General features: G+C 63.9%; 101 protein-coding genes and 1 riboswitch (1 of these 102 running past the window's edge). Of the genes, 59 read left to right on the top strand and 42 right to left on the bottom strand.

What is annotated here, in order from left to right:
- Together ACFMBG_RS11325 and ACFMBG_RS11320 are read right to left on the bottom strand one after the other, a co-directional pair.
- Window positions 1–746, bottom strand: partial view of an FAD-dependent oxidoreductase gene (locus ACFMBG_RS11325; protein WP_421054801.1) — the start only. 865 nt of this gene lie to the left of the window's left edge; the window shows 746 of its 1611 coding nt (coding positions 1–746); the start codon lies at window positions 744–746; its stop codon lies beyond the left edge, outside the window.
- A 553-nt stretch (window positions 747–1299) separates the two neighbouring features.
- A complete protein-coding gene (locus ACFMBG_RS11320; protein ID WP_421054800.1) occupies window positions 1300–2211 on the bottom strand; it encodes a LysR family transcriptional regulator in 912 nt (303 codons plus the stop codon).
- Between the two features lie 119 nt (window positions 2212–2330).
- Between ACFMBG_RS11320 and ACFMBG_RS11315 the strand changes: the two genes are divergently transcribed.
- From ACFMBG_RS11315 to ACFMBG_RS11300, 4 genes are all read left to right on the top strand, one after another.
- The gene (locus ACFMBG_RS11315; protein ID WP_421054799.1) at window positions 2331–3329 is read left to right on the top strand and encodes an NmrA/HSCARG family protein; all 999 of its coding nucleotides are present in this window, start codon (window positions 2331–2333) and stop codon (window positions 3327–3329) included.
- Between the two features lie 43 nt (window positions 3330–3372).
- Complete coding sequence (locus ACFMBG_RS11310; RefSeq protein WP_421054798.1) at window positions 3373–4275, top strand: NmrA family NAD(P)-binding protein; 903 nt, start codon at window positions 3373–3375, stop codon at window positions 4273–4275.
- A 497-nt stretch (window positions 4276–4772) separates the two neighbouring features.
- Window positions 4773–4964 (top strand): putative antibiotic biosynthesis monooxygenase, encoded by a 192-nt coding sequence (locus tag ACFMBG_RS11305; RefSeq protein ID WP_421054797.1) that lies wholly within the window; start codon window positions 4773–4775, stop codon window positions 4962–4964.
- Window positions 4965–5305: 341 nt separating this feature from the next.
- On the top strand, window positions 5306–6169 hold the full coding sequence (locus tag ACFMBG_RS11300; protein ID WP_421054796.1) for a helix-turn-helix domain-containing protein: 864 nt from the start codon (window positions 5306–5308) through the stop codon (window positions 6167–6169).
- A gap of 38 nt (window positions 6170–6207) precedes the next feature.
- Here the strand turns inward: ACFMBG_RS11300 and ACFMBG_RS11295 are convergent, their stop codons facing one another.
- Window positions 6208–9408 (bottom strand): efflux RND transporter permease subunit, encoded by a 3201-nt coding sequence (locus ACFMBG_RS11295; protein ID WP_421054795.1) that lies wholly within the window; start codon window positions 9406–9408, stop codon window positions 6208–6210.
- Between the two features lie 4 nt (window positions 9409–9412).
- Complete coding sequence (locus ACFMBG_RS11290) at window positions 9413–10561, bottom strand: efflux RND transporter periplasmic adaptor subunit (protein ID WP_421054794.1); 1149 nt, start codon at window positions 10559–10561, stop codon at window positions 9413–9415.
- A gap of 191 nt (window positions 10562–10752) precedes the next feature.
- Between ACFMBG_RS11290 and ACFMBG_RS11285 the strand changes: the two genes are divergently transcribed.
- On the top strand, window positions 10753–11946 hold the full coding sequence (locus ACFMBG_RS11285; RefSeq protein WP_421054793.1) for an alpha/beta hydrolase: 1194 nt from the start codon (window positions 10753–10755) through the stop codon (window positions 11944–11946).
- 25 nt (window positions 11947–11971) lie between these two features.
- On the opposite strand, the gene ACFMBG_RS11280 is transcribed toward ACFMBG_RS11285, so the two are convergent.
- From ACFMBG_RS11280 to ACFMBG_RS11245, 8 genes are all read right to left on the bottom strand, one after another.
- Window positions 11972–13369 (bottom strand): alginate export family protein, encoded by a 1398-nt coding sequence (locus ACFMBG_RS11280; protein WP_421054792.1) that lies wholly within the window; start codon window positions 13367–13369, stop codon window positions 11972–11974.
- A gap of 3 nt (window positions 13370–13372) precedes the next feature.
- Window positions 13373–14071, bottom strand: a complete 699-nt coding sequence (locus tag ACFMBG_RS11275; protein WP_421054791.1) for a pirin family protein — start codon at window positions 14069–14071, stop codon at window positions 13373–13375.
- Window positions 14068–14268 (bottom strand): DUF1427 family protein, encoded by a 201-nt coding sequence (locus ACFMBG_RS11270; protein ID WP_421054790.1) that lies wholly within the window; start codon window positions 14266–14268, stop codon window positions 14068–14070. The genes ACFMBG_RS11275 and ACFMBG_RS11270 overlap by 4 nt, the downstream gene beginning before the upstream one ends.
- Entirely contained in the window at window positions 14265–14486 is a 222-nt protein-coding gene (locus ACFMBG_RS11265) for a DUF1427 family protein (protein WP_421054789.1), read from the bottom strand. Before ACFMBG_RS11265 ends, ACFMBG_RS11270 begins: the two co-directional genes overlap by 4 nt.
- Window positions 14483–16171, bottom strand: a complete 1689-nt coding sequence (locus tag ACFMBG_RS11260) for an MFS transporter (RefSeq protein ID WP_421054788.1) — start codon at window positions 16169–16171, stop codon at window positions 14483–14485. The genes ACFMBG_RS11265 and ACFMBG_RS11260 overlap by 4 nt, the downstream gene beginning before the upstream one ends.
- On the bottom strand, window positions 16153–16599 hold the full coding sequence (locus ACFMBG_RS11255) for a nuclear transport factor 2 family protein (RefSeq protein WP_421054787.1): 447 nt from the start codon (window positions 16597–16599) through the stop codon (window positions 16153–16155). Before ACFMBG_RS11255 ends, ACFMBG_RS11260 begins: the two co-directional genes overlap by 19 nt.
- A 51-nt stretch (window positions 16600–16650) precedes the next feature.
- Window positions 16651–18510, bottom strand: a complete 1860-nt coding sequence (locus tag ACFMBG_RS11250; RefSeq protein WP_421054786.1) for an amidohydrolase — start codon at window positions 18508–18510, stop codon at window positions 16651–16653.
- Between the two features lie 240 nt (window positions 18511–18750).
- The gene (locus tag ACFMBG_RS11245; protein ID WP_421054785.1) at window positions 18751–19431 is read right to left on the bottom strand and encodes a hydrolase; all 681 of its coding nucleotides are present in this window, start codon (window positions 19429–19431) and stop codon (window positions 18751–18753) included.
- Between the two features lie 417 nt (window positions 19432–19848).
- Here ACFMBG_RS11245 and ACFMBG_RS11240 point away from each other — a divergent pair, with 417 nt between their 5' ends.
- Window positions 19849–20727 carry a helix-turn-helix domain-containing protein gene (locus tag ACFMBG_RS11240; RefSeq protein ID WP_421054784.1) on the top strand — a complete coding sequence of 293 codons (879 nt, stop codon included), beginning with the start codon at window positions 19849–19851 and terminating at the stop codon, window positions 20725–20727.
- Window positions 20728–21135: 408 nt separating this feature from the next.
- On the opposite strand, the gene ACFMBG_RS11235 is transcribed toward ACFMBG_RS11240, so the two are convergent.
- Window positions 21136–21909, bottom strand: coding sequence for a TIGR01458 family HAD-type hydrolase (locus tag ACFMBG_RS11235; RefSeq protein ID WP_421054783.1), 774 nt, complete (start codon window positions 21907–21909; stop codon window positions 21136–21138).
- A gap of 127 nt (window positions 21910–22036) precedes the next feature.
- On the opposite strand from ACFMBG_RS11235, the gene ACFMBG_RS11230 reads away from it, so the two are divergent.
- Complete coding sequence (locus ACFMBG_RS11230) at window positions 22037–22666, top strand: chorismate--pyruvate lyase family protein (protein WP_421054782.1); 630 nt, start codon at window positions 22037–22039, stop codon at window positions 22664–22666.
- Window positions 22667–22722: 56 nt separating this feature from the next.
- Here the strand turns inward: ACFMBG_RS11230 and ACFMBG_RS11225 are convergent, their stop codons facing one another.
- The 5 genes from ACFMBG_RS11225 to ACFMBG_RS11205 are packed head-to-tail and all read right to left on the bottom strand — an operon-like array spanning window position 22723 to window position 26911.
- Complete coding sequence (locus ACFMBG_RS11225) at window positions 22723–23280, bottom strand: PqiC family protein (RefSeq protein ID WP_421054781.1); 558 nt, start codon at window positions 23278–23280, stop codon at window positions 22723–22725.
- Window position 23281: 1 nt separating this feature from the next.
- The gene (locus ACFMBG_RS11220) at window positions 23282–25366 is read right to left on the bottom strand and encodes an MlaD family protein (RefSeq protein ID WP_421054780.1); all 2085 of its coding nucleotides are present in this window, start codon (window positions 25364–25366) and stop codon (window positions 23282–23284) included.
- A complete protein-coding gene (locus ACFMBG_RS11215) occupies window positions 25363–25998 on the bottom strand; it encodes a paraquat-inducible protein A (RefSeq protein ID WP_421054779.1) in 636 nt (211 codons plus the stop codon). Before ACFMBG_RS11215 ends, ACFMBG_RS11220 begins: the two co-directional genes overlap by 4 nt.
- A complete protein-coding gene (locus ACFMBG_RS11210; protein WP_421054856.1) occupies window positions 25965–26582 on the bottom strand; it encodes a paraquat-inducible protein A in 618 nt (205 codons plus the stop codon). The genes ACFMBG_RS11215 and ACFMBG_RS11210 overlap by 34 nt, the downstream gene beginning before the upstream one ends.
- A 41-nt stretch (window positions 26583–26623) precedes the next feature.
- On the bottom strand, window positions 26624–26911 hold the full coding sequence (locus ACFMBG_RS11205; RefSeq protein ID WP_421054778.1) for a hypothetical protein: 288 nt from the start codon (window positions 26909–26911) through the stop codon (window positions 26624–26626).
- A 386-nt stretch (window positions 26912–27297) separates the two neighbouring features.
- On the opposite strand from ACFMBG_RS11205, the gene rimK reads away from it, so the two are divergent.
- Window positions 27298–28203 carry a 30S ribosomal protein S6--L-glutamate ligase gene (gene rimK / locus ACFMBG_RS11200; protein ID WP_421054777.1) on the top strand — a complete coding sequence of 302 codons (906 nt, stop codon included), beginning with the start codon at window positions 27298–27300 and terminating at the stop codon, window positions 28201–28203.
- Between the two features lie 4 nt (window positions 28204–28207).
- Window positions 28208–29251 (top strand): succinylglutamate desuccinylase/aspartoacylase family protein, encoded by a 1044-nt coding sequence (locus ACFMBG_RS11195; RefSeq protein WP_421054776.1) that lies wholly within the window; start codon window positions 28208–28210, stop codon window positions 29249–29251.
- Window positions 29252–29293: 42 nt separating this feature from the next.
- On the opposite strand, the gene ACFMBG_RS11190 is transcribed toward ACFMBG_RS11195, so the two are convergent.
- Window positions 29294–29815, bottom strand: a complete 522-nt coding sequence (locus ACFMBG_RS11190) for a GNAT family N-acetyltransferase (protein ID WP_421054775.1) — start codon at window positions 29813–29815, stop codon at window positions 29294–29296.
- 126 nt (window positions 29816–29941) lie between these two features.
- Window positions 29942–30135, top strand: a riboswitch (cobalamin riboswitch).
- 144 nt (window positions 30136–30279) lie between these two features.
- On the opposite strand from ACFMBG_RS11190, the gene ACFMBG_RS11185 reads away from it, so the two are divergent.
- From ACFMBG_RS11185 to ACFMBG_RS11175, 3 genes are read left to right on the top strand one after another with little or no spacing between them, the layout of a single operon-like run.
- Complete coding sequence (locus ACFMBG_RS11185) at window positions 30280–31290, top strand: ABC transporter substrate-binding protein (protein WP_421054774.1); 1011 nt, start codon at window positions 30280–30282, stop codon at window positions 31288–31290.
- Entirely contained in the window at window positions 31287–32336 is a 1050-nt protein-coding gene (locus ACFMBG_RS11180) for a FecCD family ABC transporter permease (RefSeq protein WP_421054773.1), read from the top strand. Before ACFMBG_RS11185 ends, ACFMBG_RS11180 begins: the two co-directional genes overlap by 4 nt.
- Window positions 32333–33094 (top strand): ABC transporter ATP-binding protein, encoded by a 762-nt coding sequence (locus ACFMBG_RS11175; protein ID WP_421054772.1) that lies wholly within the window; start codon window positions 32333–32335, stop codon window positions 33092–33094. Before ACFMBG_RS11180 ends, ACFMBG_RS11175 begins: the two co-directional genes overlap by 4 nt.
- Window positions 33095–33320: 226 nt before the next feature.
- On the opposite strand, the gene ACFMBG_RS11170 is transcribed toward ACFMBG_RS11175, so the two are convergent.
- Complete coding sequence (locus ACFMBG_RS11170) at window positions 33321–34208, bottom strand: LysR family transcriptional regulator (protein ID WP_421054771.1); 888 nt, start codon at window positions 34206–34208, stop codon at window positions 33321–33323.
- Window positions 34209–34313: 105 nt separating this feature from the next.
- Between ACFMBG_RS11170 and ACFMBG_RS11165 the strand changes: the two genes are divergently transcribed.
- From ACFMBG_RS11165 to ACFMBG_RS11140, 6 genes are all read left to right on the top strand, one after another.
- Window positions 34314–35759: an aldehyde dehydrogenase family protein gene (locus tag ACFMBG_RS11165; protein WP_421054770.1), complete on the top strand. Its 1446-nt coding sequence runs from the start codon at window positions 34314–34316 to the stop codon at window positions 35757–35759.
- Window positions 35760–35872: 113 nt separating this feature from the next.
- Window positions 35873–36856, top strand: coding sequence for a membrane dipeptidase (locus tag ACFMBG_RS11160; RefSeq protein ID WP_421054769.1), 984 nt, complete (start codon window positions 35873–35875; stop codon window positions 36854–36856).
- Window positions 36857–36859: 3 nt separating this feature from the next.
- Window positions 36860–38548, top strand: coding sequence for a hypothetical protein (locus ACFMBG_RS11155; protein WP_421054768.1), 1689 nt, complete (start codon window positions 36860–36862; stop codon window positions 38546–38548).
- The gene (locus tag ACFMBG_RS11150) at window positions 38545–39174 is read left to right on the top strand and encodes a DUF3726 domain-containing protein (protein WP_421054767.1); all 630 of its coding nucleotides are present in this window, start codon (window positions 38545–38547) and stop codon (window positions 39172–39174) included. Before ACFMBG_RS11155 ends, ACFMBG_RS11150 begins: the two co-directional genes overlap by 4 nt.
- 12 nt (window positions 39175–39186) lie before the next feature.
- A complete protein-coding gene (locus tag ACFMBG_RS11145) occupies window positions 39187–40197 on the top strand; it encodes an Ldh family oxidoreductase (RefSeq protein WP_421054766.1) in 1011 nt (336 codons plus the stop codon).
- A gap of 77 nt (window positions 40198–40274) precedes the next feature.
- Window positions 40275–42104: a BCCT family transporter gene (locus ACFMBG_RS11140; RefSeq protein ID WP_421054765.1), complete on the top strand. Its 1830-nt coding sequence runs from the start codon at window positions 40275–40277 to the stop codon at window positions 42102–42104.
- 61 nt (window positions 42105–42165) lie between these two features.
- On the opposite strand, the gene ACFMBG_RS11135 is transcribed toward ACFMBG_RS11140, so the two are convergent.
- Window positions 42166–43101, bottom strand: coding sequence for a LysR family transcriptional regulator (locus ACFMBG_RS11135; protein WP_421054764.1), 936 nt, complete (start codon window positions 43099–43101; stop codon window positions 42166–42168).
- A 108-nt stretch (window positions 43102–43209) separates the two neighbouring features.
- On the opposite strand from ACFMBG_RS11135, the gene ACFMBG_RS11130 reads away from it, so the two are divergent.
- The 6 genes from ACFMBG_RS11130 (at window position 43210) to ACFMBG_RS11105 (ending at window position 50442) form a co-directional block, all read left to right on the top strand.
- The gene (locus tag ACFMBG_RS11130; protein ID WP_421054763.1) at window positions 43210–45675 is read left to right on the top strand and encodes a CoA transferase; all 2466 of its coding nucleotides are present in this window, start codon (window positions 43210–43212) and stop codon (window positions 45673–45675) included.
- Window positions 45676–45892: 217 nt separating this feature from the next.
- Window positions 45893–46726, top strand: coding sequence for a cytochrome c oxidase subunit II (locus ACFMBG_RS11125; RefSeq protein WP_421054762.1), 834 nt, complete (start codon window positions 45893–45895; stop codon window positions 46724–46726).
- A gap of 135 nt (window positions 46727–46861) precedes the next feature.
- Window positions 46862–48637, top strand: a complete 1776-nt coding sequence (locus ACFMBG_RS11120) for a cbb3-type cytochrome c oxidase subunit I (RefSeq protein ID WP_421054761.1) — start codon at window positions 46862–46864, stop codon at window positions 48635–48637.
- The gene (locus tag ACFMBG_RS11115; RefSeq protein ID WP_421054760.1) at window positions 48634–49332 is read left to right on the top strand and encodes a cytochrome c oxidase subunit 3; all 699 of its coding nucleotides are present in this window, start codon (window positions 48634–48636) and stop codon (window positions 49330–49332) included. The genes ACFMBG_RS11120 and ACFMBG_RS11115 overlap by 4 nt, the downstream gene beginning before the upstream one ends.
- A gap of 12 nt (window positions 49333–49344) precedes the next feature.
- Window positions 49345–50061, top strand: a complete 717-nt coding sequence (locus ACFMBG_RS11110; protein ID WP_421054759.1) for a heme-copper oxidase subunit III family protein — start codon at window positions 49345–49347, stop codon at window positions 50059–50061.
- Window positions 50062–50070: 9 nt separating this feature from the next.
- Window positions 50071–50442: a cytochrome C oxidase subunit IV family protein gene (locus tag ACFMBG_RS11105; protein ID WP_421054758.1), complete on the top strand. Its 372-nt coding sequence runs from the start codon at window positions 50071–50073 to the stop codon at window positions 50440–50442.
- A 167-nt stretch (window positions 50443–50609) separates the two neighbouring features.
- On the opposite strand, the gene katG is transcribed toward ACFMBG_RS11105, so the two are convergent.
- Window positions 50610–52817, bottom strand: a complete 2208-nt coding sequence (gene katG / locus ACFMBG_RS11100; protein ID WP_421054757.1) for a catalase/peroxidase HPI — start codon at window positions 52815–52817, stop codon at window positions 50610–50612.
- Window positions 52818–53038: 221 nt separating this feature from the next.
- Between katG and ACFMBG_RS11095 the strand changes: the two genes are divergently transcribed.
- From ACFMBG_RS11095 to ACFMBG_RS11080, 4 genes are all read left to right on the top strand, one after another.
- Window positions 53039–53956, top strand: coding sequence for a LysR substrate-binding domain-containing protein (locus ACFMBG_RS11095; RefSeq protein ID WP_421054756.1), 918 nt, complete (start codon window positions 53039–53041; stop codon window positions 53954–53956).
- Window positions 53957–54159: 203 nt separating this feature from the next.
- On the top strand, window positions 54160–55221 hold the full coding sequence (locus tag ACFMBG_RS11090) for a Hint domain-containing protein (protein WP_421054755.1): 1062 nt from the start codon (window positions 54160–54162) through the stop codon (window positions 55219–55221).
- Window positions 55222–55440: 219 nt separating this feature from the next.
- The gene (gene rpsD / locus ACFMBG_RS11085; RefSeq protein WP_421054754.1) at window positions 55441–56061 is read left to right on the top strand and encodes a 30S ribosomal protein S4; all 621 of its coding nucleotides are present in this window, start codon (window positions 55441–55443) and stop codon (window positions 56059–56061) included.
- A 154-nt stretch (window positions 56062–56215) separates the two neighbouring features.
- Window positions 56216–56788 carry a PA14 domain-containing protein gene (locus tag ACFMBG_RS11080; RefSeq protein WP_421054753.1) on the top strand — a complete coding sequence of 191 codons (573 nt, stop codon included), beginning with the start codon at window positions 56216–56218 and terminating at the stop codon, window positions 56786–56788.
- Between the two features lie 80 nt (window positions 56789–56868).
- Here the strand turns inward: ACFMBG_RS11080 and ACFMBG_RS11075 are convergent, their stop codons facing one another.
- Window positions 56869–57330, bottom strand: a complete 462-nt coding sequence (locus tag ACFMBG_RS11075) for an Lrp/AsnC family transcriptional regulator (protein ID WP_421054752.1) — start codon at window positions 57328–57330, stop codon at window positions 56869–56871.
- A 104-nt stretch (window positions 57331–57434) separates the two neighbouring features.
- Between ACFMBG_RS11075 and ACFMBG_RS11070 the strand changes: the two genes are divergently transcribed.
- The 5 genes from ACFMBG_RS11070 (at window position 57435) to ACFMBG_RS11050 (ending at window position 63523) form a co-directional block, all read left to right on the top strand.
- Window positions 57435–58859: an aminotransferase class V-fold PLP-dependent enzyme gene (locus tag ACFMBG_RS11070; protein WP_421054751.1), complete on the top strand. Its 1425-nt coding sequence runs from the start codon at window positions 57435–57437 to the stop codon at window positions 58857–58859.
- A gap of 171 nt (window positions 58860–59030) precedes the next feature.
- A complete protein-coding gene (locus ACFMBG_RS11065; protein WP_421054750.1) occupies window positions 59031–60677 on the top strand; it encodes a peptidoglycan-binding protein in 1647 nt (548 codons plus the stop codon).
- 121 nt (window positions 60678–60798) lie between these two features.
- Window positions 60799–61884, top strand: a complete 1086-nt coding sequence (gene hisC, locus ACFMBG_RS11060) for a histidinol-phosphate transaminase (RefSeq protein WP_421054749.1) — start codon at window positions 60799–60801, stop codon at window positions 61882–61884.
- Window positions 61881–62801 carry a prephenate/arogenate dehydrogenase family protein gene (locus ACFMBG_RS11055; RefSeq protein ID WP_421054748.1) on the top strand — a complete coding sequence of 307 codons (921 nt, stop codon included), beginning with the start codon at window positions 61881–61883 and terminating at the stop codon, window positions 62799–62801. The genes hisC and ACFMBG_RS11055 overlap by 4 nt, the downstream gene beginning before the upstream one ends.
- Window positions 62798–63523, top strand: a complete 726-nt coding sequence (locus ACFMBG_RS11050; RefSeq protein WP_421054747.1) for an extensin-like domain-containing protein — start codon at window positions 62798–62800, stop codon at window positions 63521–63523. The genes ACFMBG_RS11055 and ACFMBG_RS11050 overlap by 4 nt, the downstream gene beginning before the upstream one ends.
- 270 nt (window positions 63524–63793) lie before the next feature.
- On the opposite strand, the gene ACFMBG_RS11045 is transcribed toward ACFMBG_RS11050, so the two are convergent.
- Entirely contained in the window at window positions 63794–64792 is a 999-nt protein-coding gene (locus ACFMBG_RS11045) for a DUF2125 domain-containing protein (RefSeq protein ID WP_421054746.1), read from the bottom strand.
- 67 nt (window positions 64793–64859) lie between these two features.
- On the opposite strand from ACFMBG_RS11045, the gene ACFMBG_RS11040 reads away from it, so the two are divergent.
- From ACFMBG_RS11040 to ACFMBG_RS11030, 3 genes are all read left to right on the top strand, one after another.
- Entirely contained in the window at window positions 64860–65390 is a 531-nt protein-coding gene (locus tag ACFMBG_RS11040) for a gamma-glutamylcyclotransferase (RefSeq protein WP_421054745.1), read from the top strand.
- A 78-nt stretch (window positions 65391–65468) separates the two neighbouring features.
- Window positions 65469–66659 carry a biopolymer transporter ExbB gene (locus ACFMBG_RS11035; protein ID WP_421054744.1) on the top strand — a complete coding sequence of 397 codons (1191 nt, stop codon included), beginning with the start codon at window positions 65469–65471 and terminating at the stop codon, window positions 66657–66659.
- 3 nt (window positions 66660–66662) lie between these two features.
- On the top strand, window positions 66663–68504 hold the full coding sequence (locus ACFMBG_RS11030; RefSeq protein ID WP_421054743.1) for a peptidoglycan -binding protein: 1842 nt from the start codon (window positions 66663–66665) through the stop codon (window positions 68502–68504).
- Window positions 68505–68861: 357 nt separating this feature from the next.
- Here the strand turns inward: ACFMBG_RS11030 and ACFMBG_RS11025 are convergent, their stop codons facing one another.
- The 3 genes from ACFMBG_RS11025 to gloB form a co-directional block, all read right to left on the bottom strand.
- Window positions 68862–69839, bottom strand: coding sequence for a M23 family metallopeptidase (locus ACFMBG_RS11025; protein ID WP_421054742.1), 978 nt, complete (start codon window positions 69837–69839; stop codon window positions 68862–68864).
- Window positions 69839–72163: an ATP-dependent Clp protease ATP-binding subunit ClpA gene (clpA, locus tag ACFMBG_RS11020; protein ID WP_421054741.1), complete on the bottom strand. Its 2325-nt coding sequence runs from the start codon at window positions 72161–72163 to the stop codon at window positions 69839–69841. Before clpA ends, ACFMBG_RS11025 begins: the two co-directional genes overlap by 1 nt.
- A gap of 176 nt (window positions 72164–72339) precedes the next feature.
- Entirely contained in the window at window positions 72340–73113 is a 774-nt protein-coding gene (gene gloB, locus ACFMBG_RS11015; protein WP_421054740.1) for a hydroxyacylglutathione hydrolase, read from the bottom strand.
- A gap of 55 nt (window positions 73114–73168) precedes the next feature.
- On the opposite strand from gloB, the gene ACFMBG_RS11010 reads away from it, so the two are divergent.
- The 8 genes from ACFMBG_RS11010 to ACFMBG_RS10975 all read left to right on the top strand — a co-directional run bounded on the left by ACFMBG_RS11010 (window position 73169) and on the right by ACFMBG_RS10975 (window position 82435).
- Window positions 73169–73915 carry a class I SAM-dependent methyltransferase gene (locus ACFMBG_RS11010; protein ID WP_421054739.1) on the top strand — a complete coding sequence of 249 codons (747 nt, stop codon included), beginning with the start codon at window positions 73169–73171 and terminating at the stop codon, window positions 73913–73915.
- 375 nt (window positions 73916–74290) lie between these two features.
- Window positions 74291–74851: a F0F1 ATP synthase subunit delta gene (locus ACFMBG_RS11005; protein WP_421054738.1), complete on the top strand. Its 561-nt coding sequence runs from the start codon at window positions 74291–74293 to the stop codon at window positions 74849–74851.
- A complete protein-coding gene (gene atpA, locus ACFMBG_RS11000; protein WP_421054737.1) occupies window positions 74852–76390 on the top strand; it encodes a F0F1 ATP synthase subunit alpha in 1539 nt (512 codons plus the stop codon).
- Window positions 76391–76405: 15 nt separating this feature from the next.
- Window positions 76406–77281, top strand: coding sequence for a F0F1 ATP synthase subunit gamma (locus ACFMBG_RS10995; protein ID WP_421054736.1), 876 nt, complete (start codon window positions 76406–76408; stop codon window positions 77279–77281).
- 21 nt (window positions 77282–77302) lie between these two features.
- Complete coding sequence (atpD, locus tag ACFMBG_RS10990) at window positions 77303–78727, top strand: F0F1 ATP synthase subunit beta (RefSeq protein WP_421054735.1); 1425 nt, start codon at window positions 77303–77305, stop codon at window positions 78725–78727.
- Window positions 78728–78783: 56 nt separating this feature from the next.
- On the top strand, window positions 78784–79197 hold the full coding sequence (locus ACFMBG_RS10985; RefSeq protein WP_421054734.1) for a F0F1 ATP synthase subunit epsilon: 414 nt from the start codon (window positions 78784–78786) through the stop codon (window positions 79195–79197).
- Window positions 79198–79470: 273 nt separating this feature from the next.
- A complete protein-coding gene (locus tag ACFMBG_RS10980; protein WP_421054733.1) occupies window positions 79471–81075 on the top strand; it encodes a methyltransferase regulatory domain-containing protein in 1605 nt (534 codons plus the stop codon).
- Window positions 81076–81217: 142 nt separating this feature from the next.
- Complete coding sequence (locus ACFMBG_RS10975) at window positions 81218–82435, top strand: PAS domain-containing protein (RefSeq protein WP_421054732.1); 1218 nt, start codon at window positions 81218–81220, stop codon at window positions 82433–82435.
- A gap of 13 nt (window positions 82436–82448) precedes the next feature.
- On the opposite strand, the gene ACFMBG_RS10970 is transcribed toward ACFMBG_RS10975, so the two are convergent.
- Together ACFMBG_RS10970 and nhaC are read right to left on the bottom strand one after the other, a co-directional pair.
- Window positions 82449–83471: a GlxA family transcriptional regulator gene (locus tag ACFMBG_RS10970; protein WP_421054731.1), complete on the bottom strand. Its 1023-nt coding sequence runs from the start codon at window positions 83469–83471 to the stop codon at window positions 82449–82451.
- A 72-nt stretch (window positions 83472–83543) separates the two neighbouring features.
- A complete protein-coding gene (gene nhaC / locus ACFMBG_RS10965; protein ID WP_421054855.1) occupies window positions 83544–84974 on the bottom strand; it encodes a Na+/H+ antiporter NhaC in 1431 nt (476 codons plus the stop codon).
- A 374-nt stretch (window positions 84975–85348) separates the two neighbouring features.
- Between nhaC and ACFMBG_RS10960 the strand changes: the two genes are divergently transcribed.
- Window positions 85349–85699, top strand: a complete 351-nt coding sequence (locus ACFMBG_RS10960; protein WP_421054730.1) for an H-type lectin domain-containing protein — start codon at window positions 85349–85351, stop codon at window positions 85697–85699.
- On the opposite strand, the gene ACFMBG_RS10955 is transcribed toward ACFMBG_RS10960, so the two are convergent.
- Complete coding sequence (locus tag ACFMBG_RS10955; protein WP_421054729.1) at window positions 85696–86097, bottom strand: helix-turn-helix domain-containing protein; 402 nt, start codon at window positions 86095–86097, stop codon at window positions 85696–85698. The two genes, ACFMBG_RS10960 and ACFMBG_RS10955, sit on opposite strands and share 4 nt — an antisense overlap.
- A gap of 151 nt (window positions 86098–86248) precedes the next feature.
- Between ACFMBG_RS10955 and ACFMBG_RS10950 the strand changes: the two genes are divergently transcribed.
- On the top strand, window positions 86249–86737 hold the full coding sequence (locus ACFMBG_RS10950; protein WP_421054728.1) for a DUF2938 domain-containing protein: 489 nt from the start codon (window positions 86249–86251) through the stop codon (window positions 86735–86737).
- A gap of 90 nt (window positions 86738–86827) precedes the next feature.
- Here ACFMBG_RS10950 and ACFMBG_RS10945 read toward each other — a convergent pair whose 3' ends face one another.
- Window positions 86828–87850, bottom strand: coding sequence for a ribose-phosphate pyrophosphokinase (locus ACFMBG_RS10945; protein WP_421054727.1), 1023 nt, complete (start codon window positions 87848–87850; stop codon window positions 86828–86830).
- Between the two features lie 107 nt (window positions 87851–87957).
- Here ACFMBG_RS10945 and ACFMBG_RS10940 point away from each other — a divergent pair, with 107 nt between their 5' ends.
- From ACFMBG_RS10940 to ACFMBG_RS10925, 4 genes are all read left to right on the top strand, one after another.
- A complete protein-coding gene (locus ACFMBG_RS10940; RefSeq protein ID WP_421054726.1) occupies window positions 87958–88560 on the top strand; it encodes a 2-hydroxychromene-2-carboxylate isomerase in 603 nt (200 codons plus the stop codon).
- Window positions 88557–89357 carry an alpha/beta fold hydrolase gene (locus tag ACFMBG_RS10935; protein ID WP_421054725.1) on the top strand — a complete coding sequence of 267 codons (801 nt, stop codon included), beginning with the start codon at window positions 88557–88559 and terminating at the stop codon, window positions 89355–89357. The genes ACFMBG_RS10940 and ACFMBG_RS10935 overlap by 4 nt, the downstream gene beginning before the upstream one ends.
- A 69-nt stretch (window positions 89358–89426) precedes the next feature.
- Window positions 89427–90185 carry a nuclear transport factor 2 family protein gene (locus ACFMBG_RS10930; RefSeq protein WP_421054724.1) on the top strand — a complete coding sequence of 253 codons (759 nt, stop codon included), beginning with the start codon at window positions 89427–89429 and terminating at the stop codon, window positions 90183–90185.
- A 94-nt stretch (window positions 90186–90279) separates the two neighbouring features.
- Entirely contained in the window at window positions 90280–90873 is a 594-nt protein-coding gene (locus ACFMBG_RS10925; protein WP_421054723.1) for a 2-hydroxychromene-2-carboxylate isomerase, read from the top strand.
- 64 nt (window positions 90874–90937) lie between these two features.
- Here ACFMBG_RS10925 and ACFMBG_RS10920 read toward each other — a convergent pair whose 3' ends face one another.
- From ACFMBG_RS10920 to ACFMBG_RS10895, 6 genes are all read right to left on the bottom strand, one after another.
- Window positions 90938–91972, bottom strand: coding sequence for a threonine aldolase family protein (locus ACFMBG_RS10920; RefSeq protein WP_421054722.1), 1035 nt, complete (start codon window positions 91970–91972; stop codon window positions 90938–90940).
- A gap of 196 nt (window positions 91973–92168) precedes the next feature.
- A complete protein-coding gene (locus tag ACFMBG_RS10915; protein WP_421054721.1) occupies window positions 92169–92651 on the bottom strand; it encodes a YcgN family cysteine cluster protein in 483 nt (160 codons plus the stop codon).
- Complete coding sequence (locus tag ACFMBG_RS10910) at window positions 92648–93580, bottom strand: bifunctional riboflavin kinase/FAD synthetase (RefSeq protein WP_421054720.1); 933 nt, start codon at window positions 93578–93580, stop codon at window positions 92648–92650. Before ACFMBG_RS10910 ends, ACFMBG_RS10915 begins: the two co-directional genes overlap by 4 nt.
- 110 nt (window positions 93581–93690) lie before the next feature.
- Complete coding sequence (locus ACFMBG_RS10905) at window positions 93691–94677, bottom strand: glycosyltransferase family 2 protein (protein WP_421054719.1); 987 nt, start codon at window positions 94675–94677, stop codon at window positions 93691–93693.
- Window positions 94678–95154: 477 nt separating this feature from the next.
- Complete coding sequence (locus ACFMBG_RS10900; protein ID WP_421054718.1) at window positions 95155–95598, bottom strand: MaoC family dehydratase; 444 nt, start codon at window positions 95596–95598, stop codon at window positions 95155–95157.
- A 210-nt stretch (window positions 95599–95808) separates the two neighbouring features.
- On the bottom strand, window positions 95809–96684 hold the full coding sequence (locus ACFMBG_RS10895) for a TIGR01459 family HAD-type hydrolase (protein ID WP_421054717.1): 876 nt from the start codon (window positions 96682–96684) through the stop codon (window positions 95809–95811).
- Between the two features lie 262 nt (window positions 96685–96946).
- On the opposite strand from ACFMBG_RS10895, the gene ACFMBG_RS10890 reads away from it, so the two are divergent.
- Together ACFMBG_RS10890 and ACFMBG_RS10885 are read left to right on the top strand one after the other, a co-directional pair.
- The gene (locus ACFMBG_RS10890) at window positions 96947–98845 is read left to right on the top strand and encodes a methyl-accepting chemotaxis protein (RefSeq protein ID WP_421054716.1); all 1899 of its coding nucleotides are present in this window, start codon (window positions 96947–96949) and stop codon (window positions 98843–98845) included.
- Between the two features lie 717 nt (window positions 98846–99562).
- Window positions 99563–100177: a hypothetical protein gene (locus tag ACFMBG_RS10885; protein ID WP_421054715.1), complete on the top strand. Its 615-nt coding sequence runs from the start codon at window positions 99563–99565 to the stop codon at window positions 100175–100177.
- Window positions 100178–100255: 78 nt separating this feature from the next.
- Here ACFMBG_RS10885 and ACFMBG_RS10880 read toward each other — a convergent pair whose 3' ends face one another.
- The 3 genes from ACFMBG_RS10880 to ACFMBG_RS10870 all read right to left on the bottom strand — a co-directional run bounded on the left by ACFMBG_RS10880 (window position 100256) and on the right by ACFMBG_RS10870 (window position 103295).
- Window positions 100256–101176: a manganese-dependent inorganic pyrophosphatase gene (locus ACFMBG_RS10880; protein ID WP_421054714.1), complete on the bottom strand. Its 921-nt coding sequence runs from the start codon at window positions 101174–101176 to the stop codon at window positions 100256–100258.
- A gap of 106 nt (window positions 101177–101282) precedes the next feature.
- The gene (locus ACFMBG_RS10875) at window positions 101283–102263 is read right to left on the bottom strand and encodes a TraB/GumN family protein (RefSeq protein WP_421054713.1); all 981 of its coding nucleotides are present in this window, start codon (window positions 102261–102263) and stop codon (window positions 101283–101285) included.
- 48 nt (window positions 102264–102311) lie between these two features.
- Window positions 102312–103295, bottom strand: a complete 984-nt coding sequence (locus ACFMBG_RS10870; protein WP_421054712.1) for a TraB/GumN family protein — start codon at window positions 103293–103295, stop codon at window positions 102312–102314.
- A 149-nt stretch (window positions 103296–103444) separates the two neighbouring features.
- Between ACFMBG_RS10870 and ACFMBG_RS10865 the strand changes: the two genes are divergently transcribed.
- From ACFMBG_RS10865 to ACFMBG_RS10835, 7 genes are all read left to right on the top strand, one after another.
- The gene (locus ACFMBG_RS10865) at window positions 103445–104116 is read left to right on the top strand and encodes a DUF2161 domain-containing phosphodiesterase (protein WP_421054711.1); all 672 of its coding nucleotides are present in this window, start codon (window positions 103445–103447) and stop codon (window positions 104114–104116) included.
- Between the two features lie 175 nt (window positions 104117–104291).
- Window positions 104292–105293 carry an isopenicillin N synthase family dioxygenase gene (locus tag ACFMBG_RS10860; RefSeq protein WP_421054710.1) on the top strand — a complete coding sequence of 334 codons (1002 nt, stop codon included), beginning with the start codon at window positions 104292–104294 and terminating at the stop codon, window positions 105291–105293.
- 192 nt (window positions 105294–105485) lie between these two features.
- Complete coding sequence (locus tag ACFMBG_RS10855) at window positions 105486–105773, top strand: co-chaperone GroES (RefSeq protein ID WP_008554234.1); 288 nt, start codon at window positions 105486–105488, stop codon at window positions 105771–105773.
- Between the two features lie 64 nt (window positions 105774–105837).
- The gene (gene groL, locus ACFMBG_RS10850; RefSeq protein WP_421054709.1) at window positions 105838–107487 is read left to right on the top strand and encodes a chaperonin GroEL; all 1650 of its coding nucleotides are present in this window, start codon (window positions 105838–105840) and stop codon (window positions 107485–107487) included.
- Window positions 107488–107689: 202 nt separating this feature from the next.
- Window positions 107690–108547: a DMT family transporter gene (locus tag ACFMBG_RS10845; protein ID WP_421054708.1), complete on the top strand. Its 858-nt coding sequence runs from the start codon at window positions 107690–107692 to the stop codon at window positions 108545–108547.
- A 45-nt stretch (window positions 108548–108592) separates the two neighbouring features.
- A complete protein-coding gene (locus ACFMBG_RS10840) occupies window positions 108593–109372 on the top strand; it encodes an alpha/beta fold hydrolase (protein ID WP_421054707.1) in 780 nt (259 codons plus the stop codon).
- A complete protein-coding gene (locus ACFMBG_RS10835; protein WP_421054706.1) occupies window positions 109369–110517 on the top strand; it encodes an alpha-D-ribose 1-methylphosphonate 5-triphosphate diphosphatase in 1149 nt (382 codons plus the stop codon). The genes ACFMBG_RS10840 and ACFMBG_RS10835 overlap by 4 nt, the downstream gene beginning before the upstream one ends.
- 159 nt (window positions 110518–110676) lie before the next feature.
- Here the strand turns inward: ACFMBG_RS10835 and ACFMBG_RS10830 are convergent, their stop codons facing one another.
- Both ACFMBG_RS10830 and purE read right to left on the bottom strand, forming a co-directional pair.
- On the bottom strand, window positions 110677–111765 hold the full coding sequence (locus ACFMBG_RS10830) for a 5-(carboxyamino)imidazole ribonucleotide synthase (RefSeq protein ID WP_421054705.1): 1089 nt from the start codon (window positions 111763–111765) through the stop codon (window positions 110677–110679).
- Window positions 111758–112246, bottom strand: a complete 489-nt coding sequence (purE, locus tag ACFMBG_RS10825; RefSeq protein WP_421054704.1) for a 5-(carboxyamino)imidazole ribonucleotide mutase — start codon at window positions 112244–112246, stop codon at window positions 111758–111760. The genes ACFMBG_RS10830 and purE overlap by 8 nt, the downstream gene beginning before the upstream one ends.
- Between the last annotated feature and the right edge of the window lie 190 nt (window positions 112247–112436).

The raw sequence follows: 112436 nt of genomic DNA, 5'->3' as shown, positions 1-112436 counted from the left end.
AGCCCTTCTGCCCCGGCGTAGACCGCCGCCGCCACGCCAGCCGGCCCGCCGCCCACAATCAGCACGTCGACGGTTTCATCGCATTCGAATGCCTGCTCAAGGCCCAAAAGCTGCGCCACCTTTGCCGGCGTCGGGTCGTCAACGACACGGTTGTGGCCGAACACCACGGCTGGCTTTTCCCCCATAAGGTGGCAAGTTTGCCTGACATCGTCGGCGTCGGCTGATCCCAGCTCCATCGTCTGGAAAGGGATCTTGTTGCGGATCGCAAACTCGGCAATACGGCGTATGTTGCGGTCTTGATCAACGCCGATGAGTTTGAGCGAGCTGTCCCCGTCTTCGATCTGCCGCCGTCTGCGTGCGGCAAAAACCGAAATCACGATGTCCGACATTTCCGGGATGCGGGACATCGCATCCAGCATCAGTTTCCGGGGAACTGCAATGACACGGGTATCTTCTTTGGCGCGCATCGGCAGCGTGTAAGAACCGCCGCTGAGGAAGGCGATTTCTCCCAAAAACTGTGTTGGCCCGAGGGAGTCTGGCAGGTAGGCTTCCCTGGTGTAGGGATCGATCACCTCAACTCTGCCGTCCAGGATGTACAGAAACCTGTCCATTGGATCGCCGACTTCGGCGATGATCTGGCCAGCTGAATAGGTGAGTTCGCTTCCCAAATCTCTCAAGGTGTCAACGTGGCTTTGATGCAGCGGCGTTCGGGTCATTTCGCGCAGGTTGGCTGCCAGGCTTTCCATCCGTCGGTCTCCTTTGGCTTGGCCCCGCCGTGCTGTCTTCGGAGTTCTCAAACGTTTGCCAGAAAATCCGCGATGAGAGGCGTCTCGAAATTGGAAACACATAGCTGGCGAGCAGGTCTGTTCCCTTGCAAACCTGCCAAAACCAGCTTCGTTGGTGAACGCATGTAGTGCAGTCTGGAAAGACTGCAAGCATCCGGCCTTCTTCGCAAGTGAAGTGTGTCAGCTGCTATTCATGTCATCCAAACCGCGCCAAAGCATTCAGAATGCACGGTATTGGAAAGGTATGTTGGTAATCTGAAATCCTGCGCAGCTCAGCAGGACTATTCTTGTCTTGAGCTGGATGCCGGCGTGTTCTTTGAAATTTTCGATCCTATTGGCATTACTGGCCGCCCGGAAATGCGGCCGCGGTGTTTCGCGCCGTTGACCTCCATTTTTTCCCAAGCGGCGCGTATGCGGAGCCCGGCCATTGAAGGCCGGGCTCATCTATTCACGGTTTGAAGTTCAGAGGCCTGTCTGAGCTTCCGGTAGGCAATCATTTTCAGTTGAGACCACACTATTCAGCCGGAAAACCGCTGATGATGTCAGACAGCGTCTTTCTCAGCCACCTGTGCGCTGAGTGCCGGTCGACCCGAGGGTGCCAAAGCATTTCATGCTTGGTCTGATAGCTTTGGAAAGGGAGGCTTTGCGTCACCAAGCCGTATTGGTCTGCAAATCTGTCGGCCAACCGCTTGGGCAAGGACGCGATCAGGTTGGAGTTTGCCAGCACGCTTGGTGCGGCAGCGAAATGCGGAATGGTCATTGCCACACGGCGGTCCAGACCTCGTTCAGCCAGGAGATCGTCAACGATGCCCGTCGTGTCCCCGATCAAGGTCACCAAGAGGTGTGACGCATTTGCAAATTCTTCAAGGGATAGCAGTTTCCCGGCCAGCGGGTGTCCTCTTCTCATCACGCAAACAAAGGTTTCCTGGAACAGCAGTGATTTGTGCAGCCGCTGAGGAGAGCGGGGAAACCATCCAATCGCGACGTCCACTTGAGCGCTGTCAACTTGAGCCACGGCATCAATGTTTGTGTGAGGCAGAACGCGTATGTCTATACCCGGAGCCTCCAATGAGAGACGCTGCGCAAGCCGGGGGATGTGCAAGGCAACATCATAGTCGCTCGCCCCAATGGTGAACACGCGCCGGGCAGCCGACGGTTCGAAATCGCCGCTATCAATTGCAGAACGAATATCCTGCAACGCCCGGCGAAGAGGCTCTTCCAACTCAAGGGCGCGCGGTGTCGGCTGCATGCCGTCGCTTGTCCTCACGAACAGGTCGTCCTTCAGGGAATGGCGCAGCCGTTGCAAGGCGCTGCTTGTGGCTGATTGGCTGAGACCCAATCGGTGTCCGGCGCGCGTAACGTGCCGTTCGTTCAGCAGGGCCTCAAAAACGAAGAGAAGGTTCAGGTCAATTCTCAGGCTATCCATGGCATGGATATTACTTATCTGCAGAGTGCGTTTCAAATGATAGCGCGGGTCTCCTAGCTTGCTGGACACGACACGAGTGAGCCGGAACACGGCAGTCAATAGGTGAATGGAGACCTGAAATGAGCAAGACAATCGTCATAGTCGGCGGCACCGGTGCAATGGGCCGCGCAGTTACCAACGCGCTTCTTGAGGACCGCGATCAAGATTGGGCAGTTCGGATTCTGTCGCGAGATCCCGACAGCGCGCGTGCAAAGGCCATGAAGGCCGGGAACAGCCGCCTGGAGTTCGTGCGCGGAGACTTGGACGACCCGCAAAGTATCGCCAAAGCAATGGAAGGAGCATACGGAGCGTTCTCAAACACCAACTTCTGGTCCGTGGGCGAGAAATCGGTCACGCGCGAGCGGCGGCACGGTCTCGCTGTCATGCAGGCCGCCGAGGACGCAGGGCTTCAGCACTTCATTCATTCCTCTCTTGATGCTGCCGGGAACCTGTCCAACGGAGCAATTCCGGTTCCGCACTATGATGCCAAGGCGTCGGTGGAACATGAGATCGATTGGCGGAGATCAGACGAGTTTTTCCGCCAGGACCCTGATGGCTGGTATTCAAAGAGTGTCTCGGTGCTTGTCACCGAACCCTACATCGAGAACTTTCAAAGCATTTTCCTTCCGGAAAGGGGCCGGCTCAGCGACGGGCGGGAAGGCCTGATTTTCCGGGGGCCGCTTGCAGGTGACGCAAAATGGCCGATGGTTGCTCTCGATGACATTGGAGCCTTTGCCCGCATTATGTTCGGCGACCGGAAGGCTTGGGCTGGGAGAACTTTGCGGATTGGCTCCGACGCGCCAAAGATCAAAGATGCCGTCGACACATTCACTCAGGTGACAGGTGTGCCGGCGGAATACATGCCGCCCAGTGATGCAGAGTTTCTCGCCTCTGGATTGCCAAATGCGCACGACGTTCTGAACAACTTCCTGTTCTACAGGCACGGGCACTCTGTCCCGCGCGACTATGACGGTCTGAGGAAAATCCACCCTGGGCTCCGGTCGTTTGAAGATTGGCTGCGGGAAACCGGCTGGGCCGGCGAAGCGGGTGATGTCCAGAAGGACCCGATCAGCGGATAGTCCAGCAAACATAAATGGTTACCGGTTAGGAAAGGAAAATACCATGAGCTCCAGCAAAAAACGCCGTCTTCTGATCATCGGTTCGACAGGTGATGTCGGCTCAGAAGTTGTCCGCCAGCTTTCTTCGGACAAGGAGATCAAAACGCTCGCTGCGGTACGGCGGGACGATCAGGCAGAGGCAATGAGAAGCCTCGGCGTAGAACCGGTTCACCTTGAACTGGACGACAAGGACACCATCGAGAAAGCCGTAGCGGGCGTCGACGGGATCTTGCTGATGACTGGCTACTCGGTCGACATGCTGAGGCAATCAAAGCGGGTCATCGATGCTGCAAAGCGTTCCGGAGTCGACCACATCGTTCACATCGGCGCATCGGGTGCTGACACTTCTGAAGTCGCCCATTGGGGCTGGCACCAAATGATCGAGGCGTACATCGAACAACTTGGGTTCCGCTACACCCACATTCGGCCCGAAGCCTATATGCAGAACGTGCTGAAGTTCGGCTGGCTGCAAAATGGCGCGCTGGTCAATCTGATCGGCAGTGCGCGATGGAGCTGGGTGGATTCACATGATGTGGCGGCGATTGCCGTAGCGGCTCTCAAAGACGCAGACGGGTTTAACCAGCAGGTCTGGCGTTTGGGATATGACGCCGCGAGCATCCCAGACGTTGCGGAAAAGATCGGTGCCCAAATAGGGCGGCAAGTGGATGTTGCCCCGCTGGACCCCCAGGTCTTTTACGAAGGCGCGGTCAGCGCTGGTGCGGATGCCACCTACATGGCGTGTATCCGGGACCAGTTCAGGCTGAATGCGGCCGGTGAAATCCCGAATGCAGATCAAACCTTCGACAGTGAAGCCTTTGAGCGGGCCGTTGGCCGGAAGCCTTCGACACTGCAGGACTTCATCGAGCGGGAAGCGGAGAACCTGGAACGCGCGGCAGGGGCCAAATGATAGCTTGATTGACCGCTGTAGCGGGAAATCCAAGCTACCGCCATGAACTCAAACCTGAGGCCGGCACTTCGGCAAAGCTAATCCGGGACGTGTCGGTCTCAGCTCTTCAAGAACTCAAGCGGAAAAATCGCCTTCGTATTCGGCATTGCCTGTTTGAGAGGGGCACCAAACGTTGAGTTTCTTGCGTCTGGCCAGGAGCAGAAAAGAACTTCCTGCAGCACTCATTTGAACGGCTTAGGAGTTAGGCACATCTCTGAAAACTGGTTTGTCTAGGAGAAAAACACAAGCTGACCTCCTCAATCAGAAGACCCTAGATGAATTTCAACCCTAAAGGCGCAAATTGTTCTAAAACTGAAATGCAGGTCGAGAAGAAATGGGAGATTTGAGCGGAGCGCTGGCACATGAGAGATGCCAAACGCCAAAAAGTGCATAGCGCTCAAATTGAACGTGACCCCCGAGCATCTTTCATGGTGTTCGAAAGGAAGGAGAAATAACTCATGCAACGATTTATGCTCACTTGGGCCGGCGCCTTTTTGACGGTTCTTGTCATATTCGCGTTATTTGGGCAGTTTTTGGAGGCGCAACCTCTTTGGATCCGTGCTCTCCTTGTTTCCGGCATGATGGCTGCGCTGATACTGCATGTGGTCGGGCCTGCAGTGATGTTTATCCTTAGAAGAAGAGTACAATGAAGTGGCTATCATGCGGGCCATGGGTTCCGCGCGGCGGTTAGGCGGCTACATTCGTCTAGAGCGAATTCGGGTTAGTCTCTTGGTGTCAAAATGCGTGATTTGAGGTGGAGCCCTTCTAAAGGCGATGCTCCTCAAATGTTTAGGAGCTTGTATCTTGTCAACGATTGAATGCGAGTTTCTCCGCTAGGCGAAAACTTCCTCTTAAGTTAACATCTCAAGGAAAATTACTGCCAGTTGACCTCAAAGCACTGCAAACAGGAGGCATGCAATGGTTCGCAGATTTCATTTTATCAGACGTTGCGCTGAATGGGGAAATTTAAATCCAGTTCAGTGTTTGTAAAATGCACACCAATTACTCTGAGCTGCCTTTTCCTGAGAAGCCAACATCGGGCATACCGGAATTGCAGCATAGGCATGTGATGAATGGATTGTTGCTGGCGGCGTTGCCGCCTGGTGAAGTGGCTGTGAGTTACTTTACACGACCGCATATTGTTTGCGTGAAGCCTGTGCAGACTTTCCATGAGATTGCTGTTGGCACGGACAAGCTTAAACGCGAGGTGCTGCCAGCGAGCTGCATCGGGTGGGTGCCACCGGAAACTGATTTTCGAGTTAGGCTGCGCAATCCTGACTGGATGGTTTTAATGGAGCTGCACCCTGAGCGGGCGTCGCATCTTGAAGCCGAAAAGCTAGATGGAAGAGACCTTCCTCGCCAATTCTTGAATTTTGCACAGGATCCTGCAGTCGGGCCGCTGAGCTTTCTTCTAAGTGATCACCTTAGACACCAGGAGGTCGACCCTCTGTACGTCCAAAGCATTGGTTTGGCGATAATCAGCCGTGGGATCTACTGGGCTGGTATTGGACGCGACCCTGTTTCAATTCGGGGAGCAGACCGTAGAGTTGAAAGGTCGGTTGAATACATCGAAGCTCACCTGGGTGAACCGCTGGACGTTGAGACACTTTCAGCCATCGCTTCGTTGAGCCCTGGTCACTACGCCCGGGCGTTTCGATCGGTAATGTCGGAACCTGTTTGGAAGTATGTCAGGCGCAGAAGGTGTGAGCGCGCTCGGGATCTTCTCCTTCATACCAAAGAACCAATAGTCGAGATTGCACTCCGTTGCGGGTTCTCAAGCCAAGGACATCTGACCAGCAGTTTTAAGGCGCATTTTGGTGTCACTCCAGGAGCGATGCGATCACAAAGCTTCTAGCAATACCGTGGTCTGCAGGGACGCAATAATGATCGCTGTCAGCCTTCCTGGGGTGGCTCAGCCCTTGCTGAGCTGCCACGCGCGTTTTCCCAGAAACTGCCGAGCCAGCGGCAAGTGACATAGAACACAGGGGTAAACAGCAGGCCAAAAAAGGTGACGCCGAGCATCCCGGAGAAAACCGCGGTGCCGAGAGCCTGGCGCATTTCGGCTCCTGCGCCTGAGGCAATCACAAGGGGGACAACTCCAAGGATAAAGGCAAAAGATGTCATTAGGATCGGCCTTAGGCGAAGCTTGGCTGCCTGGACCGCGGCTTCAACCCGGTTCATGCCCTGATCCTCCGCTTGTTTGGCAAATTCAACGATCAGGATCGCATTCTTTGACGCCAGGCCGACAAGAACAACAAAGCCGATTTGGGTGAGGATGTTGTTGTCAAAACCGCGGAACAGGACGCCTGAAATGGCCGCGAGCAAGCACATTGGAACAATCAGGATGACGGAAAGCGGCAGCAGCCAGCTTTCATACTGCGCAGCGAGCAACAGAAAGACGAAGACCACAGCAAGCCCGAAGGCAAAGATTGCAGTGTTCCCTGCCAGCTTTTCTTGCAGTGCGATTTCAGTCCACTCAAATCCGAACCCGTCGGGCAGCGTTTCCTCCAGCAAGGCTTCCATCGCTGCAATTGCTTCACCTGTGGAAACACCGGGGGGCGCCGCGCCCTGGATTGCCGCGGCGGGGAACAAATTGTAACGCGGGACCCGGTATGGTCCTGACGTCTCTTCCAGGCGCGCCACGGAGCCAATCGGAACAATCGTGCCATTGTCCGAACGGGTACGAAGACCGAGAATGTCCTCCGGCTGGTCACGGAACACACCATCGGCTTGGGCTGTAACCCGATAGGTTCTGCCCAGGAAGTTGAAATCGTTGACGAAGGCCGACCCCAGATAGACTGAGAGCGTTTCAAACACCCGTTCCGGCGGCACGCCAAGTTCCTCGGCCTTCACCCTGTCGATATCAGCGTAGATCTTTGGCGTTGCGGTGTTGAAAAGCGAGAAAACCTGAATAAGCGCTGGGTTCTCGTTTGCGATGGGAAGGATTTGCTTGACGATGTCGTCGAGCACCTGCAGGCCGCGCCCGCGCTCGTCCTGGATGTAGAGCTTCCAGCCGCCGGCGCTGCCTATTCCGCGGACAGGCGGTGGGGCGATCACGAAGATATTTGCCTCCTTGATCGCGGAAAGTGCCGCAAATGCCTCGCCGATCAGGACGTTGTTGCTGCGCCCCGTGGCCGCGCGCTCGTCAAATGGCGCGGTGGTAAAGAAAATCGCACCAGCATTGGGGGCATTGGTGAAGGTGGCCGCATCCAAGCCGGCCAGGCCGACAGTGTGTTCGACACCCTCGATCGCCAGCAACGCCCGTGAGGCCTCCTCGATAACCGTGTCGGTTCTCGAAAGCGATGCTGCCGGCGGCAGTTGAACAACCGCGATCAAATAACCCTGATCCTGATCGGGAATGAATCCCTGAGGCGCGCGCGAGAATTGATAAGCTGTCAAAGCAATCAGGCCGGCATAAGCCACAAGGGCCAGAACGCTGACCTTCAACAGGCCGCGGACAAGCCGCGCATAGCCCGCGGCCATGCGGTCAAAAGCCCAGTTGAAACCAGCTCCGAAACGGGAAAATGGCCACATCAGGACAGCGAAGAAGCGGCCTGCAGCCGAGCGGGGGGCCTTGCGTTTTCCACTCTTGTGGCGCAGCAAGAGCGCCGCGAGCGCGGGGGACAAAGTCAGAGAGACCAGAACCGAAATTATGGTTGCAGTGGCGATTGTCACTGCAAACTGGCGGAAGAACTGCCCGGTTATGCCTTCAATAAAGGCTGCGGGGATGAAAACGGCTGAGAGCACAAGCCCAATTGCAACCAGGGCTCCGGACACTTCGTCCATCGTTTTGTGGGCGGCTTCGCGCGGTGAAAGCCCCTCCGCCAGGTAGCGTTCGACATTTTCAACAACCACGATGGCATCGTCCACGACGATGCCAATTGCCAGCACCAGGCCGAAGAGCGTCAGGTTGTTCAAGGAAAAGCCAAAGGCGGCAATAACGGCGAAGGTTCCGATCAGCGATATCGGGATTGCCAGGATCGGGATGATGGAGGCCCGCATCGACTGAAGAAAGAGAACGACAACAAGCACCACGAGAAGAACAGCCTCTTCGATGGTGACATAGACGGCCTTCACGGATTCTTCGATGAATTCGGTCGGGTTGTAGATGATGTCGTAGGCGACCCCTGGCGGGAAATCCCCTGCAAGCTCATCCATGAGCGCGCGGATCTCATCCGCAGTTTCCAACGCATTCGACCCAGGACGCTGGAAGATTCCGATCGGCAGCGCTGTACTGTCATCCAGATAGCCGTTCGTACCGTAGCTCTGCGCTCCGAGTTCGACACGGCCGATATCGCGAACGCGGATTTTCCGGCCTGTTTGGTCGACGCGGATGACGATGTCTTCAAATTCGCTGGGCTCAATCAGGCGGCCCTGTGTTTCGACCCCCAGTTCGAATGCGCCGGACACCGGAACCGGCGGCTGGTTTACGATGCCCGAGGCCACTTGCACATTGTTGGCCCGCAAAGCAGCCACAACTTCAGACGCCGTCAAACCACGCGCGGAGATCCGGTGCGGATCAAGCCAGACCCGCATGGAATACGCGCGTTCCGCAAAGATCGTTGCTTGCCCCACGCCATCAATCCGCAGCAGCCGGTCCACCACTTGCGCGCGTGCATAGTTGGAGATGTAAAGCTGGTCCCGCGAGCCGTCCGGTGACAGCATGTGAACGACCATCATCAGGTCCGGCGAGTTCTGGCGTGTCTGGATGCCCAGGCGGCGCACGTCTTCGGGCAGCCTTGGCTCTGCAATTGCCACACGGTTCTGTACGAGCACCTGGGCCTTGTCCAGATCGGTGCCCAGCTGGAACGTGACAGTGAGCGCCAAACGCCCATCCGATGTGGATTGGCTGAGCATATAGAGCATGCCTTCCACGCCGTTGATCTCCTGTTCGAGCGGCGTGGCCACAGTGTCGGCAACGACTTCCGCCGAAGCACCCGGATAGCTTGCGGTGATCTGGATGGTGGGAGGGACAATTTCAGGATACTGCGTCACAGGAAGGCGCAGGTAGGCGACAGTGCCGATCAATGTGATCAGGATCGAAAGCACAGCTGCAAAGATTGGCCGCTCGATGAAGAAATGCGCGATCTTCATCGGCTCAATCCATCGGGATGTCTGGCAGATCCACCTCGGTCGGATCCACCTTGGTGCCTGAGCGCACGCGCAGAAGCCCCGAGACGATGACGCGGTCACCGGGGTCCAGGCCTGTCCTGATCACTCTCAGCCCTTCATGAATAGGACCAAGAGTGATGCCTTTCTCTTCGACGACGTCACCATCAGCCACGACATATACGATTTTCCTCGATTGGTCGGTGACGATGGCCCTGTCCGGGATCAGCAGCGCCGTGTATTCGGCTGACCCGGGCAGGCGCAGGCGCCCGAACAGGCCAGGCTGGAAGAACTGGTCAGGGTTGGGAAGGGTCGCGCGGCCAAGCAAAGTTCCCGAATTGGGGTCGATCCTGTTGTCCACAAAGGTCATCCGGCCCGTGTGGGCCCACTCCCCGTCATCCATCAGCCTGACCTGTACGGGATTCTCCCTTTCCCGCGAGGACGGGCGTTCGCCAGACATAAACAGCCGGGTGTAGCGGAGGAAATCGGCCTCGGAGACTGAAAACGCGAATTCGATCGGGTCCACAGTGACAATGTTCGCCAAAGCAGTGGCACCGCTGCTTCCGCCTTGCACCAGATTGCCGACATCAATTTCAGTGGAGGAGATCCGGCCGGAAATCGGCGCATAGATTCTTGTGAATTCGAGGTCGAGACGAACTCTTTGCAGCAGCGCTTCGGCTATCGCCACATTGGCTATTGCCTCCGCCAGCTCAGCGCCGCGCCGCTGGGCTTCGCTCCTGGGGCCGACAGCGCGCTCCAGCAGTTCCTCCGCCCGGTCTGCTTCGATTTGGGCAATGTCCTGCTGTGCCAGGGCGGCGGCGAGTCTTGCTTCAGCCTCCGCCACAGCCGCTTCGAACGGCCGCCGGTCGATTTCGAACAGCAGGCTGCCTTTCTCAACCAGCTGGCCTTCATCGAAGAAAATGCCATCCAGATACCCTGAAACCCTTGCCTGAAGCACAACTGTCTCAACTGCTTCAAACCTGCCGGTATACTCGTCCCACTCAACAATTTTCTTTTCGAGGGGTCTTGCAACGTCCACCGTTGGTGCGGATTGCGAAAGTGACGGCACCGGTAGCAGCAGCGTTGCCAGGAAAATCTGTGACAGAAGGAAAAGACGGATCGAGGATTTCTTGAGCATTGCCCGCCCCCCAGCAAAAGAACACGTCGATAAGGCTAGTGCGTCTCTTCCAGATGACCACTTTAGCGCTTTCAACTTAGCGAGCGGGGAAAAACGCGGCTTCTAGATTTCTGTCATGCCTTTTCAGATTTCTATCATGAACAGGTTGGGTCGAACTAAGCTGCATCCGGCAATGCGGATCAAAGGAGCAGTTGAAAGCGGAAGCAAATTTGTTGGGAGCCAGTTTCGCCCATGTTACCATTTTAGCACGCTGGGGAGGCGAATTTGTGAGAGTAATTTGTGCTGCAGTGTTGCTGGTATTGCTGTCCGGGTGTGCCGACCGGCATTACTCTCCGGTTCTTCCGGCCGCGAAACAGATTGGCAAGCAGCACACTGTGTTCGTTGCTTCCGTGAGAGGCAAAGAAGCAGATGGGACATATCGGCACCGCAGATCTTCTAATGTCGAACTGATGGAAATGACAGTTTCCATCCCTTCGGGACGCAAGGCGGGAACCTTGAACTTCTCCCATGGCAATCCCGATCCTCAGACAGAATTCACCTTGTCCGAACAGATCGCCATCAGCGAACGGTCACAGTTGGCTTCGCGGCTCAAAGAAGAGCAGACCGACAATGGCTGGCCGTCCCGTGAAGTCACAGTGTTCGTGCATGGCTACAATGTCACCCAGGTTGAAGCGGTCTTCCGGGGCGCGCAGATTGCCCATGATATCGACCTTCCAGGCTCGCTCACGGTTTATTCCTGGCCGAGCAGGGCCCGCCCGTTCGGCTACGCTTACGACCTGGACAGCATGCTTTATGCGCGCGACGGGCTGGAAAAAACCCTTCAGATGCTGAAGGTTTCAGGTGTTGAAAGGATTATCCTCGTTGCCCACTCCATGGGCGCGGCGCTTGCCATGGAGATGCTGCGTCAGGCCGAGATACGCAATCCCGGCTGGGCCAGGCGCACATTGAATGGCGTGGTGCTGGTGTCCCCGGACATTGACGTGGATGTTTTCAATTCCCAGGTCAGCAGCCTGCGTTCAGTGCCGGAGCCTTTCATTGTCATGGTGTCCCGAAAGGATGCCGCGTTGAATATTTCTGCGCGCCTGAGGGGGACCGCTGACAGCAAGCGGCTGGGCAACGTCGGCTCTACAGTGAAGCTGCGGAACCTCCCCATCGAGATCGTGGATATCACTGCCTTCAGCAGAGATGCGAGCCAGCCGCACTTTGCCATCTCAACATCACCGAGCCTGATCTCGGTATTGAACTCCATCAAGGAGGTCAATCAATCCTTGGAATCCGAGAATGCGGTATTCGAAAACCTTTCTCCTTCCTCTGCTGGTCCTGCCACTGGCCTGCTGGAGGTTGTGCTGGAACCATACCCGGGCTCGAAGGGCGGGCTGAGATAGCCGAACCGGCGGCTGGGGTCGGCGATCAGAACTTGTACTGCAGGGTCAACTCAAAGAAGTCGACGTCTTCGGCCGGTCCCGTTTCCCGGAGAAAACCGCCGGGGAAAAAATGGGTATAGACCGCTGCGAAGGACAGGTTGTCCGCAAGCAGGTAATTTGAACTGACGGAGAGCGCGGACCCTACAAACCTTTCGCCGCTGCCGGATGGACCGCGGATCAACTGCCCTGATGGCGCGTACACACCATCCTCGGCCTCCAGCCGCCAAAACAGATTCAGGTCGGCCGTAAGGGACCAGGCATCGCTGGGATGGACCGACACGTAGGGGTGAAAATTTATGAAATTGCGAGGACCCAGCAAAGCCGCCTCGGAGAAGTAATTCCCCCTGGGGAAGAGCGGATTGAAAGTGCCCAAGTCACCATCGCTAGCGTTTTTGTCGCCGCTGGCGATATTTGCGCTGATCGCGATACGCGGCGTCCAGCGGGCGTTCCGGAACGTGAACCCTGTTTCACTGGCCAGGGTCCAGGCAGAAATATCGCCGCCCCCAAAACTTCCAAACTGGTAAACCGCCTCCCAGTTCCAATCCCAGCCGTTGCGCTCGCCAAAGAAACGGGTGCCGATTGAATGGCGGCGCTCAGATGCTGTTCCTTGCGCGAAGGCGCCGGCTTTGTCCTCGAAGCCCAAATAGTAAATGTCGAACGATCCCAGCAGGTTTCGCTCTGAATGTTTGGTCGCGTATATACCCCAAAGGCTCTGTTCGGGATCGGTTTCATCATCAAACGTTCCCCGGCGGGGGGAGACCGGCCGGCCTGCAATCGCATTTACCTGCCAATCCGGGGATTGGAAAATTGCACGCCAGGCGTTGAATGAACGCCGCACGTTCGGGCCTTCGCGGGCATCGATCAATCGGCCCGAACCAAACCGCATTTCCTGACGTCCTGCGCGCAGTGTCAGGCCAGCGCCGCTTCCCAGCGGAAACTTGATGTCGGCAAAGGCATTCGGGATCGCGAGAGTATTTTCGTCCACGGGACTGGGACCGTCCGCACGCCCGGCTTCCAATGCGCTGGAGAGCTGTCCGAACAGGCGAACATGCGGCCCGATGGTGAGATCGCCATGAAGAGTATAGCGTTGCAGCCAGACACCGGCATCATCCTGGGGGGCTGCTCCGAAACCAGGGTTGCGGGTGTACTCGTACCGCTGGCGCACTTCTCCCCCAATGCTGAGATGGACGTTGCGCTCCGTTCCAAACTCAAAGGATTTGAGCGCGCCCGGAAAACCCGTTGGCCGGTTTGGGCCGTCAAAGCACCCGTAGTCATCTTCGAACCGGAGTATTCCGGGTTCTAGAACGCAAAGGTCCTCAGCTTTGGCGGGTGAGAGGCCTGCGGCCAGAAGCGCCGGCAGGCCCACCGCGAAGGGGAAGCGCATTGGTTAAGCCAGATCGAACAGAAGGACTTCAGTTCTGTGGTCCGTGTCGAGCTCGATTGCAGGTTCATTTTCAATCCTTGCTCCATCCCCCTCGCGTATCTCGTCTCCATTCAGACGCACCAATCCGCGCACCACGTGCAGCCACCCGCGTCTTCCTTCGGAAAAAGTATGGGTTACGCGCTGCCCGTCCGATAGCTCGCTTGCGTAGATGCGGACATCCTGGTGGACTTTGACAGCCCCTTTGCTGCCCTGCCGGTCCGCAATGAGGCGCAGCGTGCCCTGCATCTCCTCCCGCGGAATATTCTGCTGCTCATAGCCAGGTGAAATCCCGCGGGTTTCCGGGATTACCCAGATTTGCAGGAAATGAAGCGGCTTGGTCCGGGATGCATTGTACTCGCTGTGTGTTACGCCCGTTCCCGCTGACATCCGCTGTATCTCACCGGGTTCTATGATTGAACCGTTTCCGAGGCTGTCCTTGTGTTCCAGCTGGCCGCTGAGGACATATGAGATGATTTCCATGTCCGAATGGCTGTGCTCAGCAAAGCCTGCGCCCGGCGCCACACGGTCGTCGTTGATCACCCGGAGTGCCCCAAACCCCATGAAGTCGGGATCGCGATAATGTCCGAATGAAAACGTATGACGGCTGTCGAGCCACCCCATGTTTGTCTGCCCACGAGTGTTTCGGTCGCGAATGAGGATCATCGGGTTTGCTCCTTTTGCGGCATACCATTCGTTCCGGCTTCCCCAAGTGCGGCATCAATGCCGAGGTAGCCAAGCGTCATGAAGACAACCAGCAGCGCACCTACTATTCGCGGCGGCGCAGGGAGAGGGAGGTCGAACCAGCGGCAGCCCGCACCGATCAGAAAGCCCAGAATAAGACCGGTGGCGGAAGCACTCATCGGTCTTTCTCCTTAAGCTGACCGCTTGGCCCGCCGCAGAACGGCTTTGATTTCGCCTCGCGGCTTGCCGCGAAACGGTCTGTGACCACATACCCCAAGGTCATCGCCAGGACGAGCAAGGCTCCGATCAGCACGGGCGGTGCTGGCAGGGGGATGTTCGCAAGCCGACAGGCGGCACCGATTACGATTGCGAGGAGAAGGCCAAGCGCGACTTTCATGTGCTGCCTCCCTTTTGACTGCTGGAGGGTGCCCGTTCTTTGGAAGGTGCCAGGTAGTGGGACACCGCCGGCGCTTCCGGGCCGCTGTGGAATTCGCGCGTTTTCGTCCGGAATTCGTCTCCGTGCTTTGTTGCCCGGTCGTGCTGGCGCAGATGCTCAGCCCAGCTCGGTACAAAAAACCACTCCAGCCAGGCTCGCGGATCGGCCGCATCCTGATAAATGCCCCAATCATAGGCGCCGTCCCTGTACCGCTCATCAGCCAGCTGGCGGATGCTGGCAAGGAAGTCAGCCTTGTGTGCTTCATCGACCTCATACCGGATGGTGACGAGAACCGGACCGCGGTCTGCAGCGTCACCCAGGTTTGCCGCAACAACAGGCTCCGGCCAGCTCATTGCCGGAGTGAGGTCCTGGGTTTCCCCTTGCCCGAGCTTGGCGCGCCAAGTGAGTGGAATAGCCAGAACGGCCCCCGCAGCAGCGATAAGCAGAGCGATGCTGATTGAGGTCGCAGCGGCGACCTGTCCCCAAATGGCCGCTCCAGCCGACATGCAGCCGAAGAACACCATCAGCGCTACCGCGAGGCCGCGGGCGCGCACCCAATTGGGCAGCGCGGTCTGAGCCGAGACATTCAGGCTCGTCAGAACGGTGATCCACCCAAGACCGCCCAGCAAAGCGGCAGGCAGCGCCATTGCCGTATTATTTGCCACGCCAAGAATTGCCATGGCGGCTGCCGTGATCACGGTGCCAGCGGCGACCAAACGATCCGGGTTGACCCTTTTGCGGATCGCGGGAAGGGCAAGTGCCCCGGTGACAGCGCCAAAACCGATCGCGGCCAAGAGCACGCCGTACAGGCTGGCACCTCCACCCTCGATACCGCGGGCGACAAGCGGAAGCAGCGCCCAATAGGCGCTGGCGAAGGTGAAGAAACCGAGCGAGCGCAATAACGTTGCTTTCAGTGCCGCATTCCTGCTGGCATGACGCAGCCCGGTAGCCATCGCTCCGATGATCGGCTCTGGTGGAAGGCTGCTTTGCGGAGTGGCTTCGGGCTTCCACAGAAATAGGGCGGCTACGATGACGAGGTGGCTTAAGGCGTTGACGACGAAAGGAGCTGCTAGTGCCACGGCCGAGATCAGCAGGCCTGCAACGGCCGGACCGATAGCGCGCGCGATGTTAATACCCATCGAGTTCAGAGCGATTGCCGGTTGCAATGCCTCACGCGGCACCAAGCTCGGGACAACTGCTTGCCAAGCAGGCGCCATCAGCGCGGCACCCGTGCCGATCAAAAAGGTGAAGGCCAGCAGCAGTGCCGGAGTGATGGCATCTATGGCGGTAAGTGCGGCCATTGCTGCAACAACAACAGTAAGGCAGAGGTTGATGGTAAGCAGGAACCGCCTTCGGTCCAGCCGGTCAGCGAGAGCGCCTGCAAACAGAGCAAACAGGAAAACCGGCGCCGTTGTTGCTGCTTGAACCAGCGCGACGATGGCGGGGGAGGGGGCCAGAGTGGTCATCAGCCAGCCCGCACCGACATCGTGCATCCAGGTGCCGACGTTGGAAATCAGAGTCGCAGTCCAGAGCAGTGTAAACGCCCGGTACCGGAACGGCGACCATGCGCTCGCGGATGGGCTGTCGGCAGGCGCGGCACTTTGACGGGCCTGGACAGGGCCGGGGGTCACCGGGCGGTCAGCCATTGGTAGCGCGCGGTATCGCGGCCTCCGTAGTCCGGATCGAGGTAGATGTAGCAGCGGCTGATCTTTTTGCCGGCAAACTCGAAAACATCACACCATCTTCCTGCACCGCTTTCCGGCTCTCCGGCGCGCCATGCGCCGTCGCGATGAACGCCATCGCTTTCGCCTTCGGCTGCAAGCAGCGGGCCATCTGCCAGGACCCAGCGCACAGTGTCGTAGCGGTGCCGTATCTCGATGATGCCTGCGCCCACATCGGAGAACAGGCGTTCAATTTCTGTCAGGCCGCGCGCTATTCCCCATTTGGGAAAGTAAACCTCTGCATCATCCGCAAATAATTCGAGGATCGAGCGCCCGTCTGGCGCGGTGCCGCCATTGTCGAATGCCTTGAGGTAGGTGAGCACCAGGCTCTTTTGCTCCGCTTTGGTCAGCATCCCCGATCAACTCCTCTCTCCCTGACGGCGTTCTGTTTTGGAAACTGCTTGTCATACGGCGAAACAGGAGCAGCCAAGCGCGCCCCAGAAAGCCTTCAGATCCCTCACTGGAATCGGGTTGTTCCAGGCGATCCGGTGATCGTGCCCGTGCATGCCGCAAGCACTTGCACAGCCGTCGTGGCAGCTCCTGGCGTGCTGAACCGGCGCTTCCATCCTGGCTTCGCGCATTCCGGGACTGGCGACAGCACCAACCGGTGACCACGACGGGCTTGGCTGCGGCAGTTCCGGTGCCAGGTCCTCGAAATCACCCTGCCCATAGACGGTTTTTCCACCGACCATGGTCATTACTGATGTAATCCGCCTGATTTCCTCCGGCGGGACGGACATGTAATCGGCGGACAGAATGGCGAGATCAGCATACTGTCCCGGAGCCAGCGTTCCCTTGAGGTCCTGTTCGCCCGAGAACCAGGCAGACCCCTGGGTCCAGATCCGCAGGGCCGCCTCGCGGCTGAGAGTGTTGTCCTCTTCGTAGAGAGGCATACCCCCCAGCGTTTTTCCGGAAACAAGCCAGTAAAGGCTGACCCAAGGGTCATATGACGCGACACGCGTGGCATCGGTGCCGGCACCGACGGGCACTTCCATTTCAAGCATCTTTGCAATCGGTGGTGTGAACCGTGCGGCTTCTTCGCCGTAGCGGTCCACGAAATACTCACCCTGAAAAGCCATGCGGTGCTGGGTCGCGATACCTCCGCCAAAGGCTTTCACCCGTTCGATGTTCCGCTCGGATATGGTCTCGGCGTGATCGATGATGAACCGTGTCTTGAACGGCTGTTTCTGGTTGACCCGTTCGAACACGCTCAGGAAGCGGTCAATCGATTCATCATAAGTTGCGTGAATGCGGAACGGCCATTCATTGGTGGCCAGCAGCTCGACGATGTCTTCAAGCTCGTCCTCCATCGCCGGCGCGAGGTCTGGCCTTGGCTCCAGAAAATTCTCGAAGTCCGCAGCGGACCAGGTCAGGTTCTCACCCGCGCCGTTCATGCGAAGATAGGAGGACCCCGCACCGGGTTCCGTCATGGCGATCCAGCGCTCGTAATCCGATAGCTCCGCCCCCGCGCGCTGCGCAAAGAGATTGTAGGCAATACGCACGGTCAGTTCGTCCGCGTCGTGCAACCGTTGTATGACTTCGTAATCTTCCGGGTAATTCTGGCCGCCGCCGCCCGCGTCGATGACACTGGTTATCGCAAGCCGGTTCAGTTCGCGCATGAAATGGCGGGTTGAGTTAACTTGGTCTTCCAGCGGAAGCTTGGGCCCTTGCGCGAGCGTTGAGTAAAGGATCAGGGCAGAGGGTTTAGCAATGAGCATTCCCGTGGGATTGCCGTTTGCGTCCCTCTCGATAACACCGCCGGGCGGGTCCGGAGTGTCCTTGGTGATACCCAAGGCTGTCAGCGCGGCCCGGTTCAGCAGCGCCCGGGCATACAGGTGCAAGATAAAGACCGGTGTGTCTGGTGCAGCTGCGTTTATCTCCTCCAGTGTGGGCATCCGCCGCTCTGCGAATTGGAACTCTGACCAGCCGCCGACCACGCGCACCCATTGAGGTGCAGGCGTGCGGTCCGCCTGCTCGCGCAGCATTCGCAGGGCGTCGTCCACGGAAGGAACATTCTCCCAGCGCAATTCCATGTTGTAGTTCAGCCCGCCGCGTATCAGATGGGTGTGGCTGTCATTCAACCCCGGGATCACCCGGCGTCCGCCAGCGTCGATGACCTCTGTTTCCGGCCCGCGCAGGCTCATGATCTCTGAAGCGGCCCCTGTGGCTTGGATCAGGCCGTCCTTGATCGCGACGGCCTCCACGTCCGGGGCCTCTGGATCCAGGGTCGTGAACTGCCCGTTAGCGATTATCGTGTCCGCCATGTCAGTTGTCTCCTCCTGTTGCGCACGCAGCCACACCGGCCATAGGGAAGAGGCGGCAGCGCCCGCCGCGCCCAATTGCATGGCCCTGCGCCTGCTTGGCCGGGACGGTCTTTTCGATTGGCTATTAGTGCCCATTCAACTCTCCCGAATTTTGAGCGCGGAACAGCCGTGGCGGACCCGGGCTCTGTGCTGGAGTGGGGCAGCGGCCTCAGGCCGCTTGGGTTGATGCCGGGAGACGGCTCAACTATTTGCTGCAACGGGGTCCAGTTTTGGTCCGTGTTCTGCACGTTCCGGGGATTTGTGAACCATGGTGTATGCGTAGTCGACACCCATGCCATAGGCCCCAGAATGCTCTTTCACGATCTCCATCACCGCATCATAGGTATCGCGGCGGGCCCAATCGCGCTGCCATTCCAGCAGCACCTGCTGCCAGGTGACCGGTACAACACCCGCCTGGATCATGCGCTGCATCGCATAGTCGTGCGCCTCTTGGGAGGTGCCGCCGGAGGCATCCGCAACCATGTAAATCTCATAGTTCCCTTCGCTCATCGCGGAAAACGCAAAGGAGTTGTTGCAGACTTCCGTCCATAACCCAGCAACCACCACCTTCTTTTGCCCGTTCTTGGACAAGGCGTCCCGCACTTTCTGATCGTCCCACGAGTTCATGGAGGTACGTTCCAGAAGGGGCTGGTCAGGAAACACGTTCAGGATCTCGGGATAGGTATGCCCGGAAAAGCTCTCGGTCTCCACTGTGGTGATCGTGGTTGGAATACCAAAGACCTTGGCCGATCTGGCCAGAGCAACGACGTTGTTCTTGAGGACTTGGCGGTCGATCGACTGCACACCAAAGGCCATCTGCGGCTGATGGTCGATAATGATCAGCTGGCAATTGTCTGGTGTGAGAAGTTCAGGTTTGGTCATCATTTCCTCCCAGTGCTTGCTTCAGTTGCAAGTGGTTTCTTCGCTTGTGCTGATGATGACCGAAGATAGCTGCGCCGCTCTCCTCAGGCTTTCATGTTCTTGCGGCGGTGCTTCTACATTCGTGCCTGATCGACCGTAGTTGGTTGCCGTAGCAAGACCTGTGTGCCCGCCTGCCAGGCGGAGTTTTATCGGACCCTTTGTGTTCTAGCGGCCTATAATGGTGAAGATGTCAAATCGTGTTGCACCGAACCGAAGCCACAGGTCAGGATTGAAGGAGTAAAGTTTCTTTTGCAGCAATGCAGTGGGCCTCGAGCCTTTCAATCCTGCACGGCGACCTTATCTGAGGCTAGAGTTTGGAAACGCTTCAGGCCGGCAAGCCGATTGAAACAGGAGGACGTGCGGGGGAAGCCCATGGGCATGCACAAGTTTATTCAGGAGCCCGCACACTGCGGCTGCTACCGTAAGCATTTTGGCACGTTGCCCTTCCCTCTTCGGGGATTCGAAGAAGGCTGGAACATGCCTTCTATGAAGCTCAAGCTGGACCTTGGGTCTTGCCTCACATTTTCAGGCGTCGATCATTATGTGTTGACATACCACGTAGACGGAGGGTCGGCGCGCCGGCGCGAGCATATTGCTCCTATGGCAACTCGCGGTGCGATCTCTCTTCAGGCTCCAGGGTCGGGAGGCGAATTTTCGTCCGAAGGTACAGTCGAGTATGCGCATCTGTACTTTAAGCCAAGCTTGTTGGCCGAAATGGCCTCGATGGCAAAGAATGAAGCCGGCGAGCAGATAAGCGACTTTTTCGGTTTGCGGAGTGAGGCCCTTTCTAGGGACATCCAAGGTTACCTGGCTCGTATGGAGGATGAAGATGATCCCGTCATGGCAGCGGAGATGGATTACCGGGCATATGTAATTTTGCTAGGCGCTGCCGCTCTCGTGCGTAACGGTAAGAAGTTCGGGGAAGCATTCGAAACCGTGGACGAAGACTGTGCTCTCAAAGATGTCGTCGAATTCATCGAGGATAATCTGCAAAAAACGATCCGCATCAGCGATCTGTCGGAAATCTGCGGCATGAGCCCATTCCATTTTTCCAGGGTCTTCAAGAAGAGTTTTGGCGTGCCGCCGGCAACGTACATACGCAACCGCCGGATTGATCGCGCGCTAAACCTGTTGCAGTCGTCAAAACAGCCATTTGTCGAGATCGCAATTGGATGCGGGTTCGCAAACCAGGCACATATGAACAAATTGATCTTGCAGGCGACGGGCCTCACCCCGGGAGCAATTCGAGATCTGTAGGTTTCTTTGACCAATACCATTTTGACGGATGGAAGCGGCGCACGCATGAAGCGGGGGACATAGCCGCGCTCCATTCCCATTTGCCTTTACGGTGACTTGGTCGCCAGGCCGGAAGATCATCATGTGTCCGGCCTCGACGGTATTTCCCGCTATCTCGATTGAACCAATGTCCAGCCCCATTTCGATGTGCCAATTCGAAGTAGAGTTTCGGGCGCTGGCGGGCGCATGTTGTCGAGCACAGTTGTGCGAGGTGACTGCGACCCCGAGGCAAACGCCTGCCTGTCAATTGAGGATTTGCGCCGCGTTCGCATTTGCTGCTGTGAGGCTGCACTCCAGGGAAGAGCCGCGGGCAGTTACCGGTGCCGCCGTCTGGCTTGCAGCTGCCGGTGCCTGACGGAAACTTTTTGCTCACACTCCGTTTGAAGCCGTGATGCAGCTCACCGCGCCGCCGACGTCCGCCGTGGTTGCTGTCGGTTTCGGGGTGAACCTTGTCTCGTCGCCGTCGCGGTATTTACCGGTGCGCACCAGGTAGGCCTGATTCAGACCGGCGGCCAGGGCGCCGGCAACATCGCTTTCAGCATCATCGCCGATCATCGCGGCCTGCGCAGGGGCGGCCCCGGTGCTGGCAACGGCGGCCTGGAAGAATTCCGGGTCCGGCTTGCCGAACAGCATGGCCCGGACTCCGGCGGCATGTTCCAGCGCGGTTATGAAACAGCCGGCGTCGAGGCTCAACTGGCCGTCTTCGTCCAGGAAGACACGGTTGTCCGCCAGGGCCACCAGCGGCGCGCCATCCAGCAGCAGCCGGAATGCCCGGTTCATGTTGTCATAGGAAAACGCCTGGGCGGCATCGCCGGCGATGACCGCCGGCGGCCCGGTGCGCTCGCACTGGCCGAATTCCTCCTCAAGTGCGGGGTGGACAAGCAGGTGCGGGCTGTGGCCGGTGCGGGCCAGCCAATCGAGGGCGGCGGCCACGGGGGTGAAAACCTCCTCCGGCCCGATGGCAAAGCCAAGCTTGTTCAGCTTGCGCAGGATCAGGCGCTTGGGCTGCCGGGTGCTGTTGGTGAGGCAGCGCACCTGGCGGCCGCTTGAGCGCAGACGGGCAAGCGCCTGCACGGCCCCGGGGATTGCTTCGTTGCCCTGATAAAGAACGCCGGACAGATCAAGCAGAACTGTTTGGATCATTCTGAAACAGTGCCCGAGCGATTGCGAAGCGTCAACGGCAGCGCCAGCGCAGCCATCAGACCGCATTGTACTGGGGCCGCCGGCGCTGCTATTGCTGCTGCCGAGTCCGAACGGGAAGTTGCAAGATATGAGCACCGGCATTCAGCATCAGAGCGCGGGCACGCCGCCCGGCGGGCAGGACCGGCCGCAGGCCCCGCTGCTGCGCAAGCGGTTCGGCGACGGCCTCACCGCCGGCAGCCCGTTTGCTCAATGGGCAGCGGTCTGGAAAAAGATGCTGCTGGTGCAGGACGGCTCGGCCACGCTGATCTGCGAGACACTGGCTGACGGGCCGGTGCAGCTGGATGTGCTGCATCAGAAGATCACCGCCGATGTGCCCGCGGAGGTCAGGGCACACCTGCCCGGGACGTCCTTCATCGAGCGCCAGGTCTGCATGTCGCACCGCGGTGAGGTGATGATGGACAACCTGACCTATGTCGCGCTGGAGCAGCTGGACCCGGAGGTGCAAAGGCATCTTGAGCAGGGGCTGTCGCCGATCGGGTACATCTTTGACATCAAGCTGACCCGCAAAAGACCGGTGCCGTGCCCGGAGGGTGTCTTGTCCCGGCTCTGGCAGCGCTGCGGAGTGCCCGACCCCGAGGCGGCAAGAACCTATGTGCTGGAGATCGAAAACACCTCCTGCATGCTGATTACCGAAACCTACCGCTCCGGAATGCTGCAGGGGCTGCCGCTGACCGGCCCGGCCGAGCAGATTGCCTGAGGGGGCTGCCGGCACGCCGGCAGCGTGGAAGCCGCGCCGCAGCGCTGCGCAGGCAATTACATGGCCTGCGACACCTGCCGGGCAAGCTCTGCCAGTGAGCGGGAGAGGGCGTCAGCTGTGGCGGAAGGCCCAGTGCCGCTAACCGGCGTCTGGATGTCGAAACGCTTGACGAATTCCCGCACCGTGCCTTCGGGTGAGGAGACCGCGAACTGGCCGGTGAGTTCGAAGATGCCATCGGCACGGGCATAAGCCTGATCGACCCGCACATCCAGCCGCGCATCCGGGCCGGTGTTCAGCGGCCAGGGCTCAATCGCGGCAGAGGCGCCGGTGCGCTCGTTCAGCCCGCGCGCCAGGGCGGCGGTCATGCCGCGGGCCGGGTCGTCGGCCCATTGCGCGCCGCCAAGTGCAAACAGGGCGCCGCCTTCACCCTCGGCAACGATTTCGGAGGCGGCGGCGTAGGAGGGCAGGGAGACCAGCCGCACCTCGATGGTGCGGGAGCGCAGGTTTGCGACTCTCTCACCCGGCGCTGCGGAAATCAGATAGCGGGCATCATTGGACGGCGCGCAGGCCGCCAGCAGGGCAATGGGAAGCGTCAAAGACAGGGGTTTTATCATCTTATTTTCCAAACAGCAGGGAATTCGGATCGCGTTCAATCTTGCGGGCCAGTTGCGAGACGGCGCGGGCGGCGGTCTTGACCTCGCGCAGGGCGTCCAGCGTTTCAGAATTGAAGCTGGAGCGCGCACCATAGGAGGCGATCAGCGCCTCGGATTGGGCGACCAGCCGCTCCAGCCGGTCGGCGAGGGCCGGCAGGCCCTCGGCGGCGGCGGCCACGGCATCGGCGGCGCCGCGGGCAGAGGCCATGGTGGCATTGGCGTTGTCCACCAGCCCGCCCTGGCGCAGCGCCTCCAGGGTGTGGCGCATTTCGTCCAGCGCGCCGGTCAGGGCAGGGGGCAAATCGCGGGCGTCCTGCGTGCCGATCAGCGCATCGGCGCTGTTCATCAGCTGGCTGGCAGAGCGGATCAGCTCTTCGGCCTCCAGCGAGTTGGCCTTGGCAGCCAGGGCGCGGAAGTCGCTGACCAGGGCGGGCAGCTCATCCGATGCGGCGGCAAGGCTGGCGGCCGCCTGGCTGCCTTGCTCCAGCGCGGCAGTCAGGTTGGCAACCGCCTTGCCCTGCTGCAGGTCTGCCATGATGGCGCGCAGATCCGCCACGGCGGCGTTCAATTCACCCGGCAGGGCGCGGGTGCCGGGATCCGCAACCAGCGCGCGGGTGTCCTCCAGCAGTGCCACCGCGGCGTCCGGCACCTGGCGGGTGCTGTCGGCGGCGGCCAGGTCTTCGATGCTGGCCAGGGTGGCGATGGCCTGCGCCATCAGCTCCTCCACCGGCAGCTCGCTGATGCGCTCCAGCGCGCCTTCGGCGGTTGCGGTGAAATCGGGCAGATCGGAAGGTGCGCTGGGCAATTCGGGGAAGGGCTCTGCAGTGCGGTCGAGCTGCGCCGGGGCGGCCTCGTCCAGAGTGACAAGTTCAACAATCAGTTCCGCACTCAGCAGCCCGGCAGAGGCCAGCCGCGCCCGCAGCCCGCCTTCAACGGCCTGTTCCAGGAAATCCAGCACTTCGGCCTGTCCCGCGCCGGGCGGAAGCCCCATCAGCGCAGGCTCCAGCAGCAGCTTGGCAATCAGCTGCACATCGGCCTCTTCACCTTCGTTCCGGATGGCGGCGTTCAGGGTGCTGACCTCGCCCACCTTGACGCCGCCCAGCTTGACCGCGGCGCCGCTGGCGAGGCCCGACACGGATTCATCAAATGCCACCGCCACGGCAACGCCGCCCGACCGCGACCGGGCAAAGGCGGTGCGGCGGGCAGCGGCCTCGTCCGGGTGGATGTCAAACACGGTGCCCTTGCCCACCGGCTTGCCGCCGTCGAACACGGTGTCGAATTCGATGCCGCCGGCCACCAGCGAGGCGATGCTGTCCACGTCCAGCGACAGCCCGCTGGGACCGATCGAGACGGAAAAGCCGGAGGTGTCCCAGAACCGGGTGGCAGAGTTGATGCGCCGGTCGTGCGGCGACTCGATGAAGGCATCGACAACGATGCTGTCGCCGCTGACGGTCAGGCGCGGCTGCTCCAGCCGCCCGACCTCGATGCCGCGGAACAGCACCGGCGCACCTTCGGAGATCATGCTGCCGTCGGTGGTGCGCAGGGTGATCCGCCGCCCGTCGCGGCCCGGCTGCACCAGCGGCGGCCCGTCTTCGCCCTCAAAGCTGGTTGCGGCCACGCCCGGCACCTGGTCCCAGGTGCCCTCGATATAAACGCCGGACAGCACGGTGCTGAGCCCGGAGATGCCGCGGGTGCTGACCTCTGGACGGACCACCCAAAAGGCGGCGTCCTGGTCCAGGTAGGGGGCAATCTGCTTGTCGATGCGGGCCCAGACAGAGACCTTGCTGAGGTCGTCGGCAAAGCCCACGTCCTCCACCCGGCCGATCACCACGTCACGGTAGCGCACCGTGGTTTCGTTGGCGACGACTCCTGAGGCGTTGTCAAAGGCGATCCGGATCAGCACTCCGCGGTCGTTGTAGGCCTTCCAGGCGACACCCAGCGATACCGCCAGCGCCACAAGCGGCACCAGCCAGACCAGCGACAGGTTGCGCCACGGGGAGGGGCGCTGCGCGGAGACTTTCATTTCGGCGGGTTCAGGCGTGCTCATTCATATTCTCGCTTTTCCGCGTTCCAGATCAGCCGCGGATCAAAACTCTGGGCGGCCAGCATGGTGAAGGCAACCGACAATGCAAAACTGACCGCTGCAATCCCCGGGGTGACGGCGGCGGCGAAATCCAGCTGAACCAGGGCGGTCAGGATCGCAACGACAAAGACATCAATCATCGACCACCGCCCGATAAATTCGACAACCTCATAAAGCATCAGCCGGCCATGGCTGCCAAGGGCCGCGGGCCTGCGGACCGAGACCGCCAGATAGCCGATGGCCAGGAACTTGGCGACCGGGATTACGATGCTGGCAAAGAACACGATGAAAGCGACCCCGTAGGAGCCATGGCTGAACAATTCGGCAATGCCGCCGATCAGCGTGTTCTCGGAGGCGCGGCCAAAGGTGGTGGTGCGCAGCATCGGGTAGATATTGGCGGGGACATAGGCGATCAGCCCCGCCGCCAGCCAGGCCCAGACCCGCTGCAGGCTGGCGCCGGAAGGCGGGGTCAGCTCACTGTGGCAGCTGTAACAGATCTGCGCGCCGCCCGGGTTGACGGCTCCGCAGGTGCGGCAGCCGGTCAGACCGGCCTCGGCTGCGGTCAGGAACCGCGGCGGGTCTTCAGGGTTTTCCATACGGTCAGCCTGCAAATGGAACTGTCGGTCAGGATGGTTACCACCAGGAGCGCCGCAAAGGCCCAGAAGGCGGGCCCCAGCCCGACCCGGGCGAGGCCGGACACTTTGACCAGCGCGACCGCGACGCCGATGATGAAGATCTCGGCCATCGCCCAGGGTTTCAGCCATTCCGCCCAGCGGTAGACGGCGGCGGCATGCGGGGCAGGGTGCCAGCCCAGGGCCATCGGCGCCAGGGTATAGACCAGGGCACCGTAGCGGGCGGCGGGCAGCAGCACGATCAGCAGGCCGGTGGCCAGCGACAGCGGCGCCATCGGCCCGCGGGAAAAGGCCAGCACCGCATCCAGTACCGACGCCCGGTGGGACAGCCCCTGGGCCTGCAGCTCCAGAAACGGGAAACCGGCCGCCGCCGCCAGCAGGATCAGCGCCGTCAGCGACAGCATCGCGATCCGGGTCATCGCGCCCGACTTGGGGGCTGCCAGCACCGTGCCGCAGCGGGCGCACCTGGCCACCGTGTGCTTGGCCACCTCCTGATCGCGGTGCAGCACGTCACAGGCGGGGCAGGCGATCAGCTGTTCCGGGTCCATCATATCCTTGTCCGTTCGGGCAGCCCGCCGCAGCGCGGCGCTCAGTCCGCCGCGGCATGGTGCGCCAGTATCTCCTTGCCCGCGCGCCGGTAGTTGACGAAAGCGTTGGCGCTCATGACCACGAAGAAACTGTCCATATCGATCAGAACATAACCCTTTTCCAGCAGCGCACGCGAGAGCGCCGTGACATCCTCCTCATACAGCCTGCGCCGCCCGCAGATTTCCTGCAGCAGCTTGCGCGGGATCCTGTAGCGGCCGGAGGCCTTGCCGCCGAAGTCGCGTCCATAAAGCCCGGCCAGGGTGCCGGCGGCGCTGTCAAAGGTAAACATTTGCTATTTCCAATGAAATTTTGCCTATAGGCAAAAAATTACCATAGCTGTACTAGGGCAGCAACCCAGGTGCGCATGGGGTTCGGAAACGGCAACGCAGACTGTGCCTTGCTGGCCGGCTTGCATCCCGCTGCCGGTATTCTGGTCCTTCGGGGCACCCAATTTCCCAGTGGAAGGACGTTTGAAAACGGATGCGGCACCTTATAGGCTTGATGCAGATTATTGATCCCTATTGGCGATGAGACCCGTGCGCCGGAGACCATTCCCGGCGGGCGGGCCAGCAGGACTTTTCCGAAGATCCCCTGCCGCGCAGAGCTGAAGACCCATTCAACCGCCGCCCACGCCAGCCGCGCCGCTGCTGCGCGGCAACCCGAAAAGGACACCAAATGAAAATTGCCATGCTGGCGCGCAACGCCAACCTTTACACCCACAAGCGCCTCAAGGCCGCGGCTGAGGAGCGCGGGCACCAGCTCGACATCATCGACACGCTGCGCTGCTACATGAACATCGCAACCCGGCGGCCGGAGATCTATTACAACGGCGAAAAGCTGACGGGCTATGACGCGGTGATCCCGCGGATCGGGGCTTCGGTCACTTTCTACGGCACCGCGGTGCTGCGCCAGTTCGAGATGATGGGAGTTTACCCGCTGAATGAAAGCGTCGCCATCGGGCGGTCGCGGGACAAGCTGCGCTCGATGCAGCTGCTGGCGCGCGACGGCGTCGGCCTGCCGGTCACCACCTTTGCCCATGACCCCAAGCAGACCGAGGAAGTGCTCAAACTTGCCGGCGGCGCGCCGATCGTGATCAAGCTGCTGGAGGGCACGCAGGGCATCGGCGTGGTTCTGGCCGATACCGACCGGTCGGCAAAATCCGTGGTCGAGGCGTTCCGCGGCGCCGGCGTCAATATCCTGATGCAGGAGTTCATCAAGGAGGCCGGCGGCACCGACATCCGGGCAATCGTCATCGGCGGCAAGGTGGTGGCCGCGATGAAGCGCACCGGGGCCGAAGGCGACTTCCGCTCCAACCTGCACCGCGGCGGCTCTGCCCAGGTCGTCAAGCTGACTCCGGAGGAACGCGCCACCGCCGTCCGCGCTGCCAAGACCATGGGGCTGAACGCCTGCGGCGTCGACATGCTGCGGGCCAACCACGGGGCGGTGGTGATGGAGGTGAACTCCTCCCCCGGCCTGGAAGGGGTGGAAAAGGCCACCGGCCTGGATATCGCCGGCAAGATGATCGACTTCCTTGAAAAACACGCCAAGGCAGGCGCGACCAGGACCAAGGGCAAAGGGTGACGGCATGAGGGGGCGGCAGCATTTCGCCATCGGCCGCGCCAGGGTGGCGCCGGGCTCGCGGCTGACCGTTGACCTGCCGGTCAGCGTCATGTCCGACCACACGCCGGTCACCATGTCGGCGCATGTGGTGCATGGCCGTCAGGACGGGCCGACGGTCTTTGTCAGCGGCGGCGTGCACGGTGACGAGGTGATCGGCGTGGAGATCATCCGGCGGCTGCTGCGGGCGCCGAACCTGACAACGCTCAAGGGCACGCTGATCGCGGTGCCGATCGTCAATGCCTTCGGCTTCATCAACCACTCCCGGTACCTGCCCGACAGGCGCGACCTCAACCGGGTGTTTCCCGGCAGCGAGCATGGCTCGCTGGCCTCGCGCCTGGCGCATCTGTTCATGACCGAGGTGGTGGCCCGCTCGGATCTCGGCATCGACCTGCATTCGGCGGCGATCCACCGGACCAATTACCCGCAGATCCGCATCTCGCCCGATAACCCGCGCACGCAGGAGCTTGCCGGGGTCTTTGGTGCGCCCATCGTGATGCAGTCGCCGCTGCGCGACGGCTCCCTGCGCGGCGCGGCCAAGGAGATGGGCAAGGATATCCTGCTCTATGAGGCCGGCGAGGGCCTGCGCTTTGATGAGCTGTCGATCCGGGCCGGGCTGGCCGGAATCCTGCGGGTGCTGCGGCACATGGGCATGGTGCCGGCCAAGGGCATTTCCAAACCCAAGTCGCAGCCGCAGTTCTGCGCCTCCAGCAAATGGCTGCGAGCGCCGATGGGCGGGCTACTGAGGGTATACAAGGACGATGGCGAACTGGTCCGGCAGGGGGATCTGATGGGGTCGGTGTCCGACCCTTTCGGCGAGCAGGACGAGGACATCCTGGCGCCCTTCGACGGGCTGATTGTCGGCCGCGCGGTGATGCCCATCGTGAACGAAGGCGATGCCGTGTTCCACCTGGGCCGGGTCCGCTCGGTCGAGAAAGCTGAGGATTCGGTCGAGGACCTCAGCGCCCAGCTGGAGGACGACCCGATGTTCGACGAGGATGAGATCCTGTGAGGCTCTTGCGGGCGCCGAAGCCGGCGCCTGCTGCCCGCAGGATCAAACCTTCAGCCGGCTGAGATCCGGCCAGACGACGGTCACGCTGGGGACCGGGCTGCCAAACACATCGAGCTCCAGCGCTCCGGCTTCCGTGCCCTGCAGCCCGGCGTAGAACGCCCGCGCCTTTTGATTGGATTGGAAGACCGTCAGCGACAGGCTCTGCCGGCCTTGCGCCAGCAGCTGCCGTACCGCCGCCCGGAACAGGGCGCTGCCAGTGCCGAGGCCGTGTGCGGCGGGGGAGACATGCAGATTGTCCAGGTACGGTTCCGGCCGGCACCAGACTGCGCAGAAGCCCAGCAGCTTGGCAGGTGTTCCAGCGTGTTCAGCCAGCAGAAGGATGTCCCCCGGCTGCGGCTGGTAGGCCGCCCATTTCCGCAGCAGCTGCTCCCGGATCCCGCCCTCCAGCCGGGCTTTCGGGAACTCTCCGGCATAGGCCGCCTGCCAGCTTTCCGCGTGCAGGGCGGCGATGCGCGGCAGGTCGGCCGCGGTTGCGGGCCGGATTTGAAAAGCGAGTTGTGCCATGCGGCGCAGCAAACACCAAAAGATTGAGCCGCTCAATGGGCGGTTGCCGCGGCGTCCGGCGGGCGCGCCCTTTTCAGGGGATTTCCGCGGCGGCAGCAAGTTTTTCTTGCCGCAACGAAAGCGATGCGCTACGCGCGCTTCACCGGTCCCGCAAGGGCTAAGAGGGAATCCGCGGTGCCTGCCGGGCACCAACCGGAACTGCCCCCGCAACTGTAGGCGGCGAGTGCTGAGCCATCGCGTCACTGGATCCCAGCGGTCCGGGAAGGCGGCCCAGACGATGACCCGCCAGTCAGGAGACCTGCCGGTATGAAACCGAAGCACACCGGGCGGGGTTGTCCGGGGAGGTTGCCGGCAGGATGCGCCACCGCTATCAGGTGCCGCATGTGGGGGCTCAGATCCTCCGCCTTGCCGGTCAATGCCCTTTCACCCGTTCTCCGGTCATTGACACATGGAGATCGACTATCATGTTTCTGCGTTCCGGCCTGATCGGCCTTTCCTTCACCGTCGCGGCCCAGGCCGCGGCAGCCAGCGAGAGTTTCCCGCTGACCATCGAAAACTGCGGCCAGTCCGTTACCTTCGAGGCGCCGGCGGCGTCCTCCGTGACCGTTGGGCAGGCCGCCACCGAAGTGCTCTATGCGCTGGGGCTGGGCGGCAAGGTGCTGGGCACCTCGGTCTGGTTCAACGATGTTCTGCCGGAATATGCTGAACTCAATGCCAAGGTCGATCGGCTCGCCGACAACGATCCGAGCTTTGAGAGCGTGGTGGCCAAGCGCCCCGGTCTGGTTGCGGCCCAGTATGAATGGCACGTCGGGCCCGAAGGCGTGGTCGCCAAGCGGGAGCAGTTCCATGACCTTGGCATCCCGACCTATGTGATGCCTGCCGATTGCGTCGGCAAGGACAACACCACCGGTGGCGACGGCACCCGCACCCAGATGTTCACCACCGAAAGCCTGTACCAGGGTATCGAGGAGCTGGCGGCGATCTTCGGCGAGGCCGAGAAGGGCGCTGAGCTGGTCGCGGACTACAAGGCGCGCGAGGCCGCGGCTGTTGCCAAGGCGCAAGAGGTTGCGCTGGATGACGCCTCGGCCGTGTTCTGGTTCTCCTCGCCTGAGCTGGAGAGCGACCCGTTTGTGGCCGGCCAGAAGGGCGCGCCGGGCTACATGATGCAGCAGCTGGGCCTGCGCAATGTCATCGAGACCGACGAGGAATGGCCGACCGTCGGCTGGGAAACCATCGCCAAGGCCAATCCGACGGTCATCGTGATCGCCCGCATGGACCGCCGCCGCTTTGCCGCCGATGACTACGAGAAGAAGCTGGAATTCCTGCGCACCGATCCGGTCGCCAGCCAAATGGATGCGGTGAAGAACGGCCGCATCGTGGTGATGGATGCCCAGGCGATGGACGCGACCATCCGCGCGATCCCGGCGCTGGAAGATCTGGCCGCTGAACTCAGCGCGATCGGCAACGGCGAATGAGCGCAGCCGCCGCACTAGCATGGCATGGCTTCCGGGGCGCTTGCCTGGCTTTGCCGGTGCTGGCAGCGGCGGTACTGGCAGGCGCAATGATCGGGGAAACCTCGCTTGCGCCTGACCTTGTCCTGTCCGTTCTGGTCAACAAGCTGGCCGGGGCGGGGCTGCCGGTGGACCCGGTGGATCAGGGCATCATCTGGAGCTACCGGCTGCCGCGGGCGCTGGTGGCCGGGGCCTGCGGCGCGGCGCTGGCGGTGACCGGCGTGGTGCTGCAGGCGCTGCTGCGCAATGCGCTGGCGGACCCCTATATCCTTGGCATTTCCGCCGGCGCCTCGACCGGGGCGGTGGCGGTTACCATTGCCGGGCTGGGCGGCGGTGCCTTGTCGCTGTCCTTCGGCGCCTTCAACGGCGCGTTATTGGCCTTTGGCTTTGTCGCCATTCTGGCGCGGGCCGCCGGGGCAGGCAGCAGCCGGGCGGCGGCGGCGCAGATCGTTCTGGCGGGCATCGCCGGCTCGCAGCTGTTCAATGCGCTGACTGCCTTCATCATCGCCAAATCCGCCAATGCGGATCAGGCCCGCGGCATCATGTTCTGGCTGATGGGCAATCTCAGCGGCGTGCGCTGGCCGGACGTGTGGCTGGCGGTGCCGCTGGCACTGGCGGGCTGGATGACCTGCCGGTTCCACGCGCGGGCGCTCGACGCCTTCACCTTTGGCACCGATTCCGCCGCGGCGCTGGGCATCCCGGTGCGGCGGGTGCAGGTGGTGCTGATCTTTGCAACTGCGCTGATGACCGCGGTGATGGTGTCGATCGTCGGCTCCATCGGTTTCGTCGGCCTGGTGATCCCCCATGCGGCGCGGTTCCTGGTCGGCCCAGGGCATCGCAGGCTGATGCCGGCCGCGGCGCTGACCGGGGCGGTGTTCCTGATCGGCGCCGACATCGTGTCGCGGATCATCATCCCCGGCCAGGTGCTGCCCATCGGCGTGGTCACCGCGCTGATCGGGGCACCGGCCTTTGCCATCATCCTGGTTCGCGGGCAAAGGACGGCGCGATGAGGATCGAAGCCCGCAGCCTGTCCTTCTCGGTGCGCGGCAAGGCGCTGCTGTCCGATGTGTCGCTGGCGGTGCAGCCGGGTGAGACGCTGGCGCTGGTCGGGCCGAACGGCTCCGGCAAATCGACGCTGATGCGGCTTCTGGCGGGGCTGACCAAGCCCTCGCAGGGCGAAGTGCTGCTGGCGGAGCAGCCGCTGGCGCGGCTGTCGCGCCGGGAAGTTGCCCAGCGGATCGCCATAGTCGAGCAGCAGGCCGACACCGCAGAGCGCATCACCGCGCGCTCGGTGGTGGAGCTTGGCCGCACCCCCTGGCTGTCGGCGCTGCGGCCCTGGAGCGGGGAAGACAGCCGGCAGGTGGAAAAAGCGCTGAGGACGGTCGAAATGGAGGCGTTTGCCAAGCGCGAATGGGCGACGCTCTCCGGCGGTGAACGGCAGCGGCTGCACATTGCGCGGGCGCTGGCCCAGCAGCCGGGGCTGCTGCTGCTGGACGAGCCGACCAACCACCTGGACATCCATCACCAGCTGTCGATCCTGCACTGCGTCCGGAACCTGCAGGTGACGGCCGTGGTGGCGCTGCATGATCTGAACCAGGCGCTGACCTGCGACCGCGTGGCGGTGCTGTCGGGCGGGTGCCTGGTGGCATCGGGCACGCCGCAGCAAGCGCTGACTCCGGAAACGGTATCTGAGGTTTTCGGGATCACGGCCCGGCAGGTCCGGGATGCGGACGGCAGCGCGCCGCATCTGTCCTTTCACCTGGCCTGAACACCTGGCCTGAGGGGCAGCGGAATTCTCCCGCCCGTTGCCGGATTTCCTGGCGGAAAGCCGGCGCCCGTTGGGCCAAGCGCCGCGCGCTGCGGCGCGGCGCACCGGTCAGCAAGGCTGACCGGATGTTTCGCGCGCGAAACATTGGGGCAGAACAGCTGACCTGTTGCGACGGGCGGGCGTTAGTGCGCAATGACGCCGCCGCCCCAGCGTCGCGCCATATCTGTTACCCCGGCAGATCCGCGGACAGGTCGCAGGACTGGATGAAAGCACTGCATTCGCCGGTCAGCGCCGCAAACCGGGAGCGTTCGCGCTGGTAGAGGTAGACCTCCCGTTTCTCGGGCAGGTCAGCGATGGCGCGGAAGGCGGTTGTTTCCGGCATGAAGCGGGCGACGGTCTGCGGCAGCACCGTCACCCATTTGCCGGTCCTGACCATGGTGATCAGCGAGTGGGTGTTGTGGATCGTCACATCAGCCGCGCTGCTGGCCTCGGCAAAGCGTTCATTGCGAATCAGATCGCACAGGGCGTTGCGCACAAACCCGGCGCCGGTGACATCTGCAATGACGGGCGGGCTGTCCTGCAGAATCAGCGGGTGGCTGGTGGAGCAAACCAGGCCAAAACGGTCCTCGAACAACGGCACCGCCTTGACGCCATTCAGCGGGTGATAGCCCGAAGCAATGCCGATATCCGCCTTGCCCTCGGCCAATGCGTCCAGAACCTGCTGGGTGTCTGTGTCGCGCAGTTCGACCTTCAAGCCTGGGTAGCGGGCGGTCATGTGTTCCAGCACCGCCGGGAACACCAGCGCTGCCACGGACGGCACCGAGACAATGCGGATCAGCCCGTGGATCGCCTCGGCCGCCATCTCGATGCTTTGCACCGTATGGTCGAACTGGCGAACCTGTTTCTGGGCCAGTTCAAAGACTTGCTCCCCCAGCGGCGACAGCTGGTTCTTGCGCTCCCCCTCAAACAGCTTCTTGCCCAGATGGTCCTCCATCTGCTTGAGCGTCATCGAGACGGCAGACTGGGTGCGGCCGAGCCGGCTTGCCGCCTCTGACAGGTTCCCCGTTTGCGCCACGGTGCAGAAGGCACGCAGCATTTCGATCTTCAGGGCCATGACTTCAGAATAGTTGAAATTGCGTTCAGTTTATTGAGTTTGACTGATGCTGGGGTCGAAGTCCATCCTGCCGTAAACCTGAATTTCAGCATCTGGGGCTTCTCCGTGACCAAACTGAACCTGATTGCCGGCGAATGGCTGGCGGGCGAAAGCGAAATCGAAAACCGCAACCCTTCGGATCTGAGCGATCTGGTTGGCATGTTTGCCCAGGCCAGCGCCGATCAGCTGGAGGCCACCCTGGACCAGGCGCAGAAGGCGCAGCGCGAATGGGCTGCCTACGGGCTGGAGCGCAAGCAGGCGGTGCTGATGAACATCGGCAATGAGCTGATGGCCCGCGCCGAGGAACTGGGCACGCTGCTGTCGCGCGAGGAAGGCAAGCCGCTGGCCGAGGGCAAGGGCGAAGTCTACCGGGCCGGCCAGTTCTTCACCTATTACGCGGCCGAATGCCTGCGCCAGATCGGCGAGAACGCCGACTCCGTGCGCCCCGACATCGAGGTGGACGTGCGCCGCGAAGCCGTTGGCGTGGTGGCGATCATCTCCCCCTGGAACTTCCCGACCGCAACCGCGTCCTGGAAAATCGCGCCGGCGCTCTGCTACGGCAATGCCGTGGTCTGGAAGCCCGCCAACATCACTCCGGCCTCGGCCGTCGCCCTGACCGAGATCATCGCGCGCCAGGACATCCCCAAGGGCCTGTTTTCGCTGGTCATGGGATCGGGCCGCTCGATCGGCCAGCGCCTGGTCGAAAGCCCCAAGGTGAACGCCATTTCCTTCACCGGCTCGGTGCCGGTGGGCAAGGGCATCGCCGCCGCCGCGATCCAGAACCTGACCAAGGTGCAGATGGAGATGGGCTCCAAGAACGCTCTGGCCGTCATGGATGACGCCGATCTGGATCTGGCGGTCACCCTGGCGCTGGGCGGCGCCTTTGGCGGCACCGGCCAGAAATGCACCGCTTCCTCCCGGCTCGTGGTCCACGCAGCCGTGCACGACGCCTTTGTTGAAAAACTGGTGGCGGGTGCGCAGGCGATGAAAGTGGGCCACGCGCTGGAAGCGGGCGTGCAGATGGGGCCGGTGGTCAGCGAGCAGCAGCTGAACGAAAACCTGGCCTATGTCGATCTGGGCACATCCGAAGGCGCTGAACTGGCCTGCGGTGGCCAGCGGCTGGAGATGCCGCACGAGGGATTCTACATGTCCCCCGGCGTGTTCCTGAACACCACCAACGATATGCGCATCAACCGCGAGGAAATGTTTGCGCCGCTGACCTCCGTCATCAAGGTCGGCAGCTATGACGAGGCGCTGGCGGTGGTGAACGACACCAACTTCGGCCTGACCTCGGGCATCGTCACCCAGTCGCTGGCCCGTGCCACCCATTTCCGCCGCAACGCGCGCACCGGTGTGGTCACCGTCAACCTGCCGACCGCAGGCACCGACTACCACGTGCCCTTCGGCGGCCGCGGCGACAGCTCCTATGGCCCGCGCGAGCAGGGCAAGGCGGCGGCGGAGTTCTATACCACCGTCAAGACTGCCTACATCAGCGCTGGCAAGCCGGTCTGATGCCCGCTGGCCGCCCGGCCTGAACTTTTCCGGCGAGACGCCGGATCCAGCGCCCGTCCTGCCCCCGCAAACACTTGGGACGGGCGCTGACCAGCAAAAATCGAGGTGCTTGAATGACCGGATACCGTATCGACTGCCTGCAATATGCCAACTGGTCGGAGAAGATCTTCCGCCAGCTGCGCGAGGGCGGCGTGGACGCGATCCATGTCACCATTGCCTATCACGAGAACTTCCGGGAGACGGTTCTCAACTTCGAGAAATGGAACCGCTGGTTCGAGCAGTACCCGGACCTGATCATGAAGGGGCAGTGGGCCTCTGACATCGATAAGGCCCGCGAAACCGGCCGCACCGCGGTGTTCTTCGGCTTCCAGAACCCCTCGCCGATGGAGGACGACATCGGCCTGGTGGAGATCCTGCACACTCTGGGCGCCCGTTTCATGCAGCTCACCTACAACAACCAGTCGCTGCTGGCCACGGGGTGTTACGAGGCCGAGGACATGGGGATCACCCGCATGGGCAAGCAGGTGATCAAGGAGATGAACCGGGTGGGTCTGGTCGTCGACATGAGCCACTCCGCCGACCGCTCCACCATCGAGGCGGCGGAGATTTCCACCCGCCCGATCGCCATCACCCACGCCAACCCGCATGAGTGGTCGCCCGCACTGCGCAACAAGAAGGACGACGTCATCCGCGCAGTCACCGGCCATGGCGGCATGCTGGGCTTCTCGGTCTATCCGCACCACCTGAAGGACAAGTCCAACTGCACCCTGCAAAGCTTCTGCGAGATGATTGCACGCACCGCCGAGAAATACGGGGTGGAGCATCTCGGCATCGGCACTGACCTCTGCCAGGACCAGCCCGACAGCGTGGTCGAGTGGATGCGCGTCGGCCGCTGGACCAAGGAAATCGACTACGGCGAAGGATCAGCCGCCGCGCCGGGCTTCCCGGCAATGCCCAGCTGGTTCAACGACAACCGCGACTTTGGAAACATCGAAGACGGCCTTCGCGCGACGGGCATGAACGATGACGAGGTCAGCGGCATCATGGGCGGGAACTGGTACCGGTTCTTTGCCGAAAACTTTGGCCCAAAGGGATAGGTCATGGAAACAACCGCGCAGACAACGATATCACGACGGGATCCGGCTCAGGTGATGCGCCTCAGCCGTCTTGGCTCCTTGCATCAGTGCCGCCTCAGCTTCATGCGGGTGCTGACACGGCGCATGGCCCGGGAAAACTGGAGCTTTGCGCGCCCCCAGTTCGATATCGACGGCAACGGTGTCGGTGTGGCGGTCTATACCGCCACCGGCCCTGCGCGGACTTATTCGCTGATTGCCTTCGCCCACGACCTGCCGCCGGAAATGCGTTCGGACCGGGTGATCGCCACTGCCTGGGACGCGACTTTCACCCTGTTTGACGGGGTGCCTACGGAGGCCGACATCGAGCGGCTGTCGAAGAACGTGCCGTATCAGGAGGCGGGCCGGGTCGACGAGAAATCCTTGTCTGTCTCCCGCGCCAACCGCTCGGTGCGCCTGTGGGCGCATTTTGTCGATGCGCTGTCACAGGGGCAGCAGCCGGACCCGGCGCAGGTGGACGCTGTCGGCTACCTGATGCGCACCACCGCTGTCTACGGCTCCGGCAAGCTGGGCGCTGCCGACCGGGAGGCCATCGCAGACCGCCCCGAACTCAACGCGCCGTTCCAGGCAGAGATGCTGTCCGTCTACCTGACCCGCGCCTTTGTCCGCGACTTGGTGGAGCATATGGCCCGCGCCAAGGGCGGCGAAAACGCCGTGCCGCTGGCGCCGGAAACCGCGCGGCGGCTAGGCATCGGCAACTCCACCGGCCTTGGCATGGCGCCTTACATTGTCAACCACCCGGTGCTGTTCAACAACTGGATCATGGCGCGGGAAGAGGCGATTGCCCGGGTGCGCTCGGTCGAAACCGCCTCGGCTGAGGAAGCCGCCTGCTTCCGCCGGATGCTGCGGCGGAGCGAACTGTCGGCCGCGCGCTGGCATTCGGAACACCCGGCGCAGATCGAGAAGCTGGCCAGCCTTCACAAAGATCTTGAGGCCCTGACCGCTTGGGTCGCGGCAGACGACCTGCTCAACGGCCATCCCTGGGACCGGCTGATCCGCTGGAGCGAGACCGCGTTGGGCCTGGAGGGGCAGGAACTCGCGGCCTCGCTGATCCTGGAGCCTTATGCGGAGCTGGTGGACGGGCTGTCTGACTGCATGGCCGACGCCAACAAGGACGCCTTCATCATCGATGGTGCAATGCCGGTTGCACAGGTGCGGGAGCTGATCGAGGACAGCTTTGCCTGGGCGCTGGATCTGGACTGGAGCGCGCGGGAAAACTGCGCGCGGGCCTGGTATGTCTCCGAGGAGAAGCTGGAGCCGCGCATGGGCGAGCGCTTTGACGAGCCTATCGCCAATTACGAGCAGCCGCTGGCGCCTGCCCGCGATGCCGCGGCAGCCCATGCGGCGCTGGCTGGCTGGGAAGCAGATGAGCCAATTGCAGCCTTCCTGCTGCGCCATCCCGAACATCGCCACACGGTGCGCCGGGCGCAGATGAGCCGGGTGGCGCCCTATGGCGAGATCCGCAGCAATACCATCAGCGACCGGGTGCTGCCGGTCGACATGCTGCGGGCCAAGCTGTCGTTCTTCGGGGCCACCCATTTCGACCCGCGCTCCGACCGCTGGGTGCGGATCTGCATGTATGCAGGCGCGCCTTATCCCGAAGACCTGACCACCGCAAATGCGGACCTGTGGGTGTACCCGGAGGCAGACAAATGAGCTATGCGCTGAACGAAGTGGAAGCCACCGCCAAACGCGCCGCTCGCGGGGCAGGCTATGATTGGGGGCTGGCCGAGGAAGCTGCAAAGGCCACCCGCTGGCTGTGTGCACAAGGGCTGGACGGTGCCGCGGTGCTGGCTGGCCTGCTGGAGGCCGGATACGCGGCGGAGCTGCAATCCCATGTGCCGCAAAGCCTGGAGGGCGACTGGCAGGCCGAGTCGCCGCTGTGCCCGCTGGCGACCGGCGCGGCGCTGTCGGACTGCGCCGGGCGGCTGCAAGTGCTAACCTTAGCAATTGGGCCGGTCTCCCGGCCTGCGATGATCCTGCCCTTCGCCGCGATGGCCGCTCGCCAGCTTGGTGCTTGCGTCACTGTGGAAGGAGAGGGCTTCCAGGCGGTCACCGATGGCATCGGCCTGCATTGCGAAGGCACTCTGCCGGAAACGGCGGCTCAGCTGACCATCCGCGCCGCGGGCAGCCTTGCAAAAGCAAGCCCAAGCTGTACCCGGGCCGAGCCGGAAGAGGCCGCCTGGGCCGTGCTCAACCGTTTTGCCCATAAAACCTACGCTCCGGCCACCGAGGAGTCGCGCCTGCTGGGCGCTGGCGCCGGGCTGTCGGACAACGACTGAAAAGGCTTCTTTATGACCGAAACCAAGATCCTGACCCTCTCCGAAATCGAGGACCTGTCCTTCCGCGCCCTGGTGGCGGCAGGCACCTCCGAGGCCAACGCCCGTCCGCTGGCGGTCGCCACCGCAGCCACTGAGGCCGACGGGGTGGCCAGCCACGGCCTCGCCTATATCCCGATCTATGCCGAGCATGTGCAGTGCGGCAAGGTGGACGGCAATGCCACGCCGGTGCTGACCCGCCCCCGGCCCGGCGTCGTCGCGGTGGACGCCGCCACCGGCTTTGCCCATCCCGCCATCGACGCAGGCTTTGAGGCGCTGATCCCGGCGGCGCGGGAGCAGGGCATCGCGGTTCTGGCGATCCGCAACAGCTACAACTGCGGTGTGCTCGGCTACCACACCGCCCGGCTGGCGCGCGCCGGGCTGGTGGGCTTGGGCTTTACCAATGCGCCGGCCTCAATCGCGCCCTCTGGCGGCAGCAAGCCGGTTGTCGGCACCAACCCGTTTTCGGTTGCCGTGCCGGGCGAGGATGGCGAGCCGGAACTGCTGATCGACCAGAGCGCCAGCACCATCGCCAAAAGCGAAGTGATGAAGCACGCCCGCGAAGGCAAGGAGATCCCGCTGGGCTGGGCGCTGGATGCCGACGGCAATCCGACCACCGACCCGGACGCGGGCCTCAAGGGCTCGATGGCGCCGTCGGGCGGCTACAAGGGCGTCGGCGTGGCGCTGCTGACCGAAATCATGGCCGCCGCGCTGACCGGTGCAACGCTCGGCATCAACGCCTCGCCGTTCTCCGGCACCGCGGGCGGGCCGCCGAAAACCGGCCAAATGTTTATCGCAATCGACCCCGCAGCGACCTCAAATGACACATTTCGTGCCGGAATGGTCGGAATCGTGGAAGCAGTGCGAGGGCAGCCTGGCGCACATGTGCCGGGCGACGGGCGCCGCGGCAAGCGGATCAAGGCCCGTGACCAAGGCGTCGCGGTCAGCGTGGCAACGCTGGACAGGATCAAAGCCCTCTTGGGCTGACGCCAACCCCCGGCGGGACCGCAACCCGCCGGATATTCCGCACCCCGGTGCGGCACGTGCGAAACGGGAGGAAACGCATGTCAATAAAGCAACCTTTTACGGATCTGGAGATCAAGACCTCCGACGATGGCTTCTATAAGGGGCACAGCGTCGAGATCGCCTTGCTCAGCAAGGGGATCATGGTCGCCCTGGTTCTCTGGGCCCTGGTCTGGCCCGCAAACGCCACCGGCGTGCTGGGCAGCCTGAACTGGCGGATCCTGGAGGATTTCAACGCCTTTTACATCATCATCGTCGGCTTCTTTGCCTTTTTCCTGTTTGTGGTCGCCGCATTGCCGCAAACCGGTAAGCGGATCATGGGAGCGCCGGGCGAGCAGAAGGAGTTCTCGGACTTCTCCTGGTTCTCGATGATGTTCGGCGCCGGTCTGGGCGTTGGCCTGATGGTCTTTGCCACCGCCGAGCCGCTGGGCCTCTGGGGCTCCAACCCGGTGGTGCTGTCGCAGGACGTTGCACCCAACACCGAGGAGTCGCTGCAGTCGGGCTTCCGCTACACGTTCCTGCACTACGGCTTTCATGCCTGGGCGATCTATGTGGTGACCGGCCTGTCGCTGGCTTACTACGCCTACACCCGCGGCATGCCGCTGACCATCCGCACCGCGCTGACGCCGCTGTTCGGCAAGCTGATGAACGGCTTCCTGGGCCACGTCGTTGACGTGCTGGGTGTTGTTGCCACCATTCTGGGCGTGTCGGTCACCATCGGCTTTGGCGTGTCGCAGTTCGTGGACGGCGTCTATGCCGTCACCGGCATGGAATGGATGATGGACATGAGCGGCGACGCTCCGGCACCGGGCACAGTTGGCCTGCTGGCCGGCCTGTTTGCGATTATGGGCCTGTCGATCATCTCCGCCGTGTCCGGCGTCGGCCGCGGTGTGAAGTATCTGTCGAACCTGAACCTGGTTCTGTCGATCATCCTGCTGCTGACCTTCGTGGTCTTCGGCTCCTTCATGTTCGCCATGACCACCTATGCCTCGGCCTTTGTGGACTACATCCTGCACTTCACCTCGCTGAGCTTTGGCGCCTTCGGCCCGCAGACCGCGGCTGAGTTCTCGGCGGCGCTGCCGGCTGAGGCAGCACCTTATGCCGATGCGTTGCGCGGCGGTGCCACCAACGCCTGGGGTTCGTTTGACGGCTTCAAGTCCGGTCTGGAAGGCGAAGCCGCTGCCCTGTCCGACGACGTTCTGTCGGCAGCCTATGCGGCAGGCGAGCCGCAGCGCCAGTTCGGCTGGCAGGCAGGCTGGACCACCTTCTACTGGGCCTGGTGGATCGCGTTCTCGCCCTTCGTGGGCCTGTTCCTGGCGCGCATTTCCCGCGGCCGCTCGGTGCGTGAATTCATCATCGGCTGCGTGTTCGCTCCGGCGCTGGTCTGCTTTGCCTGGATGACCATCCTGGGCGGCACTGCCATCGACCTGGAACTGAACGGCGCGGCAGAAGGTGCAATTATCGGCGCCTCGAACACCGCCAAGCTGTTCGTGACCCTGCAGAGCATGATCGACGGCGGCCTGCTGTCCGGCATCACCATCATGTGCGTGGTGCTGATCATGACCTTCCTGGTCACCTCGGCCGACTCCGGCATCCTGGTGATGAACACCATCATGTCCGGCGGCGACCAGAACATCGGCAACAAGCACAAGATCGTCTGGGGCCTGATCCTGACCGCGGTCATCGGCACCCTGCTGTTCGCGGGCAAGACCAATGGCGGGGCCGACCCGATGGAAGCGCTGAAGAGCGCGATGATCATCGGCGCGCTGCCCTTCACAATGGTCATGGGCCTGATGTGCGTTTCGCTGGCGAAGGCGCTGTTCCGGGACGGCCAGCGCGAGAAGGCCGCGGACCGCGCGCCTGCCGAGTAAAAACCTAAGCCACCTGCCAGGGTGGTGCAGGGGCCGGGGGGAGAAATCCCTCCGGCCCTTTTCAGTTCCGGCCGGTCAGGTCCTGCAGGGTGTCCGCCTCGCGCTTGAACCAGTCCAGCATCCGCGCCAGGGCGCCGCCGCTGGCGCCGGGAGCGCGGTGCTGCAGGAAATAGCTGTACGGCCGGTCCGAGACCGCAGGCCCCAGCCGCAGCACCTCGCCGCAGGCCAGCGCGTGATCGGCGATGCCGCTCCAGCCCAGCCCGATCCCCTCGCCGCGGCGCACCGACTGCAGCAGGAAGGGGTAGGCGTCGAATGCCGCCGCTGTGCCGAATTGTGGCGGCGGCAGGCCCGCGCGCTCAAACCAGCCTTCCCAGGTCAGAAAACCGGAGCTTCCGGTGTCAAAGTGCAAGAACAGCTCCGGCGGGATTAGCGCGATGTTGTCCGCCGCCTGCGGATAGGCCTCCAGAAACGCGGGGCTGCAGATCGGGAAGGTCTCTGCCGCGATCAGCGGGAAATAGGGCCGGTCCGGCATCCGCGCCGGATCCCAGACCACCGCCGCGTCCAGCCGGCTGAGGTCGATATCCCCCAGCTGATCCGTGGTCACAACCCGCACCCGGCCGCCATCCAGATGGGCGCGCAGGTCAGAATAGCGGGGCATCAGCCACTGATCGGCAAAGCCGAAGGTGCAGGCCAGCGTCACCTCGTTGGTTTCCGGCGCGGCCAGCACCTCGCTCCAGGCCTGATCCACATGGCCCAGCCCCAGCGCCACCGCGTCGGCCAGCCGGGTGGCATTGGCCGTTGGCGTGATCCGGTTGTTGTTGCGCTCAAACAGCGGCTGGCGCAGCCGCTCCTCCAGGGTCGTGATATGGCGGGACACCGCGGGCTGGCTCAGTCCCAGTTCAGCCGCCGCGCGGGACAGGCTGGCATGGCGCACCGCCACCTCCAGCACCAGGAGGGCATTCAGTGAGCCGGCGGTGGGGCGTATCGAGCGTTCCATAGGAAAATGTTAGGGAGTGCATGAGTTCTTGGCCAGTGGATAAAGGCCCGGGCAAAGATAATCTGTGGCGGACTGAGAACTGACCTGTAACAGACAGAGACCTCCCAAATGCCGCAGCGCCCCCTTTCCCATATTCGCGTTCTCGACTTCGGCCATTACCTGGCCGGCCCGCTGACCGGCATGATGCTGGCCGACATGGGGGCCGAGGTCATCCGCATCACCCCGCCTGGCGGCACCGGCTTTGACGGTCCGGCGTTTGACATGCTGTCGCGGGGCAAGCAGACGCTGGAGCTCGACCTTAAGACGGGCGAACGCCGCGCCACTGCCATAGAGCTTGCCAAACGCGCCGATGTGGTGATCGAGAACTTCCGGCCCGGGGTGATGGACCGTCTCGGCCTGGGTCCGGAGGTGCTGCGCGCTGCCAACAATCAGCTGGTTTATCTGTCGATGCCGGGCTTTGCCTCCACCGACACGGAGCTGGCAGAGCTGCCCGCCTGGGAAGCGGTGATCGCCGCCTATACCGGCCAGTTCACCGATATGGGCCTGAACCGCTGCCTGATGGGCATCAACCCGTCCTTCTCGCCGCTGACCCTGGCCTCGGCCTATGGCGCCAGCTTCGGCGCCATGTCGGTGCTGTTTGCCCTGAACGCCCGCGAGCAGAATGGCGGCGACCATATCGAGGTGCCGCTGGCCGCCGCGCTGCTGGAGGGGCTGGTCTATAACTGCGAGCAGATCGAGGACTACCCGGAGCGCTACAAGTCCCCGCGCGAGGTGGAACTGGACCGGCGCGCCGCCGAAGGGCTGCCGATGAACCTGAAGTTCGAGGAATTGTCCGAGTTCCTCGACCCGTTCTACCGCACCTACACCTGCGCCGACGGGCGCGGCTTCTACGTGGTGAGCGGCTCGGTCGCCACCCACCCGCGCCGGGTGCTGGAGACCTTGGGGCTGAAGGAGCTGGCGGACGAACTGCCGGACTTCTCCGCCTACCTCGACACCAAGGACTGGCCCGCCGAATGGTCGATGCGCAACTATCCGGTGGGGCCTTCCGACCGGGAACGGGTGTCTTCGGCGATGAAGGCGGCCTTTCTGACCAAACCCTCGCATGAGTGGGAGGAGCTGTTCGGCGCCGCCAAGGCGCCGGCCACGGCGCAGCGTTTCACACGGGAATGGCTGCACGACCCGCACGCCTTGGCGTCCGGGCTGATCCTGCAGGTCGAGGACGCCAGGCACGGGCTCATGCAGCAGATGGGCAATGTCGCCTGGCTGTCCGGTGACGAGGCGGCGGTGCGGAAATCCAGCGCGGTTGAAGCGGACCTGGCGGCGCTGCTGGCGGAGCCGGAACGCGGCGGCGCCGGAGGCCAGGCGGTCAAGGGCTGGCTCGACGGGCTGAAGGTGCTGGACCTCACCAATGTGATCGCTGGGCCGACCATCGGCTCGACCCTGGCACGCTACGGCGCAGAGGTGACCCTGGTGCAGCCCGTGGACCCTTCGGTGGACCCCTGGAACACCGTTGTCTTCGGCATCCACGCGCAGCGCGGCAAGGAGAGCATCCTGCTGAACCTGCGCAGTGATGAGGGGCAGGAGGCGCTGGCGCGGCTGATCGCCGAGGCCGATGTCATCACCATGAACGGCACCGACCAGCAGCGCGACCATCTGGGCCTGTCGCCGGAACGGCTGGCGCAGATCAACCCGCGCCTGATCCTGGTGCAGCTCGATGCGTTCGGCGGTCCGATGCGGGGCCCGAAATCCGATCACCTTGGCTATGACGATCTGGCCCAAGCGGCGACCGGCGTGATGCTGCGCTTTGGCGGCGGGATGGAGACGCCGGAAGAGCACGCCCATTTCGGAACCATCGACGTGCTGACCGGTTTCTGCGCCTGTGTGGCGCTGGGCGGTGCGCTGCTGCGGCTCCAAGAAACCGGCAAGGGCGGGGTGGCACGCGCCTCTCTTGCTGCGGCCGGCAACCTGATCCAGGCGCAGTTCATGTATGACCACGAGGGCCGGGCGCACTTTGACGAACCCTCTGGCCGCGCCGCGCTGGGGTGGGGACCGTTCTACCACTGCTACCAGGCCTCAGACTGCTGGTTCTTCTTCGCCGCCCCCACTGAGCGCGGCGCAGCGCTGGCGCGGGTGCCTGAACTGGCGGACCTGGCAGAGCTGCCGGAAGACCAGCTGCACGCGGCGCTGTCACAACGCTTCGCCCGCCAGCCGCTGTCTCATTGGCGCTCGGGTTTTGCCGGCACCTCGGCAACGGCGGTGCCGCTCTCCTCGCTGCATGAGACCCGCGACGCGGCGCTGCAGCTGGAGAGCGCAGGCAGTATAGACCTGACGCAGGCAACCTTCAGGGTGATCCGCCATGACCGGCACCCGATGGGCCGCTGGTGTGACCTGGTGGCGCCCAACGCGGTGCGCCCGCAGGCGGGGCGGATCGCAATCCCGGGACCAGCCCCGAAATACGGTGAACACACACGGGCGATCCTGGCGCGGCTCGGGTATTCTACCGAAGAAACCGATGCGATGATTGCCCGCGGTGCCGCTGGTGAGAGCTGGTCGGAGAAATACTTGCCGGAATGATCCGCGCAGCTGCCGCACTGGCGGTTCAGGGGCGCCCTTTCCGGGTGCCTCTTTGCCTTTGCTGAAAATGCATGGAAATGGAAAGTCATTGCCGCCAAAGGCGTAAAACCTCCGGTTTCTGGATTAATTTGTGAAATCGTAATATACTGCCCTCTCATGCCGATTGAACCTGCTTGCCGGGCTTGGGAGTGCCCGGGCAGCGGGGAAAGGGGGCGGGATGCTGATTGCGGTCGTGCTTGTGCTGATCGTGGCGGGATCTGTTGCGTTCCATCTGTACAGTCCGTGGTGGTGGACGCCGATCGCGTCGAATTGGGACTATATCGACAACACGCTGGTCATAACCTTCTGGATCACCGGCGCCGTGTTTGCCGCGGTGGTGCTGTTCACGGCCTATTGCGTCTGGAAATTCCGGCACCGGCCGGGGCACAAGGCGGAGTTCGATCCGGAAAACAAGCGCCTGGAATGGTGGCTGACCGCGGTGACCGCCGTTGGGGTGGCGGCGATGCTGGTGCCGGGGCTGTTCGTGTGGAAGCAGTTCGTCACAGTGCCCGAGGAAGCCAGCGAGCTTGAGGTTTTCGGCCAGCAGTGGAACTGGGCCTACCGGCTGCCGGGTGAGGACGGGGTGCTGGGCACCGCGGATGCGGAATGGGTGAGCGGCGAGAACCCTCTGGGCGTCAACCCGCATGACCGCTTTGGCAAGGATGACATCATCGTCGAGGGCGGCGAGATCTATCTGCCGGTGGACCAGCCGGTGAAGCTGCTGCTGCGCTCGATCGATGTTCTGCACAATTTCTACGTGCCCGAATTCCGCGCCAAGATGGACATGGTGCCCGGCATGGTCACCTACATCTGGTTCACCCCCACCCGTACCGGCAATTTCGAGGTGCTTTGCGCCGAATACTGCGGCACCGCGCACTCCTTCATGCGCGGCTATGTGACCGTGGTGGAGGCGGAGGAATACCAGGAATGGCTGCAGGAGCAGCTGACCTTTGAAGACTACGCCAATGCGGCGACTGAAACCGGGGTTGAGACCAGACTTGCAGAACGCTGAGGGCAGCGCCTGACCCTGGGTGGGTGCGTTAGCGCCCTCCCGTCATGCTGAAAGCGTGCCTCCGGCATGACGGGAGGGTCGGGCGCTGCCCGGCTTTCAGCCGGGGGAAACCCTTGAATGGAGTGGAGTCCAGTAATGACCGACACCTTGCCAGACCCGGACAGCAATCTGCCGCCGCGCGAAGTTGCCGATGTGATGCCGCCGCATGCGCACAGCTGGATCGGCAAGTATGTCTTCTCGCAGGACGCCAAATACATCGCCATCCAGTATTCCGGCACCGCCGTCGCGATCGGCCTGGTGGCCCTGGTGATGTCCTGGCTGATGCGGCTGCAACTGGGCTTTCCCGGCACTTTCGACTTCATCACACCCGAGGCCTATTACCAGTTCGTCACCATGCACGGGATGATCATGGTGATCTACCTGCTGACCGCGATCTTCCTGGGCGGCTTCGGCAATTACCTGATCCCGCTGATGGTCGGCGCCCGCGACATGGTGTTCCCCTTCGTCAACATGCTCAGCTACTGGGTCTACCTGCTGGCGGTGCTGGTGCTGGTCGCCAGCTTCTTTGTTCCCGGCGGGCCAACCGGCGCGGGCTGGACGCTGTACCCGCCGCAAGCGGTGCTGTCGGGTACGCCGGGCGGCGCGCAAAGCGGCATCATCCTGATGCTGGTCTCGCTGATCCTGTTCATCATCGGCTTCACCATGGGCGGGCTGAACTATGCGGTGACCGTGCTGCAGGCCCGCACCCGCGGCATGACGATGATGCGGCTGCCGCTGACGGTCTGGGGCATCTTCACCGCCACGGTGATGGCGCTGCTGGCCTTCCCGGCGCTGTTCGTGGCCTGCGTGATGATGCTGTTTGACCGGCTCCTGGGCACGTCGTTCTTCATGCCCGCGCTGGTGGAGCTGGGGGAAAAGCTCAGCTATGGCGGCGGCAGCCCGATTGCCTTCCAGCACCTGTTCTGGTTCTTCGGCCACCCCGAGGTCTATATCGTGGCGCTGCCGGCCTTCGGCATCGTTTCCGACCTTATCGCGGTGCACGCGCGCAAGAATGTGTTCGGCTACCGGATGATGGTCTGGGCCATCGTCATCATCGGCGCGCTGAGCTTCATCGTCTGGGCGCATCACATGTATGTCTCGGGCATGCACCCCTGGTTCGGCTTCTTCTTTGCCACCACCACGCTGATCATCGCCATCCCGACCGCGATCAAGGTCTATAACTGGATCCTCACCCTGTGGAAGGGCGACATTCACCTGACCCTGCCGATGCTGTTTGCGCTGGGCTTTATCGTGACATTTGTGAACGGCGGGCTGACCGGGCTGTTCCTGGGCAATGTGGTGGTCGATGTGCCGCTCAGCGACACCATGTTCGTGGTGGCGCATTTCCACATGGTGATGGGGGTGGCGCCGATCATGGTGATCTTCGGGGCGATCTATCACTGGTACCCCAAGATGACCGGGCGGATGCTGAACGAGGCGATGGGCCAGATCCACTTCTGGGTCACCTTCATCGGCGCCTATGCGGTGTTCTTCCCGATGCATTATGTCGGCCTCGTCGGCGTGCCGCGCCGCTATTTCGAGATCGGCGAGCCGGAGTTTCTCACCGCGCCGGTGGATGGACTCAATGCCTTCATCTCGTCCTCTGCGCTGATTGTCGGCGCGGTGCAGGTGCTGTTCCTGTTCAACATCTTCTGGAGCCTGCGCCACGGGCGCGAAGCAGGCGGCAATCCATGGCGCGCCACCTCGCTGGAGTGGCAGACGCCCGAGACGCCGCCGCGGCATGGCAACTGGGGGGATGAGCTGCCCAATGTCTACCGCTGGGCCTATGACTACAGCGTGCCCGGCGCCCCCAAGGACTATGTCGCCCAGAACGATCCCTGGGTGCCTGACGGCGAGGGGAGGCGGCTGTGACGGTCATCCTTGCCTTCCTGGCGCTGGTCGCGCTGGCCGCGGGCCTGTGGCTGTCGCAGCAGCACCTGGCCTCCAAACCCTGGCTGGAGACCGGCATTGCCCCCCTGGCGGGGCATGGTCCCGGACGCGCGCCGGGGTTTATCTTCATCGCGGTTTTCCTGGCGGTGGTCGGCGGGCTGTTTGCCATGCTGGGCAGCGCCTTTGTCATGCAGATCGAGGAAACCCCGTGGGAACTGGTGCCGCTGCCCGGGCGGGTCTGGCTGAACACCGGGCTGCTGCTGCTGGCCAGTTTCTTTCTGCAGTTCGTGGTGATTTCGGCACGGGCGGGCACCACGCGCTGGCTGCGCGCCAGCCTGATCGCCGCCAGCATTGCCACGCTCGCCTTTCTGGCGGGACAGGCGCAGGTGTGGATTGCGCTGACCGCGGATGGCTATCCGCTGGACGGCACCCCGGCGGCGAGCTTTTTCTACCTGATTACCGGCCTGCACGGGCTGCATGTGCTGGGCGGCATCATCGCGCTGGCGGCGGTCTGCCTGCGCCACGCCGGGGCAGGGGACGTCAAGGCGCTGCTGCCAGGGGTGCGGCTCTGCGCGCTGTACTGGCACGCGCTGCTGGCGTTCTGGCTGATGCTGTTTGCGCTGCTGCAGGGCTGGGGCAACGCCTTTCTGGCGCTGTGCCGCGCGGCCGTAAGTTGAGGAGGGAGACTGATGGAACATCCGCTTCAAGGCCAGGACCAGACATTGCTGCAACAGGGGCACAGCGGCTTTGCCGCCGACTGGGGCTCGGACCAGCGGGTGTTCAAGAAGGTCTCCTGGGGCAAGGCGATGATGTGGATCCTGCTGCTCAGCGACACCTTCATCTTTGCCTGCTTCCTCGTCGCCTATCTGACCGCCCGCAGCTCCACCACCGTGGAATGGCCCAACGCCAGTGAGGTCTTTGCCCTGCATATCGGCGGCCAGGACCTGCCGCTGATCCTGATTGCCATCATGACCTTTGTGCTGATCTCCTCCTCCGGCACCATGGCGATGGCGGTGAACTGCGCCTACCGCAAGGCGCGCAAGGCGACCGCCCTGCTGATGCTGGCCACCGCCGCGCTGGGCGCCACATTTGTGGGCATGCAGGCGTTTGAGTGGACCAAGCTGATTTCCGAAGGCGTGCGCCCCTGGGGCAACCCCTGGGGGGCTGAGCAGTTCGGCGCCAGCTTCTTCATGATCACCGGCTTTCACGGCACCCATGTGACCATCGGGGTGATCTTCCTGATCATCGTCGCCCTCAAGGTCTGGCGAGGAGAATTCGATAGGGACCAGCGCAGCTGGATGTCGGCGGGCAACGGCGATTACGAGGCGGTCGAGATCATGGGGCTTTACTGGCACTTCGTCGACCTGGTCTGGGTCTTCATCTTTGCATTCTTCTATCTGTGGTAGGGGGCCGCCATGACAGATTCACCGCAAGCAATGGATACGACCGGCATGGCACATGAAGAGGGGCAGCAGCATCCGATCAAGCTCTATTTCGTGGTCTGGGTTTTGCTGTTCATCCTCAGTGCCGGCTCCTACTGGGTGGATTACGCGCAGCTGCAGGGGCTGCTGCGCTGGAGCCTGATCCTGATCTTCATGGTGCTGAAGGCAGGACTGATCATTGCCGTCTTCATGCATATGGCCTGGGAGCGGCTGGCGCTGATCTATGCGATCCTGCTGCCGCCGCTGGCGCTGATCGGGCTGCTCGCGATCCTGATCATCGAGTCGGATTACACCTCCGGCACAAGGGTGATTGAGCTGGGGCAGGGGGCAGCTGCGCTTGAGTAACTACCGTTCCGCCCGGCCGCAGGCCGGGCAGCGCCCGACCCTCCCCACGGGAGGGCGCTTTCGCACCCACCCAGGGTCAGGCGCTGCCCTTCGCTCTTTGCTCATTTCAGCAGCAAAACTGGCGCCCCAGTTTCCCGGAGCGCCTCTGTTCTCAATTTCCGCAGCGATTACGCCGCCAGATCGAACCGATCGGCGTTCATAACCTTGACCCAGGCCGCAACAAAGTCCTGCACAAACACTTCCTTGGAGTCGTCCTGCGCATAGACCTCGGCCAGCGCCCGCAGCTGCGAGTTGGAGCCGAACACCAGATCGGCGCGGGTGCCGGTCCATTTCACCTCGCCGCTGGCACGGTCGCGGCCCTCATAGGTGCCGTCGCCGGCCGGTTGCCACTGCACGCCCATGTCCAGGATGTTGGTGAAGAAATCAGTGCTGAGCGTGCCAGCCCGATCCGTGAACACCCCGTGCGCAGAGCCGCCGTGGTTGGCGCCCAGCACCCGCAGACCGCCGATCAGCGCCGTCATTTCCGGCGCGCTGAGGGTCAAGAGCTGTGCCCGGTCCACCAGCATCTTCTCGGCCGGAATGCTGTAGTCCGCCTTCTGGTAGTTGCGGAAGCCATCGGCTTCCGGCTCCAGCACGGCAAAGCCTTCGACGTCGGTCTGCTCCTGGCTGGCATCGGTGCGGCCCGGGGTGAAGGGCACCTCAACCGGGTGGCCTGCTGCCTTCGCAGCCTCTTCCACCGCGGCGCCGCCTGCCAGCACGATCAGATCGGCCATCGAGATCTTCTTGCCGCCGGATGCGCTGCTGTTGAAATCGCTCTGGATGCCCTCCAGAACCTTCAGCACCTTTGCCAGCTTCTCGGGCTCATTCACCTCCCAGTCCTTCTGCGGCGCCAGGCGGATGCGTGCACCGTTGGCGCCGCCGCGCATGTCTGAGCCGCGGAAGGTCGAGGCCGAAGCCCAGGCGGTGGAGACCAGCTCCGGCACCGAAAGCCCGGAGGCCAGCACCTTGGCCTTGAGGCCGGCGGCGTCGTTGGCATCGACCAGCGCGTGGTCTACAGCAGGCACCGGGTCCTGCCAGATCAGGTCCTCGGCCGGGACCTCATCGCCCAGATAGCGCGACTTGGGGCCCATGTCGCGGTGGCACAGCTTGAACCAGGCGCGGGCAAAGGCGTCGGCGAATTTCTCCGGGTTGGCGTGGAAATCGCGCGAGATCTTCTCGTAGTCCGGATCCATCCGCATCGACATGTCGGCGGTGGTCATCATCGGCGCGTGCGTCTTGCCGGGATCATGGGCGTCCACGACCATATGCTCGGGCTTCACGTCCTGCGCCTGCCACTGGTTTGCACCGGCCGGGCTTTTGACCAGTTTCCACTCATAGCCGAACAGCACGTCGAAGTAACCCATGTCCCAATTGGTCGGGTTGGGTTTCCAGGCGCCCTCGATGCCGGAGGTGGTGGTGTCGGCGGCGTTCCCGGTGCCGTGCGAATTCAGCCAGCCAAACCCCATATGCTCGATTTCCGCGGCTTCAGGTTCAGCGCTGACCAGCTCGGGGTCGCCTGCGCCGTGCGCTTTGCCGAAAGTATGGCCGCCCGCGACCAGCGCCACGGTTTCCTCGTCATTCATGCCCATGCGGGTGAAGGTCTCGCGCACATCCTTGCCCGAGGCGACCGGGTCCGGGTTGCCGTCCGGGCCTTCCGGGTTCACGTAGATCAGCCCCATCTGCACCGCTGCCAGCGGGTTGGCCAGGTCGCGCTCGCCGGAATAGCGGCTGTTGGGCTGGTCGCTGGTGGCCAGCCACTCGGTCTCCGAGCCCCAATAGACGTCTTCCTCCGGTTCCCACACGTCTTCGCGGCCGCCGCCAAAGCCGAACACCGGGCCGCCCATCGATTCAATGGCGCAGTTGCCCGCCAGGATCATCAGATCCCCCCAGGAGATCCGGTTGCCGTATTTCTGCTTGATCGGCCACAAGAGGCGGCGCGCCTTGTCGAGGTTGCCGTTGTCCGGCCAGCTGTTCAGCGGCGCAAAGCGCTGGTTGCCGGTGCCGCCGCCGCCGCGGCCGTCCGCCGTGCGGTAGGTGCCGGCACTGTGCCAGGCCATGCGGATGAACAGCGGCCCGTAATGGCCATAGTCCGCAGGCCACCAGTCCTGGCTGTCGGTCATCAGGGCGTAGAGATCCTGCTTCACCGCCTTCAGGTCCAGCTTCTTGAACTCTTCGGCATAGTTGAAATCAGCCCCCATCGGGTTCGACTTGGGGGAATGCTGGTGCAGGACCTTCAGATTGAGCAGATTCGGCCACCAATGCTTGTTGGTGGTGCCGCCGGATGCGGCAGCGCCATGAAACACCGGGCATTTTCCTTGGGGGGTATTTCCGTCCATTTTTGTCTCCGATCGTGGCTGCAGTTATTATCGTGCTACGTGACAGAAGCGCCCCGCGGCCTGTGCGGCAGCTCATCGCTTGAGCGCAGCCCTGACCCCGCCTCGAGAATGCAAGCGCGGCAAAGCTGCTGCCGGTTCTCCCTGTCTTCGTGAAATGAGGCTAGCAGAGGAAATCCATTGGATTAAGTTGCATTTATTCATCGCAGTGATAATCAAAACCTATGATAAACGTGACCCTCCGCCAGATGCGCTATTTCGAGGCGCTGGCCCAGCACCGCCATTTTGGCCGCGCGGCAGAGACCTGCGCGGTGTCTCAGCCGGCTTTGTCGGTTCAGATCAAGGAATTGGAGGAAGCGCTGGGGGTGCAGCTGGTGGAGCGCGGGGCGCGCCAGGTGCGCTTGACCAGCTTTGGCGAGGATCTCGCCCTAAGGGTGCGCGGCATCCTGCGTTCGGTGGATGAGCTGGGCGAGCTGGCCCGCGCCTCGCGCGAGGGGCTGGCCGGACGGCTGCGGATCGGGGTGATTCCCACCATCGCGCCCTATCTGCTGCCCTCGATTGTCGGCACGCTGACCCGGCAGTATCCGGAGGCCGACATTCGGGTGCGTGAAACCGTGACCCCCAAACTGCTGAAGGAACTGGGGGAGGGGCGTCTGGACACCGCCATCGTGGCGCTGCCGGTCTCGGAGCCGGCGTTTGAGGAAGTGCCGCTGTTTTCCGAGGACTTCGTGCTGGTGCGCCCGGGCGAGGACAGCGGCAAGCCGGTGCCGGGGCCGGAGGGGTTGCGCGAAATGCGGCTCCTGCTGCTGGAGGAGGGGCACTGCTTCCGCGATCAGGCGCTGTCGTTCTGCAACATGCAGTCGGCAGCCCCGCGCGAGCTGCTGGACGGAAGCTCCCTGTCGACCCTGGTTCAGATGGTCAGCGCGGGCATCGGCGTGACACTTATTCCCGAGATGGCGGTCCCGGTTGAAACCCGCTCGGCGGTGGTCTCGGTGGCGCGCTTCCGCGACCCGCAGCCCGCGCGCACCATCGGAATGATCTGGCGCCGCAGCAACCCGCTGGCGCGGCAGCTGACGCAGGTGGCCGATGTGGTGCGCCAGGCTGCCGATGCCTTGCGGGCCAGCTACAGCCCGATGATCTGAGGCAAGGGTTTGTTCTGCCTTCGTGAACAATCTCCGGTTGCGCCACCTGTTGATTGAGTGACGCCAGGGCAGCTGCAACCGCATGAAGATTGGTGCGTAAAGGGCACGCTCACAAGCATTTTAACGGCTCTGTTGTTTCCGGTTTCAGGAGGCTTTGTTAACTTATCGTTAATAATAATGAACTGAAGCAGGCATACAGGCAGATGAAAACGGGCTTTCGTGGCACGTTTGTCGTTTCCTGGTCGCAAACCGAAATCGACGGCCTTATGGCCGCACCGGTTGACGCTCTGAATGTGGGGGCGGCTTGGTCCTGGCACGGCGATGCTGTGCGGGTGGACGGGCCGGCAGGGCTGTTGCGGCTGGATATGGCAGACGGCGAGGCAGAATTGCGCCGCCGGGCGGCACGCTCGGTGCGCAGGCTGGTTGGGGCTGCGGTGCAGAACCGGACCGATGTCGATGCGGTCGAGGTCGACGAGCCGCTGATGGACAGCAGCTTTGTCGTGACCAACGGCGTGCAGAGTTTCACCGTCACCCTGATCGAAGTCGGGCCGGGCCAGCGCCCGCTCTTGATGTTCGTGGATGAGCTGCCGCCGCGCGGTACCGACCTCTGGGTGGTGCACCATGCGCTGGGCAGCGCCTGCGGGCAGCGGCCCCAGGGCGAATCCGGGGTGATCTGCTTTACCCCTGGAACGCTGATTGCCACCCCTAGCGGCCCCAAGCGGGTCGAGCAGCTGCGCGAAGGCGAAAAGGTCCAGACCCGCGACAACGGCGCCCAGGAGATCCTGTGGATCGGGTCGCGCCGGATCAGCGGTGCGCGGTTGTACGTGATGCCGCGGCTGCGCCCGGTCCGCATTCATGCGGGCGCCCTGGGCATCGACCGCCCGGAACGGGAGCTGCTGGTCTCCCCCGATCACCGGATGCTGCTGCGCGGCGGCCGGGTGCGGGACCTGTTCAACACGCCCGAGGTTCTGGTCGCCGCCAGCGATCTGGTCAACGGCAGCACGATCCTGCCCGATGCCTCGGTACGCGAAGTTACCTATATCCACCTGATGCTGGCCAATCATCAGGTGCTCTGGGCCAACGGGGTGGAGACCGAAAGCTTTCATCCCTCCAACGCCTCGCTCACCACGCTGAGTGACTCCGACCGGGCGCGCCTGTTCCGCCTGCAGCCGGAGCTGGACCGCAACCCGCTGTCCTACGGCGCCTATGCCCGCCGCAATCTCAGCGCCTCCGAGGCGGCGATTCTCGGCCACGAGGCCGCCTGAGCCTTTACGCAGCCGGGCCAAGGCGCTATCTGGCGGCTTGGCCTTGGCCGCGCGTGCAGATTTTCGCCTCAAACACGCCACAGCCATGTTGACTCTGCCCCATCCCCCTATATAAGCGCGGCTTCATTGGTGTTGGTGGCCCCCGCAAGGGGATGCCTGTCATGGGGGAGACCTCAAGAGGACAACGCCCTTCGAAACCATATACGAAGGAGATCAGCCGTGACCAAACGCACGTCTGCCAAGTACAAAATCGACCGCCGCATGGGCGAAAACATCTGGGGCCGCCCGAAGTCCCCGGTCAACCGCCGCGACTACGGCCCGGGCCAGCACGGCCAGCGCCGCAAGGGCAAGCTGTCCGACTTCGGCATCCAGCTGCGCGCCAAGCAGAAGCTGAAAGGCTACTACGGCGACCTGACCGAAAAGCAGTTCCGCCGCATCTACGGCGAAGCCGAGCGTGTGAAGGGCGACACCGGTGAAAACCTGATCGGCCTGCTGGAGCGCCGCCTGGACGCCGTCGTCTACCGCGCCAAGTTCGTGGCAACCGTCTTTGCAGCCCGCCAGTTCGTGAACCACGGCCACGTGACCGTAAACGGCAAGCGCGTGAACATCCCCTCCTACCGTGTGAAAGAGGGTGACGTGATCGAGGTCCGCGACAAGTCCAAGCAGATGGTTGCGCTTCTGGAAGCCACCCAGCTGGCTGAGCGCGACGTGCCGGATTACATCGAAGCCGACCACTCCAAGATGACCGCAACCTTCGTGCGCACCCCCGCTCTGGGCGACGTGCCGTACCCGGTTGTGATGGAACCGAACCTGGTCGTCGAATTCTACGCCAAGAACTAAGCCTGCTGCCCTTGGGGCATCTGGCGGAAGGGCTGTCCTTTGGGGCAGCCCTTTTTCTTTGGCGCTGACGCCTTGCCGGAGCGGCAGTGACGAAAGCTGTGGTCCGGCGGCCATATTCTCACTATCCTGTCTCTAAAACGACAGGGAGTGACCAATGAAGATCATGATGAAGGCAGCGGCCGTGGCCGCGTTCACTGTTCTGGCAGCAGCGGCAGGTGCCGCGCCGATGAAACTCACACCTGCAAACCCGCAGCCCTCCGGCGTCAAACCCGGCCTCGCGGTGGTCTACGCCTACCCGCAGGACGTGAAAACACTGGCAGAAGCTTCCTCGGCGCTGAAGGTCGGCAGCGAGCGGGGCCGCCCCATTGCCGGTCTGGACAACCGCGACACCGAAGAGGGGCAGAACACGCTGACCTCCAAGCGTCCGATGCATGTCGTGGCACGGATCACCGGATATGTGAAATTCGACCAGCCCGGCGTCCACAATATCGATTTCCTGACCAATGACGGGCTGCGTGCCAATATCGGCGGTCAGATCGTGGGCGAATTCGACGGCCGCCAGTCCTGCGACAGTACCATAATGACCCAGGTCGAGGTGCCCTCCGCCGGCTGGTACCCGGTCGATATCCTGTATTTCCAGCGCCTTGGCACCGCTTGCCTGCACATGCGCATGGGGCCGGACGGCAAACGCCCGAAATGGATGAAGAACAGCGCCTTCGGTCACTGACCAAAAGGGCCTTCTTCTGGCCGGAAGTATCCCGGGGGAAGCCCGCAGGGCTGGGGGCAGAGTCCCCGCTCCATCCTTTTCTAAAGCGGCAGCGGGCGGCCTTCGGCGATGGCTTCCATCGCGAAATAGGAGGTCACGCTGTCCAGCTCGACGCCTGAGATCAGCCGCTGATAGACCTTGTCGTAGCTGGCCATGTCCTGCGTCACCACCTTCAGTTGATAATCGTAGTCGCCGCCGATGCGGTGGAAATCCACCACCTCGGGGATGGTCAGCACATGACGGCGGAATTTCTGCAGCCAGTCGGCTGAGTGGTGCCGGGTGCGCAGCAGCACAAAAACCACCAGATCCAGCCCCAGCTGCTTGCGGTCCAGCCGCGCGGTGGAGCCTTTCAGCAGCCCACTCTCGTTCAGCGCCTTCAGCCGCCGCCAGCAGGCGTTTTGCGACAGGCCTACCTTGTCTGCCAGCTCCCGCTGGGACAGGCTGGCATCCTGTTGCAGCGCCCGCAGGATGGCGCGGTCAATTTGATCGGGTAGTTTGCTCATTGATGGATCATATGACACAAAAAATGTGCAATCCACTCAGTAATTGATAAAGTTATCTCGCCGATTACCGTTCATGATGCCCCAACATATTTCGGAGGCGCGACATGACCCTGGCAGCATTCAAAGAAACGGTCCGGCAGGCCGCACAGGACGGAACCCTTGGCCGCAGCGTGATCGGCGACGGAGTGATGATCCCCGGCCTCGATGGCGAGGTGCCGCTGGTCTATGCGGATTACGTTGCCTCCGGCCGGGCGCTGCGCCAGGTGGAGGATTTCGTGGCCGCCCAGGTGCTGCCCTTCTACGCCAACTCCCATACTGAGGCGTCCTACTGCGGCACCCAGATGACCCGCCTGCGCCGGGAGGCGCGCAGCGAGATTGCCCGCATCACTGGCGCCACCGCGGAGGATGCGGTGATCTTCACAGGCTCGGGTGCAACTGCGGGCCTCAACCGGCTGGTCAGCCTGTTCGGCGTGAATGAGGCCATCCGCCCGGTTGTTTTCATCGGCCCCTATGAGCACCACTCCAACATCCTGCCCTGGCGGGAGAGCAAGGCCGAGGTCGTTGAGATCCCCGAGGCGGAGGAGGGCGGACCGGATCTGGCAGTGCTGGAGCTGGCGCTGAAGCAGCACGCGGGCAGCGATCTGAAAATCGGCAGCTTCTCCGCTGCCTCCAACGTGACCGGCATCGTGACCGATCCTGATCCGATCAGCCGCCTGCTGCACGCGCACGGCGCGCTGGCGGTCTGGGACTATGCCGGCGGCGGCCCCTATCTGCCGGTCGACATGGGTGAGGGCGGCGCGGCGCGCAAGGACGCCGTGGTGATCTCGCCGCACAAGTTCCCGGGCGGCCCCGGCGCCTCGGGCGTGCTGATCGTCAACGCAGCCGCGGTGCGCCGCCGCTGCCCCTCCTGGCCGGGAGGGGGAACGGTCAGCTTTGTTTCCCCTTGGCGGCATGAATACAGCCGGGACCTGGCGTCCCGCGAGGAGGCCGGGACCCCGAATGTGATCGGCGACATCCGCGCAGCCCTGGCGTTTCTGGTCAAGGAGGCCGTGGGCCAGGAGCAGATCGAGGCGCGCGAAGCGCAGTTCGCGCAGATGGCCTGGGACGGCTGGTCCGCCAATCCGCGGCTGCGCATCCTCGGCCACCGCGAGGCGCACCGGCTGCCGATCTTCTCCTTCCTGGTGACAGACGAGGCAGGCAAGCCGGTGCATCAGCAGCTGTTCACCCGCATGCTGAGCGACGTCTACGGCATCCAGGCCCGCGGCGGCTGCGCCTGCGCCGGCCCCTATGCGCACCGGCTGCTGGGCATCAGCGAGCCGGAGTCGGAAACCCTGTTCGCCGACCTGCAGGCAGGGCAGGAGATGAAGAAACCCGGCTGGGTGCGGCTCAACTTCTCCTACCTGATGGAAGAGCAGACCGCGCAGTACATCATCGGCTGCGTCAATGATCTGACGTTGCGGGCGGAGGAGATTGCGGCCCGGTACAATGCGGATCCGGCAACGGCACGGTTCAAGGCGCTGGTGGCCTAGGCCCGGCCCTGACGGGTGCTTCCCAAGCAGGGGAAGCACCTCACATGCTTGTGATATGTAGGTAGCGGACCCCTGTATTTAAAGGGGGAAAGTCTATTCCAAATCCCCCGCGACGGACCGGCACCGCCGTGGCAGGCTTTAACCAGTAGTTAATTGGTTGGAGCAAAAGTCATGGCTCTCAAGCTGTCTGCCCCCGTTGGCGACAAGAAACGGATTACCAAGCCGGACCCGAAAACCGGCGAAAGCAAATTCAAACCGGTCAAGAACGCCCCCGCGGATGTCGAACTCGTCCGCCTGATGCTCAAGGCAAACGGCTATTCCGTCGAGATCAGCACCAAATGCGATGCCGGGCTGATCAAGACGATCCGGGATTTCCAGAAGAAGAAACTGGGTTTCCGCAAGCCTGACGGCATTGTCGATCCCGGCATGCGGACCTGGAACGCGGGCCTGCCTAAACTGGCCGCCCAGGTGTCGGCCGACGCCAAGATCGAACGGGTCGAGGTTGTCGAGAACGGCAAGACCAAGCTGATCACCGTGGCCGAGTTCGAAGCCGGGCAGGAGGAACTGCGCCGCAAGCTGCTGGCCAAGGCGGAGATGATGTACGGCCAGGCGGAATCCTGGGTCGATTTCTGCAACGAGGTGGAAAACACCCGCCAGGGCAACGAGACCTTTCTGAATGCGCTGACGGAATTTGCCGTCAGCGTGGTCAACGACAAGACCGACCCGCCCTGGACCGCGATCCTGAACGCGCGCTCCGAGGCGAGCCTGATGAAGACCCTGACCAGCAAGAAGAAGCCGGACTGGAAGAAGGTCTACAAGCAGGACGTCAAGGCGACCAAGGCCTATAACAAGGGCGGCAAGGCCTTCCAGAAATTCATCGACCAGCGCATAAGCACCGCAGGCGCCATTATCTGGAAGCTGGAGGTGGTGCGCGAGGTGTCCTTTGCCGTGGTCGAAACCTATATGACCGCCCGCCTGATCGCGACCAAGGGCATGTCACCGGCCAAGGCCCACGCTATTGCCGCCGCCAGCACCGAGGCGCTGAAATCCAGCGCCGGCCAGCTGGGCGAGCATCTGGCGGGCAACAAGGTCACCTGGGACGGCGCTGCCAAGAAAGTCTTCATCGACAGCTTCATTGCGGGCCTTGCCGGGGCCGCGGGCGGCAAGCTGACGGCCAAGATCTCTGCCGGTCTCGCCGATGACCTGGCCAAGGCTGCGGCCTCCAGGCTGTCGCGCGAGATGCCCAAGAAGGCAGTCAAGGTCTTCTTTGAGAAGTTCCTGAAGTCCAAGGCCGGCGAGGCCATGGTGACAGAGGCGCTGAAGGAAACCATCGGCCTGGCCAAACCCTTGATCGAAAAGGGCCGCCCGCCGAACACCAAGGAAATCAAGGAAAGCATCGCCAAGATCCTGACCGCGGGCATCATGTCTGCAGGCGCCGGCAAGGCGCTGGAGAAGTTCTCCTCGGGATTCACCTCCGGTGCCGAGAAATTCCTCAAGACCAAACTGGCGCCAGCTGCCATGGAAGGCGCGGTCAAGAAGGACCTGATCGCCAAATACGGCGCCAAGGCCACCGAGGATTTCATCAAGCTGCACGGCGACGCCATCTATGGCGAGATCGCCAAGCAGATCTCCGGCAAATCGCTCAGCAAATATGCGGGCGAGGTGCTGAACAGCTCGGACGGCTCGCAGTCGGCTGCGACCATGCAGAAACAGGCCAATGAGGCGATGCGCAAGGACATGGAGCTGCGCAAGAAGATCCAGAAGATCATCATGGCCGAGGCCAAACGCAATATGCCCAAGACTGCGGCCGCGCATTAACGCGGGTCTGCGGCCGGGGCAGGCTGCCGGAGGGGGCGGCAGCATGGGGGAAGCGTCATCTTGGTGCTTCCCCGCCAGCGTTTGGGCCGTTATGACGGGTTGGAATTAAGGAGCCCGTATTATGACCCAACTCACACCGCAGCCCGGTATCATGGACATCGCCCTGTACGAGGGCGGGGCTGCCCATGTGAAAGGGGTGAGCAATGTTGTGAAGCTCTCCTCGAACGAGAACCCGCTTGGCCCCAGCCCGCGCGCCATCCAGGCGATGCAGGAGGCGGCGGCCAGCATGCACCGCTATCCCAGCTCGGACCACGCGGCGCTGCGGCAGGCGATCGGCGAGGTGCACGGGCTGGAGCCGGAGCAGATCATCTGCGGTGCCGGCAGCGACGAGATCATCGCCTTCCTGTGCCAGGCCTATGCCGGCCCGGGCGACGAGGTTCTCTATACCGAGCACGGCTTTGCCATGTACCGCATCAGCGCGCTGGCCGCCGGGGCAACCCCGGTGGAGGTGAAAGAGCGCGAGCGCGTCACCGACGTCGACGCGCTGCTGGCGGGCTGCACCGAGCGCACCAAGCTGGTCTTCATCGCCAACCCCAACAACCCCACCGGCACCATGATCAGCGAGAGCGAGGTCGCGCGTCTGGCCGATGGCCTCCCCGATGGCGCGCTGCTGGTGCTGGACGGCGCCTATGCCGAATATGTCGAGGATTTCGATGCCGGCGCCGCGCTGATCGGCGCGCGCAGCAACGCCTTCATGACCCGCACCTTCTCCAAGATCTACGGCCTCGGCGGCGCCCGGATCGGCTGGGGATACGGCCCCAGCGAGATCATTAATGTCCTGAACCGGGTGCGCGGACCTTTCAATGTCTCCAGCACCGCGCTGGCGGGGGCAGAGGCCTCTGTGCGCGACACAGACTATGTGGATCATTGCCGGTCCGAGAACGCCAAGTGGCGCGCCTGGCTGGCCAATGCTCTGGGGGAACTCGGAGTGCCCTCGGATGTGTCCAGCACCAACTTCATCCTGGCCCGCTTCTCCAGCCAGGCAGAGGCGGAAGCCTGTGATCTCTACCTGCAAGCACAGGGCCTGATCGTGCGCCGGGTGGCGGGCTACAACCTGCCCGCCGCGCTGCGTATCACCATCGGCGACGAGGACTCCTGCCGCCGCATCGCGCAGGGCGTCAAAGCATTTAAAGAGGGGCAGGCATGAGCAATCAGGTTTACGGGCGCGTTGCGCTGATCGGGCTTGGCCTGATCGCGTCCTCGATGTTCTGGGCGATGAAACGGGCAGGCCTCGCGGGGGAAGTCACCGGCTATGCCCGCAGCGCGGAAACCCGCGAAACCGCCCACCGCATTGGACTGTGCGACCGCGTCTGCGACAGCGCGCGCGAGGCGGTTCAGGACGCCGATCTGGTGGTGCTCTGCGTGCCAGTCGGCGCCATGGGCCCGGTGATGGAAGACATCGCACCGGTCTTGAAGCCCGGCGCCACCGTCTCCGACGTGGGCTCGGTCAAACGCCATGTGATCGAGGCGGTGCAGCCGCACATCCCCGAGGGCGTGCATTTCGTGCCCGCCCACCCACTGGCCGGCACGGAGCATTCCGGCCCCGAATCCGGCTTTGCCGAACTGTTCGACAACCGCTGGTCGCTGCTGGTGCCGGTTGAAGGCACCGACCCGGAGGCCGTGGACCGCTTGCGCAAGCTGTGGGAAGGCATGGGCGCAAATGTCGACGTGATGGACGCCGATCACCACGACCTGGTGCTGGCCGTCACCTCGCACACGCCGCACCTGATTGCCTACACGATGGTGGGCGTGGCCGACGACCTGCGCCGGGTGACCGACAGTGAGGTGATCAAATACTCCGCCGCCGGTTTCCGCGACTTCACCCGCATCGCCGCCTCGGACCCCACCATGTGGCGCGACGTGTTCCTGACCAACAAGGACGCCACGCTGGAGATCCTGGGCCGTTTCACCGAGGAGCTTTTTGCCCTGCAACGTGCCATCCGCACCGGCGACGGGGAGCATTTGCACGACTACTTCACCCGCACCCGCGCCATCCGCCGCGGTATTATCGAGGCGGGGCAGGACACCGACGCGCCGGACTTTGGCCGAGGGCAGAAAAAATGATCCGGGCCGGTGCCGTCCTTGCGGCTTTGGTCTTGGCGGCGGCGCCGGCCTTGGCCCAGGACCCGCCGTCAAAAGCGCTCAAGCTTCTGGATATGGCCGCTCTCAGTGCCCCGGCAGCACCCCTGCCGCCCGTGCCGCTGCCGCAGGCCGGTGCTGGCAACCAAGCAACGGAGGTGCTGTTCGGCCGCAAGAAACGCCTCAAGGGCGCGGTTTGCGGCGACAAGGACATCAAGGGCGAGCCGGCCGGCGATGTTGCAGGCGCCTTGCCCGGCTGTGGCGCCAAGGATGCGGTCATGGTGCGTGAAATCGCCGGGGTGCGGCTCAGCCAGACTTCGCTGATGACCTGCAACACCGCGCGGGCGCTGAAGACCTGGATCAACCGCGAGGTGGAAACCGCCTTCGGGCGCCGCAACAAGGTGGTCGGCCTGCGCGTTGCCGCCCATTACGCCTGCCGCACCCGCAACAACCGCCCCGGGGCCAAGATTTCGGAGCACGGAAGGGCCCGGGCGATCGATATTTCCGGCTTCACCCTGGAAAGCGGTGAGACCATCACCGTTCTGCAGGGCTGGCAGAAGCGCAAGACCCGCAAGAAGCTGAAAAAGATCTGGCGCGCCGCCTGCGGCCCGTTCGGTACCGTGCTGGGCCCCGAGGCGGACCGTTATCACCGCGACCACTTCCACCTGGATGTTGCCCGCCACCGCGGCGGTACCTATTGCCGCTAGAAACCTGCTGCTCCCGGCCGCGCCTGTACTGTTTTCCGCGCCGCCCGGGGGCGGCAAGGATCCCCTGTTCATCTGGCTGAAAATATCCCGGAGCGCGAGGCAGAGCCTCGCATAACCCCATACTGCACAGCGGGAGGCAGGCTGCATGCAGGCCGCCGCAAGCCCGAGGCTCCCGCGCCTGAAAGTGCCCAAGGGCACATTACAGCCTTGGGCCGGGCGCGCTGCGCGCGCGAAGGGCTGCTGTGCGGCCCTTGACAGGCGATGCCTTTGTCAGCGGATGATCAGCCGCGGGGCGTGTCCCAGGGGCAGGGGGCCGAGCGTGACATAGCCGTCCGCAAACCCCAGTGCGATATCGAGATCATGCGGGTTGCCGCTGGCCTCCGCCAGCAGGCCAAGCACCCGCTCCACCGTGCCGCGCAAGGAGGGCGGCAGCGCGCCGGTGCGTTCAGCCATCAGCACCAGCCCGCGCCAGTTCTCTGCCTGCAGGGCAATCTCGCCCTCCGGCAGGCCGGTCTCGTCCACCGTCAGCGCGCCCGCTGCCTTGAGCCGCAGGTCGCCCCAGCGGGCGTCGGCCAGCTTCAGATCGATCCGCCGCGGTTGCGGCCGCTGCTGCTCCAGCGCCGACCGGTCCCAGGGCTTGTCAAAGGCAACTGTCATCTCCAGCGCCAGCGTATCGAAACGCTCCGGCAGGGCAGAACTGGCCGCCAGCAGGCGGCGCCAGGCCGCACGCGGCGCAAACTCCCGGGCTTCGGCGGTGATCCGGTAGCTCTCGGGCCTGTCCGTTTGCACCATGCGCAGGTCCAGCGCCGCGCCGCTCAGCACCGTTTCGCCGCTGCGCTCGATCTGCCATGGGGCAGAGACCAGCGCCATGTCCTCCAGCTCCAGCGCCACGCCCGGCGCCAGGTTCAGGCTGGCCTGCAACCCCTGCGCGGTGATCACCGCGGTCCGGTCGAAATAGGACAGCTGCTGCGCCGAGGCGGGGAAACTCAGGGCGAGCTGCCCAGGCCATGCGGCGGGGTTTTCCAGCGCCAGCCAGTCCGCCCGCCAGGCGGTGCCGGTGCCCGGGTCGGCGAGCGCCGGGTGCTGGATGCGGGTCAGGTGCCGATGGGGATAGCCGCTCGTTTCCAGTCCTGAAAACTCGGCTTGCCAGCCCCGCCGCTCCTGCTCCGCGAACCAGGTTGCGATCCCTGTGCGCAGCCCCCAGGCCGCCGCCGCCCAGTACAGGCTCCACACCGCCGCAATGGCGATCAGCAGTTTTGCCAGGCGCATCGGATAGCCTCTTTTGTCCGCAACAGGATTGCTGTTTATAGGGGGGCAGCAGAAAGGGCCAGACGACATGACCATGTGGGTATTCGGATACGGATCGCTTCTTTGGAACCCCGGTTTCCCGGTGGCGCGGCGCGAGGTAGCGGTGCTGCATGGCTATGCGCGTTCTTTCTGCATGACCTCGATCCACCACCGCGGCACCGAGGACCACCCCGGCCTTGTGCTGGCGCTGGATGCGGTCGAAGGCGCCCACTGCAAGGGGCTGGCGCTGTCGGTGGAGACCGGCCACGAGGAGCAGACCCTGACCGAGCTGCGCGAACGCGAGCTGATCTCCTCGGCCTACCTGGAGCGCGACCTGGAGGTGGAACTGGCCGATGGCACGATGGTGACCGCCGTCACCTACGTGATCGACCCGCACCACGTGCAGTATTGCGGCGGCCTCAGCCTGGAGGAGCAGGCGCAGATGATCGCCCATGCGGTGGGCGGGCGCGGGCCGAACACCGAATACCTCTATAACACCGCCGAACATCTGGCCGAGATCGGCCTGCATGACAGCGATCTCGACTGGCTGGCCGGCCGGGTGCGGGAAATCACCGCATAAAGCCTTGGCGCTTCTGACACTTTGCTTATAGGCTGCGAACGCAATAAGAGCAGTCAAAAGTGTCAGGAGCCAAGACGTATGGCGCAGCCAGACCGCAAAACCCGGCCGCAGTTCTCCCAGCCGGTGCGGCAGATCATCATGATGCTGATCGCGCTTGGGCTCTCGGGCTTTGGCGCCTTTGTCGCCCTGCCGCGGGTGCTGCCGGTGTTTGAGGCCAACCCCTGGCTCAACGGCTTTATCGTCCTGGTGTTCGTGATCGGCGTGCTGGCCTGTTTCTGGCAGGTGGTGCAGCTCATTGGCTCGGTGCGCTGGATCGAGCGTTTTGCCGGGGGCGACAACCAGGAGCATCGCCGCCCGCCCTCGATGCTGGCGCCGCTGGCCTCGCTCCTGGGATCGCGCAGCGCGCGGATGCAGCTGGGCTCGGCCTCGACCCGCTCCATCCTGGACTCGGTCGCCAGCCGCATCGACGAAGACCGGGAGATCACGAGGTACATCGTCAACCTGCTGATCTTCCTGGGTCTTCTGGGGACCTTCTATGGCCTGGCCACCACCGTTCCCGCGGTGGTCGACACCATCCGCAGCCTGGCACCGCAGGAGGGCGAGGAGGGGCTTTCCGTCTTCAACCGCCTGATGACGGGCCTTGAGGCGCAGCTGGGCGGCATGGGCGTGGCCTTTGCCTCCTCGCTGCTGGGCCTGGCCGGATCGCTGATCGTGGGCCTTCTGGAACTCTTTGCGGGCCACGGCCAGAACCGGTTCTACCGCGAGCTGGAGGAATGGCTGTCCTCGATCACCCGCGTCAGCTTCTCCTCCGGCGAGGACGGCGCCGGCGACAGCGGTGTGGTCTCGCAGGTGCTCGACAACATGGCGGAGCAGATGGACGCGCTGCAGATGATGTTCGCCGAAACCTCCGAAGGCCGCGCGGCGGTGGACCAGAAACTTGGCGCGCTGGTGGAGACCATCCAGGAGATGAACCAGCGCCAGGAGCAGACCGGCACCATCACCGCGGCGCTGGACCGGGTTGCGGTGGGGCAGGAGGCGCTGACCGAAATCCTGCGCGCCCAGGGCGAACAGGGCGGCATCGACGCCGAAAGCCGGATGCGGCTGCGCTCGATCGACGTGCAGATGCTGCGCATCCTCGAGGAAATCTCGGCGGGCCGCCAGGAAAGCCTGGCAGAGCTGCGCAAGGACATCGACCTGATGATCAAGGCCTTCGCACGCCCGCGCGGGCTGTCGCGCGGAGGCATGCCGGGCCGGGACGCGGGGGAATAACTGATGGCCCTTTCCCGGCGCACAGGCCAGCGGTTCCAGGCCTCGATCTGGCCCGGGTTTGTCGATGCGATGACCGGGCTCCTCCTGGTGCTGATGTTCGTGCTGACCATCTTTATGGTGGTGCAATTTGTGCTGCGCGAGACCATTACAGGCCAGGAAAGCGAGCTGGATGAGCTCTCCGCCGAGGTGAGCGCACTGGCCGCCGCGCTGGGGCTGGAGGAGCGCGAAAACCGCCGGCTGAACGCTAGGCTGGGGGCGCTGACCTCGACGCTCAACACCGCGGAACAGGACCTGGAACAGGCGCGCAGCCTGATCACTTCGCTGACCGCGGAACGCGACCGGCAGGCAGGCGAACTGGCCGAGGCCGCCAGCCGCATCACCAGTTTCGAGGCGCAGGTGGCCGCCCTGATCGCCAGCCGCGATGCCGCGCAGGCCCGGGTCGCGGACCTGAGCGCTGAACGCGAAAGCCTGGAGGCGGCGCGTGCGGCCCTGCTGAGTGAGCAGGAGGCGCTGAACCTGGCGCTGGCCCAGGCCCGCGGCGAGATCGATGCCCAGGCGGAGGCCGCCCGGCTGGCCGCGGCAGAGCGTGAGGCGATGGAAGCCCTGATCGCCAGCCTGGAGGCGGAAGGCAGCGAACAGGCCGGCCGGATTTCCGAGTTGCAGGAACAGCTGAGCGCCGAGGAAGCCGCCCGCCTGGTGGAGGCCGCCGCTGCCGAAGCCCTGCGCGAAGAGCTGCAATCGGCAGATGCCGAGCTGACCGCGATGACCCTGGCGCTGGAGGCCCAGCGGCAGGAGGCGGAGGACACCCTGACCCTGCTGGCGGCAGCCGAAGCCGCGAAGAAACAGCTGGATGCGCAATTGTCCGAACTGGAGGCGGCCCGTGCAGGAGCTGACGCCGAAGCCGGGCGGCTGGCGGCAGAACTGGCGGAGGCCAAGGCCGCGCTGGCGGCGGCGGAAACCCAGGCCGGAGAACTGGATGTGTTGCGCCAGCGGCTGCTGGCGGCGGTCGCTGCGCAGGAGACGGCGGAGGCCAGCGCTTCCGAGCAATTGAGCCTTGCCGAGGAGCGCGCGGCCCTGCTGGCGCAGGCGCGCTCGGCTTTGTCCGAGGAACAGGTCCTGTCCGAGGAGGCGCGCCGCGAAACCGCGCTGCTCAACCAGCAGGTGGCGGCGCTGCGCGAACAGCTGGGCGGATTGCAGGCCATTCTCGATGACTATCAGGCCCGCGACGCCGCCCAGCAGGTGCAGCTGCAGAACCTGGGCCAGGATCTGAACGCGGCGCTGGCCCGCGCGGCCTCGGAAGAGCGCAAGCGGCGGCTGCTGGAAGAACAGGAGCGCAAGCGGCTGGAGGCCGAAGCCGAGGCGCTGGCGAGCAAGGCCCAGGATCTGGAGCGCTACCGGTCGGAGTTCTTTGGCCGCCTGCGCGATCTCCTGGGCACCCAGGAAGGCGTGCGCATCCAGGGCGACCGCTTTGTCTTTGCCTCTGAGGTGCTGTTTGCGCCCGGCAGCGCCACGCTGTCACCGGAGGGGCAGGTGGAGATCGCCAAGGTGGTGTCGATCCTGCAGAGCGTGGTGAGCGCGATCCCGCCGGAGATCAGCTGGATCATCCGGGTTGACGGCCACACCGATGACACGCCCTTGGGGGCGCATCCGAAGTTTGCCGACAACTGGGAGCTCAGCCAGGGCCGGGCGCTGTCGGTGGTGCGCTACATGGTCGAGGCGCTGGGGGTGCCGCCGTCGCGGCTGGCCGCCAACGGGTTCGGGGAATACCAGCCGGTGAACCCGGCAGACACGCCCGAAGCGCGCGCGCAGAACCGGCGGATTGAGCTGAAGTTCACCGAGAAGTAACCAGAGGTGAGGGGGCGGGGATCTGCCCGGCACTGGCGCTGGACTCTGCGGATGGGCTGCGAGCCCAACAGCGCCGCTGACGGAGGGAGGTGCAACCCGCTTCACTAATGGAGACAAGCTACTAGTTACGCACGGGTTGCTGCCCCACCGGGCAGTAGGGCTCTTCTAAAACTATTGCAAACTCGGGAGTTATCAACTTTGTGACGGAAAACGGCATGCACGTCGCGGCGGCTGTTGCCTCAAACTGCGCGCTCCCGCCCGGCGCCAGGCCGCCCTGCTGGGGCGTCCGCGCCCGTTGGGCCAGGCAGATGCCGGGGCTGCTGCCCCGGCATCTGCGGCACCATGAGCCTGAAAGCGTTATTGCGAGGCGGCGCTGAGTGTCATGCTGCTGCTGAAGCTGTCCACTTCGCTGCCGCCGCGCAGCAGCCGGGCCGTGCCGGTATAGCTGCCCTGAGGCCAGGACCCGCCGCGCAGACGGCGGCCGGTGGCGCGGAAGAACTGCGCCTGATCCTTTTTCAGGGCTTCTCTTTGGGTGACAAGCTCGCCGCTTGGGCCGGTCACCGTCAGCTCCAGCGTGTCGCCGGCCTGGCCGCCAAAGGCATAGGCCCAGAAAACAAAGGCCGGCGCATCCGCGGCCAGCGGCGCCTCGTCCGCGGTGCCATCCTTGATGGCCTGGTATTGGGGGATAGCGGTGCTGAAGCCTGCGCCCAGCACTCCGCCGGGCTGGTAGGCCGGCGGATCGGCCCAGAGCGTCTGCCCGGACGGGCCGGCGCAGGTGCCGAAGCTGTCCGGGGCAAACGGGTCAACCACCGCGCCGTCCTTGCGGACAGACAGATGCAGATGCGGGAACTGGGTCTTGCCGGACAGGCCGACTTCGCCCAGCACGTCGCCGGCCTTGACCTTCATGCCGCTCTGCACCCGGACCGAGCCGCGCTTCATGTGGCAATACTGGGTTTCCCAGCCGCCCCCGTGGCGCAGCACCACGCCGTTGCCGCATTCCTTGCCTTCGATGGCCGCGGCGTTTTCGTCCGTCGCATATTGATCCGGCATGCTGTTGCGGGTGCCCAGGACGACGCCATCCGCGGCGGCGCGGACCGTGGCACCGGCCTGCATGTCCGAGAGATAGGGCAGGGCGATATCGGTGCCCTTGTGGCCCTCATAGCTGAGGGTGCCGCAGGTGAAATCCGTGGCCCCCGGTCCCGGGTCATGGTCCACGAACTGCTGGATGTGGCAGTCCTGGCCCAGGGTGCAGTCCAGCGGGAACTGCAAACGAAAATCGCCCGCCGCGGCGGGTGCGGCGAGCGATAAAGCGGTTAACAGGGCTGCGGAGCGCATCAGTCCGCGGTGAGGAGCGGCGGCCGGTCGCCGGAGATCCGCGGCTTGCCCGGACCCTCCAGCCGGAGGTCCAGCTTGCCATCCTTGATGCCGACCTTGACGACGCCGCCCTTGGTCAGCTTGCCGAACAGCAGCTCCTCGGCCAGCGGCTTCTTGATGTGCTCCTGGATCACCCGCCCCAGGGGCCGCGCGCCCATACGGTCGTCGTAGCCCTTGTCGGCCAGCCATTCGGCGGCCTTGCGGGTCAGCTCGATCGAGACGTTGCGGTCCATCAGCTGAGCTTCCAGCTGCAGCACGAACTTCTCGACCACCTGCAGGATCACCTCTTTCGACAGCGGCGCGAAGGAGATCACCGCGTCCAGACGGTTGCGGAACTCCGGCGTGAAGGTGCGCTCGATCGCGGCGGTATCCTCGCCCTCGCGGCGGTCGCGGCCAAAGCCGATGGCAGCCTTTGCCTGCTCGGAGGCACCCGCGTTGGAGGTCATGATCAGGATCACATTGCGGAAGTTCACGGTGCGGCCGTTGTGGTCGGTCAGCTGGCCGTTGTCCATCACCTGCAACAGGATGTTGTAGACGTCCGGATGCGCCTTCTCGATCTCATCGAGCAGCAGCACGCAATGCGGGTGCTGGTCGACACCATCGGTCAGCAGACCGCCCTGGTCGAACCCGACGTAGCCCGGAGGCGCGCCGATCAGGCGGGAGACCGCGTGCTTCTCCATGTACTCCGACATATCGAAGCGCAGAAGTTCCACACCCAGCTGATCTGCCAGTTGCTTGGCCACTTCGGTCTTGCCGACGCCGGTGGGGCCCGCAAACAGGTAGTTGCCGATCGGCTTCTCCGGTTCGCGCAAGCCTGCACGGGCCAGTTTGATGGCACTCGACAGCGCGGTGATCGCATCGTCCTGGCCGAAGACCACGCGTTTCAGCGAGTTCTCCAGATCCTTCAGCACCTCGGCATCGTCCTTGGAGACGTTCTTGGGCGGGATGCGGGCGATCTTCGCCACAACAGCCTCGATCTCCTTGACGCCGATGGTCTTGCGGCGCTTGCTTTCGATGATCAGGTGCTGCGCGGCGCCGGCCTCGTCGATCACGTCGATGGCCTTGTCCGGCAGCTTGCGGTCATTGATGTAGCGCGCCGACAGCTCCACCGCGGTCTTGATCGCTTCGCCGGTGAACTTGATGCCGTGATGCTCCTCGAAATAGGGCTTCAGGCCCTTCAGGATCTCGATGGAGTCCTCCACCGACGGCTCGTTCACGTCGATCTTCTGGAACCGGCGGGACAGGGCGCGGTCCTTCTCGAAGTGCTGGCGGAACTCCTTGTAGGTGGTGGAGCCCATGGTGCGCAGCTTGCCGCCCTGCAGCGCAGGTTTCAGCAGGTTGGACGCGTCCATTGCGCCGCCCGAAGTGGCGCCGGCACCGATCACGGTGTGGATCTCGTCGATAAACAGCACCGCGTCCGGGTGGTCCTCTAGTTCGGAGACCACGGCCTTCAGCCGTTCCTCGAAATCGCCGCGGTAGCGGGTGCCTGCCAGCAGCGCGCCCATGTCGAGCGAATAGATGGTGGTTTCCGACAGAACCTCGGGGGTTTCGCCGGCCACGATCTTGCGCGCCAGGCCTTCCGCGATGGCAGTCTTGCCGACACCGGGGTCGCCCACCAGCAGCGGGTTGTTCTTGCGGCGGCGGCACAGCACCTGGATGCAGCGCTCCACCTCGTGATCGCGGCCGATCAGCGGGTCGATGTCGCCGTCGCGGGATTTCGCATTCAGATCGACGCAGTACTTGGCCAGCGCCGACTCCTTCTTCTCGCCTTCGGGGGCAGCGGTCAGGTTGTCCTCTTCCTGCTCCGTTGCGCCGGTCACCGGGCGGGACTCCCCGTAGGCCGGGTCCTTGGCGACGCCGTGGGCGATGAAGTTCACCGCGTCATAGCGGGTCATCTCCTGGTCCTGCAGGAAATAGGCGGCATCGCTTTCGCGTTCGGCAAAGATCGCCACCAGCACATTGGCGCCTGTCACCTCGGTGCGGCCGGAGCTTTGGACGTGGATCGCGGCGCGCTGGATAACGCGCTGGAAGGCGGCGGTCGGCACCGCCTCCGATCCGTCGATATCGGTCACAAGGTTGGCAAGATCCTCATCCACGAATTCCACCAGGGAGGATCGCAATTCGGTCAGGTCGACACTGCAGGCGCGCATCACGCGGGCCGCGTCGGGCTCGTCGATCAGGGCCAGAAGCAGATGTTCCAGGGTTGCGAATTCATGACGGCGTTCATTCGCCAGCGCAAGCGCTGCGTGAATGGCCTGTTCCAGGGTGCTCGAGAATGAAGGCACGGGCGTGCTCCTCTGATCTTGGGTTGGCCGGCGGGGCGGTATTAACCAACCCCTCAGTTCAACCATGTGCTTATATGGTTAGAGTTTGGTTGATAGAGCGCCGGCTTCAAGGGCTTTTCTTCATTTTGGGGTCACAATTATTTTCTCCCTGTTGCACCCCGGGGCCCTTGATTTGCTCAGAAATTGTCTTTGCGTTTGCGGATTTCGGCAAAAACTTCTGCGTCTTCAGCATCTTCCATGCCCAGGTGCGCTCTGATGGCATTGTTGCCCGCGCGCAGGAACGGATTGGTGTCAAGTTCCAATCGCAAGGACGAAGGCACTGTTGGAACACCCTTTTCCCGCGCGCTCGCGATATCGCGGATGCGGTCCTGCAACGCCGGGTTGCCGGGATCCACGGTGACCGCAAAGGCACCGTTAGCCTGGGTGTATTCATGCCCGGAGTAAACCATAGTTTGCGGCGGCAGAGCGGCAAGACGCGACAGGCTGGACCACATCTGCTTTGGGGTGCCCTCGAACAGCCGCCCGCATCCCAGCGCCATCAGGCTGTCGGCAGTGAACACCGCCTCTGCGCCAGGGATGTAAAAGGCGATGTGGCCCACCGTGTGGCCGGAGACATCCATCACCTGCACCTCTTCGCCCAGCAGGGAGAATGTGCCGCCGTCTTCCACCGTCCTATCCAGCGGCGGCAGCCTATGGGCGTCTCCTTGCGCGCCGATCACCTTGGCGCCAAAGGCGTCCTGCAACTGCGCAACCCCGTCGACATGGTCCCAGTGGTGATGTGTCAGCAGGATCCAGTCCAGCCCCCAGCCGCGGTCCGACAGCGCTGCCTTGATGGCGCCGGCTTCGGGCGCATCCACCAGCGCGGTTTCGCCCGAGGCCGGATTATGGATCAAAAAGGCATAGTTATCAGACAGGCAGGGCAGGGTGATGATCTCAAGAGGCATGGCCATTCGCCTTTACATTGCTAAACTGCGCCCAGATTGGCCGAAGCAGCAGGCGCCCGCAATGCATCTTGATGTGCAGGATTTGAGGAACTTCTATTACCGCAGCACGCTGGGCCGTGCGGCGCAGGCCTCGATCCGCGGCCGCCTGCTAGAGCTGTGGCCGGAGGCGGAGGGGCAGACGGTGGCGGGCTTCGGCTTTGCCGCGCCGCTGCTGCGCCCCTACCTGCCGGACGCGCGCCGGGTGATGGCGCTGATGCCGGGGCCGCAGGGGGTGATGCAATGGCCGGCGGGGATGCCCAATGTCTCGGTTCTGTGCGAGGAGACCAGCTGGCCCATAGATACCGGGCGGGCCGACCGGCTGGTGGTGCTGCACGGGCTGGAAACCTCGGAACGGCCCTCCCGCCTGCTGGAGGAATGCTGGCGGGTGCTGGGGCCGGGCGGGCGGGCGATTTTCATCGTGCCGAACCGGGCCGGGCTCTGGGCGCGCTCGGATCTGACCCCATTCGGCTATGGCCGCCCCTATACCCTGCGCCAGCTCGAAGGCCAGCTGCGCGAGCATCAGTTCGCCATCGAGCAGCACACCGCGGCGCTGTACCGGCTGCCCAGCCACAAGCGGTTCTGGCTCAAATCCGGCGCCATGCTGGAGAAGATGGGGCGCAAACTGCCGGCAATGCTGGCCGGCGGCGTGTTCATGGTCGAGGTCAGCAAGCAGACCTACCCGCAGAAGGGCCACATGATCCGCACCAAGACCCCCAGCCGCATCCGGGTGCTGGAAGGCCTGTCCAACCCGATGCCGGAACCGGCCTGACCCCGCGGGTGCCGATTTCGATTCCCGGAAACTGCCGAAGGGGCCTCAGGAGTGCGCCAAAAGCGGCCTCAGCACCGATATGTGACGTTTTTTGGCGCAAATGCCGCTTTCCGGAATCGCAAAATCCTGCAGTTCAGCCGCACTTTTTTATTTAACGACTGTGGTCAAAGGGCCGCACTTCCTGCAAGCCTTTGAAAACACGGGAAACATGCTTTCATATGTTACCGTTATAGACAGTTGATAGGTCGCATCCGCTCTGCTAGACCCACGCTGATTTCAACGCCCCGCTGCCAATGGGGGATGACTCACGCCCCCGGACGCCGCCTGAAGGCCAGGTATGCCAACCGGGGCCAAAAACATATCGGAAGGGTGGACGTGTCCGAACCAGCTTCGATTTCTGCAGGCATTGCTGCGCGCTATGCCACGGCGGTGTTCGACATCGCTGAAGAAAACAAGGCGCTCGACAGCCTTGAAACCAGCATCAATGATCTGGCAGCCGCGCTGGCTGACAGCGAAGACCTCAACAGCCTGATCCACTCGCCGCTCCTGTCGCGCGAAGAGCAGGGCGCCGCGATCACCGCGGTGGCGGACAAGATGGGCCTGGATCCCGTCCTGCGCAATACCCTTGCCCTGATGGCCGACAAGCGCCGCCTGTTCGTGGTGCCCGCGCTGATCGGCGCGCTGCGCGACCGCCTGGCCGAGGCCCGCGGCGAAGTCACCGCCGAGGTGGTGTCCGCCAAGGCGCTGACCAAGACCCAGAGCGAAAAGCTGGCCAAGACCCTGGCCGAGCGCGTGGGCAAGAAAGTCACCATCAATGCCACCGTCGATGCGTCCATCATTGGCGGTCTCGTCGTTAAAGTGGGCTCGAAGATGATCGACAGCTCGATCCGCTCCAAGCTCAACTCCCTACAGAATGCAATGAAAGAGGTCGGATAAATGGGTATCCAAGCAGCAGAGATTTCTGCGATCCTGAAAGACCAGATCAAGAATTTTGGTCAAGAAGCCGAAGTGGCAGAAATCGGCCGCGTGCTGTCCGTTGGTGACGGTATTGCCCGCGTTTACGGCCTCGACAATGTTCAGGCCGGTGAAATGGTCGAATTCCCGGGCGGCATCATGGGCATGGCGCTGAACCTGGAAAACGACAACGTCGGTATCGTGATCTTCGGCTCCGACCGCGACATTAAAGAAGGCGACACCGTCAAGCGCACCAACTCGATCGTGGACGTTCCCGCAGGCCCCGAACTGCTGGGCCGCGTTGTCGACGGTCTGGGCAACCCGCTGGACGGCAAGGGCCCGATCAACGCCGCGCAGCGCCAGGTCGCTGACGTCAAGGCGCCGGGCATCATCCCGCGCAAATCGGTGCACGAGCCGATGGCAACCGGCCTGAAATCGGTTGACGCGATGATCCCGATCGGCCGCGGCCAGCGCGAGCTGATCATCGGCGACCGTCAGACCGGCAAGACCGCCGTGGCTCTGGACACCATCCTGAACCAGAAGACCTACAACGACGCCGCAGGCGACGACGAGTCCAAGAAACTGTACTGCGTCTACGTCGCTGTCGGCCAGAAGCGTTCGACCGTTGCTCAGCTGGTGAAGAAGCTGGAAGAGTCCGGCGCCATGGAATACTCGATCGTGGTTGCCGCAACCGCGTCCGACCCGGCACCGCTGCAGTTCCTGGCGCCCTATGCCGCGACCGCGATGGCCGAATACTTCCGCGACAACGGAAAGCACGCGCTGATCATCTATGATGACCTCTCCAAGCAGGCCGTGGCCTACCGCCAGATGTCGCTGCTGCTGCGCCGTCCGCCGGGCCGTGAAGCCTACCCGGGCGACGTTTTCTACCTGCACTCCCGCCTGCTGGAGCGTTCGGCAAAGCTGAACGAGGACTTCGGCGCCGGCTCGCTGACCGCTCTGCCGGTCATCGAAACCCAGGGCGGCGACGTGTCGGCGTTTATTCCGACCAACGTGATCTCGATCACCGACGGCCAGATCTTCCTGGAAACCGAACTGTTCTACCAGGGCATCCGCCCGGCTGTGAACACCGGTCTGTCGGTTTCGCGTGTGGGCTCCTCGGCCCAGACCAACGCGATGAAGACCGTTGCAGGCCCGGTTAAGCTGTCGCTGGCCCAGTACCGCGAGATGGCGGCCTTTGCCCAGTTCGGCTCCGACCTCGACGCCGCCACCCAGCAGCTGCTGAACCGCGGTGCGCGCCTGACCGAGCTGATGAAGCAGCCGCAGTATTCGCCGCTGACCAACGCCGAAATCGTCTGCGTCATCTTCGCCGGCACCAACGGCTACCTCGACAAGGTCGACCTCAAGGACGTCGGCCGCTGGGAAGCCGGCCTGCTGTCGCACATGCGCGGTAAAGGCAAGGCAACCCTGGATTGGATCACCAACGAAGATCCCAAGATCAAGGGCGACGCCGCTGACAAACTCAAGGCTGCGATCGACGAATACGCCGCCACCTTCGCATAAGGAGAGAGTCGGGACATGCCTTCTCTCAAGGACCTTAAAAACAGGATCGAGTCGGTCAAATCGACCCGCAAGATCACCAAAGCCATGCAAATGGTGGCCGCGGCGAAACTTCGCCGCGCCCAGGAAGCTGCCGAGGATTCCCGGCCCTACGCCAAGCGGTTCAATGCCGTGATGGCGGGGCTGGCGGCCTCGGTCGGCGGTTCCGACTCCGCGCCCAAGCTGCTCCGCGGCACCGGCTCGGACCAGGTTCAGCTGCTGGTCGTGATGACTGCCGAGCGCGGTCTGTGCGGCGGCTTCAACTCGAACATTGCCAAGCTCGCCCGCCAGAAGGCGGCCGAGCTGAAGGCCGCGGGCAAGACGGTCAAGGTTCTGACCGTCGGCAAGAAGGGCCGCGACGCCCTGAAGCGCGACCTCGGCAGTGATTTCGTCGGCCATGTGGACCTCAGCGAAGTCAAGCGCGTCGGCTATGCCAACGCGCAGGCGATCGCCAAGGACATCCTGACCCGGTTCGATGCTGGTGAATTCGACGTTGCCACGATCTTCTACTCGGAGTTCGTCAACGTGGTGACCCAGATCCCGACCGCGCAGCAGATCATCCCGGCTTCGTTTGAAGCTGAGGAAGGCGAGAGCTCTGGCGCCGTCTACGACTACGAGCCCGGCGAAGAGCGGATCCTCGCGGACCTGCTGCCGCGCGGCGTGGCGACCCAGATCTTCGCGGGGCTGCTGGAAAACGGTGCATCCGAACAGGGTGCCCGGATGAGCGCGATGGACAACGCAACCCGCAACGCGGGCGAGATGATCGACAAGCTGACCATCGAGTTCAACCGCTCCCGCCAGGCCGTGATCACCAACGAGCTGATTGAAATCATTTCGGGCGCTGAGGCGCTCTAAGAGACAACCGGAGACCAACAAATGGCACAAGCAAAAGGCAAGGTGACCCAGATCATCGGCGCCGTTGTGGACGTCCAGTTCGACGACCACCTGCCCGCAATTCTGAACGCGCTGCACACCGAGAACGAGGGCAAGACCCTGGTTCTGGAAGTGGCCCAGCACCTGGGTGAAAACACCGTCCGCACCATCGCAATGGACGCAACCGAAGGCCTGGTGCGCGGCCGGGAAGTGACCGACACCGGCGCCCCGATCTCGATCCCGGTCGGCAACGCAACCCTGGGCCGCATCCTGAACGTCGTCGGCGAGCCGGTGGACGAAAAGGGCCCGGTCAACGCGACCGAGACCCGCGCCATCCACCAGCCCGCACCCGAGTTCAGCGACCAGTCGACCGAGTCCGAAGTCCTGGTGACCGGCATCAAGGTCATCGACCTGCTGGCCCCGTACTCCAAAGGCGGCAAGATCGGCCTGTTCGGCGGCGCCGGCGTGGGCAAGACCGTTCTGATCATGGAACTGATCAACAACATCGCAAAGGTGCACTCGGGCTACTCCGTGTTCGCCGGTGTTGGCGAGCGGACCCGTGAAGGCAACGACCTGTACTGGGAAATGATCGAATCCAACGTGATCAAGCCGGACAACCTGGAAGAATCCCAGGTGGCCCTGGTCTACGGTCAGATGAACGAGCCTCCGGGAGCCCGTGCCCGTGTTGCGCTGACCGGCCTGACCCTGGCCGAGCAGTTCCGCGACCAGTCCGGCACCGACGTTCTGTTCTTCGTGGACAACATCTTCCGCTTCACCCAGGCCGGCTCGGAAGTGTCCGCTCTGCTCGGCCGTATTCCTTCGGCTGTGGGCTACCAGCCGACCCTGGCCACCGACATGGGCGCGATGCAGGAACGCATCACCTCCACCAAGAACGGCTCGATCACCTCGATCCAGGCCGTTTACGTTCCCGCGGACGACCTTACCGACCCGGCACCGGCAACCACCTTTGCCCACCTGGACGCGACCACCGTTCTGAACCGTGCGATCTCCGAGCTCGGCATCTACCCGGCCGTGGACCCGCTGGACTCCACCTCCCGTCTGATGGACCCGGCGATCGTTGGCGAAGAGCACTACAAGGTTGCTTCCGACGTTCAGCAGATCCTCCAGCGCTACAAGTCGCTGCAGGACATCATCGCCATCCTCGGCATGGACGAACTGTCGGAAGAGGACAAGCTGACCGTTGCGCGTGCGCGTAAGATCCAGCGTTTCCTGTCCCAGCCGTTCGACGTTGCGAAGGTCTTCACCGGCTCCGACGGTGTCCAGGTTCCGCTGGAAGACACCATCTCGTCGTTCAAGGCTGTTGTGGCCGGCGAATACGACCACCTGCCCGAAGGCGCCTTCTACATGGTTGGCGGCATCGACGAAGTGATCGCCAAAGCCGAGAAGATGGCTGCGGAAGCCGCCTAAGAACGGATTTTCCCCCGCGCCCCCGCGGTGCGGGGGGACCCTGAAAGGAGGCCCCAATGGCACAAACGATGCAATTCGACCTCGTGAGCCCCGAGCGCGCCCTGGCGTCGCTGCAGGCCAGCGCGGTTCAGATCCCCGGGTCCGAGGGTGACATGACGGCGATGCCTCAGCACGCGCCGACCATCACCACCCTGCGCCCCGGCGTGCTGAAGGTCGAAAGCCCCGAAGGCAACTCGGAGTATCTGGTGACCGGCGGTTTTGCCGAAATCGCAGGCGACAGCCTGTCGGTTCTGGCCGAGCGCGCGATCCCGATGGCCGAAATGACCCGCGATCAGATGAACGAGCTGATCGAGGAAGCCCGCGTGATGTACAAGACCGCGAAAGAGGAAGACCAGCCGCACGGCCTGGTCGAGGACGCAGCCAAGCTGCTCGCCGACATGGAAGCCCTGGGCACCCATATGTCCCTCTGATCCGGTTTTGGATTGCTACACTAAAGACCGGCTCCCTTTGGGGGCCGGTTTTCGTTTGGGGGATCGCCAGGCCGCTCCCGCCGTTTTCCTGGGAGGAAAACGGCCAGGAAAATTGATAATTTTCCTAGCCGGAGTTTTGTAAAACTCCGGTCGGCGCTGCCGCCGCTTCACGGACCGGTGACATTTCGGTGAAGCGAAGGTTCTTAACCTGATCCTCATCAATTTTCCAAAAAATCGATGGGAGCCATCAATAAACCAACTGCAGGATTCCCCGTGACCGATTGGACCTCCGGCTATGTCGCCGGCATCGACTACACCTTCGACTTCCACCAGCAGCTGACACCGGCTCTGCTGGCTTTCGGCGCCATGCGCCAGGGCCACCGGCACGGGCTGGACCGTCCCGGCGCAACCTATTGCGAGCTGGGCTGCGGCCAGGGGTTCTCGGCCAACCTGCTGGCGGCGGCGAACCCGCAGATCGAATTCCACGCGATGGACTTCAGCCCCGCGCATATCGCCGGCGCGGCCGAACTGGCGCAGGAGGCCGGGCTGGACAACATGCACTTCCACGAACGCTGCTTCGAGGATTTCGGCGAAACGCCGGGCCTGCCGGAAAGCTTTGACATCATCGCGCTGCACGGTGTCTTCAGCTGGGTGTCCGAGGAAAACCGCGACCATATCACCAGGTTTATTTCGCAGCGGCTGCGGCCGGGCGGCCTGGTCTATGTCAGCTGCAACGCGCTGCCCGGCTGGGCTGCCGCAATGCCGCTGCGCCGCATTCTTGCCAGCCGGGCAGAGCAGGGCAGCGGGCCGCTGACCGGGCGGATCAGCGATGCGATGGGTTTTGCCAGGGAGTTGGAAAAGGCCGGCGCGGGCTACTTTGGACATAACCCGGGCGCGGGACAGCGGCTGAAGCATATGGAGGCAATGCCGGAAAACTACCTGGCGCATGAGTATTTCAACAAGGACTGGACGCCGTTCTTTTTCGAGGATCTGGCAGGCAGCCTGGCGCAGGCCAAGCTCAGCTTCCTCGGCTCGGTGCATCCGCTCGACAATGTCGACAGTGTCCGCTTCACGCCGCAGCAGCAGGCGCTGCTGGATGCGGAGCCGGACCCGGACCGCCGCGAAGGCCTGCGGGACGTGCTGCTGAACGAGCATTTCCGCACCGACATCTTTGTCAAGGGCAAGCTGGCGCATACCCCGCGCGGCGAAATCGGCGCCTGGTTCGCAACGCCGTTTGCGCTCACCCGCACCTACAGCGGCGGCGCGCTGAAGTTCCATCACCGCGGCAAGGACCTGCCGCTGGAGCAGGCGCAGTACGCGCCGGTGCTAAAGGCGCTGGCCCAAGGCCCCGCAACATTGCGCAGCCTGCTGGATCAGGGCGTGTTCGGCGCCATGGACTGGGGCAGCATCGCCCTGATGCTGACGGTGCTGGCGGGCACCGGCATCATCACGCCCTGCCTGCCGCTGGAGGGGCTGGCAGAACGCGCCGCCGCCTGCCGTGCTTTCAACCAGGCTGTCTGCAAGCGGGCCGAGGACAGCGAGGCCCTGCGCTTTCTGGCCTCGCCGGTCACCGGCGGCGGGGTGGAGCTTGACCGGTTCGAGCAGCTGTTCCTGCTGGCCCGCAGCGAGGGGCTGGAAACCCCGGCGGACTGGGCGGCGCTGGCCTGGCGCATCCTGGCGCCGCAGGGGCAGCGGCTGCAGCACGAGGGCAGAGTGCTGGAAACCGAGGAAGAAAACCTCGCCCTGCTGCGCGCCCGGGCCGGAAATTTCGCCGCCCGCCGCCTGCCGCTCCTCGAAAGCCTGGGCGTGACGCTGCCGGACAGCAGCGCAGCGCTGCAGGACAGCGGCGAGGCGCAGGCGCAGGGCGCCGCTGCCTGATCCCCCGCCTGCCGGCAGCGGTCTTGCTGCCGGCTCCGGCGCTGCAGGAAAAGCTGAGCGGCACGTGCCTCATTAGCAATTTGACAAGCACTGCCGGTTACACAGAAACCCGCACTAAACAATCACTGACAGGAACTGAATCGTGTCCTTTGAAGACCGCACGCTGACTGCTCAGACCAGGGGCAAAGAGGCTTACTTTGCCTTGGACGAAGTGTTCTTTTCCCGGACCGATGACCGCGGTGTCATCCGGGCCGGCAACGCGGTGTTCAGCCGGGTCGCCAAATACCCTCTGGAGGAGCTGCTGGGGGCGCCGCACAAGGTTATCCGCCATCCGGACATGCCCCGGGCGGTGTTCCAGCTGCTGTGGGACACCATCAAGGGCGGCGGCACCGTCGGCGCCTATGTCAAGAACCGCGCCAGCGACGGCAGCTTCTACTGGGTCTTTGCCATCGTCACCCCCTGCGAGGGCGGCTACCTGTCGGCGCGGATCAAGCCGACCAGCCCGCTGCTGCGGACGGTGGAGCAGGAATACACCCGGCTGCGCCAGGCGGAACACACCGAAGGGCTGAGCCCTGAGGACAGCGCCGCCCGGCTGCTGGACCGCCTGCGCGAGCTGGGCTTTGCCACCTACAGCGATTTTGCCGGCCACGCCCTGGCGGAGGAGCTGCTGGCGCGCGACGCCGGGCTGCAGCGCCCGGCGGATGTGCGGCTGGCGGAACGCCGCACCATGTTCTCCACCGCCGAACAGCTGGTGCAGGAGACCGAGGCGCTGGTGCAGGAGTTCGAATCCATGCGCACCATCCCGCACAACCTGCGTGTCATCGCCTCGCGGATCGAGCCGGCCGGCGGGCCGGTCACCGTTCTGTCCCAGAACTACAGTTCCATGTCGCGGGAGATGTCCAGCTGGTTCGAGGCCCATGTCTGGGGCAAGAACAGCAATTTCCGGGCCATCAAGGGCACCGTGACAGCAGCCATGTTTGTCGAAGGGCTGGCGCGCATCCTCACCGAATGCGGCCATCAGCTGGATCAGGAAGACAGCACCGCCCTCACCGATATCGCCCGCGAGCAGGCAATCCTGGCAGAACTGACCGAAACCCAGTTCACCAAGGCCCGGGCCAGCCTGCAGGATGTCCGGTTCGAAGCCGACCGGATCCAGAAGGCCTGCCTGACCCTGCACCGCCATTTCATGGCGCTCACTACCACCCGGGTGCTGTGCAAGATCGAATGCGCGCGGCTGGGCCATGTGGGGGAATCGCTGAACTCGATCATCGACGAGCTGGGCCAGTTCCAGGACCGGATCTCGGCGCGGCTGGAGAAGATCTCGGAACTCAGCGCGGCGCTCGCCTGCGACGAAAAATAGGCCGGCGCCGGGGCTATTCCTCCGCCGCCTTCCCGGCCCAGCTCTTGCGGAACGAGGCGGGCGACTGCCCGTAGCGCTTCTTGAAGCGGATCGACAGCTGGGTGGCACTGCTGAAGCCGGTGGCGGCGGAGATCTCTGCCACCGTCATGTTGGTCTCATTCAGCAGCGCCAGCGCCCGTCCCACCCGCAGCTCGATATAGAACTGCACCGGCGAGGTGCCGACATAGCGCTGGAACAGCCGCTCCAGCTGGCGGCGCGAGATTTGCGCGTGCTCCGCCACCACCCCGATCTCCACCGGTTCCTCGATGGTGTCGTGCATGAACTGCATCGCGTTGATCAAATGCTGGTTGCGGCTGCTCAAGGCAACGGAATAGGCCGACTTCTGCAGCGCCTCACGGTTGTTGGAGCGGAAGTGGATGCACATGTCCGACACGATCACCGCCAGATCCTTGCCATGATCGGTCTCGATCATCTCCAGCATCATGTCGGTGGCCGCATTGCCGCCGCCGCAGGTCATCAGCCCGTTGTCGATCTCATAGAGGTTCGCCGTCGGCTCCAGCCCGGGGAAATACTCGGAAAACGACGGCTGGTTCTCCCAATGCAGGGTAAAGCGCTGGTCCTGCAGGATGCCGGCCTGGGCCAGGGCAAAGGCGCCGGTGCAGATGCCGCCAAAGCGGCTGCCATGCGCATTCTGCCGCCGGATCCACGACAGGGCCTTGGGGCTGGCACTGTCGGAGGGCTCGATGCCGGAGCAGATAAAGGCAAAGCTGCCGCGGGGCAGGTCCTCCAGCGCCAGGTCGGTATTGATGCCGATCCCGTTGGAGCAGGGCACCGGCTGCCCGCCCTCGCTGATCAGGAACCAGCGGTACAGCTCCTTGCCGGTCACCTGGTTGGCGATCCGCAAGGGCTCCACGGCAGCGCTGAACGCCAGCATGGTCAGCTTCGGCAGAAGCAGAAAGTAGATGTCTTTTGGCGGCCCGTCGTAATCAACCCGGAAACTGGCCGCACCTTTCGGGACAAAGCTGCGGGGATGCATATCACTAACCTAACAGATGGGATGTTCACTTCAAAACGCGCGCCGGAGGGGAGGCTCCGGCGCGCGGGGCGGTCAGGCGGTCAGCTCGGCCACCGGCTCACCGCTGTCTTCCCAGGCGATGATTTCCTCTTCGCTGGCGCGGGGCGAGAACAGCCCGGTCATCGCATAGAAGATGCCGATCAGCGGCGACAGCCAGCAGGCAAAGGCCAGCGGGATATACAGCAGGTTCTCAAAGTTGCCATCAGCAATACCCAGCGCCAGCGCCGAGATCACGAAGGCGCCGCCTGCGTTCCAGGGGATCAGCGGCGACACCAGGGTGCCGCCTTCCTCGATGGCGCGCGACAGGTTCAGCGGCGAATACTTCATGCCACGGTAAACCGGCGCATACATGCGGCCCGGCAGGGCAATCGACAGATAGGGGTCGCCCGCCACGGTGTTGGTCGCCACCGAGGTCAGGATCGCCGAGGTCTGGATGCCGGCAAAGCTTTTCACCCGGGCAATGATCACCTCGATGATCGCCTGCAGGCAGCCGGTCCGCTCCAGCGCGCCGCCGAACCCCAGCGCAAGCAGCACCAGCGAAATGGTCCACATCATCGACTGGATGCCGCCGCGGTTCAGCAGCGGGTCGATTTCCGCAACGCCGGTGTCGATGGCATAGCCGCTGTTGGCGAATGTGAAGGTCTCATGCAGGCCCGCGCCCTGGCACACCATCGCCATGATGCCGCCGACAACAGCCCCGGCAAACAGCGACGGGATCGGCGGCTGCTTCTTCACGGCGAGGAAGATGACCAGCAGCGCCGGCAGCAGCATCAGCGGCGAGATCCAGAACGCCTCGTCCAGCGCCGCGGTGATCGCGTCGATCCGCTCAAACGACACCTGCGAGGTGTCGATCAGGGTGAACCCGACAACCAGGTAGATCACCAGCGCAATCAGCATCGACGGCACGGTGGTCGGCAGCATGTTGCGGATGTGGTCGAACAGGTTGGTGCCGGTCACGGCAGGGGCCAGGTTGGTGGTATCCGACAAGGGGGAGATCTTGTCGCCGAAAAATGCGCCGGAGACCACAGCGCCGGCGGTCCAGTACATCGGAATGCCAAAGCCCGCGCCAATCCCCATCAGCGCCAGGCCGACGGTGCCCACGGTGCCCCAGGAGGTGCCCAGCGACACCGACACGATGGAACACAGCACCATACCCGCGGCCAGGAACAGCTCCGGCGACAGGATTTTCAGGCCGTAGTAAATCAGCGTCGGCACGGTGCCGCTGGCAATCCAGATGCCGACGATCATGCCGACGGTGATCAGGATCGACACCGACGGCAGCGAGATGTTGATGACGTGGAACACGCCTTCTTCGATATTGTCCCACTTGTGGCCCAGCTTCAGCCCCACCAGCGCGGTGATGGCAATGCCGATGGCCAGCGGGATATGCGGGGTGAAATCCCCGAAATAGAACAGCTGGACCCCCAGAACGGCCAGCGTCAGCACGATGGGCAGCAGCGCCATCCCGAGGCCAGGTTTCACAGTATTCGGATCAATTGGTGACACGGGGTTTCTCCTCCCTTGGGTCAGATCGCCTGTGCGAGGCGGATGCAGATACACACCAGACAACGCCCTCCCGGACTCGATGCCAGCGCGCCGGAATGTTCGTTTTTTGCGACAAAAGGGGTGGAATTCCCTCAGCGGGGAAGTTTCGTTCCTTTGGGGGAATTCTCCCTGGAGACGAAGCCGTAAGCCGGGAAGGGATTCAGGGCCGCAAACCGCCGGGTCTGCAACTGCCTTGCGCAAAGGCAACAGCTGCCGGGACTTTGCGGCTGGTTTCTGGATAAACCTGCTGTATGACTTACTTCGAGAAGCAGGCTAACCGCTTGGGAAACAGCATGAAAAGACTGCGCAACCCCCGCACGGGGGTCGATCAGGGCGATATCGGGATCTTTTCGGATTTCGAGGATGGCGGCGAGATGTGGACCGGCTCCGGCCCGCGCGAGCGGCGCCGGGCGGTGCAGTTTGCCGAGCCGTTTGCCCGCCCGCCCTCGGTGCATGTGTCGGTGTCGCTCTGGGACATGGACACCTCAGCGGCCATCCGGGCAGAGCTGGTGGCGGAAAACATCACCTGCGAGGGGTTTGAGATTGTCTTCCGCACCTGGGCCGACAGCCGCGCCGCCCGCCTGCGCGCCGCCTGGCTGGCCATCGGCGAACTGCCGTATGCCGATGACTGGGACGTCGGTTAGACCTTGGCCGTTAGGCGTCCGGTGCGCAGCAGCTTCCGGAACTTGGGGCACTCCATATGGCTGGGCGCCGGGCAGTCCGCCACATGGCGCAGCGCTTCCCGCAGCATGGACAGCTCGCGGATCTGCGCCTCCAGCGCGTCGGCGCGGGCGTGCAGCTGGTCCCGCGGCAGATCCGGCCGGCCGTCCTGTCCGAACATCCCGGCAATCTCCTGCAGTGAAAACCCGGCCGCCTTACCGAGGGTGATCAGCGACAGCTGCAGCAGCGTTTCCGGCCCGAACTGCCGCCGCAGCCCCTTGCGCCCGATCGAGGTGATCAGCCCGATCTCCTCATAATACCGCAGCGCCGAGGCTGCGACGCCGGAGCGCTCCGCAACCTCGCCGATATCCAGAAGTTTCATCCTTGACCTCAAGCTGGCTTCAAGAAGCAAGGCTGGCACGCCGCGGCGGAACTGGCAAGGCCAGCCCCGGAAACAGGCTTGACTTAAAGTGAACTTCAAGTCGTAGGCCCGCCACAGACGTGACACCAAAACAGCAAAGGCAAAGGGCCATATGGACCACAATTTCATTTTCAGCGCGTTATTTGTCGGCATAGGAGCAACGGCGACCATGGACTTGGGGACACTGGTTCAGAAACATCTGCTGCGGTTCCAAACACTGGACTACGCTCTGGCCGGGCGCTGGCTGGGCCATGCCGTCCGGGGACGCTTCGTTCACCGTCCGATCACGGCCAGCCCGCCTGTCCGCGGCGAACGGCTGATCGGCTGGATCGCGCACTACCTGACCGGCATCGTGTTTGCGGCCCTGTTTCTGCCCGCAGCTGGCCGGGCCTGGATAGATAACCCAAGCCCTTGGCCCGCTCTGGCCTTCGGCGTCCTGACGCTCGCGGCGCCCTTCCTGATCCTGCAGCCGGGCATGGGCGCAGGCCTGGCCGCCCGGCGGACACCCGCCCCGAACAAGGCCCGGTTGAAAAGCCTGGCAACGCATCTCACCTTCGGGGCAGGGCTGTGGCTGTCGGCGCTTTGCCTGGCACAGCTGTAAAACCTGGCGGCCAGGCGCCGGGACAGGCGGCAGCAGCAAAAAGCCCCGCACAATGGCGGGGCTTTCTCAAATCCGGAAACCGGGGCCGCCTCAGCCGCCGTTCGAGTAGAGGTTCTCGTAGATCGGAACCAGCGTCTTGTCCTCGAACAGCGACGACACAGAGGTGCCGTGCCAGATGTTCAGGATCGCCTGGGTAAACAGCGGCGCGGTCGGCACGATGCGGATGTTCGGCGCGGCTTTCACTTCCTCGGTCGGCTGGATCGAGTCGGTCAACACCAGCGACTTCATCACCGAGTTGGACACACGCTCCACCGCCGGGCCGCTCATCACGCCGTGGGTGATATAGGCGTGCACTTCCTTGGCGCCGTTGTCCAGCAGCACCTGGGCGGCCTTGCACAGGGTGCCGGCGGTGTCGCACATGTCGTCGACGATCAGGCAGATCTTGTCCTTCACGTCGCCGATCACGGTCATCTCCGCCACTTCACCCGGCTTCTCGCGGCGCTTGTCGACGATCGACAGCGGCGCGTTGATGCGCTTGGCCAGCTCGCGGGCACGGGCCACGCCGCCGACGTCGGGGGACACCACCATGATCTCGGACATCTGGTCCTTGAACTGGTCCTTCACGTCCAGCGCAAAAATCGGCGAGGCATAGAGGTTGTCCACCGGAATGTCGAAGAAGCCCTGGATCTGCGCCGCGTGCAGGTCCATGGTCAGCACCCGCTCGACGCCCGCGCCGGTCAGCATGTTGGCGACCAGCTTGGCGGAGATCGGGGTGCGCGCCTTGGTGCGGCGGTCCTGGCGGGCATAGCCGAAGTAGGGGATCACCGCGGTGATCCGCTGGGCCGAGGAGCGGCGCAGCGCATCGGCGATGATCAAGAGCTCCATCAGGTTGTCATTGGCCGGGTTCGAGGTCGGCTGGATGATGAACATGTCCTCGCCGCGGACGTTCTCATAGACTTCGACGAAGATCTCGCCGTCATTGAACCGCTCGACGCGGGCATCCACCAGCCCCTGGTCGACACCGCGGTGCAGGCTCATGCGGCGGGTAATGGCTTGGGCAAGAAGAAGGTTGGCGTTCCCAGCAATCAGCTTGGGTTCGTTCAAGGTCGGCATTGGCTGTTATCCCCAGGCAGCAATGGCAATGTGTCAGATTCGTGATATTGAACCCCGCTTATCATGCACTTACCTTCGCGCAAAGTTCTAAGCGGGAGATACATCCTATGGCAGCAATTGATTTCTACTTTTCCACCCTTTCGCCATTTTCCTATCTCGCCGGAACCCGCCCGTGGGAAATTGCGGCCCGCCACGGCGCCGAGGTGACCTGCAAGCCGCTGGACATCCTGGCGCTGTTTTCCCGCACCGGCGGCACGCCCCCGGGCGAGCGGCATCCGGCGCGCCAGGAATACCGGCTGATCGAGCTGGAGCGGCAGGCGGCCAAGCTGGGCCTGCCCATCAACCTCAAGCCCGCCCATTGGCCCACCAATGCGGCCCCGTCCTCCTATGCCATCATCGCAGCCCAAAACGCGGGCGGCGGCGATATGGGTCAGCTGGTCCATTCCATCCTGCGCGCCTGCTGGGCCGAGGAGAAGGACATCGCAGACGATGCGGTGATCCGCGCCTGCCTCGCGGGCGCCGGCTTCGACGCCGCGCTTGCGGACAGCGGCCTCCTGGCCGGCGCGGAGACCTATGCGCAAAACCTCGAGGACGCGGTCAAGGCCGGCGTGTTCGGCGCGCCGTTCTGGGTGACGGCGGACGGCGCCAGGTTCTGGGGCCAGGACCGGCTGGAGGATCTGGACGCCCATCTGGCGGAGGCCGCGGCGTGACGGCTCAGCTGGACGGTATCTTCTCGCGCAGCTTCGGGCAGGGCCCGCGGCCGGTGCTGGCGGTGCATTGCTCGCTGGCCCATTCCGGCGCCTGGCGCGGCCTGGCAGAAGTGATGGCGGAGGACATCACCCTCACCGCCTTCGACATGCTCAGCCACGGCCGCAGCCCGGACTGGGACGGGCAGGGCAACTACCAGCTGCTGAACGTGGAGGCCGGGCTGGCGCTGCTGACCGAACCGGTGGACCTGGTCGGCCATTCCTTCGGCGCCACCGTTGCCCTGCGCATGGCGATGGCGCGGCCGCATCTGGTGCGCAGCCTGACCCTGATCGAGCCGGTGCTGTTTGCCGTGGCCAAGGCGGACGCCCCGGACGTGCTGGCCGCGGTAGAGGCGGACAGCCAGCCCATCGACGCGGCCTGGGCCGCCGGCGATCTGGAGCTGACAACCCGGCTGTTCAACCGCCTGTGGGGGCCGGGAGAGCCGAAATGGCCCGACCTGCCGGAGCAGCTGCGCGCCGCGATGATGCGCGCAATGCCGGTGATCCCGGCCAGCTACGGCACGCTCTATCTGGATGAAAACGCCACCCTGGCTCCGGGGGCACTGGATCCCGTCACGATGCCTGCGCTGCTGGTCACCGGCTCGGACAGCCCGCCGGTGATGGCAGAGATTGCCCAGGGCCTCACCCGCCGCCTGTCCGATGCCCGCGCCGTCTCGGTGCCCGGCGCAGGCCACATGCTGCCGGTCACCCACCCGCAAGAGACCGCTGAACTGCTGCGCCGGTTCTGGCAGCCGGGCTGATCCTTTGCGCTGCCGCTGCAGGCAGGGCAGGATAGGGCAGAACGGACTGCAGCGGCGGAGGACGCACGGATGGCATCGAAGAAGGATCTGCTGAAAACACTCCTCAAGGGCCTCGAGACCGGCGACCCCGCGGCGGCCGCCGTGGTCAATGAGGACAAGTACATCCAGCACAACCCGCAGACCCATGAGGGCAGCGAGGGCCTGGCGGAGCTGTTTGCCCGCCTCGCCAAAACCTCCCCCAAGGTGCGTTTCAAACGGGTGTTCGAGGACGGCGACTTTGCCTTTGCCCATATCGAATACGACTTCTCCTCCCTGCGTGCGGCCTTCGAGGTGTTCCGGTTCGAGGACGGCCAGGCGGTGGAGCACTGGGACAATATCCAGCCCCTGCGCGGGCCCAACCCCTCGGGGCGGGGGATGCAGGACGGGGCCACGGACATCACCGGTCCGGACAAGACCGAGGCCAACCGCGCCCTTGCCCGCAGCTACACCGAAGAGGTGCTGATCGGGCGGCAGCTGGACCTGCTGCCGGATTTTGTCCGCCCGGATCTCATCCAGCACAACCCGGACCTGGCGGACGGGCTGCCGGCCCTCCGCGACGCTCTGGCGGCCCCGGAAAACGGCGCACCGGCCATCCGCTACCAGCATCTCCACCGGGTGCTGGCCGAGGGCAATTTCGTGCTCTGCGCCAGCGAGGGGCAGCGGAACGGCGCCCACACCAGCTTCTACGATCTCTACCGCATCGAAGACGGCCGGATCGCGGAGCACTGGGACACGGTCGAGACCATCCCGCCGCGCAGCGAATGGAAGAACGATAACGGCAAGTTCTGACCGCCCGCTTCCGCTGCCGCAGGCCCCGGGCGTTTCTTTCTGCCCGGGCCCGCCCTAGACTGGCTTGCAGTTGTTTCATCGGCGGGAGGATTACATGCCCAGGCTTGATTTCTGGTATTCGATCGGCAGCACCTACACCTACTTGACCGTGATGCGGATCGCGGACGCGGCGGCCAAGGCGGGTGTTCCAGTCCGATGGCGCCCCTTCAACGTGCGCCACGTGATGACGGTGCAGAACAACATCCCCTTCAAGGACAAGCCGGAAAAGACCGCATACATGTGGCGCGACATAGAACGCCGCGCGCAGCGCTACGGCTTCCATGTGCGGCTGCCCGCGCCTTACCCGCTGCCCGAACTGGTGCTGGCCAACCAGGTCGCGGCGCTTGGCGCGGCGGAGGGCTGGGGCGAGGCCTATACCCAGGCCGCCTACCGCTGCTGGTTCGAGGCCGGCCAGCCAGCGGGCGAGGACCCGAACCTCACCGCCAGCCTGGAGGCCGCGGGCCAGGATCCGGCCCGGGTGCTGGCCGAGGCACAGTCGGAAAAGACAGTGAAGATGCTCGCCGATGCCACGGAGGAGGCGATGGATCTTGGCATCTTCGGCGCCCCCAGCTTTGCGGTGGCAGGCGAGATTTTCTGGGGCGACGACCGGCTGGAGGACGCGCTCCTCTGGGCGCAGGGCCGCCACTAGGCCGGTTGCTTCTTTTTGGTTGAAAATACCCTGGGGGTCAGGGGGCAAAGCCCCCTGCCTGCGGTCACAACAGCGACAGGAACGCCCGGATGTCCTCTTCCGGCACCGACCAGTCGCAGACGAACCGCGCGGTGACCATCTCGTTCTCCGGCCCTTGCAGCAGCCCGTCCCACAGGTGATAGATGGCGCCTGCCGCAAACAATTCCTGATGCTTGCGGCGGGGCAGGGCGGCAAAGATCATGTTGGCCTGCGGCGGATGGGTGAAATGCGCGCCCGCCGCCTCCAGCCCTTCGGCCAGCAGCGCCGCCTTGGCATTGGCCGCGCGGGCGTTCTTCAGCCACAGGTCATCGCTGAGGTAGGCCAGCATCTGCGCCGACAGGTAGCGGTGCTTGGAGAACAGATGCGCACCGCGCTTGCGGCGGTACTCGAACTCCTGCGCGTGTTTGGGGTCAAAGAAGATCACCGCCTCCACCCCCAGGCAGCCGTTCTTGGTGCCGCCGAACGACACCGCATCCACGCCCGCCTTCCAGGTCATCCCGGCGGGCGTGCAGCCCAGCGATACCAGCGCATTGGTGAACCGCGCGCCGTCCATATGCACCGGCAGCCCGTATTCCTTGGCCGCGCCGCAGACCGATTGCAGCTCCGCCAGGCTGTAGACAGTGCCGAACTCCGTCACCTGGGTCAGCGACACCGGCCCCCGCTGCGGCCCGTGCACGCCGCGGGTCTCCTCGCCCTCGATGGCAGCGCGTAACCCCTCGGAGGTCATCTTGTCCGCCTCCGTCACCAGCGTCAGCTTGGCGCCGCCGCTGTAGAACTCCGGCGCGTTGCATTCATCCATGTTGATATGGGCAGGCTTGGTGCAGAACACCGTCTGCCAGGGCTGCGCCAGCGTCGACAGCGCCAGCACATTGGCGGCGGTGCCGGTGGCCACCAGGTAGACCGCCGCCTCCGGCGCCTCGAAAATCTCCCGGATTCGCGCCGTCACTTCGGCCATTTCCGCGTCGGCGCCATAACCCATGGCATAGCCCCGGTTGGCCGCGGACAAAGCGTCGAGGATCTGCTGCGGCACCGGGCCGGAGTTGTCGGAGGCGAAATGCATCGGGCTGGGTCCTTGGTCTGTTGCGGCTGTCCGCTCCCAGACCTAAGCCAGCCCCGCTCCGCTGCCAAGCGGTGAATAGGCGGCCCGCCGGAACGTCAAAACAGCCGGGCGGGGAAGTACCCCAGCGATCCCGGCCAGCGCCGCGTCCGGGGACCACAGCGGCAATTGCGCGACCAGCCCGCCCGCCGCCGCTGTATCAGCCCATGGGCTCGTCGATGATGTGGTCTTCCCACTCTTCTTCGGCGATTTCGAATTCCGACACCGTCCAGCCGCGCACCGAAACCCCGGCCTCATGCACGCTTTCGGGGGTGCCGGTCAGCAGCGGGTGCCACTCCGGCAGCGGCTTGCCCTGCCACAAGAGCCGGTAGGCGCAGGTTTCCGGCATCCAATAGGCGTGGGTGTCCAGGTTGTCCGGCTTCAGCACGATGCATTCGGGCACGAACTGATGCCGGATCGGATACTGCGAGCAGCGGCAGGTGCTGTCGTCCAGCAGGCGGCAGGCCACCCGGGTCAGCGCCACCTCGCCGCTGTCCTCATCCTCCAGCTTGTTCAGGCAGCATTTGCCGCAGCCGTCGCACAGCGCTTCCCATTCCTTCTGGCTCATCTTGTCCAGCGGCTTCTTCTCCCAGAAGCGCTTGCCCAGGCCCGAGCGGTCGATCACGTCCTTGCCCGGTTTCATAGCGCCGCCAGGATTTCACGCGCCTGGGCGCAATCCGCATCCATCTGTTCGATCAGCGCCTCCAGCCCGTCGAACTTCAGCTCAGGCCGCAGGAATTCGACCAGCCCCACCGACAGCGTTGCACCATACAGGTCGCCGGAGAAATCGAACAGGAAGGTCTCGATATTGGGCACCACGCCGCCGAACATCGGACGGACCCCGATGGAGGCCGCGCCGTGATAGCTGCCCGCATGCGGACCCTCCAGCACATCGACCAGCACCGCATAAACCCCGAACCGCGGCTGGTGCAGCCCGTCAATCGACATGTTGGCGGTGGGAAAGCCCAGCTCCCGGCCGCGCTGCTCGCCGCCGATCACGGTGCCCTCGATCCGGTGCCAGTGGCCCAGCATCTCCTTGGCATCTGCCGGGCGGCCCTCGCTCAGCGCGTTGCGGATCGCGGTGGAGGACACCGCGTGCTCGGAATATTCCATCAGGGGCGCAATGGTGACGCCAAAGCCGTACTGCCCGCCAAAGCGCTGCAAGTCCTCGGCATTGCCGGCCCGGCCCTTGCCGAAACAGAAATCGGCGCCCACCACCACATGCGCCAGCCCCAGCCCCTCGGCGATCACGTCGCGGGCGAATTCCTCCGGCGTCAGGCTCGACAGCGCGGTATTGAAATTCAGCTCATACAGCCGCTCCACCCCCAGCTTCTCCAGCCGGTGGGCGCGGGTCTCGGCCCGCATCAGGCGAAAGGGCGGGGCATCGGGCGCAAAATACTCGCGCGGGTGCGGCTCAAACGTCATCACCCCCAGGGGCGCGTCCGGCGCGGCCTTGCGGGCCAGCTCGATCACCGACTGATGGCCCAGATGCACGCCGTCGAAGTTGCCGATGGCAACGGTGGCGCCCCGGTCCTGGTCTTCGACGAATTCATAATCTCTGACGATACGCATGGCGCATCCGTACCCGCACCGCGGCGGCGGTTCAAGCGGCCAGTGGCGGGGAGCGGCAGCCGCTCTGCCTGCCTGCTGGCTTTGGGCAGCCGAGAGGCTAGCGCTTCGACTCAGATAATCGCCCGCCGGCCATTGTTCAGACAGCAGAAGCTGAACAGGTCGCGGTAGTAGTCATCCTTGATGATTTCGTGAAACTTGTGCCGGTGCCAATCTATGGATTTCTTGCGAAGCTGCATCAGGCGGCCTCCGGACAGGGCGTCCAGAGCCTGCATTTCATCTCTGATCCGACCGGCCCGGCGCGAAAGGGTTTCATCCATCGCCTGGTTGCGGTTTCTTTTCTGCCAGAAGGTCTGATCGACGCTGCGATTGGCCTGATGTGCGCTGCCTTTCCAAGACTTGATGACAAAGCTGGCGGCGTCGCGGACAACATAGTGGTTAATCTGCGCGAGGGCGAGCCGGCCCGGGTCTTTACTCTGAAAATTCCGCTGTTCAAATTGCTGTCCGGTCAGGCCCGACGCATTGACCGTCCGAATTTCAGCTGGTCCCGCCTCCATCGGTACCGGCATGTGAATGCCCGGCCGCTGAAACCGGTCGCGGCGGAACAGGGTTTTGAAAGGCCGGAAGTCCCTGGCACTCGCCTCCCGCGGGGCGGCGAGCCGGAATTTTTCGGAGACCAGGTCCGGTGTGATATCGGTCAGGCCGGAATTCCCGAACATAGCCCAGTTCACATAGATCTGGTCTGCTTCCGGCAGCTTGCCGAACCAATCGTCCAGCGTCTCCAGCGGCGGCTGCAGGCACAGGAATTCGTCCATGTCGAGCGCCATGACCCAATCGCTGTTCTGGTATTCGGGTTGCCGCACCGCGCGCCGGTAGGCCTGGATCTGATGCTTGCCCGTGCCGGCCCGGTTATATTTGTAGTTCACGATTCCCAGCGCACTCAGGCAGCTCAGAATGTCATGGGTGTAATCTTCCGAGTCGTTCTGGAAGATGATGAAGCTGCTAAATCCGATCAGCCGGTGGTAAGCGATCCACTCAAGGAAATAGGGGCCTTCGTTCTTGGCAGTGGTGACAAGTGTGAACCGGTTGCCTTTGTTCATGAAAATGCCCGATTTCCGGCTTTGCAAAATAGAAACTATGAAAAACGTTCTGTCAGTTGCGGAGTAGAAATACAACCCTATGGCCTGACTGTGTTTCGCATGTCGTCGATGGGTTGAGTTCGGGCTGGGCGTGTTGCGCACCCGCCGCACGCCCCCTTCACGCAATCCTCATGGCCATATGGCAGACTCCCAGACGATCGAGATCACCCGCCATGGCCCCGCGCGCGGGGCCATGATACGAGGCGCAGGCATCTGTGCGGCTGCCTGCGCGACACCCGGAGACCGGCCCTGATAAAAAGGGGGTCGTTCAGGATACCCTGTCCGAGCAGGCCCCGAGGGGTCTGTCCATTCTCTGCCCGGCGGCGCCGCCCCCCTAAACGGGATCCGCGCTCAAGGCATAAGACGATACAGACCGGCAAAGCAAAACTGCCAAGGGCAGAGGCCCCCGGCGGCTGAAACTGCTGCAAGCTGAAAGACTCAGTCGAACTTGCGCGAGGGCGCCATAACCATGGCCTCGCCCACCAGAACCTTCTTGCCGTCGACGATGCAGCGGCAGTCCAGCTTGACCCGGCGCTTGTCGATCACGATGTCGGTCACCTCGACCTCCGCCAGCACCATGTCGCCGGGGCGCACCGGCGCCAGGAACTTCAGCGACTGGCTCATGTAGATGGTGCCATGGCCGGGCAGCTGCTCGCCGATCACCGCAGAGATCAGCCCCGCGGTCAGCATCCCATGCGCGATCCGGCCCTCAAAGATGGTGTCCCGGGCGTAGTCGTCGTCCATATGCACCGGGTTATGGTCGGTGGAGACATCGGCAAACATCCGGATGTCCTCATCGGTGATGGTTTTGCGCAGGTAACGCACCATGCCCATCTCGATGTCCTCGATGCAGATGGTTCCGCGCGGCAGGTTGTCCAACATTTCATCCTCCGTTCGCCTGGCCCTGACTGCGTCGTTTGACCGTTTGGCGTTGTAACTTTTGCGCGCCGAAATGGCCGCTTGCGCAACTTTATTACTTTGCAACTGCAGAAAATCAAGGGGGTTTGACAAAAGAAAACCCCGCCTGTTGCGGCGGGGTCTGGTTGTCACGTGGTGCCGGATACCGGGGTGCTGGACCCGGCCGTGGGCGTTTTACCGCAGGAAACCAATGGCATAGGTTGGGCCGGACTGTTCCTTCTGCAAATAGGCCTCCAGCGCCGCGGGGTCCGGCTGGACCGATGTTTTTGTCTCTCTGGCCGCAAGGCCGCCGGTGATGAACAGGGAATCGATGCCTTCACCCATGGCGCCGGCAATATCCGTGTGCGGCCCGTCGCCGATCGCCAGGATCTCTGCATCCTGAATGTCATGGCCGAGCTCCGCCAGGCGGCGGCGCGCCAGATCATAGATCGGCGGGTGCGGCTTGCCGAAATACAGGCTCTCGCCGCCCATCTCGGTATAAAGCCGCGCCAGCGCGCCAGCGCACCACTCCCGCGTCTCGCCGCGGTCCACCACGATATCGGGGTTGGCGCAAAGCAGCTTCATCCCCATCTGCTTGGCATAGAGGAAATCGGGCCGGTTTACCGCCGGATCCGCCATGGTGTCGAACGGGCCGCAGCAGACGATGCCCTCGGCCTCCTTGAGCGGCACCCGGGTGATCTCCACCGGATTGTGAATCACATGCAGCGGTTCGAAAAAGCCTGCGTCGCGCTCCCATTCGCCCATGAAATAGACCTTGTTGCCGACCGCCCCGGTGAACATCGCCGCCCGGGCAGAGTCGCCGGACGTCGAGATGGTGTCATAGGCGTCGTCCGGCACGTTGAACTGCCCCAGCTGCGCCGCCACGCCCGCGCGCGGTTTCGGGGAGTTGGTGACCAGCACCACAATGCCGCCCTGCGCCCGGTACGCCTTAAGCGCGGCCACCGCCTCGGGAAAGGCGGTTATCCCGTTGTGCACGCAGCCCCAAAGGTCGACAAACAGGGCCTTGTATCGGCTGGAGACTTCGGAAAGGGAGGAAATGATCTGGGTCATGGCCGGGCCTTTGCTGCGCGTGAACTTGAGCTGAGCAAGCTATGGCAGAGGCCGCACCGGAATGCCAGCGGTGCGATACCGGACCACCCGGCGGCCGGAACAGCGGCCCCAGTCTGGCGGCAACGGCGGGGATCGGCTGGAGGGCTCCGGCGGGGTCTGGCCGGCGGGTCATCATTGAAAATCTAAGGTTTATTAACCGCTCTCCTTTAGGGTGAGTCGGGAGCAACTGTATGGTGTGTCTATTATGTTCCGAACTCTTCCCATGAAAACCCGGCTGGTCTTTTCAGGCGCGGTTTCAGTCGTTTCCGTTGTCGTTCTCTCCGCTGCGGCGGTCTACAGCCTCTGGCAGAGCGAGCTGGAGCTGGAGCGGCAGATCAACGCGACAAATGTCATCCGGCATGAGCTGATGGCCGACAAGATGCATGAAGCGATTGAGGCCTCGGCGGTCTACGCGATGCTGGTCGGGCCGGGCGGGAAGGAGGCCAAGAAGGCAGATCTAAGGGCCAAGATTGCCAGTGACAGCCAAACCCTGCGCAATGCCGTAGCGGCCCTGCAGAAAGCTGAGATGTCTGATGAAATCCGCCAGCGGGTGGCAGAGCTTGTCCCCGCCTCGGAGGCGTTTGTTCAGGCGGCCCAGAAGGTATCGGAACTGGCCCTAACGGATGCCGCAGCCGCCCAGGCGGCACTGCCGCAGCTGCAGGCGGAATATGCGGCGATGGACCGGCTGCTGGAGCCGCTGGGCAAGCAGATCAAGGCGTTTGCCGAACAGACGGCGGAAAATGCGCGCGCGCATGACACACAGCTGCTGTATCTGATGCTTGGCTTTGCGGCGGCTGCGCTGGCCGTGATTGCGCACAACGCCCGCAAGGTGACACTGAACATCGTCCGGCCGATCGGGCGGCTCAGGGCGGCGCTGCGGGAAGTGGCCGAGGGCGATCTGGGCCTCAAGGTGGCCGACCGGATGCGCGCCGATGATTTCGGCGAAATCGCTCAGGACATCGATGCGGTGTCCGCCCGGGTGATCGCTGCCCTCGAGGAGCAGAACGCGCTGCGTGAGGAAAGCGAGCTGGTGATCGAGCGTCTGCGCAGCGGCCTCCAGCGGCTGTCGAACGGGGATCTGAGCGACCGGATCGCCGAGCAGTTCAACGGCGATTACGATGCGCTGCGGGTGCATTACAATGAGACCGTCGACAAGCTGAACCAGCTGATGTCCGAGGTGGTCCGGGCCGGCGTCCGGATTCAGCGGCAATCGGATGAAATCCAGACCGCGTCGGAGGATCTGTCGTCGCGCACCGAAAGCCAGGCTGCCACCCTGGAGCAAACCGCCGCCGCGCTGGAACAGATGACCGCCAGCGTCAGCTCCTCGGCGCGCAATGCCCAGGAGGTGCAGGAAGTGGTGGATTCCGCCCGCAAGGATGTGGAGCACAGCGGCAAGGTTGTGGAAGGCGCAGTGACCGCGATGAACGCGATCGAGTCCTCGTCCCAGCAGATCTCGCAGATCATCGGGGTGATCGACGACATCTCCTTCCAGACCAACTTGCTTGCGCTCAATGCCGGGGTCGAGGCGGCCCGCGCGGGCGAGGTCGGCCGCGGCTTTGCGGTGGTGGCCTCGGAAGTGCGGGCGCTGGCGCAGCGCTCCTCGCAAGCGGCCAGTGAAATCAAGACCCTGATCAGCACCAGCTCTGCCCATGTGGAGGACGGGGTGCGCAAGGTGGACGGCGCGGGCAAGGCGCTGACCACGGTGGTCAGCCAGGTCACCAACATTGCCGAGCTGGTCTCCGGCATCTCCAGCGAATCCGCCGAACAGGCGCAGGGGCTGAACGAGATCAACATCGGCGTTTCCCAGCTGGACTCGGTGACCCAGCAGAATGCCTCCATGGTGGAGCAATCCGGCGCAGCCATCCGCTCGATGAATGCCGAGACCGTGGGGCTCAACCAGCTGGTCGGCCAGTTTATCCTGCGCGAGGGGCAGGGCGCGGCGCCGGTGCAGCTGCCAGCTGCGGGGGCCTGGGAGGGCCGTGCGCCGGAACGCCCGGCGGAGCCGCGCCCGCCTGCGCCGGAGACGGGCGGAGCTGCGCTCGAGGACGCCCGCTGGGAAGACTTCAATGACGGCAGCGAAGCCTGGCCGGAGGACGGCGAGCCGCTGTCCCGCTCGGCCTGAGGCCCGCCCGGGCCGCACGCGGGCCGGCTGGCGGCCGGTCCCGCCCAAGGGCGGGGGCGCCGATGGCTGACCGCCCGGGCCTGCAGGCAATCCTGGCGCAGCGGGCTGCGCCATGCCCGGCCATAAACGGATCATGAACCTATCAATATCGATAGGTTGGCTGATGGATGCGCCTTCGGCACCCTGCTTCGGCGGCCCTGCCAACCGGCTGAGGCGCCGTCTCTGGCAGGGGCAACTGAGTAACGAGTGCCGGCGGCTCCCGGATTTGAAGGGGGCATCAGCTGCGCCGTGGGGGGCGGTACCGGCCGGACCCGGCAGCGCCTGCCAGATGCCTCCCGCCGGGTGCTGCTGCCAACGCGTCTTGCACAGGGGGATTTCAATGCAGCATGGCTTCTGCGGCCCCGGCTGACGGCAGTGGGAAGTCCTAGAGCTGCCTGCTGCCGGGAATGAGCCGGAGGCGCAGCTGCTCAGACGCTGCAGAGGTGGGTCTTTCCAGCGAAAGCTGGGCAGCGTTCGCTGACGGGAAGCAGAGAAGAGCGTCGGCAGCCCCTAGGCCTGACGGCGGTTTCGGCTATTCCCTGATCGCAACAGCCGGTTTAGCTTCCCCGTACAGCTTCAATGCATTTTATTAGGAGCCGCATGCAATTTATAGAACGGTCTTTCATGGGGCTGAGGTCTGCCCGACATGTTTTCAAGAGCCCCGGGCACCCGGCAGAAGTGACCCTGTTCCCGATGCTGCATATCGGTGAGGCCCGGTTTTTTGACGAGGTTTACCGCGATGCGCTGAACCACGATGTCCTCCTGTTCGAAGGGGTGAATTCTCCGGTCGCACGGCATCTGACCCGCTCTTACCGCTGGCTTGACGGCGGCCGTTTGGGGCTGGTGACACAGCCCAAGGCACCGGCTGGAAGGGGCAGGGCGGAACGCATTCACGCCGATTTCACTCAGGAGGAATTCGAAGCGGCCTGGAAGGCGCTGCCGCTTGCCCAGCGTGCGGTCTACTTTGCCTGTGCGCCGCTGATCGGGGTGCACCGCCGGTACTTTGCGACCCGGGACAGCCTGTCGCGCGGGCTCAATGTGGACGACCTCAGCACACGGGAAAGCACCCTGTCCTGGGATACCGAAGCTGCACTGCTGCGGGGAGTGCTGCTGCATCAGCGCGACAGGCGCTTGTGTGACAAACTGGCCGGCGTTCTGGATGGGAAGACAGCGCAGTCAATCGCCATTGTCTATGGCGCCAATCACATGCCTGCGGTGACGCGGATGCTGTCGGCTTATGCGGGCTTCCGCCCGGCGGGCAGCGAATGGATGACGGTTTTCGGGCTGGACTAGGAACTGGCCCAAAGCGCGGCCGCAAAAAAAAGGCGCCTCGGGGGGGGGCGCCTTTATCCGTTTGCCTGGCGGCTGGGATCAGACCTTGAGGTTCGGAATGATCTGCTTCTTGCGGGACATGATGCCCGGCAGCACCACGGTGTCGCCCGCGGCTTCGGCGCCGAAGGACTTGGCGGCAACGGTCTTGACCAGATCGTTCGGCACCAGCAGGGTGGCTTCCTCGTTCAGGATGTCGACCACGAACAGCAGAACCTGGTCGACGCCGTCCTCAGACGCGACGGTGGTCATGGTGTCCATCAGCGACGCCTTGCGGTCCAGCACCACGGCCGGCGCGGTGGTTTCCAGAACCGAGACGCGGAACTTGGTGCCGTCGACCTCATATTCCTTGGAGTCCATGCGCAGCAGCTCGGCGTCGGAGAAGGAGGAGACGTCGGATTTGGCGGCAAACATCTCGGCGGCGTAGTCGGAGATGCTGATGCCCAAGTCGGCGGCCAGCTTCTCGGCCACGGCCTTGTCATGCGCGGTGGTGGTCGGCGAGCGGAATTCCAGGGTGTCGGACAGGATACAGGTCAGCGCCGCGCCCTTGATCGCCTCGGGCATCTTGGCGGCATCGTCGCCCATCAGGTCGTGCATGATGGTGGCGGTGCAGGCCAGCGGGCGGATGGTGATGTCGATCGGGCCCTTGGTTTCCAGGCCGCCGACCAGCTTGTGGTGGTCGATGATCGCCTGCACGTCGGCGCCGTTGATGTTGGCGGGCAGCTCGGCGGGGTTGTTGGTGTCGACGATCACGACCGCGGCGCCGTCGGCCACGTCCTCGATGATCGCGGGCTTCTCGAAGCCCCAGCGCTGCAGCATGAAGGCCGCTTCGGTGTTCGGCTCGCCCAGCAGCTTGGGCTCGGCGGCGACGCCTTTCACCTCGTTCAGGTACCAGGCCCAGATGATCGGGGAGCCGGTGGAATCGGTGTCGGGGGATTTATGGCCGAAAACTTGGATGGTCATGGGGCTGTCCTGTTCATGCATAAGGTCAGAAAGGGGAGATTTGCGCGCCTTATAGGGCTGGCGCGCAGGCTTGTCACCCCGCTGATGCTGCAATGCGGCGTTGTGTTCAGAACGGCGCGCGTTCGAGTGTATAGCCCTGCTGCTGCAGCAGGTTCAGGACGCCGGTTTCCCCCGGCAGGTGCAGCGCGCCTGCGGCCACCACGAGGAGGTCGCCCTCAGCCGCCTCGATCACCGGGATCCAGGCTTGGTTGCGCTGGTCCAGCAGCTCTTGCATCGCGTCCGTCCACAGCTCTTCCCGTTCTTGCCGGGTCAGGGCGTCGCTTTGCAGGAATTCCTGCTCGCTCAGGTACAGGGCGTGCAGCACCTGCTGGTCGAAATAGGCCTCAGCCGTGGTGAAGAAATTGTCCTGGCCGCCGCCCAGCAGGGCGGTGAAAACGCGCAGCTGGCGGACCTGTTCTTCCAGCGGATCGGCGTCCAGCATCCGGATCACGGTCATCGGATCTTCAAGCGACTGGATGGGGATGCCGGCTTCTTCCGCCGCGGCAGCCAGGCGCAGGTCGAGGCCGTTCTTGAAGTCCGGCTGCCGCAGCACGCAGGGCGGCACCGCCATGGAGAGGGCGAGGAACCAGGGCCGCATCTTGGCCGCCATCCAGGGCGCGACGCCGTGCGCGCGGGCCTTTGCGGCGAGGCTGTCCCACTCGTCCTGCGGCAGGCGGTCGATCAGCGTCGGGCCTTCGGTGATCAGCATCAGCGACGGGGTACGGCCCAGTTCATTCTCAAAGGCCGCCTTGTCGGCGGGGCTGGCCTCCATCAGCAAGAGATCGGCCTGGCGCACAACCGGGGCCAGGGCACCGGTGACCTCCTCCATCCGCGGATCATTGATGTGCAGGGTGCCGATCACATGAACGGTGCGGGCGCCGCGGCGGGCAATCCAGTGGTTGCCTTCGGCAAAGGGGGCGGCGGCGGCCCGCGCCTCGATGCGGGCCATATCGTCTGCCGGAAGGGTGGTGCGCAGATCGGTGCCGGTGCAGGCGGCCCAGAGCGAGGCGGGCAGCAGCAGAAAGAGAACAGAGAAGAAAAGCCGCATGAAAGACAGGTCCTGAAAGTGATTGGTGAAAACCGGGATGCGCCAGCCTTACCACGGAGCGCGGCTGAGGCTGAAGCCCTTGGCGTGCAACAGGTTTAATACGCCGTTCTTGCCGGGCAGATGGGCCGCGCCGACCGCAACCACGATCCGCTCCTGCCGGGCGGCCAGGATCACCTTCATCCAGCGGATGTTGCGCTGGTCCAGCAGGCGGTGGTTGTACTGGCGCCACAGCCGCGCGGTCTCGGCGCCGGAGAAGCTGCTGTACTGGGCGCTGATCCACGGGGCGAGTATAAAGGCGGACCAGACGCTCTGGTCGAAATAGGCTTCGACCGGGGTGGCATCCTCAGGTTTGTCTGATTGCACCAGCTCCAATTCCAGTTCCAGCATCCGCGCCTGATCGCGCAGCGGCAGGCTGGCGATGGCCGTCAGCGCCTGTGCCGGGGTCTCCAGCGCGCCGATGGGGATCCGCTTGCGGCTGGCGAAATCCGCGATCCGGTCGTCCAGCCCGCGCTTCAGGCCAAAGCCGTAGGGGCGGCAGCCGCTTTGCACCAGGAACATCGAAATCGCCCAGGGCTGCATCCGGTTCATGGTTTCCACATTGGCACCGGACACCCGTGCGGTCAGCTCGAAATGCTCCCAGGCCTCCTTGCCCAGCAGGTGCCGCAGCTCCTTCCCCTTGGGCAGCAGAAAGCTGCGGGCGAGGGCGGCGGGCATGGCGTCCAGATCGTCCATCCCGGGCTGCACAGTTTCCAGGTAGATGGCCTGGGCCGAGGCCAGCGCCGGGCGCAGGTTTCGCATCACCTTGGCCATCCGGGCATCACCGCCGTGCATGGTGCCGATCACATGCACGGTGCGGTTGCCCTTGGTCGCAACCCAGTGGTTGCCGCGGGAAAACGGGGTGGCGGCCATCTCGCGCTCCAGCCGCGCCTCGGTGGCGGGCGGCAGGTGGTCGCGGTAGTCGATGCCGCGGCAGGCGGCAAAGCCGGCAGTGGCCTGCAGCGCCAGGGCCAAGGCAAGTGCAATCCGTTTCATCAAGTGCCCTTTCCCCGTTCCCGGAACTGTGGCCTGGACATATGAGCCTAGGGCGGTGCAGGGGGCGCGGCAATGGGAAACCCCGCGTCCGGCGCGCAAAACCCCGCGGCGGATTGCCAAGAGCGGCGCTTGATGCCAGTCATGGCGGCATGGAACGCGAAGATCAGCTGTACCCGACGGTCAAGGCGCTGCTGGAGGGGCAGGGCTATGAGGTGAAGGGCGAGGTGGGGGCTGCCGATGTGGTGGCCTGCCGCGGCGGCGCGCCGCCGGTGATCGTCGAGCTGAAGCTCAAGTTCTCCTTGTCGCTGTTCCACCAGGCGGTGGCCCGTCTGGCCATCACCGACCATGTCTATATCGCGGTGCCGCGGCCCGGCGGGCGGCAGGCGCGGCGGATGATGAAGGACAATCTGGCGATGTGCCGGCGGCTGGGGCTGGGGCTGATCACGGTGCTGGCGGACGGGCGGGCAGAGGTGCATTGCGATCCCGGCCCTTATGCCCCGCGCAAATCGAAGAAGAAGCAGGCGCGGCTGCTGCGCGAGTTCCAGACCCTGCGCGGCGACCCCAACGCGGGTGGCGCCACGCGGCACGGCATTGTCACCGCTTACCGCCAGGACGCGCTGGCCTGCGCGGCGCATCTGGCCGGGGCGGGTGCCTGCAAGGGGGCCGAGGTCGCCAAGGCTACCGGCGTGGCGCGCGCCACCCGGCTGATGGCCAGCAACCACTATGGCTGGTTCGAGCGGGTGGAGACCGGCATCTATCAGCTGACCGATGCGGGCCGTGAAGGGCTGGTGCATTGGGCCGAAAGCTGGGAGGCGGAGTGACGCCGTAAGTTGGCTTTCTCTCATCCTAATGCGTGATGTCCCAGAAGCTTCTTATTTTAGTGTGTATTTTGGTACTTCGATTTAACTGATCTCATGCGAGATGCATTTTTTCCCTGTTGAGCGCGCGGCCCTGTCAGCCGATGACTGCCCCAGCTTTGCACAAGGGGAGAGAGCAATGGCAGATCAGGACATCGACCGGCTTCAGGACCGGCTGCGGGCGCAGCGGGTTTCCTTCGACAAGATCCCGGTGATCGACATCAGCGCGCTGAACACGGGCGGCAACCTGTTTGAGGTGGCCAAGGAAATCCGCTGGGCGCTGACCAACGTTGGTTTCTTTTACGTCAGGAACCACGGGGTGCCGGAGGCGGTTGTGAATGGTGCCTTTGACGAGACCCGGGCGTTCTTTGACCTGCCGCTGCAGGACAAGATGGACTTGCACATCTCCAAGTCCGGGCTGGCCCTGCGCGGCTATATCGAGGTCTTCGGCGAGAACACCGACCCGGCAAAGACCAAGGATCTGAAGGAGTGTTTCGACATCGGGCCGGAAGGCCCCGGCGGGGCGGAGCCGTTCTTTGGCCCCAACCAGTGGCCCGCGGCGCAGCCTGCATTCCAGCGGGCGGTCTATGGCTATCATCAGGAGATGAAGGGGCTGGCGCAGCGGCTGATGCGGGCGATTGCGGTCAGCCTGGATCTGGAGGCGGATTTCTTTGCGCCCCGGATGCAGAACCCGATCACCATTCAGCGGCTGCTGCATTACCCGCCGCAGGAAGGGCAGATCGACGAAAGCGTGATGGGGATCGGCGCCCATACCGATTACGGCAGCCTGACCATCCTGGCGCAGGACGATGTGGGCGGGTTGCAGGTGATGAACCGCGACGGCGCCTGGGTGGAGGGGCCGCCGGTTGCGGGAACTTTCGTGATCAACATCGGCGATCTGATCCAGCGGCTGACCAATGATCTGTATCTGGCAAACCTGCACCGGGTGGTGAATGCCTCGGGCCGGGAACGCTACTCGATCCCCTTCTTCATCGATGCGGACGCGGATGCGGTGTTCCAGCCGCTGGACAGCTGCGTCAGCGCGGAGAACCCCGCGCGTTATGACCCGGTGGCCTGCGGTGCGCATAAGTTCGGCCGCTTCAAGGACAGCTTTCCGCACCTGAAAGACAAGGCCGCGTAAAAGGTTAAACCGAAGGGAAACAGGGGGCGCTCCGGCGCCCTCATTTTTTTGCTGATTCCGTGTTGACAAGACCCGGGGGCATTCCTAGCTTCCCGGTCGTTAGCACTCACCCCGTGTGAGTGATAACGGCCCCGCCGGGGAGGCGGAGGTCCAACAGATAACAACCTTTGAGCCTTTCAAGGAGCTGCAAAGATGGCATTGAAACCGCTTCATGACCGCGTGCTGGTGCGCCGCACCGAAAGCGAAGAAAAAACCGCGGGCGGCCTGATCATCCCCGATTCCGCCAAGGAAAAGCCGAGCGAAGGCGTTGTGGTTGCTTGCGGCGCAGGCGCCCGCAAGGACAGCGGCGAGCTGATCGAGATGGCCGTGAAGTCCGGCGACCGCATCATGTTCGGCAAGTGGTCCGGCACCGAGATCACCGTCGACGGCGAAGAGCTGCTGATGATGAAGGAAAGCGACATCATGGGCATCATCGAGTAAGCCTTCAGGCTTCTCTGATCCCATCCCTCGCTGACACACAAGATTTTCTCTAGGAGAGTGAAAAATGGCTGCTAAGGACGTCAAATTCGACACCGATGCCCGCAACCGCATGCTGAAAGGCGTCAACATTCTGGCCGACGCCGTGAAAGTGACCCTGGGCCCGAAAGGCCGCAACGTGGTTCTGGACAAATCCTTCGGCGCACCGCGCATCACCAAGGACGGTGTCTCGGTTGCCAAGGAAATCGAACTGGAAGACAAGTTCGAGAACATGGGCGCCCAGATGGTGAAGGAAGTTGCTTCCCGCACCAACGACGAAGCCGGTGACGGCACCACCACCGCAACCGTTCTGGCCCAGGCCATCGTCAAGGAAGGCCTGAAGCAGGTTGCTGCCGGCCTGAACCCGATGGACCTGAAGCGCGGCATCGACCTGGCAACCTCCAAGGTCGTGCAGGGCATCAAGGACATGGCCCGCGAAGTGAAAGACTCCGACGAGGTTGCGCAGGTTGGCACCATCTCTGCCAACGGCGAAGCTGAAATCGGCCGCCAGATCGCCGACGCGATGCAGAAAGTCGGCAACGAAGGCGTCATCACCGTCGAAGAGAACAAAGGCATGGAAACCGAGACCGACGTGGTCGAGGGCATGCAGTTCGACCGCGGCTACCTGTCGCCCTACTTCGTGACCAACGCCGACAAGATGGTCGCGGATCTGGAAGACTGCATGATCCTGCTGCACGAGAAGAAACTGTCTTCGCTGCAGCCGATGGTGCCGCTGCTGGAGCAGGTGATCCAGTCGCAGAAGCCGCTGCTGATCATCGCTGAGGACGTCGAAGGCGAAGCGCTGGCAACCCTGGTTGTCAACAAGCTGCGCGGCGGCCTGAAAATCGCAGCCGTCAAGGCACCGGGCTTCGGCGACCGCCGCAAGGCCATGCTGCAGGACATCGCGATCCTGACCGGCGGCCAGGTGATCTCCGAGGATCTGGGCATGAAGCTCGAGTCCGTCACCATGGACATGCTGGGCACCGCCAAGAAAATCTCCATCACCAAAGACGAAACCACCATCGTCGACGGCGCTGGCGAGAAGGCCGAGATCGAAGCACGCGTTGCCCAGATCCGCACCCAGATCGAAGAAACCACCTCTGACTACGACCGCGAGAAGCTGCAGGAACGCGTTGCCAAACTGGCAGGCGGTGTTGCCGTGATCCGCGTCGGCGGCATGACCGAAGTGGAAGTGAAAGAGCGCAAGGATCGTGTGGACGATGCTCTGAACGCGACCCGCGCAGCCGTGCAGGAAGGCGTGATCGTCGGCGGCGGTGTTGCCCTGGTGCAGGCCGGCAAGGGCCTGGAAGGCCTGGAAGGCGCCAACGCTGACCAGAACGCCGGCATCAACATCGTCCGCAAGGCCATCGAAGCGCCGCTGCGCCAGATCGCCGAGAACGCAGGCGTTGACGGTGCCGTGGTTGCAGGCAAGATCCGCGAATCCAAGGACAGCGCCTTCGGCTACAACGCGCAGACCGGCGAATACGGCGACATGTTCTCCTTCGGCGTGATCGATCCGGCCAAGGTGACCCGTACCGCTCTGGAAGACGCGGCATCGGTTGCAGGCCTGCTGATCACCACCGAAGCCATGGTTGCCGACAAGCCCGCCAAAGAAGGCGCGGCAGGCGGCGGCATGCCCGACATGGGCGGCATGGGCGGCATGGGCGGCATGATGTAAGCATCAGCCATCCATCCGGATGACTTTGGGGCTGCCTGAAAGGGCAGCCCCTTTTCGTTCAGGCGGAGGTGAAAAGGCCCGCTATGCGGGCCTGCCTGCGGCGCGAGTATTTGTGCAAAGGTGAAGGCAGCTGCTGCTGGAAGGCAGCAGGGCCGCGGAAATTTCACTGGCTCCCTGCTGCCGGGCGCGGTAGCCGTTGAAAATGCGCCTGTTTCTTCTCGTCTCACTCACCATGATCGCCTTTGCCGCGAATTCCATCCTCAGCCGGCTGGCGATCGGGGACGGGCATATGGATGCGGGCAGCTTTGGCCTGCTGCGGCTGGCCTCCGGCGCGGTGATGCTGGTGGTCCTGTGCCGGGTGCAGGGCCTGGCGGTGCGGCAGGGGCTGCGGCAGAGCCTGGGCGGCGGGGCGGCGCTGACGCTTTATATGGCCGGTTTTTCGCTGGCTTATCAGCAGCTGGACGCCGGGCTTGGGGCACTGGTGCTGTTCGGGGTGGTGCAGGTGTCGATGTTCCTGTGGGGCGCGCTGCGCGGCAGTGCCGTCAGCGGCGGGCAGGTGGCGGGCGCGCTGCTGGCCTTTCTGGGGCTGGCCTATGTGGTCTGGCCCGATGGCTCCGGCACCGCGCCCTTGGGCGCCTCGTTCCTGATGGCGGCGGCGGGGCTGGGCTGGGGGATCTACAGCATCCTGGGCCGCGGGGCGGTGCAGCCGCTGGCGGCGACGGCGGTGAATTTCCTGTGGTCCACCGCGATGTTCCTGCCTGTAGCCCTGTGGCTGGGCGGCAGCACGGTCAGCGCTTACGGCGCGGTGCTGGCGGTTGTGTCGGGGGCGGTGACCTCCGGCATGGGCTATGCGCTGTGGTACCGGCTGCTGCCGCAGATCCTGCCCGCGGTGGCGGCCACGGTGCAGCTGAGCGTGCCGGTGATTGCGATCCTGGCGGGCGCGGCGCTGCTGGGGGAGGCCATCGGTTTGCGGCTGGTTTTCGGCGCTGGGGCGGTACTGGGCGGCATCGCGCTGGTGGTGCGGCAGGCGCCCGGGCGCAAGACGCAGGCTGCCAAGTAGCCGCAAGGGCTTCCCTGTGCCGCCGCTTGCGCTTATCTGGGCGTCATGCGTGATGTGCTGAAACCCCTCCTTGCCGCCGCTGCGGCGCTGCTGCCGCTGCCGGCTGCGGCCGACTGCGTGATCCTGCTGCACGGGCTGGCGCGGACGGAGGCGTCCTTTGCGGTGATGGAGGAGGTGCTGCAGTCGCGCGGCCTGTCGGTGGTGCGGCCCGGCTATGCCTCGACCGAGGAGACCATCCAGGTGCTGGCGGAGGACACCCTGCCGGATGCTTTCACGGCCTGCGGGGGGCAGAAGACGCATGTGGTTACCCATTCTATGGGCGGCATCCTGCTGCGCTACTGGCTGCAGGAGAACCATCCGCAAAACCTGGGCCGGGTGGTGATGATGGGGCCGCCCAACCAGGGCAGCGAGCTGGTGGATGAACTGGGCGACTGGGAGGTCTTCGGCCTGTTGAACGGGCCTGCGGGCCTGCAGCTGGGCGCCGGGCCGGAGAGCCTGCCGCGGCGCCTGCCGCCGGTGGATTTCGAACTGGGGGTGATCGCCGGGAGTGAGACGCTGAACCCGGTGTTTTCCTCGCTGATCCCCGGGGCGGATGACGGCAAGGTCTCGGTCGAGAGCACCAAGGTTGACGGAATGGCCGCGCATCTGACGCTGCCGGTCACCCACACCTACATGATGAACAACCCGCAAGTGATGGCGCAGACGCTGCATTTCCTGGAGGAGGGCCGGTTTGAGCCCTCGCTGACCTGGCTGGCGGCGGTGGAGGAGATTATCTCCGAGGCCTGCCAACTGAAGGGCGGCTGCGAAGAAGGCGCGAACGAATGAAATTGGAACTGACGTTGCAGGGCGGCGATGTGCTGCGCCCCGGCGGGCTGGAGCTGGGCGGCGAGATCGCCATTGCGGACGGCCTGGTGGCGGGGGCGTCTGCCGGGCGTGCCGTGGACCTCTCGGGCTACCTGGTGCTGCCGGGGATCGTGGATGCCCATGGCGACGGGTTCGAGCGCCATCTGGCGCCGCGCCGCGGGGCGATGAAGCAGATGGCAGAGGGCGTGGTGGCGGCCGAGGCGGAACTGGCCGCCAACGGCATCACCACTGCGGTGCTGGCGCAGTTCTATTCCTGGGAAGGAGGCCTGCGCGGGCCGGAGTTTGCCGCGCAGGTGTTTGAGGCGGTCAAGGCGGTGCGCGGATCGGTGGTGACCGATCTGCTGCCGCAGTTGCGGTTCGAGATCCACATGCTGGAGGATTACGCCGGGCTGGCCGCGAAAGTGGCGGCGTGGCAGGTGCCTTATGTGGTGTTCAACGACCACCTGCCGCATGAGCGGCTGGCGGAGGGCAAGAAGCCGCCGCGGCTGACGGGCCAGGCGCTGAAGGCGGGGCGCAACCCGGAAGTGCACTGGCAGATGCTGAAGGACATGCACGCGCGCCGCAGCGAGGTGCCGGGCCGGCTGGATGTGCTGTGCGCAGAGCTGGCGGCGCTGGATGTGCGGCTGGGCAGCCATGACGATCAGACCGAAGTGGACCGCGCCGTCTGGCGCGAGCGCGGCGCCCGGATTGCCGAGTTTCCCGAGACGCTGGAGGCGGCGGAGGCGGCGCGGGGCGCCGGTGATCCGGTGATCCTCGGCTCGCCCAACGTGGTGCGCGGCGGCTCGCACAAGGGCAATGCCTCGGCGGTGGAGCTGATCGCCATGGGGCTGTGCGATGCGCTGGCCTCGGATTATCATTACCCCAGCCCGCGCCGCGCGGCGCTGATGCTGGAACGCTCGGGCCTGCTGGACCTGGCGGGCGCCTGGAAGCTGGTGTCGGAAGGGCCGGCTCAGCTGCTGGGGCTCAAGGACCGCGGGTTGCTGGAGGCGGGCAAGCGCGCCGACATTCTGGTGCTGGACAAGCAGACCCAGCGGGTCGCTGCGACGCTGTCCGGCGGGCGGGTCAGCTATATGTCGGGGGATGTCGCGGGCCGCTTCCTCGCCTGAGGGAGGGGCGCCGCGCATCAGGCCGGATGGCCCTCTTTGCGGCGCGTGAAACCGGCGGGGCCGCTTTCACAGGCGTTTCTTTGACGGGCCGCCTGCTTCTTCTGGCTGAAAATATCCCGGGGGTCTGGGGGCAGAGCCCCCAGCCTGCGCAGCGGGGGATCAGCCTTCCGCCTTTACCACCCGGTTCACATGGCCCATCTTGCGGCCCGGCTTGGCCTCGGCCTTGCCGTAGAGGTGGATGGCGCAGTCAGCTTCTTTTGCCAGCTCCGGGATGCGGTCCACGTCGGCGCCGATCAGGTTTTCCATCACCACATCCGAATGGCGCTGGCCGTCGCCGAGCGGCCAGCCCGCAACCGCGCGGATGTGCTGTTCGAACTGGTCGACGGTACAGCCGTTCTGGGTCCAGTGGCCGGAGTTGTGGACGCGCGGGGCGATCTCGTTGACGATCAGGCCCTGGGGGGTGACGAACAGCTCAACCCCGAGGACGCCGACATATTCGAGCGCGTTCAGGATCTTGCCCGCCATCAGCACCGCGTCCATGCGCTGCGCCTTGCTGAGGCGCGCGGGCACGGTGGTGGTGTGCAGGATGCCGTCGCGGTGGACGTTCTCGCCGGGGTCGAAACAGGCAATCTCGCCGGTGGTGCCGCGGGCGGCGATCACCGAGACCTCGTGGCTGAAATTGACGAAGCCTTCGAGGATCGAGGGGGCACCGGCCATGGCGGCGAGCGCCTCGGCAGCGTCCTCCGGGGATTTGATCCGGGCCTGGCCCTTGCCGTCATAGCCGAAACGGCGGGTTTTCAGGATCGACGGCGCGCCGATCTCTGCCAGGGCGGCGTCGAGGCTGGCCTGATCGGTGATGTCGGCAAAAGGCGCGGTCTTGAGGCCGAGGTCCTGCAGGAAGCTCTTTTCGGTCAGCCGGTCCTGGCTGATCCGCAGCGCCTCGCGGCCCGGGCGGATCGGCTTTTGCGATTCCAGCAGGTCCAGCGCGGAGGTCGGGATGTTCTCGAACTCATAGGTGATGACGTCAACGGAGGCCGCGAAGGCCTTGAGCGCCTCTGCGTCCTCGTAGCCCGCGGTTGTCACACGGTCGGCGACATGGCCTGCGGGCGGGTTGGCGCCGGGTTCGAAGATGTGGGTCTTGAAGCCGAGGCGGGAGGCCGCAACCGAGAGCATCCGGCCGAGCTGGCCGCCGCCGAGGATGCCGATGGTGGCGCCCGGTTTCAAAGCCTGCGCGAGGGTGTCAGTCATCGGAAGGCTCCTCCGGGATCGACGCCGAAAGCGCCTCGCGCCAGTCGTCCAGACGCTGGGCCAGGGCGGGGTCCTGCAGCGCCAGGATTCCGGCTGCCATCAGGCCTGCGTTTGCGGCACCGGCCGCGCCGATCGCCATGGTGGCAACCGGGAAGCCCTTGGGCATCTGCACGATGGAATAAAGCGAGTCGACGCCGGAGAGGGCGCGGGTCTGGACCGGCACGCCGACCACCGGCACCCGGGTCTTGGAGGCGACCATGCCGGGCAGGTGGGCGGCGCCGCCGGCGCCTGCGATGATCACCTGCAGGCCGCGGTCCGCTGCGGATTTTCCGTAGCTCCACAGCCGGTCCGGGGTGCGGTGGGCAGAGACGATCTTGGCCTCGTATTCAACGCCCAGTTCATCGAGGATATTGGCGGCTTCCTTCATGGTGGGCCAGTCGGATTGGCTGCCCATGATGATGCCCACTTTGATGTCGGCCATGGCTGGTGGCTCCTGTCGCGGCTTGTGGAGCGCGCACTATAGGGAAACCTGGGTTTTACGCAATGCGGGTTGGATGGGAATACGGGTGGATTTGCCCTGTTTTCCGGGGGCTGGCGCTATGCCGCAGGGGGGGCTCCCGCCCGCGCGGGGATGCAGCGGAGCTGCACCGCCCCCGCGGTTGGGCGTGGCG

This window comes from Leisingera coralii (assembly GCF_049056525.1).
Classification (GTDB): domain Bacteria; phylum Pseudomonadota; class Alphaproteobacteria; order Rhodobacterales; family Rhodobacteraceae; genus Leisingera; species Leisingera coralii.
This window is presented reverse-complemented; position numbering and strand designations above follow the sequence as displayed.

Excerpts from the sequence above, each read along its gene's own strand:
- ACFMBG_RS10925 (WP_421054723.1), top strand. The coding sequence starts at position 90,280 with ATGCCCAGGCTTGATTTCTGGTATTCGATCGGCAGCACCTACACCTAC.
- ACFMBG_RS10875 (WP_421054713.1), bottom strand. The coding sequence starts at position 102,263 with ATGCGGCTTTTCTTCTCTGTTCTCTTTCTGCTGCTGCCCGCCTCGCTC.
- ACFMBG_RS11025 (WP_421054742.1), bottom strand. The coding sequence starts at position 69,839 with ATGCGCTCCGCAGCCCTGTTAACCGCTTTATCGCTCGCCGCACCCGCC.
- ACFMBG_RS11090 (WP_421054755.1), top strand. The coding sequence starts at position 54,160 with ATGAAAACGGGCTTTCGTGGCACGTTTGTCGTTTCCTGGTCGCAAACC.
- ACFMBG_RS11150 (WP_421054767.1), top strand. The coding sequence starts at position 38,545 with ATGAGCTATGCGCTGAACGAAGTGGAAGCCACCGCCAAACGCGCCGCT.
- ACFMBG_RS10895 (WP_421054717.1), bottom strand. The coding sequence starts at position 96,684 with ATGACCCAGATCATTTCCTCCCTTTCCGAAGTCTCCAGCCGATACAAG.
- ACFMBG_RS11080 (WP_421054753.1), top strand. The coding sequence starts at position 56,216 with ATGAAGATCATGATGAAGGCAGCGGCCGTGGCCGCGTTCACTGTTCTG.
- ACFMBG_RS11160 (WP_421054769.1), top strand. The coding sequence starts at position 35,873 with ATGACCGGATACCGTATCGACTGCCTGCAATATGCCAACTGGTCGGAG.
- gloB (WP_421054740.1), bottom strand. The coding sequence starts at position 73,113 with ATGGCCATGCCTCTTGAGATCATCACCCTGCCCTGCCTGTCTGATAAC.
- ACFMBG_RS11290 (WP_421054794.1), bottom strand. The coding sequence starts at position 10,561 with ATGCTCAAGAAATCCTCGATCCGTCTTTTCCTTCTGTCACAGATTTTC.
- ACFMBG_RS11250 (WP_421054786.1), bottom strand. The coding sequence starts at position 18,510 with ATGGCGGACACGATAATCGCTAACGGGCAGTTCACGACCCTGGATCCA.
- ACFMBG_RS11305 (WP_421054797.1), top strand. The coding sequence starts at position 4,773 with ATGCAACGATTTATGCTCACTTGGGCCGGCGCCTTTTTGACGGTTCTT.
- ACFMBG_RS11245 (WP_421054785.1), bottom strand. The coding sequence starts at position 19,431 with ATGACCAAACCTGAACTTCTCACACCAGACAATTGCCAGCTGATCATT.
- ACFMBG_RS11260 (WP_421054788.1), bottom strand. The coding sequence starts at position 16,171 with ATGGCTGACCGCCCGGTGACCCCCGGCCCTGTCCAGGCCCGTCAAAGT.
- ACFMBG_RS11225 (WP_421054781.1), bottom strand. The coding sequence starts at position 23,280 with ATGATAAAACCCCTGTCTTTGACGCTTCCCATTGCCCTGCTGGCGGCC.
- ACFMBG_RS11265 (WP_421054789.1), bottom strand. The coding sequence starts at position 14,486 with ATGAAAGTCGCGCTTGGCCTTCTCCTCGCAATCGTAATCGGTGCCGCC.
- ACFMBG_RS11095 (WP_421054756.1), top strand. The coding sequence starts at position 53,039 with ATGATAAACGTGACCCTCCGCCAGATGCGCTATTTCGAGGCGCTGGCC.
- ACFMBG_RS10910 (WP_421054720.1), bottom strand. The coding sequence starts at position 93,580 with ATGCGTATCGTCAGAGATTATGAATTCGTCGAAGACCAGGACCGGGGC.
- ACFMBG_RS11220 (WP_421054780.1), bottom strand. The coding sequence starts at position 25,366 with ATGAGCACGCCTGAACCCGCCGAAATGAAAGTCTCCGCGCAGCGCCCC.
- ACFMBG_RS10845 (WP_421054708.1), top strand. The coding sequence starts at position 107,690 with ATGCGCCTGTTTCTTCTCGTCTCACTCACCATGATCGCCTTTGCCGCG.
- ACFMBG_RS11255 (WP_421054787.1), bottom strand. The coding sequence starts at position 16,599 with ATGCTGACCAAAGCGGAGCAAAAGAGCCTGGTGCTCACCTACCTCAAG.
- atpA (WP_421054737.1), top strand. The coding sequence starts at position 74,852 with ATGGGTATCCAAGCAGCAGAGATTTCTGCGATCCTGAAAGACCAGATC.
- ACFMBG_RS11230 (WP_421054782.1), top strand. The coding sequence starts at position 22,037 with ATGAGCACCGGCATTCAGCATCAGAGCGCGGGCACGCCGCCCGGCGGG.
- ACFMBG_RS10920 (WP_421054722.1), bottom strand. The coding sequence starts at position 91,972 with ATGCATTTCGCCTCCGACAACTCCGGCCCGGTGCCGCAGCAGATCCTC.
- ACFMBG_RS11295 (WP_421054795.1), bottom strand. The coding sequence starts at position 9,408 with ATGAAGATCGCGCATTTCTTCATCGAGCGGCCAATCTTTGCAGCTGTG.
- ACFMBG_RS10840 (WP_421054707.1), top strand. The coding sequence starts at position 108,593 with ATGCGTGATGTGCTGAAACCCCTCCTTGCCGCCGCTGCGGCGCTGCTG.
- ACFMBG_RS11195 (WP_421054776.1), top strand. The coding sequence starts at position 28,208 with ATGAGGGGGCGGCAGCATTTCGCCATCGGCCGCGCCAGGGTGGCGCCG.
- ACFMBG_RS10880 (WP_421054714.1), bottom strand. The coding sequence starts at position 101,176 with ATGACCATCCAAGTTTTCGGCCATAAATCCCCCGACACCGATTCCACC.
- groL (WP_421054709.1), top strand. The coding sequence starts at position 105,838 with ATGGCTGCTAAGGACGTCAAATTCGACACCGATGCCCGCAACCGCATG.
- ACFMBG_RS11280 (WP_421054792.1), bottom strand. The coding sequence starts at position 13,369 with ATGCGCTTCCCCTTCGCGGTGGGCCTGCCGGCGCTTCTGGCCGCAGGC.
- atpD (WP_421054735.1), top strand. The coding sequence starts at position 77,303 with ATGGCACAAGCAAAAGGCAAGGTGACCCAGATCATCGGCGCCGTTGTG.
- ACFMBG_RS11040 (WP_421054745.1), top strand. The coding sequence starts at position 64,860 with ATGACCATGTGGGTATTCGGATACGGATCGCTTCTTTGGAACCCCGGT.
- ACFMBG_RS10915 (WP_421054721.1), bottom strand. The coding sequence starts at position 92,651 with ATGAAACCGGGCAAGGACGTGATCGACCGCTCGGGCCTGGGCAAGCGC.
- ACFMBG_RS10855 (WP_008554234.1), top strand. The coding sequence starts at position 105,486 with ATGGCATTGAAACCGCTTCATGACCGCGTGCTGGTGCGCCGCACCGAA.
- ACFMBG_RS11300 (WP_421054796.1), top strand. The coding sequence starts at position 5,306 with ATGCACACCAATTACTCTGAGCTGCCTTTTCCTGAGAAGCCAACATCG.
- ACFMBG_RS11030 (WP_421054743.1), top strand. The coding sequence starts at position 66,663 with ATGGCCCTTTCCCGGCGCACAGGCCAGCGGTTCCAGGCCTCGATCTGG.
- ACFMBG_RS11315 (WP_421054799.1), top strand. The coding sequence starts at position 2,331 with ATGAGCAAGACAATCGTCATAGTCGGCGGCACCGGTGCAATGGGCCGC.
- ACFMBG_RS11010 (WP_421054739.1), top strand. The coding sequence starts at position 73,169 with ATGCATCTTGATGTGCAGGATTTGAGGAACTTCTATTACCGCAGCACG.
- ACFMBG_RS10830 (WP_421054705.1), bottom strand. The coding sequence starts at position 111,765 with ATGACTGACACCCTCGCGCAGGCTTTGAAACCGGGCGCCACCATCGGC.
- ACFMBG_RS10870 (WP_421054712.1), bottom strand. The coding sequence starts at position 103,295 with ATGAAACGGATTGCACTTGCCTTGGCCCTGGCGCTGCAGGCCACTGCC.
- ACFMBG_RS11205 (WP_421054778.1), bottom strand. The coding sequence starts at position 26,911 with ATGTTTACCTTTGACAGCGCCGCCGGCACCCTGGCCGGGCTTTATGGA.
- ACFMBG_RS11215 (WP_421054779.1), bottom strand. The coding sequence starts at position 25,998 with ATGGAAAACCCTGAAGACCCGCCGCGGTTCCTGACCGCAGCCGAGGCC.
- rimK (WP_421054777.1), top strand. The coding sequence starts at position 27,298 with ATGAAAATTGCCATGCTGGCGCGCAACGCCAACCTTTACACCCACAAG.
- ACFMBG_RS11155 (WP_421054768.1), top strand. The coding sequence starts at position 36,860 with ATGGAAACAACCGCGCAGACAACGATATCACGACGGGATCCGGCTCAG.
- ACFMBG_RS10960 (WP_421054730.1), top strand. The coding sequence starts at position 85,349 with ATGAAAAGACTGCGCAACCCCCGCACGGGGGTCGATCAGGGCGATATC.
- nhaC (WP_421054855.1), bottom strand. The coding sequence starts at position 84,974 with ATGGCGCTGCTGCCCATCGTGCTGACGCTGGCCGTTCTGGGGGTCCAG.
- ACFMBG_RS11210 (WP_421054856.1), bottom strand. The coding sequence starts at position 26,582 with ATGGACCCGGAACAGCTGATCGCCTGCCCCGCCTGTGACGTGCTGCAC.
- ACFMBG_RS10905 (WP_421054719.1), bottom strand. The coding sequence starts at position 94,677 with ATGAACAAAGGCAACCGGTTCACACTTGTCACCACTGCCAAGAACGAA.
- ACFMBG_RS10970 (WP_421054731.1), bottom strand. The coding sequence starts at position 83,471 with ATGCATCCCCGCAGCTTTGTCCCGAAAGGTGCGGCCAGTTTCCGGGTT.
- ACFMBG_RS11275 (WP_421054791.1), bottom strand. The coding sequence starts at position 14,071 with ATGATCCTCATTCGCGACCGAAACACTCGTGGGCAGACAAACATGGGG.
- ACFMBG_RS10940 (WP_421054726.1), top strand. The coding sequence starts at position 87,958 with ATGGCAGCAATTGATTTCTACTTTTCCACCCTTTCGCCATTTTCCTAT.
- ACFMBG_RS11110 (WP_421054759.1), top strand. The coding sequence starts at position 49,345 with ATGGAACATCCGCTTCAAGGCCAGGACCAGACATTGCTGCAACAGGGG.
- ACFMBG_RS10950 (WP_421054728.1), top strand. The coding sequence starts at position 86,249 with ATGGACCACAATTTCATTTTCAGCGCGTTATTTGTCGGCATAGGAGCA.
- ACFMBG_RS10835 (WP_421054706.1), top strand. The coding sequence starts at position 109,369 with ATGAAATTGGAACTGACGTTGCAGGGCGGCGATGTGCTGCGCCCCGGC.
- ACFMBG_RS11190 (WP_421054775.1), bottom strand. The coding sequence starts at position 29,815 with ATGGCACAACTCGCTTTTCAAATCCGGCCCGCAACCGCGGCCGACCTG.
- ACFMBG_RS11240 (WP_421054784.1), top strand. The coding sequence starts at position 19,849 with ATGCACAAGTTTATTCAGGAGCCCGCACACTGCGGCTGCTACCGTAAG.
- ACFMBG_RS11120 (WP_421054761.1), top strand. The coding sequence starts at position 46,862 with ATGACCGACACCTTGCCAGACCCGGACAGCAATCTGCCGCCGCGCGAA.
- ACFMBG_RS11075 (WP_421054752.1), bottom strand. The coding sequence starts at position 57,330 with ATGAGCAAACTACCCGATCAAATTGACCGCGCCATCCTGCGGGCGCTG.
- ACFMBG_RS11185 (WP_421054774.1), top strand. The coding sequence starts at position 30,280 with ATGTTTCTGCGTTCCGGCCTGATCGGCCTTTCCTTCACCGTCGCGGCC.
- ACFMBG_RS11145 (WP_421054766.1), top strand. The coding sequence starts at position 39,187 with ATGACCGAAACCAAGATCCTGACCCTCTCCGAAATCGAGGACCTGTCC.
- ACFMBG_RS11105 (WP_421054758.1), top strand. The coding sequence starts at position 50,071 with ATGACAGATTCACCGCAAGCAATGGATACGACCGGCATGGCACATGAA.
- ACFMBG_RS11055 (WP_421054748.1), top strand. The coding sequence starts at position 61,881 with ATGAGCAATCAGGTTTACGGGCGCGTTGCGCTGATCGGGCTTGGCCTG.
- katG (WP_421054757.1), bottom strand. The coding sequence starts at position 52,817 with ATGGACGGAAATACCCCCCAAGGAAAATGCCCGGTGTTTCATGGCGCT.
- ACFMBG_RS11130 (WP_421054763.1), top strand. The coding sequence starts at position 43,210 with ATGCCGCAGCGCCCCCTTTCCCATATTCGCGTTCTCGACTTCGGCCAT.
- ACFMBG_RS11270 (WP_421054790.1), bottom strand. The coding sequence starts at position 14,268 with ATGAGTGCTTCCGCCACCGGTCTTATTCTGGGCTTTCTGATCGGTGCG.
- ACFMBG_RS11035 (WP_421054744.1), top strand. The coding sequence starts at position 65,469 with ATGGCGCAGCCAGACCGCAAAACCCGGCCGCAGTTCTCCCAGCCGGTG.
- ACFMBG_RS10995 (WP_421054736.1), top strand. The coding sequence starts at position 76,406 with ATGCCTTCTCTCAAGGACCTTAAAAACAGGATCGAGTCGGTCAAATCG.
- ACFMBG_RS10945 (WP_421054727.1), bottom strand. The coding sequence starts at position 87,850 with ATGCCGACCTTGAACGAACCCAAGCTGATTGCTGGGAACGCCAACCTT.
- ACFMBG_RS11065 (WP_421054750.1), top strand. The coding sequence starts at position 59,031 with ATGGCTCTCAAGCTGTCTGCCCCCGTTGGCGACAAGAAACGGATTACC.
- hisC (WP_421054749.1), top strand. The coding sequence starts at position 60,799 with ATGACCCAACTCACACCGCAGCCCGGTATCATGGACATCGCCCTGTAC.
- ACFMBG_RS10955 (WP_421054729.1), bottom strand. The coding sequence starts at position 86,097 with ATGAAACTTCTGGATATCGGCGAGGTTGCGGAGCGCTCCGGCGTCGCA.
- ACFMBG_RS11070 (WP_421054751.1), top strand. The coding sequence starts at position 57,435 with ATGACCCTGGCAGCATTCAAAGAAACGGTCCGGCAGGCCGCACAGGAC.
- ACFMBG_RS10865 (WP_421054711.1), top strand. The coding sequence starts at position 103,445 with ATGGAACGCGAAGATCAGCTGTACCCGACGGTCAAGGCGCTGCTGGAG.
- ACFMBG_RS11235 (WP_421054783.1), bottom strand. The coding sequence starts at position 21,909 with ATGATCCAAACAGTTCTGCTTGATCTGTCCGGCGTTCTTTATCAGGGC.
- purE (WP_421054704.1), bottom strand. The coding sequence starts at position 112,246 with ATGGCCGACATCAAAGTGGGCATCATCATGGGCAGCCAATCCGACTGG.
- ACFMBG_RS11175 (WP_421054772.1), top strand. The coding sequence starts at position 32,333 with ATGAGGATCGAAGCCCGCAGCCTGTCCTTCTCGGTGCGCGGCAAGGCG.
- ACFMBG_RS10985 (WP_421054734.1), top strand. The coding sequence starts at position 78,784 with ATGGCACAAACGATGCAATTCGACCTCGTGAGCCCCGAGCGCGCCCTG.
- ACFMBG_RS11140 (WP_421054765.1), top strand. The coding sequence starts at position 40,275 with ATGTCAATAAAGCAACCTTTTACGGATCTGGAGATCAAGACCTCCGAC.
- ACFMBG_RS10930 (WP_421054724.1), top strand. The coding sequence starts at position 89,427 with ATGGCATCGAAGAAGGATCTGCTGAAAACACTCCTCAAGGGCCTCGAG.
- ACFMBG_RS11050 (WP_421054747.1), top strand. The coding sequence starts at position 62,798 with ATGATCCGGGCCGGTGCCGTCCTTGCGGCTTTGGTCTTGGCGGCGGCG.
- ACFMBG_RS10890 (WP_421054716.1), top strand. The coding sequence starts at position 96,947 with ATGAAAACCCGGCTGGTCTTTTCAGGCGCGGTTTCAGTCGTTTCCGTT.
- ACFMBG_RS11045 (WP_421054746.1), bottom strand. The coding sequence starts at position 64,792 with ATGCGCCTGGCAAAACTGCTGATCGCCATTGCGGCGGTGTGGAGCCTG.
- ACFMBG_RS11180 (WP_421054773.1), top strand. The coding sequence starts at position 31,287 with ATGAGCGCAGCCGCCGCACTAGCATGGCATGGCTTCCGGGGCGCTTGC.
- ACFMBG_RS10900 (WP_421054718.1), bottom strand. The coding sequence starts at position 95,598 with ATGTTGGACAACCTGCCGCGCGGAACCATCTGCATCGAGGACATCGAG.
- ACFMBG_RS11135 (WP_421054764.1), bottom strand. The coding sequence starts at position 43,101 with ATGGAACGCTCGATACGCCCCACCGCCGGCTCACTGAATGCCCTCCTG.
- ACFMBG_RS11170 (WP_421054771.1), bottom strand. The coding sequence starts at position 34,208 with ATGGCCCTGAAGATCGAAATGCTGCGTGCCTTCTGCACCGTGGCGCAA.
- ACFMBG_RS11125 (WP_421054762.1), top strand. The coding sequence starts at position 45,893 with ATGCTGATTGCGGTCGTGCTTGTGCTGATCGTGGCGGGATCTGTTGCG.
- ACFMBG_RS10860 (WP_421054710.1), top strand. The coding sequence starts at position 104,292 with ATGGCAGATCAGGACATCGACCGGCTTCAGGACCGGCTGCGGGCGCAG.
- ACFMBG_RS11310 (WP_421054798.1), top strand. The coding sequence starts at position 3,373 with ATGAGCTCCAGCAAAAAACGCCGTCTTCTGATCATCGGTTCGACAGGT.
- ACFMBG_RS11320 (WP_421054800.1), bottom strand. The coding sequence starts at position 2,211 with ATGGATAGCCTGAGAATTGACCTGAACCTTCTCTTCGTTTTTGAGGCC.